Genomic DNA, 115,343 nt, shown 5'->3' on the forward strand with positions numbered 1-115,343 from the left:
CAAAATGTCGTCAGGCGTTCCGACTTGAACAATCTCGCCGGCACGAAGAATCACAATTCTGTCGGCAAGCTTGATCGCTTCATCCATATCGTGGGTCACAAAGACAATCGTTTTGTCCAGCGATTTCTGCAGCTTTTTGAACTCTTCCTGAAGCGAATCACGGGTGATCGGGTCCAGCGCTCCGAACGGTTCATCCATTAAAATGAGGGGCGGCTCTGCCGCAAGCGCCCGCAGCACGCCGATTCTCTGCTGCTGTCCGCCGCTTAGTTCATGAGGATAGCGGTTCAAATATTCCGGCCCCATATCAACGAGCTGAAGCAGTTCCTCCGCCCGCTTCTTCCGTTTTTCTTCCGGCCATTTCAAAAGCCTTGGAACAAGCGTGATATTCTGCTGAATCGTCATATGGGGAAAGAGTCCGATTTGCTGAATGACATAGCCGATTTTCCGGCGCAGCTCCACCGGGTCCTGATTCATTATGTTTTCTCCGTCGATGTAAATGCTTCCTGAAGTCGGTTCAATTAAACGGTTGATCATTTTCATCGTCGTTGTCTTCCCGCAGCCGCTCGGTCCGATAAAGACGATAAATTCACCTTTTGCTATATCAAGATCAATGTTCTTGACCGCTTTTTTTCCGCCTTTATAAACCTTCGATACATTTTCTAGCTTCAGCAAAACGCACACCTCCATCTGTTTTTTAAAAATTTCAACATCTCATTTATTATAAAATACACTTTGTAAAATAAAAAGTTTACAAAGTGTTTAAATTATATATATAAGACATAAAAATATATGTTAACGGCATCAATCTGCTGGTTATTCTTAAAATTACGGCCGATTTCTTTATTTTCCTGCCGTTTTAGTGTTTTCAACCGCTAGCAAAATTATGATATATTGACAATAAAATTGGCTGCCCGAAGGGATGATGTGCTTTGGAGGAAAACGCTTTAAAGGCGATTAAACAAGCGGAAGAACATTTCATAGAAAAAATCGCGGAAAACATGAATACGTACGGTATATCATCAACTGTCGGCCGCGTGCTCGGGATTATCTATATGAACAGAAAGCCGATGACTTTAAATGAACTGTCAGAAGAAACGGGCATGAGCAAAACGAGAATGAGCCAGGTCGTCCGCGAAATGCTCGATTTAAATATAGCCGAAAAAGTTTTTGAAAAAGGCGTCCGCAAAGATTTGTACGATGTCGAACAAGATTATTACCAAACGTTTATTTCATTGTTTACGGCCAACTGGAGCAAAGTCGTCAAAAAGAACAGGATGATCGGGAAGAAAATCAGAAAAGAGCTGTTGGAAGCCCTTGAGGAAGAAGGCCTTTCACCCGAAACCGAAGCTAAAATCAATGAGCTGCTGGCAGAAACAAAACAATGGATCGATTACTGCGAGTGGCTTGACAATTTGATCGCGTTTTTGGAAAGCGAAGAAATCTTCAAGCATGTGCCGAAACCTTCATAAATCGAAAAAAAGCTGCAAAGAATAAAGCAGCTTTTTTTGCTTTTTCTCCAATCATCCCGACAAAACCGGAAACATCCCTTTTAAGCCCGTGCCGATCATGCCGACCGCCACGACCGCCAAAATCAAGCCCATCAGCCGGGTGATCACATTCATTTCCGTCTGCCCCAATTTGTTGCTGATCAGCGTCGAATAATGAAAAGCCGCAAACGTCAGCAGGAGGACGGCGGCGATGCCGATGATCATACCGCCAAAATGAACCAGGCTGCGACTGCCGGCCGAAAGGCTCATCACCGTTGCAATCGTTCCGGGCCCCGAAATGATCGGAATGCTGAGCGGCGTCACCGAGATATCCTCTTTTTCCTTGCTCTCGCGGTGTTCATCATGATGGAGCGACTGAACATGAGACTGCTTCGCATTCAACAGATTGTAGGCAATTCCGAAAATAAAAATACCCCCGGCAACTCGCAACGCATGGATGTTGATGTCAAAAAGCCTGAAGATGAACTCTCCGAATATGAGAAACGCGATCAGAATCAGAAACGATAAAATTGCAGCCTTTCTCGCCAATGCGGTGCGTTCTTTTGCTTCATAGCCTTCTGTGAGCGCCAAAAAGATCGGCACATTGCCTATCGGATTTGTGACGGCGAACAATGATACAAAAACATGGATGATAAAAGCAAACACGGTTTACCACTCCTTTCTTCGTAAAAAAATACGGGTAATCGATTTTTACCTCCGACGTTGGCCGCTTAAACTTTCAAAAAACAATGTCATCTTGCGGCACTTTCCTTTATAATAATTTTTTATAGGATAAAATAACTATTCCAAAGGAGATTTTATTTTTATGACATGTTCAAAGTGCGGCCATCAAACAGATGGCGGAAAATTTTGTGAACAGTGCGGGGCAAGCTTGGCAGGCGGCAGTGCTGACAGCAAGGCTCCCGCTGAAACGCCGCAGGCAGCGAGGTACACGGAGGCGGCGAAACAAGCGTCTTCCATGTATTTTTCCTTTTGTTTAAAGGTATTGAAACGACCGTATACCGAAATGAAAAACGCGGGGGAACAGCACGTCCTCAACAGCATCATCACAATGGTGATCTTTGCGCTTACAGTGCCGCTGATGTTTTACTTCGGCCTCAAAGGCTTTTTTGACTCTCTGGGGGACTATTCCGGATTATTCGGCCGATCCTACGCAATGCCGACATTTTTTGATATCGTCGTCAAGCCCGCTTTTACCTTTGCTATTTATATTTTCTTATTATTTGTTTTTACATACGCAGGTGTGCGCATTCGAGGTGTGCAAGCGACATTTAAGGAAGTGCTCGGACGGTTTGGAACGGTGCTTGTTCCTTTCGTCGCACTTCTGCTCGCCGCATTGCTCTTATCATTCATGCAAACGGGTTTGTTTGTATACATTCTTTTCTTTGCCCTTTGCGGTATCGCCTTTTTAATTCCGCCGGCTGTCATCTTGAGCTACCACGAAAAAGCGGCAGGCGCTGTTGATACGATTTACGCGACGCTGATCGTCTATTTGCTGACATTTATGTCTGTGCGGATCATGGGAGATTTGTTTCTTGAATATTTCGGAAGGATCGGAGGCTCTATATTAGGGCGGCTGTTTTAGTGAAGTAAAAAGCCTTTTTCCTCAAAGGAAAAAGGCTTTTTTTTATTCTATTGACGTCAAGAGCAATTGTCCGTTCTCGATGGAGGCATGATATGTCCAATGGTACGTTTTTAACTGTTTTTTTCCGCCTTTAATGATATTGATTTTCTCCGTTGTCTTAATCGTTGCCTCCCGCCCGTTTTGCTTCCAGCTGTTTACGCTGAAATCTGCAACTTCTTCCTGCGTCCCGCTGTTGTACAGTTTAGTGACAAGTTTCTTTTGATCGTTGTACAGCGGACTTCCTTCTTTCAAGCTGTCGCGGACAAGGCCGAAATTGTTTGTGTTGATGGCGCCTTGAAGACTGTATAAATACGTTTCAATGGCGGAAGCAACCTTTTGATCAGTGAGCTCTTCATCTGCTGATGCATTGTTCACAGCTCCTTTTGCCGAAGCCCATGCCGATGTGTATTCCTTCGGATTGTCATTTTTGATTTCTTTTTGATGTTCGATATTGATAACGGCTTCAGGATCGCTTTTTTCGACGAACCACTTTTTCTTGCTTTCTGAATAGACCAGTGTATACGTATAGCCGCTATCGTTTTCTTCCAGTTCAGGGGAACTGTAGTCGTCATAATAAGCCGATTTATGCTTTTCAATCCCTTTAACCTCTGTTTTCCATTGCCCGTCTTCTTTGTACAGCCGAAACGAATCAAGATCAAATACGGTAGATAAGTAGGTGCCTTTATAGTAGGTGCTGCTGCTTTTCAGCCCGTCCGTGACCTCTTTCAGGCTAGTTTGATAAGACGTCGCGGCCAGTGTCATGCCGCTGACATCGCCGCTTGCAAAGGCCTTTGCTGCTTCTTTTGTATGACTGACGACCGTGGTCATCATCTCATCCATAAATTCCTTGTCTGAAGCAAGATTGACTTCGATTTCCCCGCTTTCAATCGGCGTTTTTTCGCTTTTCAGCTTCCCCCACGGAAATTGCGCCTCAACCGCAGCAGTCATTGAACCGTCAGTCAGCACGGGTCCGAATTCAGTTCCTTTGAACGGGTTGATCTTCATCTCCTGATCATTGATCCAGAGCGTTCCTTTCAAGTTTTCATAGCCTTCTCCAAAGACGAGCTTTGCCATGTGCCCGTCAAGGTCCGCATTAACCTTCACATCACCTTGGAGGGCAGTGACCTTTTCCGCTTTTTCAAGGTCGGCGATTCCGCTTTTCAGCTTTGCCTTCACCTCGTAAATACCGGGAACAAACGGGCCGATTTTTTTCTCGAAGTTTTCTTTTTCTGTTGTGATGACCTTCTCACCGTTAACAAACAGGCCGGTATCTTTATAGTTTGTCTTAACCGTTAAATAGACAGGCACCGTGTTCAAGACATAGTGGTCATAGATCCAAAAACGTCTGCCCTTTTTTTCGATCGTCATCAATGGATGGCCGGCACCGCTCTTTAAGGATGAGATCAGCTCTTTTTCTTCATCCGGATGTTCTTTCAAATAATCGAGGAGCGGCTTGACGTTTTTCTCCGTGACAGCCAGATCCACGTCTGATGATTGAAGCAGTTTTGCTGCTTTCTTGGCATCTTTCTGATCGAGGGCAGCTTCAAAATCGGAAATCAGTTTTTCCTTTGAAGTGAGTGCTTCACCGGTTTTATAGCCGGCAAACAATAAAATCAAGCAGGCCGCGATTGCTGCCATGATGATGATTCTTTTTCGTGTCATCGCACGCTGATACCCTGCCGCCGGATCGGAAGCTCGTTCCTCGTCCACCCGCGCGCCGCAATGCTTGCAATACAGCGCATTTTTTGTTCGTTCCCTTCCACATTCCTTGCAAAAATTCATGACTTTCCTCCTATCAAACTTAAACATCTTTAGTCATTTTATACTATATTTATCGTAAGAAGGGAGTTAATCTTAAGGCAGCATCAAAAAAAGCCAAACGAATGCGCTGATCCGTTTGACTTTTTTTTCATTATTTTAAAAAGTATTTTTCGATATCATCAAGCATCAGATTCGCTGCAAGGACGCCCCCGGCTGTATTCCAGACGGCATCGCTCACTTTATGGACGTTTCCTTTTTTGGAGACGCTTAAATTTTTAAAGAGCGGATCGTTGACATAGTCTTTCTCAATGGCGCTTGCTTTGTCATTGCCTGTCTCATACGTGTAATAAAAAAGCACGTCTCCATCCATATCAGGAATTTGCTCCTTTGTCACTTCCATTTGTCCGAGATCGTTGGCTTCCTGGCCTTTAGGCCTTGCAAAACCGAGCTGATCCAAAATCGTTCCGGCAAACGATCCCTTGTGATAGATGCGGGTATCGGCATCTGTAAAGCGGACGAGAGAGACTTTTTGCTTCACTTTATCGCCGAGCTTTTCATGAATGTCTTCAACACGCTTGTCAAAGTCAGCGATGACTTTTTCGCCTTCTGCTTTTTTATTGAGCGCCTCGGCTGTCAGCTTAAAGTTGTCTTTCCATTCCCCTGACAATGTCTCGGCAAATACGGTCGGCGCGATGGCTTTCAGCTTGTCGTATACTTCTTCTTGGCGGATTTTGTTGCCGATGATGAGGTCAGGGTTCAGGCTCGCGATTTTTTCAATATTCGGCGCAGCTTCCGTTCCGACGTTCTCTACGCCTTTCATTTTATCTTTAATATGATCATACCATGGATCTCCCAGCCAGGATTGAACGGCGCCGATAGGTTTAACACCCAGGGCGAGCACTGCTTCTGTCGCTTCATTCGTCAGCACAACGACTTTTTTCGGAGTGCCGTCAATTGTCGCTGTTCCCATTGCGTGCTTTACAGTATAGGAATCTTTGCTGTCGTTCTTCTCCGCAGCTTGTTCTTTCTCTTGATTTCCACAGGCGGCTAATACAAGGAAAAGCGCAGCGAACAGCGCAAACCATTTAAAACGTTTCATGATATGCTGTATCCCCTTTTCTCAAATGATTTTCATTATCAATTAGATTATATAATGAAACAACCCAAAGTCAATATGAAATTCCTATAGTTTTTTAGTTCAAACACTAAGATAATTATTCCGCTTTTACTTCTGAATACTTATAGTGTATATTTTCAAGTGGAGGGATTTAAATGAAAAATTTGGCTTTATCCATTCTCTATCTTTTAGGATTTGTGATGTTAAGCAGCTGGTCGGTTTCATTTGGAGAAATGTTCGGAGTCAATGTTTCAGCTATACCTCAGTTTATTTTAGCGATGCTGTTCACACTTATCATAGGAGGCTATACGGGTCTTCCTTTAATTTATATCAAATTCAAAAGATCTGAAACGTTGTTTTTCACGAATCAAAAGGTCTTCCTCATCACCTTAGGATTGGGTGTGCTGCTTTCCTGCGCGGCTACAGCCTTCAGCAAATGCTCTCTTCCATTGCGATTGCACTGCTGTCGATCATTGGTTTTTTGATCATTGGCATTAGCGGTTTTCTTCCCGCCTGGCTTCTGAAACCTGTGAAAAGTCTGTGATAACGGGTGGGCTTTTTCTTAGGCTGAAGGGTTGTTGGAGCCCAAGGTTGTAAACAGTGCTAGACAAAATGGGGCAGAAAATACCTTTCCGATTCATAAAAACAACAATTTGCTATCACCATTTACAAATTAATGAAAATTCCTTATGATATAGATGTAATCTCAGAAAGCATGTTGTATATACTAAGAAGCGAAGTGCTCCAACACTTCGGCTTGTACAAAAAGCCGGCCCTTCGAAGGGGCTTGCTCAGATTGATCTAAAATAGACCACTCCCTATCACTTTCCAGGCTCAAGGGGCGGTCTATTTTTCTGTGTTCTTTGACAACATGGCAATCAGCATGCCAAAAGCAATCATTAAAGAGATTGTTTCATAAGCTGTCACTTTTATCACCCCCTTTCAGAAGGGGATGAGCAAGACTTCCCTTGAGTGAGCAAAGCTTTTTATACGAGGTAGATTATACCATACCAAACAGAGTGTTAAATAAAATAAAAAACCCTTTTCCCTCATGAAATTTGCTTTTCCACCGAAAAAAATGCTCCTCCAGCGTCTAAAGCATCGTTCTCCTCATGGTCTTTGAGCTACTTATTGATCGAGTTCATTAACGTGAAGAAATATTCAGGTTGGCCGGTCTTATTGAGCTGATACCATGAATCCAATGTATCCGGTGCAAACACGTCTAATTTTTTCAGCACTTCCCTCGCGAATTCAAGAGGAGCCGTTCCTGATGCAGTAACCAGATTCTCATCAGATACCGCTGGCTCCATCTCATAAAATGGTTCTCCTTTATAATGGGGACAGACCATTTTCATATATGCCAGGTCATTGCTTGTATGCTTTCTTGAATTCAAGTATCCGTTATTCGCCAGTCCCGCAGTTGCGCCGCAAATTGCGGCAACCATCGCGCCAAGCTCTAAAGCTTCGCCGGCCTTTTTTAAGATCGGCTGATGAATCTCTTCTCCCCAAGTATTCCCTCCGGGTAAAATTAAAAGATCCGTACTCGCAAGCGTCCACTCATCAAGTGAGATATCCGGTTTGATGCGCAGCCCTCCCATCGTCGTCACCATTTCTTTAGTCACTCCTATTGTCATGACTTTTAAAGGTGCTGCATCTTTTTTGAAATATCTTCCCGAGTTCAGTTCGGCCATTAAATATCCATATTCCCAATCCGACATTGTAGGAAATGCATAAAGATAAACTGTTTTCGACTGCATCCATAACACTCCAATCTCAATTGATACAGCCTATTATAGTCAAAAACCCTGACAGCTCTTGTCAGGGTAAAGAAAAAATTAAGCTTTCACACAAAAAAGAGCTTGGCCGCATCAGCAGCCAAGCTTTTTTTTATGCTTACTTATTCAAGTTGTAGAAAGATTGAATACCATGGTATTGAGCAGTTTCAGCCAACTGATCTTCGATGCGAAGAAGCTGGTTGTATTTCGCAACACGGTCCGTACGGGACGGAGCACCTGTTTTGATTTGTCCTGCGTTTGTTGCCACAGCGATGTCAGCGATTGTGCTGTCTTCAGTTTCACCAGAACGGTGAGAGATAACAGCAGTGTAGCCTGCGCGTTTCGCCATTTCGATCGCATCGAATGTTTCAGTCAATGTACCGATTTGGTTTACTTTGATCAGGATAGAGTTGCCGACGCCGTTTTTGATGCCTTCAGCAAGTTTTTTCGTGTTTGTAACGAAAAGGTCATCACCGACAAGCTGAACTTTTGAGCCAAGACGCTCAGTCAGAAGTTTGTGGCCTTCCCAGTCGTTTTCGTCAAGTCCGTCTTCGATAGAGATGATTGGGTATTTAGAAACCATTTCTTCGTACCAGTCAACCATTTCAGCAGATGTTTTCACAACGCCTTCGCCGGACAGATGGTATTTGCCGTCTTCTTTGTTGTAGAACTCAGAAGATGCAGCATCCATAGCCAATTTCACTTCTTCGCCAGGTTTGAAGCCGGCTTTTTCAATCGCTTCAACGATTGTTTGAAGCGCTTCTTCGTTAGAACCAAGGTTTGGAGCGAATCCGCCTTCATCACCTACAGCAGTGTTCATTCCTTTAGCAGAAAGAACTGATTTCAAGCTGTGGAAAATTTGTGCTCCCATGCGAAGTGCTTCGCGGAAGTTTTCCGCACCGACAGGCATGATCATGAATTCTTGAATGTCAACGTTGTTGTCCGCATGCTCTCCGCCGTTTACGATGTTCATCATCGGTACTGGGAGCGTTTTAGAGTTGAATCCTCCAAGGTATTGGTATAGAGGAATCTGTAAGAAATCCGCAGCTGCGCGGGCAACGGCCATTGATACGCCAAGGATGGCGTTGGCGCCGAGCTTGCCTTTATTTTCAGTTCCGTCAAGTTCGATCAGCAATTTGTCGATTGATACTTGCTCTGTCACATCAAAGCCGATAAGCTCAGGTGCGATGATTTCGTTTACGTTGTTAACGGCTGTTAAAACGCCTTTTCCAAGGTAGCGGTCTTTGTCGCCGTCGCGAAGCTCAACAGCTTCGTATTCACCAGTGGAAGCTCCGCTTGGAACAAGCGCGCGTCCAAAAGCTCCTGATTCAGTGTATACTTCAACTTCAACCGTCGGGTTACCGCGGGAGTCTAATACTTCACGTGCATAAACATCAACAATGTATGGCATGTTTGTTTCTCTCCTTTAAAGCTTATTTTTGAATTAATGACGATCCTGTCATTTCTTTCGGTTTTTCAACACCCAGCAAGTCTAAAAGAGTTGGCGCCAGATCCCCGAGGATTCCGCCTTCTCTTAATGTCACGCCTTCTTTTGTGACGATGACAGGAACCGGATTTGTCGTATGTGCGGTGTGCGGCTTGCCTTCTTCAGTAATCAGCACGTCTGCGTTACCGTGGTCGGCCGTAATAATCGCGTGGCCGCCTTTTGCAAGAATCGCATCAACGACTTCGCCGAGGCACTCGTCAACCGCTTCGATTGCTTTGACCGTCGGCTCGACTTTTCCTGAATGTCCGACCATGTCAGGGTTGGCAAAGTTGAGGATGATCGCGTTATGGTTTTCAGCCTCAATTTCTTTGACAAGCGCATCTTTTACTTCATATGCGCTCATTTCAGGTTTCAAGTCGTATGTTGCAACTTTAGGCGAGTCGATTAAGATTCGCTCTTCGCCAGGGAATTTCTCTTCGCGTCCGCCGCTCATAAAGAACGTAACGTGCGGATATTTTTCAGTTTCAGCGATGCGAAGCTGCTTCAACCCGTTTTGGGATAAAACTTCGCCGACTGTGTTGTCGAGATTGACCGGTTTGAATGCCACGTATCCGTCAACCGTTTCACTGAAATGTGTCAAGCAGACGAAATGAAGGTTTTTCGGATGCTTGTCTCCGCGGTCGAAATCGCGGAAGTCATCATTGGTGAACGTGTTGGAAATCTGGATCGCCCGGTCAGGTCTGAAGTTGTAGAAAATGACCGCATCGTTGTCCTTGATTGTCGCAACAGGCTCGCCGTTTTCTTTCGTGATGACGGAAGGAATGACGAATTCATCGTAAATTCCGTTTTCATAAGAATCTTTCACGACATCGAGCGGATTTTCATATTTCGGTCCTTCTCCGTATGCCATGGCGCGGTACGCTTTTTCGACGCGGTCCCAGCGCTTGTCTCGGTCCATTGAATAATAGCGGCCTGACAATGTTGCGATCTCGCCGACGCCGATTTCTTCGATTTGCTCCTGAAGCTCTTTGATGTACTTCTCAGCTGTTTGCGGGCCTACATCGCGGCCGTCAAGGAAGCCGTGAATATAGACGTTTTCAACGCCTTCTTTTTTCGCAAGCTTCAAGAGTGCGTACAAATGTTGAATGTGGCTGTGTACTCCGCCGTCAGACAGCAGTCCGAACAAGTGGAGGTTTGTGCCTTTTTCTTTGACGTGTTTCATCGCGTCTAAAAACGTTTCGTTCCGCTCAAATTCGCCTTCACGGATTGCGACGTTGACGCGCGTCAGGCTTTGATAGACGATCCGTCCGGCGCCAATGTTCAAGTGGCCGACTTCAGAGTTTCCCATTTGTCCTTCGGGAAGTCCGACCGCTTCGCCTGAAGCTGTCAGCGTCTGATGCGGATACTTGTTCCAATAGCGGTCAAAGTTCGGTTTCTTCGCTTGGGCTACGGCGTTTCCGACTGTTTCGTCCCTTAGTCCAAACCCATCCAAAATGATGAGTGCGGCCAATTTATTACTCATATTGACCTGCCTCCAGTAATTGCACGAAAGACTGCGGCTCAAGGCTTGCTCCGCCGACAAGAGCGCCGTCGATATCGGATTCGGCCATATATTCTTTAATGTTCGCAGGTTTTACGCTTCCACCGTACTGAATGCGGACGCTGTCTGCTGCAGCTTGTCCGAATTCTGATGCAACGGTTTTGCGGATGTGCGCGCATACTTCGTTTGCATCTTGTGCAGTTGAAGATTTGCCGGTTCCAATCGCCCAGATCGGCTCATAAGCGATCACGGAAGCAGCTACCTGTTCAGTTGTTAAACCTGCAAGTGCTTTTTTCACTTGGTCTGCAACAAGCTCGTTTGTTTTGTTTGCTTCGCGCTCTTCAAGCGTTTCACCTACGCAGATGATCGGCACGATGCCATATTTGAATGCAGCATGCGCTTTTTTGTTGACCGTTTCATCCGTTTCAGCAAACATTTCGCGGCGCTCGGAGTGGCCGATGACGCAGTATTCAACTCCGAGGTCTTTCAAAGCCGCAGGGCTGATTTCACCCGTGAAAGCACCGCTTTCTTCAAAGTGCATGTTTTGCGCGCCGACTTTCAGATCTGTACCTTTAACAGCTGATGCAAGCTTTTCAAGGAACAGTGCAGGCGCACAGACAACAGCTTCTGCTTTATCTGCTGCGGGAATGGAAGATTTCACTTCTTCAACGAAGCTGACAGCTTCTGAAAGCACTTTATTCATCTTCCAGTTACCGGCTATAATTGGTTTTCTCATATGCTCCACTCCTTATGCTGTATATTTTGCTTACTTGTCGTTCAATGCTTTGACGCCAGGAAGTTCTTTTCCTTCCATAAACTCAAGGGAAGCTCCGCCGCCTGTTGAAATGTGGCTCATTTTGTCAGCAAGGCCGAACTTTTCTACAGCAGCTGCAGAGTCTCCGCCGCCGATGACAGAGTATGTATCTTTTGCCTCTGCTAAAGCTTCAGCGACAGCTTTTGTTCCTTTAGCGAACGCATCGAGTTCGAATACACCCATCGGTCCGTTCCAAACAACAAGCTTGCTGTTTTTAATGACGTCAGCATATGTTTTTCTTGTTTCCTCCCCGATGTCAAGGGCTTCCCAGTCGCTAGGGATTTCGCTGACCGGCACGACTTTCGTGTTGGCGTCGTTTGAGAAATCGTCAGCAACAAGCACGTCTGTAGGCATGTAGAAGTTCACGCCTTTTTCTTTGGCGCGGTCCATGAAAGATTTAGCCAATTCAATTTTATCTTCTTCAAGCAGGGATTTTCCTACTTCATGGCCCAGCGCTTTAACGAACGTGTAAGCAAGACCGCCGCCGATGATCAGGTTGTCTACTTTCTCAAGAAGACTTTCGATCACGCCGATTTTGTCTTTTACTTTTGCGCCGCCGATGATCGCTGTAAACGGACGTTCAGGGTTAGACAGTGCTTTGCCCAGCACTTCAAGCTCTTTTTCCATGAGGAAGCCTGCAACAGCAGGAAGGTGTTCAGCGATACCTGCTGTTGAAGCATGGGCACGGTGAGCCGCTCCGAATGCGTCATTGACATAAACGTCAGCCAGGTCGGCAAACGCTTTAGACAGCTCAGGATCATTCTTTTCTTCTCCCGGATAGAAGCGGACATTTTCCAATACGAGAATATCTCCGTCTTTCATTTCGGAAATTTGCGCTTTTACGGCGTCGCCGTAAGCTTCATCCGCTTTTTTCACTTCTTTACCGATCAGTTCGCCGAGGCGTGCGGCTACCGGCGTTAAGCGAAGCTCTTCTGAAACCTGGCCTTTCGGACGGCCCAAGTGGCTTGCAAGAAGAACTTTCGCTCCCTGCTCTGTTAAGTATTGAATCGTCGGAAGTGCGGCGCGGATTCTCGTATCATCCGTCACTTTTCCGTCCTTCATCGGAACGTTAAAGTCAACACGGCAGAAAACAACACGGCCTTTTACATCAATGTCTTTTACTGATTTTTTGTTCATGGCTTTTAGGAGATCCTCCTTTTAATGTTTTACAAGCCTGAAAACGGAAATCCCCGGGCGGCTTAATTGGCGCCGATATGGAAAAAGGGAAAGGGAGTGTGTGTCCCCTTCCCTTGTCCGCTTTCATTATAGCGCTTCTCTCATCAAGAACCAAGTCTGATTCTGGTTTCCGGATTAAAGACCTTGTTTTGCGATGTAAGCGGCAAGGTCAACTACACGGTGAGAATATCCGCTTTCGTTGTCATACCAAGAAATAACTTTAACCATGCTGCCTTCCATAACCATTGTAGAAAGAGCATCGATTGTAGAAGAGTTTGCATTGCCGTTGTAGTCTTTAGAAACAAGCGGCTCTTCGCTGTAGCCAAGAACGCCTTGAAGTTCGCCTTCTGCTGCTTCTTTAAACGCTGCGTTTACTTCTTCTGCTGTTACTTCTTTGTCAAGTTCAGCAACCAGGTCAACAAGTGATACGTTTGGTGTTGGAACACGCATTGCTCCGCCGTTCAGTTTTCCTTTCAATTCAGGAAGTACAAGAGAAACGGCTTTCGCTGCACCAGTTGTTGTAGGAATGATGCTTTCAGCTGCCGCACGCGCACGACGGTAGTCTTTGTGCGGAAGATCCAGGATTTGCTGATCGTTTGTGTAAGAGTGAACAGTTGTCATCATACCGCGTTTGATGCCGAATTTGTCGTTCAGAACTTTTGCAAACGGCGCAAGGCAGTTTGTTGTGCAAGATGCGTTAGAGATCACATCGTGGTTAGCCGCATCGTATTTATCTTCGTTAACACCCATAACGATTGTAATATCTTCTTCACTCGCAGGAGCTGAGATGATAACTTTTTTCGCGCCGGCTTCCAAATGTTTCGCCGCATCTGCGCGTTTTGTGAAGAAACCAGTAGATTCAACTACGATTTCAACGCCTTGTTTGCCCCAGCTAAGTTTAGAAGGATCGCGCTCTGCTGTAACTTGGATTGTTTGACCGTTAACAACTAGGTTGTTTCCGTCAACAGAAACCTCTGCGTCCAATTTTCCGTGTACTGAATCATATTGTAATAGGTGAGCAAGCATGTTAGCGTCTGTCAAATCGTTAACTGCTACAACCTCAACTTCAGGATTATTTAATGCTGCGCGGAATACATTGCGTCCAATACGACCAAAACCATTAATACCGACTTTTACTGCCATGATGATTTCCTCCTTTAAGTAAATAAGAGATATTTAATTTATATTGAGGGAAGAAGCTTCCCTTAATAACTGTTTCGCGGCTCCTTCATCAGTGATCAAAACCGTGTTGCGCGGCTTTTTGAAGTACGCCTCTATCGCGTCCGCTTTTGACGAGCCTCCCGCCACCGCAATGATGTTCGGGATTGAATCAAGATCTTCGAGCTGGATGCCAACGCTGTGCACTTTGTGAATGACTTCTCCGTGGCGGTCGAAATAGTAGCCGAACGCTTCTGCAACCGCCTCATTTTCTTCTATTTTCTTCAAATCTTCCTTCGGTGTATTTCTTCGTTCTGCCATTGTTTTAGCATCCCCGATTCCATGGATCACCATACTGGACGATTGAATTGTCTGAAGCACTTCTTTAATAGAAGGCTCTTCAATGATAGAAGAATATGCTTCTTTGCTCAGCTCACCCGGCACAAATAACAGTCTGTATGTACCGGAAGCTTTTTCAGCCATATGGGCGCAAATCGTATTGGCCTGATTCCTGACGTTTTCGCCGAGCCCGCCTCTTGCCGGAACAAAAAGCAGCTTGCGGTTTTTCGAGTCAGGCGTCATCATTTCTGCCACGGCCTCAAGCGTCGTACCTCCGGTTACGGCGACGATATTTTCCCCCGTAAACCTGTTTTTCATGCATGCGACGGCCGCTCTCCCCATCTCTTTTTTGACCCATGGGGACTGGTCGCTGTCTCCCGATACAATGATGACTTCGTCGAGGTTCAACCTCTCTTTTAATGTATTTTCCAAATGGGTTAAACCTAAAACATCCTTCATCGTATCTTCGAGAACTTTCAGCAGGTTGGATCCTTCAAGTGTCAATATCATGCCGGTTGTTTTAATCTCTAGTAGATTTTGTTCTTTTAAAAACTGAACCTCCGCCCTTAAAATCCGCTCGCTGATGCCGAGACTGGCGGCAAGGCTTCTTCTGCCGATCGGTTCAGTCAGCCTTATGTACTGCAAAATTTTGTACCTTTTCTGCATGACATCGAGAAGATCCGGCAATAATTTTTTTTGAGCCTGTATTAGTTGATTCATGCCAAAACGTTCCTTTCATCTCGTCCTGGACAAATAATGTCCCGTAGTGACTGAAAACGTCCCACCTCAGCCAAAAAAAATTGCTCCTGCTTACATTCCTTATTGTAACAGGGTTAAAATGTTTATTCAACTGTTAAGAATCAATTCATCGACAACATTCGCGCGAATGTTCACACATCTGTATTAATTATTGTCCCTGTTGATTTCTATACTATACATATTTCATGAAAATTGTGCCTCAATGAAAAAAAACTATGAATGCCATTGCGTATTACGGACCGGAAATATTCAAAATGAATCTGGCTGTCCAACGTTCTGGGACGTTTGAATGGGGTGTAATACCGGATGGTGGTCGATGCTCGCGTACGGTATGGTACCGTCCCTCATCTTCGTCTATTTTCAAAAATAAATATATTGCTAAAGTACGTACTCAAAAAAAAAGCAACGGGCGGTTTTTCCGTTCCGTTGCTTTGTTGCCGTTTATCCATTTTTCCAGACATCAGCAATGATTTCAAACGAGCGGAGTCTATCAGCATGGTCAAACGTTTCTGAATTGATCATGATCTCGTCCGCCTGAGTCGTACGGATGAATTCTTCAAGCTTTTCTTTCACAGTGTCCGGCCCGCCGATGATCGTTGAGCTGAGCTGCTCATTCACCATCGCTTTTTCACGCGGCGTCCAAATCTGATCCATATCATCTACAGGCGGCTTAAGCTGAGTCGGGGCGCCGCGGACAAGATCCAAAAACTTCTGATAGTGCGATGTTGCAAGGCGCTGCGCTTGCGCGTCCGTATCGGCTGCGATCACGGTCACCCCGACCATCGCATAAGGCTCCTCCAAGACGCCCGGCTTAAACGAACTGCGGTACAGTTCCAAAGCAGGCAGCGTATTGGCCGGCGAAAAATGAGCCGCAAATGCAAACGGCAAACCGAGTTCCCCGGCAAGCCGGGCGCTGAATCCGCTTGAACCGAGAAGCCAAATCGGCACATCAAGCCCTTCGCCCGGTATGGCGCGCACGTGGTTTCTTACATTGCCGGACGGCTTAAAATACTGGCGGAGTTCTTCAAGCTGCTCGGGAAAATCCTCCCCGCTGCTTATATTTCTTCTTAATGCGCGGGCGGTTAATTGATCCGTACCCGGAGCGCGCCCCAGTCCTAAATCGATTCTGCCTGGATAAAGGGATTCAAGCGTTCCGAACTGTTCGGCGATAACGAGCGGGGAATGGTTCGGCAGCATAATCCCTCCCGAACCGATGCGCATCTTCTTGGTGCCCCCGGCGATATAACCGATCAAAACAGAGGTAGCCGAGCTCGCAACGCCTTCGATATTATGGTGTTCAGCCAGCCAGAACCTGTGGTATCCCCATCTTTCGGCATGCTGCGCCAAATCCATAGATTGTTTAAAAGATTGTCCCGCATCTCCGCCTTGTACGATAGGAGACAGATTTAATACGGAATACTTCGTATTTTTGAAATGCTGTTTTGACATTGTCTTTCCTTCTTCCTGAAGTGTAGTGGTCATGTAATTAGACGATAACATAATCGTTCAGGTGAATAAAAGAAATTAGTTCGAAAAAAATCGAACTAATGTGTTTAAAGCTTGCCTCCCTGCGGAGGCAAGCCTTTTTTTAAGAAGCGGACGTTTGGCCGGCTGTCTGGTTCCTTCCTTTAAAGAAATAAGCAGCGCTAATGAGCAGATAGATTCCCGCCGTCACCAATGTAATGACAATCGATGTGGTCAGGATGACACCGATCAGTATCGCTGTCAGTGAAATGATTGCCAGCCAAGTCGTATAAGGGAACCATTTGACATAGTAGCCGTTCCCCGCTGTTTGATTCCGTTTCCTCGATTTTAAATGGGCAGCGGCAATCAGCATCCAGATCACAAGGACGGTATAGCCGAGAGACCCCATCAAATATTCAAACGTTTGGCTGCCGGCAAACAGTGAAAACAATACGCCCAAGTATAAGAAAGAAGTACACAATAGAATCGAATAAACCGGCACTTTTCTCATGGAAAGTCTCGAAAAGATTTTCGGCATTCTTCCGTCTGATGCCTGTGTATACATTATTCGGGAGGCGCCGTAAAGCCCTGAGTTCATCGAAGAAATGACCGCCAGTAAAATGACCGCATTCATCAAATGATCCGCTCCGGGAATGCCGATCATCTTAAAGACCATAACAAAAGGACTCTCCGACACACCGTTGACTTGATTCCATGGAATCAAGCTGACGATCACGAAAAACGGCAGAAGATAAAAAGCAATAATGCGCGTCAACGTTCCACGCACGGCTTTAGGCACGACCTTCTCAGGGTTTTTGGTTTCCGCCAGTGTCACCCCGATAATTTCGGTTCCGCCGTAGGAATAGATCACAACTAGCATGGCTGTAATCAGCCCTCCGGCGCCATTCGGGAAGAAGCCGCCATGGTCTGTCAAATGAGTAAAACCAACAGCTGAGTGTTGTCCAAAAGAGAAAAATAACAAGATAAATCCGGATATAATAAAGACGACAATCACTGTGATTTTAATAAGGGCAAGCCAGTATTCCGTCTCGGCAAAGCTTTTGACAGAAAGCAAATTCACGCTCGTAATGACGAGTGAAACGAACAGCGCCAGCACCCAGATCGGCAGCCCCGGCAGCCAGTACTGCAAAAATATCGCGGCGACAACAGCCTCTGCCGCAATATTGAGAACCCACATTTTCCAGTATATCCAGTCTAAAAAATAAGCGGCATACGGCCCTAATATTGATTGAACAAGATCCCTGAATGTTCTGGCTTCACTGTTTCGGACAGCCATCTCGGCAAGCCCCTGCATGATAAACAGCAAAATCACGCCGCCGATCAAGTAGGCGATCATGACCGAAGGCCCCGCCAAATCGATCGCTTTGCTGCTTCCTTTAAATAATCCTGCTCCAATGGCTCCGCCCAATGCCATCATCATAATATGCCGCGATGTCATTGTGCGCTCGAGCTTCTGCATGTCTTTCTCCATCTATGTTCACTTCCTCTAGTAAAATGAAAAAAGCTCACCGTCTCCCTCTTCGATTTGAAGATAAAGAGACGATGAGCTTTGAAGCTTACCGCGGTACCACTCTTTTTGATTCTATGCCAAGAATCCAGCTTTGCGATGCACAGCCATGCTGTGCAAACCTGTTAACGAAGGTTAATCGTAATGTCCTCAGGAATTGATGTCCGTCCTTTAGCCAGTCCACTCCCGGGCGAGTTCAAAGGTTCATTGGTCTGCGTCGCACCTACCCGCAGCTCTCTTTGCCAATGCCGATCTTTTACTGCTCCCGTTCATTGTGTTTTCTTCTGCCTGAAATATATTCATATAATATACGTGCCGATCTTGACTTTGTCAACATCAAATCCACTGCCAAAAAATAAAAATTAAAATTTTTATCTTTTTTCAAGGAAAATCGCCTTTTCCATTGGAAAATACAAGGGAAGATATGCACAACTTTCATGATGATGGAGCATTCCCCAAAAGAGGGAAATATAAAAATCGGCGGATATCCCCCGAAAAAAATAGTTAAATTGAAATATTATTCAAACTTTACAAAATATTATAACGATGATAGAGTGTGAACCGAATCATCACATCAGCTAAAGGAGGAAGAGAACGTGAAAAAACTTTCGTTTATGGTGATCTTGACCGTATTGACGCTCGTCTTTGGTTCATCGTCCGTAAGCTTTGCGAAAAACATTCCTGAAGACAGATATACAACACCTACAGATGCTGAATTTAGCCAGATGAAAGAGATTTTAAACGACGCTGATATCGAAACCGGCAATTTGCAGAAAGATTACGGAGTGATTGTCAATGATCCTGCTGAAAAAATCGGCGTCATATCAGACACCCCTGCCGAAAAAGATGACTGGAGCCATGTCAGCTTCCATTCCTACTATGTCGACCTCAACAGCAACACTCTTATCGCTGATGTTCAATTTGAATTCACACAAAACGATGACGGCACTTCGGAAACCGAGTACAAAAACGTAACAAACGGAGGCAGGTATTTCGTCAAGATGGACCAAGACGGAAATGTCATTGATGAAGAAACGACCGGCGACATGTCGATTTTGGGGAAATACTAGAAACCGAGCACCCCTTATGGAAAACGCCTTTATTCAAAGGCGTTTTTTTGTTCGGGCATTTAATAGATCTATCCATTGACGCCATTCGCATCTGCAAGACTAAAGGCATGATGCCCGAACAGATCCGGGTTCATTCCTATCAAATTCTTTCTGTCAAGAAACAACGCGTTCCTCAGAGCTGTCCAAAAAGATGTCTTCAAGCGACGGTTCATCGACGTGAATTCTGTAGATTCCCACTTTGCAGTTTGTTAATACTCTGACAATGGCGGGAATTTTTTCTTCTGAATTGACAGTGATCGAAATCTCATGGTGATTGAATTGAACGTTTTCACCAGCTGACTCAAGAAAACGGTCGATCAGGCCGAAATGCTGATCGGGAATAGTCGAATGGCGAATGTGAACGCTTATGTTCGACATGAAATGCCTCCTTAATTCATCGAGCGTGCCTTCTATTAAAATGCGGCCGTTTTTCATGATGGCGATTCGCGTACAGATTTTCTCTATCTCATGCAGGTTGTGTGATGTCATAAATACCGTCTTACCTTCTTTTTGCAAATCCATAATCAGCTTTTGAATGTGCAGGGCCGATTCGGCATCGACACCTGATGTCGGTTCATCCAAAAAGATGAGCTCGGGGTCGTGGATGATCGCCTGGGCGATGCCGAGCTTTTTTTTCATACCGAATGAATAGGCGCCCGATTTTTTTTCAGCATGCTCAGTGAACCCAACTCTCTCTAAGACTTCTTCGCACCGCTCAGTCGATACGGCTTGTCCGTTCAGCTTTGCAAAATACTTCAAATGCCCGACTGCTGTCATTGAATCATAGAGGGTCAAATAATCGGGTAAAACGCCGATGCGATGCTTGACGTTTTCAATCGAAGCATCATTTAACAGCAGAAAACTGCCGGCTGTCGGCTCGATAATGCCTGTGATCATATTCATGAACGTAGATTTCCCCGCACCGTTACGGCCGAGGAAACCGTAAATCTCTCCTTTTTCGACTTGGAGGTCGACATGATTGACGACGGTTTTAGCCCCGTAGCTTTTCATCAGCCCTTTTGCCTCGATCACCACATCCATTATAAATCTCTCCTTTTAAACAAAACGATCGCACCGCAAAGAACGATGGCCGCGTAGACAAAGTTGATGAAAACAAAAGAACCGCCCAGTACGGAGTAATAGTACGGTGTTAAATATTTAAACCAGGTGATCATGCCGTTCTCTGAATAAACAGTCCATAAGCTGACCGCGGGAAAGACGAGCGCAAACACGATTCCGAAAAACATGGACATGGCGGGCCTTGAAATCACGATGGAAAATAAAAGGTTCAAAGAGATTGCAGCTGTAAGAAACGCCATGCTGTCTGCATAACTCATCCATAAAAACTCTTTTGAGGCGATCATCACCAAGGTGTACGAAACGAGCATGCAGAAAAACCAAAACAGCCAGACGCCAAAAAACTTTCCCAGAATGATCTTGATCCGCGAGGTTTTCGTCACAAGAAATCTGACCGTCCGGGCATGGACTTCGCGGTTGATCATGTCATGGGAAAGTCCAGCGATAAACAGGAAACCGAGAGCAAAAACAATAACCGCCGTTCCGATTGCGTTTGCATCGCTTCCTAAATCCAATTCGCGCACGAAGTCCGCAGGCGCCTGTTCGATCAATCCTGCAGTCTTATAGCTCACCCAAAACATAATAATAATGACAATAATCGACTTGATGCTTTTAAAAAGACTGATAAATTCATTCAGACATACCGCCCGCATACGAGTCACTCCTTCACTATTCTCCATTATAGTGAGTGAACATTATCGGGAAATAATCTTATCCTTAACATTACCTTAAATTTTAATAGGCTATTTCTTACAGGGGTGTTTCCGAGAATCATAAATGAGATGCAAGTGGCTTGAACCAGCGGCAGAAATGGGGATACAGAGCCGGAAAACTGATAAAAATACCATTTTAATATAACAAGTTCCGCTATTTTATAATCGGCCAAAAAAGTGGAATGATGCGAAAAATCGGGATATGCCGGAATTGTCATATCGCTAAATAAAAAAAGATTAGCTCTGCATGAGGCTAATCTTTTTGTTATCGTCTAATTACCGGTCAGTCACGACAATATATGCCGCTTTTACCGGGCCGTGGACACCGACTACAAGGTCCATTTCGATGTCGGCTGAATTGCTCGGTCCAGTGACATAGTTGATGCAGGACGGGATGACGTCGCCGTCTGCAACCTTTTGTTTGATCATTGCGCTTGCCTGTGTCATCCGCGGGACGATGGTGCTTTTCGGGACGATCGCAATATATGTCGTCGGCAGCAAGCTGACAGATCGTCCTTTGTCTTTTGAACTGAAGAGGACGACCGTTCCGGATTCAGCAAGCGTGATCTCGCTAAATGTCACGCCGATGTTAGCCTGTTCGGCCCGCTGGATATTTTCATCTCCGGCCGCTGCATTCCATTCCCACACTTTTGTCCCCTCATTCGGCCACTTGTCTGTTAACAGGCCTGACAGTCCGTACTCTTTAAAACGGTCATCTTTCGGAATGATGACAGGCCCGCCTCCAAATCGTGATGCTTGTTCATACAAGGCATCATGCAAGCCGATGACATCCGTTTCAATCAGCTCCGTATGAATCTTCCGGCAGTGGTCCTTTAAGACGCCGACAAGCTCATCCTGTGTATAGCCTTGATATACCCGGTGCTGCGGCTGATACGTATAATCGGGAACGGTGACGCCTGCCGAACGCCTGTTGCGGCCGAGCCTTTCCGCAATCCGGTTTAAAAAGCCGTCTTTATTTTGGATTGTTCCGTTTGTCATCTGTCTTCCCCTTTCTCTTTCCGTCTGTCCTCAAACCAGTCGCGGAACCTTGACTTGTTCGGCGCGGGGAAGTCGCGAATCTGGGTCCACTGTTTTAACGGACCCGGTCCCTTCGTTATTTTGCCGTCTTCGTTAAACGGCTTCATGGCTGCCGGCGCCAATTTGGAGCCCATTTTATATAGAGATGGCGCAGAAGTTCCCAAGCCGAACGCTTTCATCGCGAGCTTCTCGGATATCGGTGCGCGCCCTTCTTTTTCAACGATGCGCTGCCGGTGCTTCAGAAGCAGTTCGTGAAGCGGGATTTTTACCGGACATGCTTCAGAGCATGCCGCACATAACGAAGAGGCGTACGGCAGTTCTTTATAATCGTCATATCCGCCGAGCAGCGGCGACAATACGGCTCCGATCGGGCCTGAATAGATCGAACCGTAAGAATGCCCGCCGACATGGCGGTATACGGGACAAACATTGATGCAGGCCGCACAGCGGATGCATTGGAGGACGGATTGAAACTCCGTTCCGAGAATGTTCGAACGCCCGTTGTCAATGATGACGAGGTGAAACTCTTCGGGTCCGTCCGCTTCACCGGGCAGCCGCGGCCCTGTCAGCGCCGTGATATAGCTTGTCAGCCGCTGTCCAACCGCGCTTCTTGTGAGCATGCCGACGAGAACCTCAAACTCGTCGAATGAAGGGACGATCCGCTCCATCCCCATCACGGTAATCTGCGTCTTCGGAACGGTCGTGACGAGACGTCCGTTTCCCTCGTTTGTGACAAGGCTGACAGACCCCGTATCGGCAATCGCAAAATTGCAGCCCGTAATGCCGATGTCAGCCTCGAGAAATTTCTTTCTGAGCACGGCGCGCGCATGCATGACAAGCTCTTCCGGCTTTTCGGTGTTGCGGTAGCCGATCCGCTCTTTGAAGACGTCGCGGATTTGCTCTTTGTTTTTATGCAAAGCAGGTGCGACGATATGTGACGGCGGATCATGATCATCGATTTGGAGGATGTATTCGCCCAAATCGGTTTCGACCACTTCGCAGCCGTCGCGTTCAAGCGCCTCGTTCATGTTGATTTCTTCGGTCACCATTGATTTTGATTTCACGATTTTTTTGCCGTTTTTCTTTTTCACGACATCGCGGATATAGCCTGTCGCTTCTTCAGCCGTCTGTGCAAAGAATACGTGCCCGCCTTTTTTGGCGACATTTTCGGCGAGCTGTTCTAGGTAGTAGTCCAGGTTTTCGAGCACGTGCTGCCTGATTTCCTCGGCCTGAGACCGCCATTCTTCCCAGTTCCCGAGCTCTTCCGCCGCCTCAAGACGGCGCGCTCTCAAGCGCTCCTGCGCACTTGAAACAGCCCCCCTCATAAACTTGTTTTCGAGCCCGTCTGATACGCGCTCTTTAAATTTCTGCGTTCCGATCTTCATTGCCATAACGAATGTCCCCCTCTATCTGTGAAATGACCGGATGTCTGTTTATCTGCTGTTCAGCACTTCTGCGATGTGCATGACTTCAATCGGCTTGTTCTTTCTCCCGATCCGTCCGCCGATATTCATCAAGCAGCCGCAGTCCGCCCCGATTAACACATCTGCGGCGGTTTCTTCGACACACGCCACTTTCTCATCGACCATCTGTTCGGATATTTGCGACATCTTCACCGAAAAAGTCCCCCCGAATCCGCAGCAGTCGTGTTTGCGCGGCAGCGGCGTGAACTCCAGTCCCTTCACATGCCGAAGGAGCTTCATCGGCGCGTCTGTGACGCCCAAAAGCCTTGTCATATGGCATGACGTATGATAAGTCGCCTTTTTCTCAAGTGTCGCCCCAACGTCTTCAACCTTCAAAACGTTGACGATAAAATCGGTCAGCTCATACGTTTTGTCAGCCAGCCGCTGCGCTTTTTCCGCCCAGGCCGGCTCATCCCGGAAAAGGTGCGGATACTCTTTGAACATAAAAGCGCACGATCCTGAAGGGCTGACGACGTATTCGGCTGATTCAAATGTCTCAATCATCCGTCTCATCGCTTTTTTGGAATCTTTGACATAGCCGCTGTTGTACGCAGGCTGGCCGCAGCAGATCTGTCCTTCGGGAAAATCCACTTCACATCCGAGCCGCTCAAGCAGTTCAACCGTCGCTTTTCCGACATTTGACTGAAACATGTCAACCAAACACGTGATAAACAGTGATACTTTCATCTTGATCCCCTCTCCAACCCGATAAATCAGGTCATCTGATGACTTGGTTAGAAAACCCTCTTTCTCCATCTTACACCTTGGTAAAATTTTTTGAAAGGGGTTTCTTTTTCGTTTTCACTCGGGCCGCTGCTTATATGGCCGGCTCGTCGGCCTGTTTCGTTTCTTCAAAATATGAGGCCAGCACATTTTCCACATTCGTCAGATGATTGTGCATCGCCTGCTCTGCTTGTTGGCCGTCTTTTTCCATCACAGCCTGATAGATGGCATCGTGTTCCTCATAAAGGCGCTTAACGGTTGTGTTCTTCGAGAACAGCCAAATTTTGCGCGTCTCCCTCATCGTCTCAATTAAGAGTGATGACACATGATTCATCAAGCCTTTCAGCAGATCGTTTTGCGAGGCGCCGGCAAGCGCAAGATGAAACGCGAGGTCGGCTTTTTCGCCAAGTTCGCCGTTCCCATCCGCCTGCTTCATATCCTCAAGTGCGGCCTGCATGCGCCCGAGATCTTCTTCTGTGCGTTTTTGAGCCGCACTTGAAACAGCTCCGATTTCAAGAATCTTACGGACTTCGAGCAGTTCAGCGACGTCTTTCTTTTTCATCAAAAGCGCAGCCGAAAGGGGGATGGAAATTTGCTCAGGCTCAAACCTTTTCACATACGTTCCTTCCCCCTGCTTCATTTCGACCATCCCCATCGCTTTTAACGCAGACAGCGCTTCCCTGACGGCCGAACGGCTGACCTGAAAGCTTTCGGCGAGCGCCTGAACGGAGTCAAGCTTATCACCTGGCTCAAGCTCTCCGCTTTTAATCGATTCAAGAAGCGCTTCTGCGACTTCTTCGTATATTTTTTTCGTCTTGATTTGTTTGTATTTCAACTTTTTTCACCTCGTAACCAGACTGGGCATGATGCGCTATTTTATTATACCGTTCTTTCCGTCCGGAACATATAGACTTCGGCTCCATGCAAAAAAAGATTGTAATTTATGACATTGAGAAATATAATGCTAAATGATCAGTCTTATCATCATGTCATCAGATGACTGAGTGAGACTTTGAACAAAGGGGGAATTGGAGATGGGATGGACGCAAGATTATACTCCGCTGGGGAACAGTTTGCTGCTCTCTTCGCTTGCAGCGCTTATACCGATTTTGTATTTTTTCTGGGCTCTGGCAATCAAAAGAATGAAAGGGCATACAGCGGGTGTGTCGACTTTGCTGATTGCGCTCGCGCTGGCCGTTTTCGTATACGGCATGCCCGCTCATCAGGCTGTGATGTCGGCTTCACAAGGGGCGGTTTACGGGCTGCTTCCGATCGGCTGGATCATTGTGACTTCCGTTTTTTTGTACAAGCTTACAGTCAAAACCGGCCAATTTGAAATCATCAGGAGCTCGGTATTATCGATCACAGATGACCGCCGTTTGCAAGCACTTTTGATAGCGTTTTCATTCGGGGCGTTTTTAGAAGGAGCGGCAGGCTTCGGCGCCCCTGTCGCAATCTCGGCCGCATTGCTTGTCGGCCTCGGCTTCAATCCGTTGTACGCGGCGGGCATATGCCTGATCGCTAACACGGCGCCTGTCGCTTTCGGAGCGATCGGCATTCCGATTATCGCGGTTGAAGGGCCGACGGGGATTCCTGCGATGGACATTTCAAAAATGGTCGGACGCCAGCTCCCGTTTTTATCTGTATTTATTCCGTTTTATTTGATTATCATCATGAGCGGCTTGAAAAGGGCTTGGGAAGTGCTGCCGGCGATTCTCGTGTCGGGTGTCTCTTTTGCCGTTACACAGTATGTAAGCTCAAACTTTCTGGGGCCTGAGCTCCCGGATATTTTGTCAGCCATCGTATCGCTTATCGCGCTCGCTGTATTCTTAAAATTTTGGAAACCGAAAACGATATTCAGATTTTCACATGAAAAGGAAATGGCCGCTGCCGCGGAGGCGCAGCAGCTTGAACATCAAAAGGCCTCATACTCGGCTGGGCAGATTTTCAAGGCGTGGACACCGTTTTTGCTGCTCACGGCAATGGTCTCCATCTGGGGAATTCCAGCTGTCAAACAGGCGCTGACAGGCCATTACGAAGGGTCAAATCCATTGCTGCTGTTCATTAGTGATATCGGCGGCAGGCTGACGTTCGCGCCCGGTGTGCCTTTTTTGCACAATCAAATTCTCGATGGCTCCGGAAAACCGCTTGAAGCTCTTTATAAACTTGATCTCGCCGGATCGGCGGGAACGGCGATCCTGATTGCCGCCGTACTGACAAAGTTTGTCACAGGCATGCCTTGGAAAGAATGGGGCGCCGTGTTTACAGAATCGCTGAAAGAACTCGGCAAGCCGATATTAACGATCGCTTCCGTTGTCGGTTTTGCCTATGTCACCAACTCTTCGGGCATGAGCACAACACTTGGCATGTCCCTTGCGATGACGGGTTCAATGTTCGCATTCTTTTCTCCCGTTCTCGGCTGGCTCGGCGTCTTTATAACCGGTTCAGATACGTCGGCCAATTTGCTGTTCGGCAGTCTGCAAAAAGTGACGGCACAGTCAGTCGGAATGGAGCCGGTGCTGTCTGTGGCGGCCAACTCTTCGGGCGGCGTCACCGGAAAGATGATCTCTCCGCAGTCGATTGCTGTCGCCTGCGCAGCCGTCGGACTGGCAGGAAAGGAATCCGATTTGCTGCGCTTTACACTGAAACACAGCCTGTTTCTTTTGTTCCTGGTTTGCATGATCACGTTCCTGCAGCATCACCTGTTTGCGTGGATGATCCCGTAAAAAAGCCGCCGGCGTTCGTGCCGGACGGCTTCTTTATTGATATCTCTTTCTTACGGACGAAGGCAGTATATTAAGCTGATCGCGGTATTTGGCGACGGTCCGCCTCGATATGACGATGCCGTGCTTTTCGTTTAAAAGGTCGGCCAGCTTCTGGTCTGAAAGCGGTTTCATTTTGTTTTCTTCATCGATCAGCCGACGAAGATGCGCTTTGACTGTGTGACTTGACGTATGTCCGTCAGCGGCATCCTTTACCTTCGCCGAAAAAAACCGTTTAAGCTCGCACAGCTCAAAAGGCGTCTGCACGATTTTCCCTTTGACTGCACGGCTTACTGTTGATTCGTGAACCCCGAGGGCATCGGCGACTTCTTTTAATGTGAGCGGCTTCAGTTCGTCTTTCCCTTTTAAAAAATAATCTTTTTGACGCACCATAATTTCCGCCATCACCCTCCGCATCGTTTCCCGTCTTTGCCTGAGGGCATTGTCGAGCCATTTCCACTGCTTGAACTTATCAGAGATATAAACGGTCGCCTCGTCTTTTGACTGGCGCTGCAAAAACGGCTCGTAAAACGCGTTAAGCTGGATATCGGGAAAAGAACGGCTGCTGAGCTCAAGCACCAATTTTCCATCCTCGGCTGAAATGATGACATCAGGCTCGATATAGACTCCGCCTTCATCCGTGCCATACATCAATCCGGGACGCGGCGACAGCTCTGCAACAAGATCTTGTATGTCCTGAAGCTCTGAGAGCGAAAGGGCCGCTCTCTCAGACAGCTCTTTCCATCCTTTTTTGGCAAACAGGTCAAAGTATAGGGAAATGACTTTTTCCGCTTTTGCCGTCTCCTTTGGCAGACGCTTTAATTGGATCAGGATGCATTCCTGAAGCGACCGCGCTCCGATGCCCGCCGGATCAAGAGTCTGCAGCTTGCCCAAGACTTCTTCCACTTCTTCTCTGGCGACAGCCAGCTCGGAAGCGATAAAGGCGATGTCTTCTGTCACATATCCGTTTCGATCAAGGGATTCGACCAGGTAGCTGAAAATCCGCTTTTCCCGGTTTGACAGCCGGAGATCGAGCGCCTGCTGTTTCAAGACGCTTTTGATATCTTCACGGGAATGCGCCATCTCAGAGCGGCTCATTCCTTCATTTTGCAAATGACGATTCGTTTTATGGTAAAATGATCGGGGAATATCGGGGTCTTTTCGTTCGATCAGGGGGTTTTCCAATGAGAGTTCGTCAATCCGGCTGTTCAGCTCGGCCGACGAATACTGAAGCATATGAATGGCTTGGGCAAGCCCTTGCGTCAAGTGAAGTTTTGCCGTTTGCTGCTGCTGTACATGCAAGTTCATCATATCTCCCCTCCCACTATTAGTTTACACGATCGGTTCCGTACCGTATAGACTTAAAAAAGGAGTGTTACCATTGACAGAACTTTTCTCTGTGCCCTATTTCATAGAAAATTTTAAAACCCATATTGAAATGCATCCAAATGAGGATAAAATTCACGCAATGAACAGCTACTACCGTTCAGTCGTGTCAACGCTTGTCCAAGACCAGCTGACAAAAAACGCGGTCGTCTTAAAACGGATTCAGCATTTGGATGAAGCCTACAACAAAGTAAAGCGCGAAGAAGCATAGCAAAAAAACCGCCTGTCATACGTGAACAGGCGGTTTTTCTGCTTCTTCCGGATTGTTTTGAATCAGTTTTGTACTCGGGATATCCTTCATCCATGTGTTGTAGTAATTTGCGTTTTTTCCGTAGGAGTTGTCAATCACGACATTTTCTTTTCCAAGCAGACACGATAAGATGTGGCCGTGCAGCCTTGAAGTAACGACGGATTCATAGCGGTTGAAAAAACGGATTGATTTGTCGACGAGGCTGTCCGAATAGCGTTTCCAATAAGAAGCGATCGGCAGCGGATTGCCGGCTTTTTTGTTGAGGACATTGATCGTCTGCAAGCGTTTGATTCCGCGTTTGTCGCCTTCTGACAAGATAACGTTCCAATCGTACGTATCCGGCTCCTCTGCTTTTTGCAGGCTGCTGTTTGCTTCTTTGTCGGTTCTGATCAACCGCAGAACGGACTCAGAAGGCTTTTCGGCAGGTGCCGCGATCGGCCAGAGCTGGTGAGCCATATCGGGCATCATTCTGATGTTTTTCACCCCTTCGAAATGCTTGAGAGCAAATTCGAAGGATGCCTTTTCCCGCGTGAATAAGTGCAGATCCGGGTGAGCCGCCAAAATGCCGCGCGTTTTTTTTGCATTTTCTTCATGTTCATAATAAATCGACTGCGGCAGAATGACGATCCGGTGGTCCGGGTAATGTTCGACAACCCGTTCCCTGAACTGCTGAAAGTGAGGGTACAAATCGCCGAAATTGCCGCCCCCCTGACAAACGATGATGGCGTCCTTTGGAATGCGGCGGCCCGGAATAAAATTCTCTGCATTCCATCTTTCGCGCACCTTGATGCCGTATGCTTCAAAAAAAGCTTCCGTTCCTTTCATGATCAATAGGTCCCCGACGTTTCCGTAGAGCGGGTAGTCCAAGTAAACGACTGATGAAAGTCTTGGGATGACATCCAAAATTTCTGCCAGCTTATGCTTTAAGCTGTCCATGGAATATGTAATCGCCATGTTTAGCACCTCATTTATATTTAATCCGGTCGGCCACGATTTGAATCACCCGGTCCTGCTCTTTTCGCGTCATACTTGATCCTGACGGCAGGCAGAGCCCGCGCTGAAATAAGTCGCAGCAGACAGAGCCTTGGTCATCGTGCGGATAAAAGGCCGCTCCTTTAAAAAGGGGCTGTCTGTGCAACGGCTTCCATAACGGCCGGGCTTCAATGTTTTCATTTGCGAGCTGTTCAATGATGTCCGCCGGTGTTGTTTGAATCTTTGCTGTATCAAACGTTAATGTCGTGAGCCAGCGGTTTGACATGCCGGCTTCAGGCATGAATTCTATACCTTCGATACCGGCGAGCGCCTCCTGATAGCGCTCGAAGATCGCCCGTCTGGCGTGTACCCTGTCATCCAGGACGGCGAGCTGAGCGATGCCGATTCCGGCCAGGACATTGCTCATCCGGTAATTGTAGCCCGCTTTTTCGTGCTGATAATGAATGGCGGGCTCGCGCGCCTGAGTGGCTAAAAAGCGCGCCTTCTTCAAAGCGTCTTCATCATCGCTGACAAGCATTCCTCCGCCTGATGTGGTGATGATTTTGTTGCCGTTGAACGAATAAATGCCGAAGCGTCCGAAGGTTCCGCTTTTTCTGCCCTTATAAACAGAACCGAGCGATTCGGCCGCATCTTCAATAACAGGGACGGCAAATCGATCGCAAAGCGCGATAATCTCGTCCATTTTCGCGCTTTGGCCATACAAGTTGACGACGATGACGGCTTTCGGAAGATTTCTGGCCCGCTCCGCTTCGTCGAGCGCCCGTTCAAGCGCCTCGGGCGACATGTTCCATGTATCCCGTTCAGAATCGATGAAAACCGGCTCAGCCTGCTCATATATAATCGGATTGGCGCTCGCTACAAACGTAAAGGAAGAACAGAAGACCTTATCGCCTTTGCCGACGCCGAGCAATTTCAACGCCAGGTGGATTGCGGCTGTTCCTGAGCTGACTGCCGCGGCACCGGACGTCCCCGCATAGGCGGCAAGCTTTTCTTCGAATGTATCGACAAGGGGACCGAGCGGCGCGATCCAGTTTGTCCGAAACGCTTCAGCTACATAGCGCTCTTCGTCTCCGCTCATGTGCGGCGGGGATAAATAAATTCGCTTATTCTGACTCATGTTTTTCACCCTTTTTACTGCTGTGATATTTAATTTTTCTTGCAGGGACTCCGACAGCGGTACAATCATCAGGAATGTCGTGAATGACGGATGATCCCGCTCCCGTTACGCTCCAGCGGCCGATTGTCTTTCCGGGAATGACCGCCGTTCCCGCTCCGAGATGAGCGCCTTCCATAACTGTCACACCGCCGGTTAACACCGTTCCCGGCGAAAGATGAACGTAATCGCCGATCCGGTTGTCATGTTCGACGATCACACCTGTGTTGACAATCGTGTGGATGCCGATGTCGGCATCCGCTTGGATGACGCTCGACGCCATGACAACGGCGCCGTTTTGAATCCGGGCCGAACCGCTGATCACGGCGGACGGATGAATCAAAACCGCATACCGGTCAAGCGGAAGGCCGAGACGTTCATACAGCTGCTGTCTGATGCCGTTTTGACCGACAGCTAAGACGAACTTCACGTCCGGATGCAATCGCGCAAGTTCTTCTGCTGCGCTTGAAGGCCCGCGATACAGACCGTTCTCGACATGAAGCTCCGCATACCGGTCATCGAGAATGCCGGCAAGCGCCGTATCAGGCCGTGCTTTTACAAGATCCAGAACGACTTTCCCATGGCCGCCGGCTCCGATGATCACCACATTTTGCATCAGGCATTCCTTCTCCCCGTAAATTTTTCTGCTGTCACATGGCGGTCCTGGCTGACGCCTTCCGACTTCAAGACTTTTACGACAGTCAACAAAAGGATTTTGAGATCAAGCAAAAAAGAACGATGATCCACATACCAGACATCAAGTTCAAACTTTTCCTCCCATGTCACTTTATTTCTCCCGTTGATCTGCGCCCAGCCCGTGATGCCCGGCTTGACTTCATGCCGTCTCCATTGCCGCTTCGTATAGAGGGGAATATACTCCATCAAAAGCGGCCGCGGCCCGACGAGGCTGAGATCTCCTTTGATGACGTTGATCAGCTGCGGCAATTCGTCAAGGCTCGTTTTTCTGATCAGCCGCCCCGTCTTTGTCAGCCGTTTTTCATCGCTTAGCAGATTGCCTGCTTCATCTCTTTCATCAGTCATTGTTCTGAATTTATATAATGTAAAAGGCTCGCCATTCAGCCCCGGACGGGTTTGGCGAAATAAAACAGGCGAGCCGATTTTCCATCTGATGAGGCAAGCTGTCAGGATCATGGCCGGACTGAGCGCGATCAGCAAAATAACCGACAATGCAAGATCGAAAAACCGTTTCGCAAGCACGAAAAACGCACCCCTTTCTTTTATTTAAAAAATCCCTTTTGAAACGGGAAGGATAAAGAGCATCGAAATGCTTGGAGCCTTGTTGTGACAATATGCCGTTCCGCTTTCGTCAACATGACGAAATAGGCAAACAGGCCGTATGTCCCCGTCGCAGCAAGCGCCGTGACAAACAGGGACAGCAGGCTGTCGATTGCAAATAAGTATTGAAGAGCGTAACAGACAGCCAAGGTAAATGAAGCACCGGCAACCGGCCTGTATATACCTTTATAAAAAACCCTTTTTCTTTCACCCGTAATCTTTGACGCATAAATCGGAGTGAAGACGACATTTTTCAGCATTAAAGCTGCCGCACCGGCCAGCGCAATTCCGTAAAGGCCGAGTCCCGCCGGTCCGCTCAGCACGATGGCAAGCAGCAAATTGACAACGCCGAAGGCAACCGTGGTCAGCGCCGGTGTTCTCAGCTTGTTATAGGCGGTAAAAATATAAAAAAGCGGCGCCGGGCTTAATGAAACAACCAAATAACCCGCATGTATCAGTAAAAGCCATTTCAAATGTTCGAATGAAGGGCCAAGCCACAGCGACAGAAACGGGCCGGCAAGCCCGCCCAGAAGCGCAGCCGGCAAAGCGAGCAGAATGCCGTTAATTCTGACGGCCTGGTTGGCATAGCGGACGAGCCCTTCTTTGTCGCCTTTTGAATAATAGAGTGTAATCGTAGGTGAAAATACGGCCGCAAGCGTTCCCGAAAGCGTCCGCAATAACAGCGGAAACTGAATGATCGCGGCGTACATGCCGGATTCGGAAACCCCCAGCATCACATTCGCCACCATTAAATCGATTTGCAGAAACAGCAGGACGCCGACTTGGCTGACGGAGCTCCATCCTCCCGCCTGAAGCAGTTTTTTGCACTTTGCAAACGACATATCCCTCACACGAAACGTAAACCATGGGATCAATTTCTTAAAGAAAAAGATCGACAGGATGCACGCCGAAGCGGTTGCGATAAGAGCGGCGAGCTGAATGTGCCAGATCTTCGGTGCAAACCACGCGAAAATCAACAATACGCTCAAGACGCGAATCAGCATTTGGACGGCCTGGATCGTGCTTGTAATATAGATTTTATTGGCAAAAAACGGACCGGCGGCAAATCCCGACATCACAAAGGTCAATAAAAACAGCAGGCTCCCGATCAAAAGCGCGATCTGCACATCCCCCAAAAGACCGGCGGGAACGCGAATGATCTGATCGATAAAAAACACCGTGCCGCCAAGCGGAAAAAACAAGATGACCGAAAGCACCAGTGATGAAACGATGTAGGTATTCATATAGCCCCTCGCTTCATCAAGCGCCCCCCTGTGGGCGGAAACAGAAAAAAACCGGACAACGACCGCGCTCAAGGCAACCGTAATAATCGAAAAGTAATTGATCATATTCTGCGTGAGATGGACAAACCCAAACGCCTCAACACCGAGGTTCTTGATAACATAAGGCGTCAGCCACATCGAAAACAGCACCGATAATAAAAAAGACGCCACATTGGCGCCGAGATTCAAAATAAATGTCTTATTCAAAAGGCTCATCCCTTACTGGGCAGATTTCGTTTAAAAAACAATTCGAGCAGGATCGGAATATTCAGCTTGCATAGCAATAAAACGAGCCGTTGGCCGATTAAAAGATTGCGGTTGCGGAGAGACGTTGATTTGACGCACGACTGCACCATCCGGTAAGACAAAATGTCTTTAATGTGCCGCCTCACCTGCTTTGAAGGCTTCGGTTCCGCACAGGCATTGGCTAAAAGCATCGGAATTTGATGTTTGCATGTGTACGTTTCCAGATCGTCCGCACATTCATCCAAAAGCTGAAACGTCTCATAGAATCTCCTTTTCGCCCGGTACTGCCTTTTCAGGCTTTCGTCCATGTACGGTTTAAACGGCACCTCCGTCAGGCTATCCGGATTGCACCTGTACATGTAGTAGCCGTCATCGATCGCTCTTACCCGTTTCGCTGCATAAAAGGCGTACAAATTGAACGGCGAATCCTCTGCAAAACGAATGTCTTCAAAAAAGTACAACTGGTTTTTCTTCAGCAGATCGCGCCTGTACAAATTCCGCCACACATACCAGATGAAGCGGGTTTCGTGCGCCTTTTTGAGCTCGCGTTTAATATCCCAGCTCAACAAGAGACGATCGGTCGGCAGCGGCGGCGGGAAATAGGTGTCTTCCGCATCGGAATGTTTATGATACCCGCACATGACGATATCAAGGTCGTCTTTTTTGGCAGCGGCGTACATGTTTTCAAACATGGCAGACAATACAAAATCATCACCGTCGACAAATCCCACATAATCTCCTGTCGCGGCTTGAAGACCGGCATTTCTCGCCGAGCTCAGCCCGCCGTTTTTTTTATGAATCACTTTCACTCTGGCATCCAGGCTGCAGTACTTTCTCGCTATCTCCCCGGATCTGTCAGGAGAGCCGTCATCGACAAGGATGATTTCAATATTTTTCAGCGTCTGCCTGCGCAGGGAATCGACGCATTCTTCTATATAATTTTCGACATTGTACATCGGAACAATGATACTGACAAATGGCTTCATTGGACATCACCCATAATTTTCTGTCTTAAATCTGTGAAATAATGCTCCCTTGACGGAGTCTCACGATACGAATCACCGGTCTTAATCAGCTCTTCAATTGCGCCGAGAACCTCTGCCGCATCGGGATTTTCCACAAGCTTCATCGAAGGAACGCTTTTCAGCCAGCGAAAGCCTTCAAGCACCTTATGATCAAAAGAGCGGATCACAACGCACGGCGTCCCTGTAATCGCACAAAAAATCATGCCGTGCAGCCTGTCTGTCACAACGACCTCCGCACCTCTCAGCTGATCCCAAAGCCGATTCAGCTCCTTCTCGCGGGACATGCGGCTGACCCTCCTGCCGATCGTCGTTGTAAAAGTTTGCACGCCGCCGTATTCGTCGCCGACAGCCTTCATCAGCTTTTCACGCTCTTCCGGTCTGAGAAAGCTTTCTTTATCCTCTCTTAAACAAACCAGCACACCGTCTCTTTCAGACTGCTGTTCTTTCTTTAAATAAAGCACCATATCAGGCTGCTTCACAATCGTTTGCTTCGAAAAATGCTGTTTCATAAATTGATAGGTTGTATCATCGCGCGCCATCATAAACAGCCGACGATGGGAGTTGTAGACTTTTTTCGCTCTTTTCAGCTCCTTTTTGCCGCGGGGCGTCTCGGAAAAGTGCGCGGTGGCTGGGAGCTGGACAATTTTATAATGCTTGAATGTTTTGATAATAAAGCGCCTCGTCCATTCCTCATTGCGGTACAAATCCCCCATGTTTCCTCCGCCGATGATGAACACCATATCCTCGGGGTGGCGGAGGCGGATGAGGGCTTTTGCATGTTTGTAAATATCGTTGATGCCGATTTCAATTAATTCAAAATCGGGAAACTCGTTTTCTATGAATGTCCGGCTTGCCAGGGCAATCGCGTGATCTCCCAAATTATCATGGGACGGAATTAAAGTCAGAATGATTTTTTTCTTGCCTTTGTATTGATCAAAACGCTTCAAACCCGGCGTTCCCATCACATATTCAGAAGGATATTTCACCTTGAGCAAAAGCCATTCTGCAAGATTGATCTTCAGTTCCTGAAAGGTCATTTCCTCACCGCCTATTTCTTCATTCTGTGCTCGATCATTTTCTGGTAAATGGCCGCAAATCCATACACTGCCGGCATAAACCGCAAGCGAATCAGCATAAGGAGAAGCTTCTTCTTCGAATCGAATGCCGACATGTCCACCGCGGGAATTTTCCCCCTGAATTCCGGACAGGCGCATATGCTGCGGATATTTTTATATTTTTCTATTGAAGGATTTTGGTTTCGGCTCTTGCATTCATTTAAAATACTGATGCAGCCGTGGTTGACGATAAAGACGTGCAGCGCCTCCTTTAAAGCCGGAAGCTCTCCGTGCTTTGTCAGGCAGTCAAGGTTCGCTTCATAAAGAGCGAGCCCGTCTTCAAACAGCCCCGCCTGATACTTTTGGACGATGGACGACAGGTGGACCCTGTAATGATAAAGCGGCTTAGTCACGAACGCCGCCGTATTCGCATATAGAAGGCATCTGAAGCTGAAGTATTGATCTTCGATGTTTTCCAGCTCGTCGCGCAGCGGGAAAACGAGCTTATGCTGCTCAATCAGGCTCCGCCTGTAGAGCTTGTTCCAGGAAAAGCCGCTTACTTGACCCTTTAATAAAGCTTTTATGAATGCCTCTTTCGGCTTTCCTTCATAGTTTTTCCCGATGTCCGGGCAGACCGTTTTTCCGGTATCCTGAATTTCGACGGCATAATCACAGATGACAAGGTCGGCATCCTCATCCTTTGCTTTTTCATACATAGATTGGCAATAGTCCGGCTCAATCCAGTCGTCGGAGTCGATGAATGCCAAGAACTCGCCTGACGCCGCTTCGATCCCTTTATTGCGGACAGCGCCGAGGCCCTGATTCTCCTGCCGAATCGTTTTGATGCGTCCGTCCTTTCGGGCGTAATGATCAATGATCTTCTGGCTTCCGTCTGTTGAACCGTCATTAACGATAATGATTTCGATATTTTTTAAGGTCTGGCTGATCAGCGATTGCAAACAATTCGGCAAAAAAGCTTCTGTATTATAAACAGCGACCAGTAGACTAACTGCTGGATTTTCCAATGTGATGACTCCTTTGTCGAAATTTTCACAAGATATTCCGCTATTCAACGTTCAAAAATCGTTCTGTAAGGCAATACCGACGAGTCGAACGGCATGAGCATAAAGCTGTATAAGAAGTAACAGATCAAAATCAAAACATACAGAAGCGCGTTCGATTTCGGTTCGAAAATCCGTACAAAATAAGGAACGAGAATCAGCTGATAGAGCCCGAAATAAATGTTGAACCTCGCAAAAATGACATCCTTTGTCGCCAAAATTCCGAACAGGAAACCGATCAGACAAAGGTTGACGATATAATCGACTTCGGGCCAGCGTTTTCTGAGCTGCTCCCTGAAGCAGAATGCAAGTACGAGCGGGAGAAGAAGAACGATGATTTTAATGGCGTTCATGCCGTTCGTATTTTTCATCAGCCATTCTTCGTAATGTCCGTATTGACTGTTTTCAAGCACGACAAGGAATACGGACAAAAATTTTTGATACAGAAAAGTTCCCGCCAAAAATAAGAGCATGAGGCACCAGAGGACAGGCGACCACGCTTTTCTTCTGACGATGAAATAGACAGGAATCATGATCAAAGCCGAAGAATGAAAAAGCGAACAGATCAGCACGACGATCATATAGCGCACCAGCTTCCCATCGATCAGATACCGGACCGCCCAAAACAGAATGGCCGCCGCCATGTATTGGCGAATACCGTTAAACGAAGCGTAATAGTGAAACATGCCGATAAAGAGAAACATGCTCAACTCAAACGGCCTTCCATACACATATAGCGTCTTGACGATATAGATATAGGTAATCGCGGCAACGACGGCAAACATGAGCGCCGGATCGGCTGAAATCTGGTTTAATATCCATAAGAGTGCGGTAAATCCGGGATCTGTCGACGACTTATCTGTTCCGAAACCGAAGATCTCCCAAATGTTGTTGTATTTTCCGGCTAATTCGTAAAGCAGCATATAGGTGTGGTAATCCGTTCCGACCTTGTATCTTAAGCCGGCAACGATAATCAAAGACGCGAGCGGAACGACGGTGAGGATCGCATTCGGACGGTAGCCCGTCGGCAGCCTGTGATCTTCCCTGCCGTACATTTTCGCAAACCATGACCAGATGAAAACAATCCCCATATTCAACATGTAAACAGACATACACTCACTGTCCTTCTGCCGCGGAGATTGAATAGATGTCCATCAGTCTCGCCAAATTTGCTTTTGCATCATAGCCTCTCTCTGCCAGGCTTCTCTCAATCTCCGGCCATGCAGGCTTTTTCGCCTGAGCGGCACGGCTGATATCCTCAGCCCACCGTTCAAAGCCGGCATTTAAGCTGAGACTGGTCAGCAGGCCGAGTCCCAAATCGGTTTCCTCTGTAATATGGTCTGATACAATACAAGGAAGCCCTGATGCCTGCGCTTCGACGAGTACGAGAGGGAGCCCTTCAAACAAAGACGGCATGGCAAATACATCAAACGTCTGCATGAGAGCCGGGATATCTTCGACGACGCCGAGAAACAGAATGTCGTCTTTTACACCGAGAGCGGCGGCTTTTTCTTCCATCTGTCTGCGCAGCGGACCATCACCTGCGAACACCGCTTGAAAAGGCGTGCCCGATTTCTTGAAATGAGCGGCAAGCCCGAGCAGAAACGCGTGGTTTTTCTGTTCAAAAAAACGGCCGACATGTCCGATAACCAATGCGTCTTCCTTGATGCCGAAGCTCTTTTTTGCATCCGTCTTTGAAACGCCGTTCGCTTCTTTGAAGCGGTCAAGTTCAATCCCGTTTTGCAAAAGATGGACCGCGTTTTCGCCCATCTTTTTTCCGCCGAATAAAAAACGCCCGGCATCTTTGCCGCAAGCACACAGAGCCGTAGCACTGGAGAAAATCAAACGGCGGAATGCGAGGAGCTGCCATGTATCCCAAAACCGGGGGTTAGGCTTCCAGGCCGTGTTGTGGGAATGACAGACCCTCACCGGAACGCCGGCGAGCTTGGCCGCCAATGCGGCAAACCCCGTCTGAAAATCCGTATGGGCGTGCACGGCGGCATACGGCCCTTTCTCAACCAAAATCCTTCTGATGTTTTTGATGTAGGCGAGAGGCCCCGACCGCCCGATGCTTGGTACATAAAACACCCGGCCGCCGCGCGTGATGATCTCCGGATCATAATCGCACGTTTCTTCCCGGTGGGAAATAAAATCAAATTGAATATGCCGCCTGTCTGTATGGCGGTATATATTCATAATCATCGTCTCCGCTCCGCCGCGGTTCATTCCGCTTACGATGTGAAGCACCCGTTCTGGTCTCACGCTTCCGTCATTCATGTTTTACGACCCCTCCGCCTTCATTCATCAATCTTCTTTTATGGTATTTGTTCATGATAAAAGGAGGCATGAGCCCCCTGATGATGGGTTTCATCATATAAATGTAGTCTGAGAGCGGCAGCTTCAGCCGTCTGCAGGCGGCAAAGACGATAAACGCATTGTCAATCGAGTAGCTGAACTTTCTCCTTTTAAACGCCGATTCGTCTTCCCTTACTTTGTATAAAGCTTCCTGAAGGTTATAGCCCGTGTAGCCCGCTTCAAAAAAACGGAGCCACAAATCGATATCTTCCATCCTTCTTGTTCTCCGGCCGACCCGATAGCCGTCCAGCGCCTCGTACACTTCCGCTCTCATCATGATCGTCGCATGGCAAAACGGCGTTCCTTTCGCCATGATTCTCGGCCCGGGAGAGGGAGGAAGCATTCTGACGCCTCTGATCCCGTTTTCGTCGAAGGCCATCATTCCGCTGCCGACGACATGATAATGAGATTGTGATTCAAGAAATGCGACCTGTTTTTCAAAACGCCTTGGCAAAGAGATGTCATCTCCGTCCTGGCGCGCGATATATTTCCCGCCGGCGTACCGGAGACAGTGGTTTAGCGAAGCAGCCAGCCGCTGATTCTTCTCGTTTTTAATCAGCTTGATCTTATCTGCGTAATGATCGGCATACCGCCTGGCAACAGCATATGTCCCATCTGTTGATGCATCGTCGCATATAATCAGTTCCCAATTTTTATAGGTTTGATTTAAAATCGACTCGATGCTCTCTGCGATCGTGTCCTCACAATTGTAGACTCCCATAATAACAGAAACTTTCGGCTTTTGACCCCCTGTCATCCTTTCAGCCTCCTTTCAACTGTTTCATGATCCATAAAGGAAGAGTAAATGCCCGCCATTTCTTTGACGGTGCGCTGCTGGGAAAAAGCGGCGGCCGTTCGTCTCCCCGCGTCCCCCATCTTTTTTCGCAAAGAAGGCAGACGGTACAGCTGCAAAATTCGGTCGCTGAACGTTCCGGCGTCTCCCTGCGGAATCAAAAATCCGTTCACGCCCTCTTGAATAACTTCCCGGTGTCCGCGGTTGTCCGCTGCAACGGCGGGCTTTCCTGCCGCCATTCCTTCCAGGAGGTTCATGCCGAGCCCTTCCCTGATGCTTGAAGCGACAGACACATCGGCAAGCTGAATCCATTCGTGGATGTTTTTTTGAAAACCTGCAAACGTGACGGTCGAAGAAACGCCTTTTTGTTCAGCGAGACTTCGGTATTTTTCTTCCATCTGCCCTTTTCCTGCAAACACGAGCTTTAAGTTTGGGGCTCTATCTTTTAAAGCAGCCGCCGTTTCGATGAGCAGCGCCTGGTTTTTATTCGCGTTCAGTTCCGCGGGATATATGAGAATAAAGTCGTCTTCTTTGAAACCGTATGTTTTCCTGAGCAGCATTTTCTCTGTTTCGCTGACAGGATGAAAGCGCTCGGTATCGACGCCGATGCCATGAATTTTTTCTGTTCGCAGCGCCTTGCGCAAGCCTTTTGCAAGGACGAAATCTTCTTCATTGATCGTGATTAGGCAATCGGTCAAAGCGGACAGCCCTTTTTCAATCGGATAGTATAGCAGCCAATTCTTTAAAGGTGCACCTTGGCAAAAGTGAAAACCGTGAGCGGTATAGATCACTTTCGTTCCCTCTTTTCTCTGTTTCCGGGCCGCAAGCCTTGCCAGCACGCCTCCCATCGGCGTATGGCAATGAATGATGCTGTACCGGTTTTCGTCAATGATGCGCGCCAGCTCCCGATAGGCTGCGATATTGCTTGCATTCAGAGGAGAACGCCTGATGTCGATATCAAATTTTTTGTCTGTATAAGGCAGTGCCATATCTCCTTTTGCGGCGATATGAACGTTCCACCCCTGCTCTTTAAACCATTTTAAATATGGGAGGTGGAAGGCCTTGAAATGGTAATCCACAGTAGCGCAAAACAAAACCGTTCTTGTCATGTTCTTCCCCCTAGTGCGCTGTCACCAGCTTTTTCTCATGCTGGCCGATCGCTTGGAACAAGCGTTCTCTCAGCTCGCGGTCTGACAAATACATAAATTCCTCCATGAATGTCTTCAGCACCGTTAGCTCGACGTCGACCGCCTTGCCGATATGAATCTTCGGAAAAACCTGCTCTGCCAGCACTTCATTTTGATTCAGCAGCTCTTCGTACATTTTTTCTCCCGGGCGGATGCCTGTAAATTCAATTTTGATCTGGTCTGTCGTATAGCCGGAGAGCTGGATGAGATTTTTGGCGAGATCGACGATTTTGACCGGTTCGCCCATATCGAGCACGAAAATCTGTCTTCCTTTGGCAAGCGCCCCCGCCTGAATAACCAGCCTTGAAGCTTCCGGAATCGTCATAAAGTACCTCGTCATGTCCTGGTGTGTGACAGTGACCGGACCGCCTCTAGCGATTTGTTTTTTGAAAATCGGAATGACGCTTCCCCTGCTGCCGAGAACATTTCCGAAGCGGACGGCGACAAATTTGGTTTTGCTCGTTTTGCCGAGATTCATGATCAGCATTTCTGCGAACCGCTTCGTCGCCCCCATGATATTGGCAGGGTTGACCGCTTTGTCTGACGAGATCAGGACAAAAGTTTCCACTCCGGTTTCGTCGGCGGCTTCAGCGACGTTTTTCGTACCGAGAATATTGTTTTTGACAGCTTCTTTCGGGCATTTTTCCATCAGCGGCACATGCTTGTGTGCAGCTGCATGATAAATGACATTCGGTTTGTAGCGTTCCATCAGCAAAAACATTTTCTCTCTGTCCTGTATGTCGGCGATTTCCGGATAATAGGCGACATGCTTTCCGAACTTCTCCTGCAGTTCCAGCAGAATCGAATGAATGCTGTTTTCTCCGTGCCCGACTAAAACAATCGATTTCGGTTTAAATTTGCTGATTTGCCGGCAGATTTCCGAGCCGATTGAACCTCCGGCTCCCGTCACAAGAACGACGCGGTCCTTGACCGTATTGGAGATTTCGCTTGTATCAAGCTGGACAGGCTCCCTTCCGAGCAAATCTTCCGCTTTGACATCGCGAAGCTGGCCGACAGGATGTCTGCCGAGCAAAATTTCGTCTATTTTCGGCATGATTTGCGTTTTGATCCCCGTTTGCGCACACGCCTTGTACATGTCCTGCATCTGAGTGACGCTTAAAGATGGAATGGCGATGATGATCCGGTCAATATTCCACTGCCGGACCGCCTGCATGATCTGCTCTTTTCCGCCTAAAACGGGCAAACCCATGATTTCAAGCCGGTATTTCGTTTTGTCATCATCGATAAATGCGACAGGCTTAATGTTCAATTCCGGCTTTTGCACAAGCTGTTTTGCGATCAAACTGCCGGCAGAGCCGGCTCCGATAATCAGCGCTTTTAAAGATCCTTTGCTTTCTTTGTTCACCTGTTCCCTGATGATGCGCCACATCATCCGCGACCCGCCGATCAAGATCAGCTGGAACAGCCAGCTTAAACATAAAAGGCGAACTGGAACGTTTTGAAAGAAAAACAGTTCGAGGACCGCCGTCACAAGATGGGACAAGGTAATCGATTTAAGCAGCACATATAATTCACCGATGCTTGCGTACTCCCACACTTTTTTGTAAAGGTGGAAGCAATGGGCGAATAAATGCTGAGCGCCAAGCAGTATCAGTGAAGTCATCAGCAGCATTTCCGAAGGGTATAAATCATATGATGGCGAAATCAGCTGATATCCGATAAAGATGGACAGCAAAACCAAGTACGAATCGAGTGCGGTAATAATGGAAAGCCTTCTCCGATATGTCAATTTCCTACCTCCTAATGTATCTTTCTAGCTGATAGGATCTTTTAGGGCAAAATCCCATGAGCTAAAAAGATACGGGCGATTTTCAAATTTAAACCGAGCACGTCAATTAAATAAAAATGGGCATTTAACCCGTCCTCACGCTCCGCCATCGACGACTTGCGTCTAAGGCAGACGGGTAGTCTGCCCACGGTAGAGCCGAGTGCCTCCATCGGTAAAGGCAAGGAGACATCACCTAAAGCGGCGCAGCCGCTTCAAAAGATTACATGGTTGCGTAATTATACTGACGCGCCTTCTTCACTTTCCGCCCGTTCAACACGGCGCCGAGCAGTTCGCTTTTTGAAGAATTCAGCGCGTCCCGCGACTTGATCGCGTTATCAAGCTTTGTTTTTCCGCTGAGGATGACAAGGATGCTTCCATCCACTTGGTTCGCCAATATTTGCGCGTCTGCGACCGGCAATAGCGGCGGTGAATCAAGGATGACTAAATCGTACTGGTTGTACGCTTCAGCAAGCAGATCCTCCATCGCCTGCGACGACAACAACTCGGACGGATTCGGAGGAATCGGACCGCTTGTCAGCACATGGAGATTTTCCGCCGGGCTTTGCTGCACGACATTTTCCAGCGTCGTTTTTTTCATCAATACATTTGTGACGCCAGAATGATTATCGAGCTCAAAAATTTTGTGAATCGTCGGCTTTCTTAAATCCGCGTCGATCAGAAGGACCTTTTTTTCCTGTTGCGAAAATACGACCGCCAAGTTTGAAGCCGAGAATGATTTGCCCTCTCCCGGGAGGCCCGATGTGATGAGCAATGATTTAAACGGCTTCTCAAAGGATGAGAACTCAATGTTGGTCCTGATCGTCCGGTATTGTTCGACGATCGGCGCATTCGGCTGATGCAATGCGACAAGCGCCGATTGATATTTGCGAGAGCGTTTTTTTCTAATAGCCAAGCGGCTCACTCCTTCCTGCTTTCACACGGATATTCATATCGGGGTCTCCGCGAAACAGACTTTTTGTATGCTTCATTTGCTCAATACTTCCCAAATAAATAAATCCCGCTTCCTTTTCGACTTGAGACGGCCTTGCAACCGTATCATCGATAAAATCCAAAAAGAACGCCAAAGCGATTCCGGTCATTATTGCGGCGCCGAATGCCAGCAAAATATTCATTTTGTAATTCGGTCTGACAGGAGTCGGCGAATCGACGATGTCGGCTTTTGAAAGGACGGTTATCCGATCGGTGTTCATGATTTGCTTAATCTCTTTTTTGAGCACCGCTGTTAGCGTGTTCGCTATATCGGCTGCCCGTTTCTGATTTTCGTCTTGAACTGTAATGTTAATAATCTCTGATTCGCTTTCACTGCTCGTTGCGATTTTTTCACCCAACCGGCCGGCAGAGTAAGGTAAATCAAGCTCTCTCTTGACTTGCTCCAAAATCACCGGGTTCTTCAGAAGCGCTTGGAATGTCCGCGTGTATTGCAGGTTGATTTGAATATCGCTGTACGTGGCGCTCCCTTTTTTCTCTCCTACTTGATGCACCAAAATCTGCGTCGATGCCTGATAGACAGGTGTCAGCACATAGAACTGAATGATTCCGGTCGTCAATGTTACACCTATTGTCAAAACGAGAATAAGAACCGTTCTTTTTCGCAAGATTGCAATCAGTTCTCTAAAATCAATATTTTCTTTCATGCTTGACTGCCTCCTCAGGAATGCCGTTTGTTAATGATTGGATTATAAAAGAAAAAATTTGAATTGAAAAATGCTGAATTTAGCTATATAGTTCTTTTTAGAGAACAAATCCGTTCGTTTTCTTTTATTTTCTGTCGATATCTTAAATTTTTGAATTTTATAAAGAACAAATTATTTCTTATAATGAACAGGAAAGCGTTTTTATATGAATGGCAAGGGGAAGAGGAGGAATCAGTATGATCGGAAGAGTCATCCGAATGTACAGAAAAAGAAAAGGCTACTCCATTAACCAGCTTGCTGATATAGCAGGCGTATCAAAATCATATTTAAGCAAAATCGAACGCGGCGTTCACAGAAATCCGTCAGTCGAATTCCTAAAAAAAATCTCCCGTGCGCTGAAAGTGGAATTAAAGGAATTGTTTGATACCGAAGTGATCCTTTATCGCCGGACCGAGCATGAAGACGAGTGGAGAACCCACCTTGTACAGGCCGTGCAGGCGGGGATGAACCAGGAAGAACTGTTTCAATTCACACACCGTCTCAAACAGAAAAAGAAAGAACGGACGCTTTATCGAAACAGGGAGCTGACCCAAGCCAATATCGACGAATGGAGAGCCCTTATGTTGGAGGCCAAAGAAATGGGATTAACCGTCAAAGAAGTAGAAGCGTTTTTGATGAGAACAAAAAACCATTAATTCATCCTGCATTCATATTTAATTTTTTAGAAGATAACGGGAGCTTTTGACTTGAACCATTCATCCGGATATAAATCCACATTTCCATTTCAACTTGCCTAAAATTCGGAATAATCGCATTAATAGATATCGCCCGATCATGAAGATCCATGTCTATAGCTCCGTTTTCACCTGTTTGCCTTATTTTTTCATGGCAGTCTTTAAGAGACTTTTTACTTATGTTTATATATAAATGAAGAAACTCGGATTTTGACCTTTCGCATCTTCCTCCAAGGCATGCAAATTCTGTGTCTTGCGGCTTATATCAAGACCTTTGTCACGGCCCGATTCCTTGAATAGGGATGAAGCGTTTTTGTTGAATCCAAGCTGGCTGTTCGTTAAGATGAATAAAATGGAAGAAGGAGATGGAATCATGAAAGTATTGGTACTCGCATTTCATCCGAATATGGAGCAGTCAGTTGTGAACAGAGCATTTGCAGACACATTGAAAGATGCACCCGGCATTACATTCCGCGACCTTTATCAGGAATATCCTGACGAGGCCATTGATGTGGAAAAAGAACAAAAACTTTGTGAAGAACACGATCGGATCGTCTTCCAGTTTCCGCTTTATTGGTACAGCTCGCCGCCACTTTTAAAAAAATGGCTGGACCACGTTTTTCTCTACGGCTGGGCATACGGAACAAACGGCACAGCGCTTCACGGCAAAGAATTCATGGTCGCTGTATCGGCGGGCGCTCCCGAAGAAGCCTATCAGGCCGGCGGGTCAAATCACTATACGATCAGCGAACTGTTACGCCCTTTTCAGGCGACAAGCAACTTCATCGGTACTACATACCTTCCGCCGTACGTCTTCTATCAAGCGGGCACGGCCGGAAAAAGCGAGCTTGCTGAAGGTGCGACACAATACAGGGAGCATGTGCTGAAGTCATTTTAAATGAGAAAAGCCCGGCTTATGAGCCGGGCTTGTTCCTTATACTTGAATCTGTTTCACTTTTCCCAATAGGAATAAATAATTTAAAATGGCAATGACGATCAAGGCAGCTGAAAAAAGGAGCGCCGGCACGAAAGAACCCGTTGCGCCAACGATGAAGCCGGTAATGATGGGCCCGACCACTCCGCCCATATTAGAGACTGTATTTTGAATACCGGCAACCATCGACGTCATATTTTTCGGAGCCACATCCCCCGGAAGCGCCCAGACTTGGGACGCGGCGACAGTCGTTCCCGATTTCGCTACACAAAGAAGGATGACAGCCAGGATAGCAGAATCTGCAAAAGCGGCAAAACCGATGCACGAAGCCATGGCAAGCCCGATAATTAAAAACAGTTTCCGGACGGCTGTCAGCGACAGTTTTCCCTTTGCATATATCCGGTCGGACATCCACCCGGCTCCGACTTCAACGACCATTGCAGTCAAAAGCGGCAGAGACGCCATAATCCCCATCTCGATTAAATCCATGCCCCTTTCTTTGACAAGGTATGTCGGCAGCCATGTGATAAAGAAGTAAGAATTATAATTGATCATGAAAAATCCGATGCACATCGCCCATATGTTTCGATATTTGAATAGCTGATACCACTTCAGCGGCTGGCCGCCGCCCGTTTCTTCCATGTGAGCCTGCCCTTCCCGAATATGAGCCAGTTCCGCCTCATTGACGCGCTTATGATCTGCGGGATTCTCCTTAAAGAAAATCATCCAGACAATTCCCCACACGACACCGACAAGTCCGATCAAAAGAAACGTCAGTTTCCAGTCAAAGACCGCTATCATCCAGGCAATCAAAGGCATGGCAACAGCTCCGCCAAACTTTGACCCGCTGTCAAAAATTCCGGCTACTGTCGCACTTTCTTTTTTCGGAAACCATTTGGCGGCGATCCCCGCATTGCTCGGATATGCAGCAGCCTCTCCGACTCCCAGTGCGACCCGCAGCCCGAGCAGGGATTTGAAGCCTGTCGCAAGACCCGTCAGCGCCGTAGCAACAGACCACCAGACGACCGCAAAACCGAGCGTTTTTTTCTGGCCATACTTGTCGGCCGCCCAGCCTGAAGGCAGCTGCAGCAAAGCGTACGACCAGAAGAAACCGGACATGATGATTCCCATTTGGCCGGCTGTCAAGTTGAATTCCTCGGTAATATAAGGAGCGGCAGCCGAGAGCACTGTCCGGTCAATATAATTGATGGCAATCGCAGCCCACATCATAAACGCGACAACCCAGCGTACATTTGACTTTTTTTGAATCGGGTGATTCAACATGTTATCCACCTCATCCCATTTGTAGAAAACGCTTTCAAATCATGATGCAGGGCATGAATGAAAACACATTCACAACCCGTTGACGACAAACTCCGGTTTTTGTTTGTCGATCAGTACACTAGCGATGTTTTTGACGCATATCATCCCAAGGTTCTGTACGGCATCTCGGGTGTACCCCGCGATATGCGGCATGGCGATAAAACGGTCCAGCTCAAAGAGAGGATGCTGCTTCAGCGGTTCGGTTTGATACACGTCAAGCGCAGCCCCTGCGATGCTCCCGTTCGCCAAGGCATCATATAACGCACACTCAGACACGATGCCTCCCCTTGAAGCATTGATCAGATAAGCCGTTTCTTTCATAGCGGCTAATTCTTTTTCACCGATCATGTTTTCCGTTTCGGCTGTGAGCGGCATATGAAGGGTGATAAAGTCGCTTTCTTTCAAGAGGTGATCAAGCTCCGTAAATTGGATGTGATGATCGGCTGCGAATGCACGATCGGGAAACACATCATAGGCTAAAACAGTCATATTGAAGCCTTGCGCCCGTTTGGCGACTTCTTTTCCGATCATGCCAAGTCCGACGATGCCGAGTGTTTTGCCGTAAACGTCAGATCCAAAAATCCTCGGCCATTTTCCCAGCTTTGTCTCCCTGTCGGCTGCAGGAATCTGTCTTGCAGCCGATAGCATGAGGCCGAATACAAAATCGGCGACTGCATGCTTGTTGGCGTTGGGAGCATTCGTCACCCAGACATTGCGCTCTTTCGCAGCGTGCAGATCAATATTGTCGATACCGACGCCATGTTTGCAGACAATTTTTAAAGAAGGGAGACGATCCAGGACATACGGCGTAATCTGGTTAAACGCCACGATCGCGGCATCCGCTCCGCCTGCTGCTTCTATGAACTGCTCCTCGGTTATATCTGCAGGAAGGCGTTCCAGCGATATGCCTTTTTTCTTCAAAAACAAGACGGGATTGTCTGAGTATTTCGCAAATGACGGTGATGTACATACGACTTTCATAAGATGCACCAACCTTCTTTCATTTTTCTACGATTTGGGTGCCAGCTCAGCGGCTGACCGCAAAGCAGCGAGCATGCTTCTTTCATCGGCTTTGTTCTGCCCCGCAATGTCAAATGCGGTTCCGTGGTCGACAGAGGTGCGTATGATCCCGCCGTTTAATCCGACCGTAATGTTGACGCCCTCTTCCAACCCGAGGACTTTGACCGGTATATGCCCCTGGTCGTGGTAGCAGGCTACGACCAGGTCAACATCTCCTCTGACAGCTTTGTAAAACAGCGTGTCTGCGGGGTATGGGCCGCCGGCATCAATTCCCTCAGCTGCCGCCTGCTCAATCCCCGGAAGCAATTGCCGTTCTTCCTCGCCGCTTCCAAACAGGCCGTTTTCCCCTGCATGGGGGTTGATTCCGCAAACAGCAATTTTCGGCTGTTCGAATCCGGCTCTTGTCAATGTATCATGTGCGAGACGGATGACTTTATAGGTCCGCTCCGGCGTAATCGACTGAATCGCCTCGATCAGCCCTTGATGCGTTGTCAGGTGAATCACCTTCAGCTTTGGCGAAGCCAGCATCATGCTGTAGTCTGTCGTATTCGTTAAATGAGCGAGAATTTCCGTATGCCCCGGGTATCGGTGTCCGCCTTTATGCAGCGCCTCCTTATTTAAAGGCGCTGTGCAAATCGCTTGAATGCAGCCTTTTTTAGCGAGCTCAACCGCTTTTTTCACGAAATGGAAAGCGGCGTTTCCAGCTTCAGCCGATACCTTTCCGACAGGCAGGTTTTCAGGGAGCAGATCGATATCGAGGCAATCGATCTTTCCATGTACAAAACCGCCCTCGTCCGGATGCCCGACCTTGTTAATGACAACCTTTGATCCGATTTGGAAAGCGGCTTTTTTCAGCATTTTCATATCGCCGATGACGAGCGGCCTGCACATGTCATACACTTCACGGGACTTGAGGGCTTTTACGATAATTTCCGGACCGACGCCTGCCGCGTCGCCCATTGTAATGCCGATAACCGGTTTCTTCATTGTTTATCCTCCTTGTAGCTTGTTTGCCGCACTTGCCATCACCGAACGCGAGCCAAAATTTCCGGCCTTTGTCACAATGTACAATTCTTCACCGGCTGCTCCCAGCGGAATGCCGGGCTCAACTTCGTCCAGCAATCGTATCTCATGAATCCGAAGCTGATGCAGCACTTGGTATGCCGTGTCACCTCCGGTTAAAAACAGACGTCTCACATGAAAGGCTTGAATCAGCTCGCCCGCCAATTCGCCTAGTGCACCGGACACCGCATTGCTCGTTTGAACCGGGGTGAGTCCGCGGCTTTCACCAATCTTCTGTGTCTCTGCCGCATTGTCCGAGGTGCAGAGGACGATGTGTTTCGAACGGCGGCGGACGTCCGCCGCCCTCTCCTTCAGCCGTTCGAACTCGTTTCTTTTCTCAGCTCCGCCGCACAGCACGCGCTCTGATCTCATTTCAATTTTTTCAGCCGCACGTCCGGCGAATAGTTCGTGAAGCTGTTCCCTCCCCTTCCGACTCATGCTTCCGACGACAAACATGATCGGCTGGTCGGAAAACGGAACGGTTTGACCGAGCTCCCTTTCTTTCAGATTGAACGCTTTGGGCAGGCAGCTCATCAAGCCTGCCGAACCGGCTAAAATGATAGAATACGGCAAACTCTCCAAAATAAGCGCCAGATCCTGCAGATCGGATTCGTGAACCGAATCGGCCGTCACATATGAAATCCCTTCCGCCCGAAAGCGTTCCAGCTTGTTGCGAACATGCCCGTGTCCGCGGCGGATGTCTTCATATGATAAATGCCCGCTCTTATTTCGAGTCTGCTTTTCTATTAATCTTTGAATATTCGACTCGGCTACAGGCGTTTTCGGATCGTTTGCCGCTTCGGTTTCTTCAAGCTTTACGCCGTTCACATAATGGACGCCGCCGATAACCTGACGTCCGTTTTGAGGGTAGCCGGGAGCGATCAGTACAAAATCCGGCTGAAACACTTCGTGCATCGCTTGAAGCTCGGCTCCGATATTTCCCCTCATTGTGCTGTCGATTTTTTTGTAGACGATATCAAACGATTGCCGGGAGATGTGTTCACTGATGTTTTTCACAGTCGCCTTCGCCTCTGCGGCTGACAGCGATCTGCTGTCCGTATTGAAAATAACGACGCCTTCCGTTTCCCGTATGGTGAATTCGGCGTCGAGTTTGACGGAAACATCCATCCCGTAATGAACAAGCTGACCGCCGCAGTCGTTCGCTCCCGTCAAATCATCCGCGATGATTGCAATTTTCAAATGTCTTCATCCTTTAGTTGATTAGTTTTCGATAGATGTCTTTTATATTTTCCAGACTGAGCGGTTTCGGATTGTTATGAAGCAGGCGCGTCACTTTTGAAGCTGAGTCGGCTAAATCGTCCACGTCGCTTGCGGTTACGCCGAACGCTTTTAAATCCTGAGGAATATTCAGCCGCTTCGTCCACTCTCTTATTTTCTGCACAACAGCCTCAGCCGCTTGTTCGGCGGTCAAATCAGATGCAGCGATTCCCATCGTTTCTGCCGCAAGAGACAGCCGTTTTGTAATAGCATCCATATTAAACTCCATCACATGCGGAAGGAGCATCGAATTGGCGACACCGTGGGGAATTCGGTACTTCCCCCCAAGCGGATAGGCGAGGGCATGAACGGCAGCAGTACCGGCAGCCGTCAGCGCCATTCCGCCATACGTCGAGCCGAGCAGCATGTTTTCTCTCGCTTGTATCGATGAACCGTTTTCATACGCTTCCACAATACTTGCCGAAATCAATCTGATGGATTCTAAAGCGAACATATCGCTGATCGGGTTTGCTTTCGTCGAAATGAACGATTCAAGCGAATGGGTGAATGCATCCATTCCGGTAGCCGCCGTAATTGATTTTGGCAATCCAAGGGTGATGATCGGGTCAAGAATGACAAGTTTCGGCAAAAGAAGCGGACTGACGATGCCGACTTTCAATTCCTCTTCGGGAAGCGTAACGATCGCGTTCGGCGTCACCTCTGCGCCTGTCCCCGAGGTACTCGGAATCAGCACGGTCGGGATTCCCGGCTTTTCGACCAAATCTGTCCCGAGCAGCTCCTCGACCTTTTTTGAATTCGTTTGCAGCACGGACAATATTTTCGTTCCGTCCAGCACGCTGCCTCCGCCGATTCCGATGAGAATGTCGTATCGTTTATCACGGATTCCTCTAAATACGTCTTCAATATTTTGTGCGGTCGGTTCCGGCAATATGGCTGTGCAAACATCTGACTGAATGCCAATCTCTGTAAGCTGAGCCTGTACTTCTCCGATCGCGCCAAGTTTGACAATCGACGGCTGGGTAATAATCAGCGCCCTGTCCGAATTCGGTACAATCGTTCGTACATGATCTTTGAGCCTGCGGATGGAATGTTCGCCCGCAACGATATGATCGGCTGTCCGAAATTGATAATTCGCTGGCATTCTTGAAACCTCCCTATTTTGATTGATAGTAAGCGACCATTTTTTCGACCTCCAAGAGCGCCGAACCGGCCAGCTCTTGGATGGGCGCTTTCGGCGGGCCTACAGGGATTGAATAAAGCCCAACCGCTTTTTTCAGTGCCGCCGGGATCGTACCTAAACGAAATGTATCGCGAAGCGGCTGAAGCTCCATCTGGGCAGCCTCCGCCTTTTCAGTCTCACCCTCTGACCAATGGTGGTAAATCGACGTTACGATATCAGGGAGCATATTTGCTGTTGCTGCGACTGCTCCCGCTCCTCCCGCTTGAAGCGTTTTCAATATGAGCGAATCGGTGCCTGCAAAAACGGAAAAGTCCTCATTTTTCGTCAGCTCGATATACTGCTGTATGTTTTCAAAGTTTCCGCTGCTGTCCTTAATTCCAACGATATTATCCACTTTCGCAAGCTCTGCCACTGTTTCTGGTTCTAAATGGAAACCTGTTTTTGAAGGGATATTGTACAAAAGGATCGGAAGTGAAACGGATGCCGCAATTGTTTTATAATGCACCGCCGCTTCTTCCTGTGTCGGTGGAATAAAGAATGGCGTGATGACCGACAGCGCATCTGCGCCAAGCCTCTCCATTTTCTTAGAAAGCCAGATCGCTTCTTCTGTGCTGTTTCCTCCGCTCCCTACCATGACGGGAACGCGTCCTGCCGTCTCTTGAATGATGATTTCTGCAACTTTCAGCTTGTCTCCGGTGTTGAACATATGAAATTCCCCGTTGGTACCCAACGCAAAAAGCCCGTGTACATGAGCATCGATCAAATGGTTTGTCAGCTGTTTCAACGCCGATTCATCAATGCTTTGATCTTCTGTGAGCGGTGTCAGCATAGCGGGATAAATCCCCTTTGGTACGAATCCCATGATTGCCTCCCCTTCCTGTAAAGCGTTTTCAAAAATGATTATATACATAAATGTTTCAATAATCAACGTTATTTATCTAATTATTTTTTATTTATTGTTGCATATTAAAACAAAAAAATAAAACACCGGTTTAGCCGGTGTCTTATCAATGTGACGATTTCAATTTTCTCCAAAGCGTCGTTCTGTTGATGCCGAGCCTTTCCGCTGTTCTTGTTTGATTGTTCCCTTCTTCGGCATAGATTTTTTGAATGATTCTTTTTTCGATCTCTTCGAGCGTTCCGGATAAATCGATGTCTTCTCTTTCTTCCTCGTTCAAGCGGCTCAGGACCCGTTCGGCGTCAGCCTTCTCGATATAAACGCCCTGCGCTTCAAGGACACAGTTTTGGACTGTTTTTCTCAATTGGCTGAGGTTGCCCGGCCATTTCGCTTCTTCAAGCAGAACACCAGCTTCGCTTCGAAAGCCGACGATTTGTTTGCCGAATGCCTCATTGCTTTCCGCAATAAACAGATAAGCCAGATGCAAAATATCCTCTTTTCTTTCGTAAAGAGGGGGAACGTCCAGCTCCAAATGACAAAGCGCATCATATAAATCGCTTAAAAATTCCCCGGCGCGCCTGCGGGAAGAAGAAACGATCAGCCTCGGCCCGTCATACGGTTCGCTGATCCGCCTGAGTAAAAGCCGTTGCGAGGATGGCGGCATGCGATCGACTTGTTTGATGTATAGCGTTCCTCTCCCTGAAAAGAATTCTTCGCTTTCACACGCCTGTTCCCATTCCGCTTCAGACAGCAAACCGGCATCGATTTTTCGAAACGGCTCATGCTTGTCCTCCCCCTTCATATGGATCAGCCCGGCCAAGCTCTCTTTCCCTGAGCCGGGCGCTCCGTTGATCCATATGGGTTCCCGCCTTGCCGCGAACAACTCCGCTTTTTTCAGCACCTGCTGCATCGTTTCGTTCCTCGATGTTTCCATATAACTCATCCGTAAAGGAGAAAGAATCGCTGCTCCAGGCAAAGAAGAAACGTGAACATCTTTTGCATTTTCCGCGGTAAATTCGGTCAATGCCTCGTCTGATGCGAAAAACCTGCGTCCCGTGATATTCCATGTCCGCCCATGCTTTCGGAATCTAAAATGGATGACTCCCTTCTTTTCCGCTTCCCCGATCAGCTCTTCCAGATGATCCATTAAGCCGATTTGTTCGGCAAATACGCCGTTTTGAAAAACCGGCCGCAATGTCTTGTTGTATACTGCATAACCGGTCTCGGCCTTTTGTAAAATGTGATACGGCACAGCGTACTTCTGCTTGATGCTCTCTAAAAAGGAATACAGTTTTTTAGCGTATGCAAAAGCTTTGGCAATGCTTTCTTTTCCGGATGTCAAAAGCAGTCCGTTTAAACCGAGCTGCTCTGCTTTCTCAATTGTGATCACATCGCCGATAATGATCTGATAGCCCTGTTCTTTGAGCTGAAGAAGCACCGGTTCAACATCGCGTTCGTCTGATACGGTGCAGGCGTCGATCCGGATATCCAAAATTTCGCACACTGCTGACGCGCCGTCGGCAATCATCGGAAATCCGACAATTGCCGCTTTGCCGGGATAGCCCTTGGCAAGCGTAAGCACACGCAGCATATCGTATCCCGACACTTCGATATCCACCACCGGAATGGAAACTTCTTGCTGGATCAGCTCAGCGGTTCCACCTCTACTGATAATCAAATCAGTCCCGTTTGCTTCCGCTTGTTTCGCCAGCTCCACGCCCTTCTCTAAATCTCCGGAAGCCGCCTCGAATTCAAAATCCTCGCCGCCTGCCACTTGAATCATCAGCTCTTTTAATCCTTCATATGGAGCAATTGCCATCACTTTCATATTCGATCACCTTTTGTTGCAAATTTAAACACATTATCACTATACCAAAAGGCAGAAATATTTGGAACCACAAAACGAAGGCAAAATAAAAAGGCTCCATTACGGAAGCCATTTTTCCCCCCACGCGGCCATCTCTTTAAAAATGCCGTGGAACTCTTTACCTTTTTCTGTTAATTCATATTCTACAGTAACAGGAACCGTCGGGAACACCTTCCGGGAAATCATACCGCTTTCTTCAAGATGTCTTAATGTGTCAGTTAATCCTTTAGTGTTGACGTTTCCCAAGTTCCTTCTGAGCTCGTTGAATCGCCGCTTGCCCTGAATGAGCTCGGCGAGAACCAAAAATGACCATTTACCGGAGAAAATTTTCAATACACCCTGTATTAAAGAAGAGCATTCTTTATGATCGACAGCTGAATTCATAGCAATTCCTCCATTGCCTCATTCGCCAATTTTGACTTGATCCTACCATATGGACACCAGAGCATTCAAGAGAACGATCTTACGGTTTATTTTTATAAAGCATATATAAAAAAATTGCGTTCTTGTGGAGCCTCACGGTGGTTGCTATGGTTATATCAAAAGGAGGAAAAACATGAAAAAACAATACGATTCTTTATTCACACCCTTTACTTTTAAAAACGGCATCCAATTGAAAAATAGAATCATCATGCCGCCAATGGGGCATTCATCCTCTATGCCGGGAGGATTCATTTCTGACGACGAACTCGTCTATTATGCCGCGCGGGCGACAGATGTCGGGATGGTCATCACATCTGCGACAACCGTACAGCCCGGAACCGGATTTCCCGGCATTCCCGGAGCTGAGAACGATGATCAAATCCCGGGACTAACCCGGCTTGCAGCCACTTTAAAGAAACATGGAGCAAAAGCAATCCTGCAGCTCTTCCATCCTGGAGCCAAAGGTATAGAGCAGACGGTCAGTGCCAGCGCCGTCGCTCCGAATCAACCGAATGCACCGGTGCCAAGGGCACTGTCTGAGCAAGACATTCAAGACCTTATCCATTCTTTCGGCCAGGCGGCGCGAAGAGCGATAGAGGCCGGGTTTGACGGAGTCGAAATTCACGGCGCAAACGGGTTTCTCATCCATCAGTTCTTTTCTCCTTATTACAACCGGCGCAATGACAGCTGGGGCGGCACTTTAGAGAAACGGATGAGATTTCCGCTTCAGATTATAGAAGAAATCAGACGCGTAGCGGATAGCTACCATAAACCATCTTTTATCATCGGCTACAAATTTTCGCCCGAAGAGCCGGAAACGCCCGGAATCACAATGGCTGAAACGTTGCCTTTCGTCAATGTACTGCGGGAACAAGCATTGGATTACCTGCACGTTTCTCTCATTGATTTCCGGTCCTTGCCGCGCCGTGGTGCAGACAAATCCCGCACGCGGATGGAACTGATCAAAGAAGCGGTCGGGGACCGTCTTCCTCTGATCGGAGCCGGGAAAGTACACACACCGGAAGATGCCGTTCAAGCGCTGAAAACAGGTGCCGATCTCGTCGGAATCGGTCGGGGACTTCTGATGGATCCGGAATGGCTTCAAAAAGTTCAAGCCGGAAAAGAGGACGATATTCAAACAACCCTGTCAAGACATGATCAACGAAAGCTCGCAATTCCAGATGCCTTTTGGGAAAGTATACCGATGTATATTGATTTCAACGATTGACGATTCCTCCTTATACGGACTATAGATTCATTAAAAAAGGTGCCTTTTAGCTTAAAATTGATGTCATTTGCAAAAAAATGTATGAGAAAAGAGGAACTTAGACCAGTTGAGTCCCGGAGATGAGTATATTAGAATGATGGTAATTCAATATTGTCGGGATTGTTACTGTCTAAGCAGGCAAGACCTAAAATGTGTGAAGGGCGAAGTCTATCTTTTGCCTATATGACCTTGCACATTTTAGGTCTTTTTTCTGTTCTTCAGGACAATGCCGCAGTTAGGAGGGATGATTGGAAACGTTCATGTTGTCAGGAGCAATCTGTTACATATTGAAAAAGGGAGGAAATATTGATGAACATCAAAAACATCGCTAAAAAAGCGTCAGCCTTAACCGTCGCAGCAGCTCTGCTTGCGGGAGGCGCGCCGCAAACCTTTGCAAAAGAAACGCAAGATTACAAGAAGAGTTACGGATTTTCTCATATCACAAGACATGACATGCTGAAAATTCCCGAACAGCAAAAGAGCGAACAATTTAAAGTTCCTCAATTCGATCCGAAAACCATCAAAAACATCCCTTCAGCAAAAGGTTATAACAAAAATGGAGAACTGATCGATTTAGACGTATGGGACAGCTGGCCGCTGCAAAATGCCGACGGAACAGTCGCTACATACCACGGCTACAATCTTGTTTTCGCGTTGGCGGGCGACCCGAAAGACGTCGATGACACATCCATCTACTTGTTCTATCAAAAGAAAGGCGAAACTTCCATCGACAGCTGGAAAAACGCCGGGAGAGTGTTTAAAGACAGCGACAAATTCACTCCTGACGATCCGTACCTTAAGTATCAAACACAAGAGTGGTCAGGTTCCGCCACGCTGACAAAAGACGGAAAAGTCCGACTGTTTTACACAGCTTTCTCCGGCACGCAATACGGCAAACAGACGCTGACAACGGCTCAGGTCAACTTCACGCAGCCGGATTCGGACACACTGAAAATTGATGGTGTAGAAGATCATAAATCGGTCTTTGACGGCGCCGACGGCTCAGTGTACCAAAACGTTCAGCAATTCATTGACGAAGGAAACTACAGCTCCGGCGACAACCATACGCTGAGAGATCCGCATTATGTGGAAGATCACGGCCGCAAATATCTCGTATTTGAAGCCAATACGGGAACAAAAACCGGCTATCAGGGAGAAGACTCTCTATTCAACAGAGCTTACTACGGAGGCAGCAAGCAGTTCTTTAGAGGAGAAAGCAGCAAGCTGCTTCAAGGAGCGAACAAAAAGAACGCTTCATTGGCTAACGGCGCACTCGGAATCATCGAATTAAATAAAGATTATACGCTGAAAAAAGTCATGAAGCCTTTGATCGCCTCCAATACGGTGACTGATGAAATCGAACGGGCCAACCTCTTCAAAATGAACGGAAAATGGTATCTGTTCACAGATTCAAGAGGATCAAAAATGACAATTGACGGCATTGGTGCAAAAGACATTTATATGCTCGGCTATGTATCAGATTCACTAACCGGGCCATTCAAGCCTTTAAACAAATCCGGACTTGTTTTGCACATGGACCTTGATTACAATGACATCACATTTACTTATTCACACTTTGCCGTACCGCAGAAAAAAGGCGACAAAGTCGTCATCACGAGCTACATCACAAACAGAGGAATTTCAAACGAGCATCACGCCACATTTGCACCAAGCTTTTTGCTGAAAGTCAAAGGATCAAAAACATCCGTTGTCAAAAACAGCATTCTTGAACAGGGACAATTAACGGTAAACTAATAAAACGAACGAAAGAAAATGCCGGTGAACATCGGCATTTTCTTTCGTGTGTCATCTTAGAATAAAGCGGGGAATTTTCTTGAAGAAGACAGTATATAAGCGGATTAGCATTTTAACTGTTTGTCTTGGAATCTTCATCATGATATTGGCTTCAGACCGGGAAACAGAAAAAAAGGGAGAATCCCCGGAAACACCGGAATATCGCGCGGCTTTCCATTTGACAACCCCTGACAAGTGGAAAAACGACCCTCAAAAGCCCGTCTATTTCAATGGAAAATATCATTACTACTATCTCTATAACCGGGACTATCCGGACGGCAATGGGACAGAGTGGCGCCACGCGGTGTCAGATGATCTCGTCCACTGGCAGGATCAAGGGGTTGCCATTCCGAAATATACGAATAAAAACGGCGATCCTTGGTCCGGTTCTGTCGTTGTCGACTCACAAAACACAGCCGGCTTCGGCAAAGGGGCGATCGTGGCGATTATGACGCAGCCTTCGGCCAATGACGGGAAGGAAGAACAATTTTTATGGTACAGCCAAAATGGTGGAAAAACATTTAAACCTTACGGTGAAGAGCCGGTATTGCCTAATCCGGACACCGTCGATTTCAGAGATCCGAAAGTGATCTGGGATGAAGAGGATGATAAATGGGTGATGGCGCTGGCTGAAGGAACGAAAATCGGCTTTTACGAATCACAAAATCTGAAGGAATGGCGTTATACAAGTAGTTTTCAAACAGAAAATATCGGCATCATCGAATGTCCGGATCTATTCAAGATACGGGCGGATGACGGAACATATAAATGGGTTCTCGGAGCAAGCGCAAATGGAAAAGGTGCCGGCAAGCCGAATACTTATGCATACTGGACAGGCAGCTTCAACGGCAACGAATTTACCGCGGACGAAGCGGAACCTCAGTGGCTTGATTACGGCTTTGACTGGTATGCGGGCGTGACATTTGAGGACGGCGAAACAGACGATCCGTACGAGAAACGCTATGCTTTGGCGTGGATGAATAACTGGGATTATGCAAACCGGACGCCGACATGGAAAGACGGCTTTAACGGAACCGATTCGATCGTCCGGCAAATTCAGCTTAAACATAAAGGCGGAAATCAATACAGCCTTGCCTCTCATCCAATCGATCAATTGGATGAATTAACCGAATCGACAGATGAATTTGAGCGCATTGAAGTAAACGGATCAAAAACGCTTCAGATTAAGGCAAATACCTATCAGCTTGAGGCGGATATCTCGTGGGCCGATCTTAAAAACGCGGGATTCAGGCTAAGAGAATCCGCGGATCGAAAACGCCATATCGATGTAGGAATTTCGGCTGAAGGCGGTTATTCTTTTGTGAACAGAGGATTTACAGGACAGCCTGACAGCACCCGCACCTATTTGGAAAGCAAAGCACCGTTTGATCCGGAAAAAAAGCGGGTGCATTTCACAATCATCGTAGATCAAAACACTGTCGAAGCGTTTATTGATGACGGCGAAACGACGCACTCAAACCTTGCATTTCCAGACCTGAATGATACAGGTATCACGCTCTTTACCGAAAATGGAGCGGCTGTCTTTGAAAATCTAAAGATCAAACATATGCGTTCAATCCACGATTAAACAACAACGGGCGGCCAAGCGGCCGCCCTTTTTTTGTAAAAGCGCAAAAAAGCGAGCCTTCCAGCTCACTTTCCGTTTCGTTTCGGCACAACAGCAGACAACAAAATCCCCGCCCCGAGGCCGATCAAAAGCCCCGGTGCCGGATGGTCGAAAATATCCCGATGCCTAATCCAATCAACAGTCCTGACGGTATAAAATAATTGTGTTTTTTGTCCATTTAATCCCGCCCCTTCGTCTAGTCATCACGAGTGACCCCAATTGATATATGCTTCCGGGGAGTCAAATACAACTAAAAGTGCACAAAAAAAACAACGGCGGCTAATGCCAAACCCTTGTCTTGAAAACGCGCTCGGAGGGATTCGAACCCCCGGCAGACGTGGTACCGGAAACCACCGCTCTATCCAGCTGAGCTACGAGCGCAAAATATAATTTTTTAACGTCAGCAATTTATATTATAAGGGCTGTTCTTTAAAAAGTCAATCACAATCTCTTGCTCGAAACAATGCAGGTTTAGATTATACTCGATTTCTTTATTTAATTCGTCCGTTGTTTTCACAAGGCAGATCATACCTTCAATAAAAGACCAAATCTAATCCAGTTGAGAAGCAGCATGGCTGCAGCGTAGCCTGTTCTCTCGTCGAGATAAAATCTATGAGCGGCAACAACGCCGAGAAACCCGATCAGCTTTGGTTTCTTCTTATTTGAAGCTCTGAGCGCTATTGTCTGCGTTCACATATATAACCGGCTTCCTTTTTTCCTATAAATTAAATTGAAGATCAATGGACTTAGACCCCATTTTTCTATACTTTCCTCTGTAAAGTTGATCTTTTGTTTGAATGTCCTTTAAAATGGGAAAAATAAACCCCAGTATGTCTTTTTAATGAAGGCGGCTTTTTGTTTGACCTTTATTGACCAAAAATGTATGATTAAACTACATACTTACCTTTTAAGGTGAAGGAGGAGCATTATGAATTTAATACCTACAGTCATTGAACAGACGAACCGCGGGGAAAGAGCGTATGACATTTACTCACGCTTGTTGAAAGACCGTATCATTATGCTGGGATCAGCAATCGATGACAATGTTGCGAACTCCATCGTATCTCAGCTTCTATTCCTTGAAGCCGAAGATCCAGAAAAAGATATCAGCATCTATATTAACAGCCCTGGCGGCTCTATCACAGCCGGCATGGCGATTTATGACACCATGCAGTTCATTAAACCTCAAGTCTCTACGATTTGTACGGGAATGGCGGCATCTATGGGTGCGTTCCTTCTCGCAGCCGGCGAGAAAGGGAAGCGCTACGCTCTTCCAAACAGTGAAGTCATGATCCACCAGCCGCTTGGCGGAGCGCAAGGTCAGGCAACAGAAATCGAAATTGCCGCGAAGCGCATTCTTTCATTGCGTGACAAACTGAACAAAATTCTTGCAGAGCGCACTGGACAACCGCTTGAAGTGATCGAGCGCGATACAGACCGTGACAACTTCAAAACGGCTGAAGAAGCAAAAGAATACGGCCTGATTGATAAAGTGCTCACACGCAATATCGACGCACAGAAGTAAACAGCAAAAAAAGCTGCCGAAGTCATCGGCAGCTTTTTTATGTTACCGTACCTCCGCTCATTATGTAAGAGTTTCTATAAATCCTTCCACTTTTTCTCGAGGACAGGGTAGCGATAATCATTCATGTTCCCGATCAATTCCGCGGGGCTCGCCGAAGCATGAATCAGCTGAAGGTGCGATTCATTCGAAAAGCCCTCTTGAACGCTGTATTCGAGCATTTTAAGAAGTGGGTCAAAATAGCCGTTCACATTGTAAAGTCCGATCGGCTTTTGATGAATGCCGATCTGGGCCCAGCAAAGCACTTCAAACAGCTCTTCAAACGTACCGAAGCCTCCGGGCATCGCGATAAAGCCGTCAGCTAATTCACTCATTTTCGCTTTGCGCTCATGCATGCCGCTCACTTCGATCAGCTCTGTCAGCTGCTGATGAACGATTTCCCCTGTAAAAAGTCCTTTCGGCATAACGCCGACAACTTCCCCGCCGTTTTTCAATACGGTATCCGCAATCACGCCCATCAATCCCATTCTCGATCCTCCATAAACAAGGCGAAGCCCCTTCTCGGCAATATAAACACCAAGCTCTGCAGCTTTCTTCTTGTACGCCGGGTCCGTCCCCATATTTGATCCTGAATATACGCATACCGTTTTCACTTTCGCTCACTCCAACTCCATATATTGATAAAAGCAATTAACATTGTACTATATATTGTTTGTTCCGTGTGCGATAATATAATTGAATTTCTAAATGGGAGTGTAGACTTATGACAATCACAGACGCGGAGCAATGGACAAAGACATTTTATCGGAAAAGGGGATGGAGCGAATACGGACCTTTCATCCGGATGGGATTTTTAATGGAAGAGGCCGGTGAACTGGCGAGAGCGGTCAGGGCATACGAAATCGGAAGAGACCGTCCTGATGAAGCCAAACGGCCGGCTGCTGAACTGAAAAAGGAACTGCTCGAAGAAATGGGCGATGTGATGGGGAATTTGATTATGCTTGCTGGCATATACGATGTTTCATTGGAAGACATGATGGATGCCCACCGCCGCAAACTGACGAAAAGATTTGCAGGAGAGCATCATGAAGATCAATGACCGCCTTTACGGCGAGGCAGATTTTGGAGCCTGTGCTGACAGACCTCATTCATTCAAAAGCCGTTCAGCGTCTAAATGGGATTCACCAAGGCGGAGCATGCTTTCTCGTCAATCCCGCATGGAACATCAGCCGCTGCGAACACAGCATCGGGGTTATGCTTTTGATCCGCAGGCTTGGCGGAAGCCTTGAAGAACAAATTGCAGGTTTGCTTCACGATGTTTCCCATACGGCATTTTCCCATGTGGCTGATGATGTATTTAACATGGAAAACGAAGATTACCATGAACAGATGTTTCGGCAATGGGTCAAGCAATCTGATATCCCCTGGATTCTGGATACATACGGATTCAAAGATGAAGATATCTTATACGATGAAAAAAAATGGACGCTGCTGGAGCAGCCGGCTCCTTCATTATGTGCGGATCGCATCGATTACACGCTTCGCGACTCTTTAGCCTACGGGTTTGGCGACCAAGAAGAGATTGGACGATTTTTAGAAACCGGACTGACCGTTGTCGAAGGCGAAATCTGCTGCACTTCGACAGAGCACGCCGAATGGTTCACCCGCCTTTACTATCAAGAGGTGATTGACTTCTTTATGAATCCCCTCAATGTATATGCGCTCTGTACACTCAGCCAAATGCTGAAAAAGGCGCTTGACATGCGTATCATCACGGGACGCGATTTTTTCAAAACCGACACGGAACTGCTTGCGATGCTAAAGCAAAAAGCGTGCTTCCGGGAAACGCTTGAAAGGCTCAGTACAGCGAGCCAGAGCGTTAAGCAAGGAGACGAAGACGATTTTACTTTTCATCAAACTTTAAAGGTAAGATGGATCGATCCAAAAGTCGCCGTTAACGGAAGAAAAGTCCCCGCCTCCACACTTTCAAAAGACGTCCTTTTGATGAAAGAAACGGCAATAGCCGCAATGAAAAAAGGCACATATGTAAAAGCCGCCGAATAAAAGCAACCGCCTGCTTCGGTCATCCCGGAACAGGCGGTTTTCTTCAGTTATGTCACGTCAAATATTTGTTCAGGCCTGTCGACAAAATGCTTTTTGCCGATTTTATGAAACAGCCCTGTTTTATGAAGAAGCTCACGCGGCTGCTGCTGCAGCCCGACAATCATCACTTTGCCGTTTTGCTGGTGGACACGGTTGACGATCGTCATCAAGCTGCCTTCTGCGGAAGAATCCATATAGTCTACTTTGTTCATAAGCAGGATGAGGAGTTTTGGCGGGTGGCCTTTGTCCAAAATTGAATCCTCCAATGAATTCGATGAGCCGAAAAACAGCGGGCCTTCAACAGAATAGATGCTGACAGAGCGGTGGAATTTTTTTTCTTCCGCTGCAGCAGCTAACTGGACGATCGATTCAGACACATCCTTTTTAATGCGGAACGATTTGCTCATTCTGACGATAAAGGTGATGATCGCCAGCAGGATCCCGGCCGCCACCCCAAATACAAGGTCCTGCCAAACCGTTAAAAGAAATGTGACGACAAGCACGGCTGAGTCGGAATTCTTAATTTTCAAAATGTTTACAAACTCTTTCCGCTCACTCATATTCCAAGCGACCACCATTAAAATCGGCGACATGCTTGCAAGCGGGATAAGGGAAGCGTATGGCGCAAACAAAAGCAGGACCAATAAAACAAACACGCCGTGCACGATCCCTGAAATCGGAGAAGTAGCACCCGTTTTAATATTGGTTGCCGTACGGGCAATCGCGCCTGTCGCCGGAATTCCGCCGAACAGCGGTGCGGCAATGTTCGCAATCCCCTGGCCGACAAGCTCTTTATTGCTGTCATGCCTTGTTCCCTTCATATTGTCTGCCACCATCGCGGAAAGCAGCGATTCGATTCCGCCGAGCATCGCAATCGCAAGAGCGGGAGGCAGCAGGTAAATAATTTTTTCCAATGACAATTCAGGGAATTGAAAGCTCGGCAAGCTGCGCGGAATTTCGCCGTAAGCTGAGCCGATCGTTACCACCTGTTCAGGAAACAGCATCGTGGCCATGACCGTCGATACAAGCAAGCCTGCAAGCGCTCCCGGCACTTTCGGCAGAATCTTTGGCGTAAACAGCACAAAGAAGAGCGATACGACAGCCGTCAAAATGCTGTAGAAGCTGAGCGTGTTCAGGTTGATGACAACCTCTCGCATATTCATATAAAAACTCTCATGCTTCTCAACATTCCTCAAACCTAAAAACTTGGCGATTTCTCCGGTGAAAATAATCACTGCGATGCCGGCCGTAAATCCGATGATCACCGGCCGCGGAATAAACTTGATAATCTTGCCGAGTTTTAGCAGCCCTAATATGACGAGAATCACTCCGGCCATAAAACCGGCAATCAGCAGATTCTCAAAACCGTATTGGAGCACAATAGCGAACAGGATCGGAACAAAGGCGCCTGTCGGTCCGCCAATCTGGTATTTCGACCCGCCGAGAAGCGAAATCAAAATACCGGCGACAATCACTGTGTAAAGACCGTGTTCCGGTTTCACCCCCGAGGCTATGGCAAAAGCCATGCCAAGCGGAATTGCGACGACTCCAACGACCATTCCTGCTACAATATCTTTTTGAAACCGTTTAAGGCTGTATCCTTCAAATCTGCCTGAAAAACGTAACATTCAATCTGTCCTCCCCATTTCCGAAAGCAAAACGTCTTCACGTGAATAACCATCTTCCACAACATCCAAACGGCCGGTCTTTGGATCAATCACCAATCCGTGCACCGGAACGTCTGAAGGCATCAGCGGATGATTCCGAACCATGTTCACGCTGTGGCTGACGCTGTCTTCAACGCTGTCAAAGCCCGTCATCCATGTGTCCAAGTCGATGCCTGAATGCTGCAGGAGTTCGAGACAGCCATCATCAATCCCCCGCTGTTTGGCCTTTTGAAGGATAGATGAAGCGTTCAGGCTTGCCATACCGCACTCATGGTGGCCGATCACGCAGACTTCTTCAGCCTGCAGCTCATAGACAGCCACAAGGATGCTGCGCATGACGCTTCCAAAAGGGTGAGAAACAACGGCCCCCGCATTCTTAATGATTTTTGCGTCTCCATTTCTTAACCCCATTGCATGATGGAGCAGTTCTAATAAACGCGTGTCCATACATGTCAAAATCACAAGTTTCTTCTCCGGAAATTTTGTCGTTTCATAAAACTCGTACCCCTTTTCCTCTACAAAAGACTGATTTCGCTTCAAAATGGAAGTTAAAATCGCCATTTCTCTCTCACTCCTTTTCATAGTCATATGACCTTGATATTGTTACAGCCGAATTATAGCACATGGTTTTTCGATTTGGATTCGAATCAAAAAATTCACTATAAATGTACTGAATATTTTAAAAAGTCTAATTTTATATCTTTCTAAAATAATAAAATCTACACTGTTCTTCACCTATAAAAATAGAACTGGAAGCAAAATAGAACATCTAATATTTGGATTTATAGTTATAAAAATGCATTAAAATAAATTAAAAAACTGAAATAAGTATCTATGATTTTCTAAACAACAATAATTGAGCTGATAGTCCTGCGTTTATTCGGAACAGACTTTGATTTTTATAGAAGCCGTTTTTCCTCTATAATAGAAGCAGATGATACGCGGAAGGAGAATGCAGATGAAACCGTTTGTATATGTCACAAAACCGGTCCCAAAAGAAATCGAAGAGATGCTCGCCGAACACTGCACATATGAAATTTGGACTTCGCGCGAGCGCATTCCCAGATCGACCCTGCTCGAAAAAATCAAGGAAGCAGACGGTCTTTTAACCTCAGGGACAAAAATCGACCGTGAATTATTATGCAATGCGCCGAAGTTAAAAATCGTCAGCAACAACTCCGTCGGCTATGACAACTTTGACATTGAAGCAATGAAAGAAAAATCGGTTATCGGCACTCACACACCATACATTCTTGACGGCACAGTCGCAGACCTCGCTTTCGGTCTGATCCTTTCCTCAGCGCGGCGAATCGCCGAGCTCGACCGCTATGTCCGCGATGGAAAATGGACCAAATCAGAGGATGATGAAAGCTTGTTCGGATGCGATGTCCATCACCGGACGCTCGGCATCATCGGAATGGGACGAATCGGAGAACAAGTCGCCAAACGGGCGGCCTTGGGTTTTGATATGGAAGTGCTCTATTACAGCCGCAGCCGCAAACCCGACACAGAGAAAAAAACCGGCGCGGTTTATACGGGTTTTCATGAATTGTTGGAACGCTCGGATTTCATTATTCTGATCACACCGCTCACAGATGAGACATTCCGCCTTATCGGCGAAGCTGAATTCAAAAAAATGAAACCATCATCCATTTTCATCAACATCTCCCGCGGCAAAACCGTTGACGAACAAGCGTTGATTCAAGCGCTGAAAGAAGGATGGATTAAAGGAGCCGGACTTGATGTATTTGAAAAGGAGCCGATTGAAAAAGACAATCCGCTCCTAAGCCTTTCCAATGTGACCCTCGTTCCCCACATTGGATCATCCACTCTTGTCACACACGTCAACATGCTGAAAAGCGCCGTCCAAAACCTGATTGACGGTCTTCAGGGCAGACAGCCAAAAGATATAGTCAAAGAACTGAGATGACGCACATTCTTACATTCAGGCCCGGAATGTTTTGCCGAGCTCGCGTCCTAAACCAAAATAGTGTCTAAAAAGATAAATTAAAGGCCCCCATTTTTGAGGATCGATGTGGTGTTCCCCTTTTATAATCGCTTCATGTGCATGCACATGAAGCACTTTTGTTTCAATGACGGCAAAATACGGTGAATGTTCCGGAATGCGGATATTGACGGCTTCCGCTTCAATTTGAAGCGGACAATCGGCGACTCTGTCAGGTTTCACCGCAAGGGAATCTGCTGCCGTAAATCCGCCGGCTGCAAATTTTTCTTTAAGGTATGTAAAGCCGAGCCGCTTTTTTTCTTCCGGAACGCATCGTTTGCCGGTATAGGAAGCGAGCCGTTCTACATTGCTCCATAAAGATGAATCCGGCACATTGATGACACATCCGGCTTGTCTCTCTAAATTCTCCAATGCTTTGCCGCCGGTGCCGACGCCGAGTACGATCGAATCCCCAAGCGCCCAAGAAGAGGACAGCGGGCTGAGATTCGTGGAACCGTCTTCGTTCAGCGTGCTGAGCAAAATGACGGGTGTTCCGTAGTATAAAATGCTTGGCTGAATAATTTTGCTGTTTTGATGCATATAGGTCTCCTCCTTTTATGCTTTTATTGTAATTCTCCAATATTTCAATTAACATCGAAGTATCGATTACATTTTAGGAGGAAGTGTCATGACCGTGAATCCGAATATCGCCGAGGTCGCCAAGCTTGTCACCGATCCGTCGCGGGCCGCGATTTTAACCGCATTGCTTGATGACCGGTTTTATACAGCTACCGAGCTGGCCGGGTATGCGGGAATCAAACAGCAGACAGCAAGCTTTCACCTTTCCAAACTGCTTGACGCCGAAATGCTGACATGCCGGAAGCAAGGACGGCACCGCTATTACCGGCTCAAAGATGGCAAGGTTGCACAATCACTGGAAACTCTGCTCAACATAGCCCCCCCTGCTGAAATTCGCTCTTTCCGGCAGTCAGCCGAAGATCGGGCGGTCAGAAAAGCGCGGACATGCTATGATCACTTGGCTGGATCGCTCGGCGTCACACTTGCGGAGCGGCTCGTGGAGATGGGCGTGTTGAAAGAAGAAGAGACGGCTTTTACCGTGACTGAAGCAGGAGAATTATTTTTGAAGGAACTTGGCATCGATGTTGGGGAAGTCAAAAAGAAACGGCGCTCTTTTTGCCATAAATGCCTGGATTGGAGTGAAAGGCGGCATCACATTGCCGGTGCCCTGGGCTCCGCACTGCTCGACGCTTTTATCCGCATGGGCTGGATCGAGCGGCCCCCGCGCACACGGGCCGTTGCAGTCACGCCCGCGGGCGCAAAGGAACTTTACCGCCTATTTCATATTTCCATTGAAAAGAACTGATGAAAAGCAGTTGGTTTTTTCTTCAAATCTTGACTAACATTCCGGGAGTCAAATAGGAAACCGCGGCGATCCGTTCCCGTCCTCGGGTTTCATGGAAAATTTACAATACTATAATGATTTCTGAGCATGTTTTGAGGTACAATTCAATATGATTACAGACGGAATAGAAATGAGGAAATGCGGCTGTTCAATCCCATGAAGGCACATTCTTCATGTTTATGCTATAAAGTCTAAAGATGGGGAGGACTTTATCCGTGAAAAAAATATTATCCACACTTGCGCTTGGGATTGTTCTCGCGCTCGGCTTTCTGGCGGGGAACCTTTTTACAAGCTCAGCTGAAGGGCCGCATGCAGAAAAAGGCAGCACCGTTCAGTCAAATGAGGTCATTAATACGTTTGAAGGTGTTGCCGACTATATCGTGAAATACGGCAGGCTGCCTGACAACTTCATCACAAAAGCCGAAGCGGCAAAATTAGGGTGGGACCCGCAAAAAGGCAATCTCGCAGAAGTAGCGCCTGGAAAAAGCATCGGCGGCGATATCTTTCAAAACAGAGAAAAGCTGCTTCCAGATGCGGCCGGACGCGTATGGAGAGAAGCCGACATCAACTATACATCGGGATTCAGGGGGTCAGACCGGATCGTCTATTCCAACGACAGACTGGTTTATAAAACAACTGACCACTATAAAACGTTTACGAGAATGAGATGATCATATGAAACAAGTCACTTTAAACGGAGACAAGATCACGAGTGTATCAGACCTTCACCAAACATTAAAAGAACAGCTGGAGCTTCCGGACTACTATGGCGAGAACCTTGACGCGCTGTGGGATTGTCTGACCGGCTGGGTCGGCATGCCTTTGCTGATCGAGTGGAAGAATATCGAAAAAAGCCGGATTTACTTGGGCGATCAAGCCGAAGCATATTTGCAGCTTTTTCGCGAAGCCGAAGAAACTCTGGACGGCTTTCAGCTGAAAACAGAAGGATAAAACAGAAAACGAGCGGGCGCTGCAGACAGGCGTCCGCTTATTTAATTGATGCGCGCAGCGGTGCTTCAGTCAAAAAAGGCTTGAACGAAAATGGTCTGGAAATCTCCGGCGTTCACATCTTCTTTCGTCAAACCGCTTCCGGTTTGCTTTGTGAAGTGATCCTTCGACAAAATTAACTTTCCGTCCATTGTCAGCTTGGAAGCGAGCGGGTTTTTATTAAAGGGAGACGCTTCCTCATCGAAAATCGCATCCCGCACGCACGCAAGCGCCGCTTCATCGATTGGCGTCAGCGAAAATGCGTAGCCGGTCTGCCACCCCTCTCCCTTATCCATTTCAAGAAGGTAATCTCCTTTATCTGTCTTTGTTTTCCTGATACGGTAAGCTCCTGTTTTTGAGGTGATGGGTTCACCTGAGAACGGAACGGGGGCAAGCGGCAGGTTGATGCCGAATCCAGTATCAAGCAAATAGGTTTCATCGCTTTCCCGCAGAATAACGGCGACATGCGTTCCCGTCAGCGCCCACGCCTGTTCTTTTGGATTAAAAACCGTCCCGCGAACCATGTGTACGGAAAAGCCGAGCTCTGTCAGCACATGGTAAAGAAAAGCGTTCAAATCATAGCATAAACCGCCTCTTTTATTGTTCAGCAAGGCTTCCGTCAGCCCTGTTTTTGTCATCGAAATCCGTTCGTTTCTTAAAACCGCGCCATTTTCAAAAGGAAACTGTAAAGCCAGCAGCGATAAAAATTCGGGCAAGTCAGCAAATGTCACCTGCTGACCGGGCTTGTATCCAATCCTTTTAAACAGCGAATCAAGCATCGTCGTCATCGGTTATTCTCCTTCCGCTTTGAATCGATGAGAAAAAGCCAAACCTCATAAAGGTTTAGCTTTTTTCTCTTGAACATATGCAGTCAATGCAGCAAGAGCATCTTGTTCATCGGAACCGTCGGCGATCAGCGTGACTTCCGATCCGGAGCTGACAGCTAGGCTCATCAGCCCCATGATGCTTTTGGCATTCACTTTTTTATCTCCCTTTTCCAGAAAAATATCTGATTGAAAACGGTTTGCTTCTTGAACAAACAATGCCGCCGGGCGCGCTTGAAGCCCCGTTTTCAAAAGAATTTCCACTTTTTGTTGAACCATACGATCTCCCCCATTCCCTATTTTAAAGAGACAGATTGTCCTGAACGCAGCTGCTCAGCTATTTCATCCAGTTTCCTAAGCCTGTGATTGATGCCCGATTTGCTGATTTTTCCGCTCGACACCATTTCCCCGAGCTCCTTTAAGGTTACTTCCTGATAATCGATGCGGAGCTGGGCGATTTCCCTCAGCTTTTCCGGTAGCGCATCAAGCCCGATTCTTTCGTCGATCAGCTTAATGTTTTCCACCTGCCTCAGAGAAGCGCCGATCGTTTTGTTTAGATTGGCTGTCTCGCAATTGACGAGCCGGTTGACCGAGTTTCTCATATCGCGCACGATCCGGACGTCTTCAAAGCGGAGCAGCGAATTATGAGCGCCGATCACATTCAAAAACTCGGTAATTTTTTCAGCTTCCTTCAGATACGTGATGTATCCTTTTTTCCGCTCAAGCGTTTTGCTGTTTAAATGAAACTGATTCATGAGCCTGCACAATGAATCATTATGCTCTTTATACAGCGAAAAAATTTCGAGGTGGTAAGAAGATGTCTCGGGATTATTGACAGAACCCCCGGCTAAAAAAGCCCCTCTCATATAAGAACGTTTGCAGCAACGTTTTTTGACCAAGTCTTCCGAGATGTTTCTGGCAATGACAAAGTTGTCTCCGAGTATTTTCAGGTCCTCGAGAATCAGCTTGGCACTTTCGATCAGGCGTACGATGTAGACATTGTTTTTTTTCAGTCTCATTTTCTTTCGAACGAGCAGTTCAACGGAAACATCGTATTGTTTCTTCAGCAATGTGTAAATTCTTCTGGCGATGGCCGCGTTCTCGGTCTGGACGTCGAGAACCACTTTTCGGTTTGAGAAAGACAATGAACCGTTCATCCGAATGAGGGCAGAGAGCTCTGCTTTCGCGCAGCAATCTTTTACTTCAAGGTTTGTAAGTTCTTTTTTCGTTTCCGATGCAAATGACATATTATGGACACCCCCATTCCAAGGCCTGCTATTCTTTTAACAAATCAACAAGTAGCGAAGCGACTTTATGTGTATCATGACGGATCACACCATTCTCGTATGTCACAATCTGATCTTTGATGACCTCAAGCCCCATCGCAGACAGATCATCAATGTTAAACTGGACGGGCTGTGCCTGCTCCTTCGCATAGCGCTCCCGGATATCGTCCGGGATTTCCTCATTGTTGACGAGGATCGTATCGATAAACGGACCGCCCATATGCTGGTTAAGCGCTTTTACATGATCAGCTGCACTGTAGTACAGCGTTTCTCCCGGCTGGGTCATCACATTGCAAATATAAACTTTTTTTGCCGGGGCGTTTAATATTTCTTCCCTTATCTTCGGAACGAGAAGATTCGGCAAGATGCTCGTATACAGGCTTCCCGGGCCGAGAAGAATCAGGTCGGCGCCGCGGATTACATCAATCGTTTCCGGAACGGGTTCGATTTTTTCAGGTGTTAAAAACACCCGTTTAATCCGCTTACCGTAAGACGGTATCGTCGATTCCCCTGATATGATCTGTCCGTCATCCATTTCCGCATGAAGGACAACACTGGTATTAGCCGCGGGCAGAACCCTTCCCCTCACATTTAAAACTTTGCTCATTTCAGTGACGGCGTGAAAGAAATCACCGGTTATATTCGTCATCGCCGCCAAAATCAAATTTCCCAATGAATGGCCGATTAAATCGCCGCCTTTAGAGAAGCGGTGCTGGAACAGATCTTCAACAAGCGGTTCAACATCAGACAGTGCAGCGAGCACATTTCTGATGTCCCCCGGAGGGGGAATTTTAAGCTCATCGCGCAGCCTCCCCGAGCTTCCGCCGTCATCTGCGACCGTCACAATCGCCGTAATGTCAACCGGATGTTGCTTCAATCCTCTGAGCAATACCGAAAGGCCTGTTCCTCCGCCAAAGATTGCGATTTTTTTCTGATCTGCCATGCTATTTTCTGCTTTTCTTCTCGATGTCCCGGTGAGTAACATGAGTATAGTAGTCCTTTTTATAATAATCGGCAAGGTATTCAGCAAGCGTCACCGAGCGATGCTGTCCGCCTGTGCAGCCAATCGCGATGACTAGCTGGCTTTTACCTTCGCGCTTATATGACGGAAGCATAAAGCTCAGCAGCTCGGTCAGTTTTTCAAGAAACTTTTGTGTTTCGTTCCATTTCATCACATACGAAGATACTTCCTGATCTTTTCCCGTCAACGGCCTCATGCTATCGATATAGTACGGATTCGGAAGAAACCTTACGTCGAACACTAGATCCGCATCGATCGGTAATCCGTATTTAAACCCGAATGACATTACATTCACTGTAAAGGTATGTCCATGATCTGCCGCAAAATGCTGGACAATTTTTTCGCGCAAGTCCCTCGGTTTCATATCGGATGTATCATAAATGATTTGAGAGCGGCCTTTCAACTCTTCGAGAAGCTCCCGTTCCGTTCGGATACCCTCAAGCGGCAGGCCAGTTGTCGCAAGGGGGTGGGACCTTCTTGTCTCTTTATATCTTGAAACGAGAACCAAATCCTTGGCATCTAAAAATAAAATTCGCGGGGTAATCCAAGATGTTTCCCCAATCTCGTCAAGCGCTTCAATCAGGCTGTCAAAAAACTCGCGGCCGCGCAAATCCATAACAAGGGCAACTTTGCTCATTTTTGAACTTGATTCCTTCATCAGCTCCAAAAATTTCGGCAGCAAAGATGGCGGCAGATTATCGACACAGAAAAAACCGAGATCCTCAAAGCTTTGAATCGCCACTGTTTTTCCTGCCCCTGACATTCCGGTTATGATCACAAGCTGTATATCATGGCCTCCATTCGCATTCATGCTTCTCTCCCCCTCTTATGTTTATTCGCCTTGCGGGTCGAGGCGATAGGACAGCAATTCAAAGTCAGGCGTATACGTAAAGGTGCCGTGAAGCAGTCCTTTGCCTTTCAGCATAAAATCCAGAATATGGACGTCTCCCGGCGCCATCGGCAGGCTCCCGACGTCTGCCGCCTGATGCCACTCGATGATGCCTTCTTCCGATTCTTCTACATGTTTGCCTGTATAATGATCGGCGACGAATGTGAACATCATCCATTCAGATACGACCTGATCATTTTCTTTTATGATAAAGGTGAATATCCCTTTCAGCTGCGGGTTCAGCACATACAAGCCCGTCTCTTCGCGGTATTCCCTGATGACGGCGTCCCTGACGGTTTCCCCGCTTTCCATTTTGCCGCCGGGGGCTACCCACCAGCCTCGTCTGGGCTTTTGCAGCAACAGGACTTTATCACCTGAAGTCAGCACACAATTCGTCACTCTTTGCAAAGTCTGTCACCCATCCTTTTATTCCTTCAATTCTTTTTTCTATTATACCGCTTCCTGTCCCCGCTCACAATGAACATGCAGTTCCGCCGCGAAAATCGCTTTTTTCCGGACTGCTTTAAGGCTTTTCCCGGGTAAAACTTAAAGAAACGGCTTTTTCAGCGAATGGAAGCGCTTGCGAAAACCGTTCTTTCATTCTATTTTACAGCAAAAATAGACGTTTCAATATTGAAATTTGAACAACTTGTGAAATTTGTAAAAATTTCTCTTTGTGGAAAAATAAAACAAAAAAAGGACACGGATAGGATCATCCGTGTCAATAAAATTCATTATAAAAGGGGGTCAATTACTATACCCATCATAACGAATAATTGTTTCACTGGTGTTACAGGGCGGTTAAATCATGATGACGATAAAAATACATTATTTTACAGCCTTTTCTTTCTCTTTCAGCTCTTCGATATAGTGCTGAACGCTTTGTGCAGCAATGCTTCCGTCGCCTGTTGCTGTTACGATTTGGCGAAGGGTTTTCTCGCGGATATCGCCCGCTGCAAAAATACCTTCGACTTTTGTTTCCATCTGTTCATTTGTCACGATGTAGCCCTCTTCATTTGTAATGCCGAGGTTTTTGAACGGCTCTGAAAGCGGCAGCATGCCGATGTAGATAAAGACGCCGTCAGTCCGGAACTCTTCTTCTTCGCCTGTGACCGTATCGACCAGCGTTACTTTACCGACCTTTCCGTCTTTTTCATGAATTTCCTTGACCGTCTTGTTCCAGAGAAAGTCGACTTTTTCGTTGTCAAACGCGCGCGCCTGTAGGATGCTTTGCGCTCTCAGCTTATCGCGGCGGTGGACGATCGTGACTTTCGAAGCGAAACGGGTTAAGTACACGCCTTCTTCAACAGCGGAGTCCCCTCCTCCGACAACGACGAGCTCTTTGTTTTTAAAGAATGCGCCGTCACAAACCGCACAATAAGATACACCGCGGCCGCCAAGCTCTTTTTCGCCAGGTACGCCGAGCTTCTTATATTCGGCGCCTGCTGTGATGATGACCGCACGCGCTTTAAATTCTTTTGATCCCGCTTTGACGATCTTGTAGTCTCCTTCATCGACGACTTCTTTTATATCGCCATACGCATACTCAGCGCCGAACTTTTTCGCATGTTCAAACATTTTATTTGAAAGCTCTGGTCCCAGAATGCTTTCAAATCCCGGATAGTTTTCGACATCCTCCGTATTGGCCATCTGTCCGCCCGGAACGCCTCTTTCAACCATTAAAGTCGACAGGTTCGCCCTTGACGTATAAACGGCTGCCGTCATTCCCGCAGGACCTGCTCCGATAATAATGACGTCATACATCTTTTCTTCTGACACAATGTTCACTCCTTCATGAATCTTATGCTGTCAAGCAGTCCATTTCTGTTAAATAAGATTCCCTTCTTATATCTTCCTTACCCATATCCTATAAAATATCATGAATAATCGCTATTTTTTTGCTCACATAATAAAACAGGCTGAACAGTGAAGTTCACACCTGTTTCTATAGATGTTCTTTTAATGTACGTTCATACTTTGAAAGCGTTCCGGGCGAGATATGGAAGATTTTTGCGGTTTCAGCTTTTGTCAGCCGCTCCTGATGCTCGGTCTTCCAAATGTAATAGATCGCCGCGGCAAGCCCGCCGGCATTTTTCAGCTGAAGGCCGTAAGCCCTGATCTGCTGAATGACATGAAAAATCCAAAAGCACATGGCCTCCTGTTCCATCGCTGACTGATCTGCTTGTTCAATCGCTTTCGCAGTTCTGTAAGCAAGAAGCGCGTCTTTTGAATCAACGGCTGCACTGCTTTCCCCGTAAAGCACAAGCCTGACAAACTGATCTTCAAACGGCGTTTTTGCCATCTGTGAATCAAGCACCGCTTTCAGCTGGGCCTTTTCCCCTTTTCTTCCGCTGATATAGTACGCGGCAAGGCGCTCCTCAAGCGGCCGCTGGACAGGTTTCTTTTCCTTCCGTTCTTTCCACGGCTCCATGCGGGCGTCATCCGGATACTCTTCCTGCATCTTTTTCCATACAGACCGGGCAAATTGAGTGCGGCCGGTGTAGTAAGCCGAGCAGGCGAGCCAGTAATAAAAGGTCTCATCCCCTTCAAATCCCATGCGGTAGAGTGATTTCAGCCATTTATAGCCGAGATCGTATCTGCCGACGAGGGACAGCGTGGCGCCGAGCTTATACCTTTGCTCAAACAGCATCGGATAAACATTGGAAAGCTGTTCGGAAAGCGCCTCGACCTTATCGTCCCGTCGTTCATAGTGATAAAAAATAAGAAGATTGCAAAGCGCATGCAGGTTTCCATGGCTTTTTTCCAAGACCGAAAAAATCGTCGTTTTGGCTTTCTGAATGTCTCCGGCATAAAAATATGCCAGTGCAAGGTTGTTGTAAGCTGACCAAAACTCGGGGTAATCGGAAGTGATTTCTTCAAGCATCACGATCGATTCCTGAAGCTGGCCATTTTCCAGCAGTGATTTCGCCCGATCCTGTTTCAGAATCAAGTCGTCCTGATCAAACTGCGAATAGCCCTCATCTTCCTCTCCCATATCCAATAAATCAAGGAGCTCTGCATTTTCCTCGCTGAACTCGCCGTCCGGGTCTTCTTTTAAATAAGTCTCCGCTGCTTTATAGGCTTCGTGAAAAAGGCCGAGGTGCGCATAGTTGTTCGCTTTAAAATAATAACATTCAGTCATTTTTTCGTTGATGTTCGTCAGGATAAAGTCCAAAAGTTCATTTGATTGCTGGTAAAATCCCATTTCAGTGTAAATAACAGCAAGTTGGGACAGCATTCCCGTGTTTTCCGGTTCAAGAAAAATCGCTCTCTGAATGAGCTTGCTTGCGCGGGATAAATTGCGTTCTCTATATGCTTTGAGCCCTTTATGATAAAAATATTGCCCATCTTGGAACAGTTGGACAATTCTCGAATCTTTATGGTGTTCAGAAGTGTACTTTCCCACAGATACCCTCCATTTCAAACTATATACCGTGAGTAGTATAACATAGTTTCCAGCAGGCTTAATAGGCCAAAAACAAGTTTCGAGAAAATTCTCTTCATTTTCCACATATGGTTTTTTCACCATTTTATTCCTGACGTTTGCCGCACCGGAGCGCATAGGGCTTTCAGAAGGTTCAAGGTAGGTTTTATATCGGAAGTACGCTTTTTATTTTAACCAGGGCAAAATCTTTTTTTAGCACTAGATAGTGACGAATATACGTTCCCATTGTATGATCATAGAAAGGGGGTTCATCATGTGAAAAAAAGCGGATCAATACAATTGAAGCATTTCTTGGAAGAACATTCAGCTGCGCTTCTCGAATTCGAGCTTCCTGAAGAACAGCATCGATTTACCGCGTTGCCGAAAGAGGTTTTAAAACAGACGGACGGTCAGTTTCCAATCGTAATTTTAAGCGAAGGCGAACCCGTCGGATTTTTTATCCTGCATGCGACCGATAGGGTAAAAGACTATGCGGACAACCCGGACGCCATGCTGTTAACGGCGCTATCCATCGACAGAAAGCACCAGGGAAAAGGTTTTGCAAAAGAAGGAATGCTCAAGCTTCCTGAGTTTGTCGCCAAGGAGTTCACCCATTGTCATGAAATCGTGCTGGTTGTGAACGTGAAAAACACCGCGGCCCAGCACCTGTATGTGAAAGCCGGATTTGCAGACACAGGGGAAAGAAAAATGGGGCCGATCGGAGAGCAAATCGTAATGAAATTAAACACGGGAAAACACCCAAAAGGCAGTTAGCTTTTTGGGTGTAAGCAATGCGCTTATGATTCAGAGCCTTCATGGCGCTCTTTCAGGACGCCAAGCACATCATCAAGCGGCAGGGACTGCTCCCTCAACAAAACGAGCAGATGGTAAAGAAGGTCAGCCGCTTCCCATCTCAGCTCTTCAGAATCCCGGTTTTTTGCAGCGATAATGACTTCCGCCGCTTCTTCGCCAACCTTCTTCAAAATCTTGTCAACGCCTTCACGGAACAAATATGTCGTATATGCGCCTTCAGGCATTTCAGCCTGCCGTTTAGCAATCACCGTTTCAAGTTCATTGATGATGTCAAAGCGGCCGCCATCAGTCTGTCTGATATGTTCGCCGGGCGAAAAACAGCTGTAGCTTCCTGTATGACAGGCCGGTCCCGCCGGTTCGACCAGCACGATGAGCGCATCCTGATCACAGTCAAGCCTGATGTCTATCACACGCTGAATGTTTCCTGACGTCGCTCCCTTATGCCAGAGCTCTCCTCGCGATCTGCTGAAAAACCATGTCTCCTTCGTTTCCAGCGTTTTTTCAAACGATTCTTTGTTCATATAAGCAAGTGTCAGCACTTCCTTGCTCGCTGCATCCTGGACAATCGCCGGGATCAAGCCGGCTTCATTAAATGTCAACTCGTCTGCCTTGATCATCTTACATTCACCCCGCGCTCTTTTAAATAAGCTTTTACTTCTTTTACAGATGTTTCTTTGTAATGAAAGATAGATGCGGCAAGAGCCGCGTCCGCCCGCCCTTCTGCAAATGTATCATACATGTGGCCCGCATGACCTGCGCCTCCGGATGCAATGACGGGGACTGAAACAGCTTCTGACACAAGCTTTGTGAGCCTGCAGTCAAATCCGTTCTTTTCTCCATCTGCATCCATGCTTGTCAGCAGGATTTCACCGGCTCCCCGCTGAACGGCTTCCTTCGCCCATGAGACGGCCTCAAGGTCCGTCTTTTTACGTCCGCCGTGTGTATAAACATAATACTGATCAGCTTCCGGATCGAATTTTGCATCAATCGCGACGACAATGCATTGAGAACCGAAAAAGTCAGCGCCTTCCGTTATCAGCTCCGGACGGAGAACGGCAGCCGTATTAACGGAAACTTTGTCGGCGCCGGCCCGCAGGATCGTTTTCATATCATCCAAACGATTGATGCCGCCGCCGACGGTAAATGGGATCGCCAGCTTGGCCGCCACTCTTTCAACGACGTCAACCATCGTTTTTCTCCCCTCGTGGGATGCCGAGATATCGAGAAAAACAAGCTCATCGGCGCCTTCACGATCATATACTTCAGCCAGCTCAACGGGATCGCCGGCATCTTTCAATTCAACAAACTGCACACCTTTGACAACGCGGCCGTCTTTTACGTCCAAACACGGGATAATTCGTTTTGTGATCACTTTGCCGCCACCCTTTCAAGCGCTTCAGCCACGGTAAATTGATTGGTATACAGCGCTTTTCCGACAATGGCGCCAGAGACGCCTTCCACAGTCCGGGAAGCGAGCGCCTCAAGATCGGCGAGAGAGCTGACACCGCCGGAGGCAATGACTTGTTTGCCGGTTGCCCTTGCAAGCTCCACTGTACTGCTGATATTCGGTCCTGACAGCATTCCGTCAGTCGCAATGTCGGTAAAGATAAAAACTTCCGCACCTTCATTCGCAAGCTCGCGGCCAAGCTCTTCCGCTCTAACGGAGGAGGTCTCAAGCCATCCTTCAGTCGAAACAAATCCGTCTCTTGCGTCAAGACCGATTGCGATATGCCGGCCGTAAGCTTTCAGCATGTTTTTGACAAACTCGGGATTTGATACGGCCGAGCTGCCTAAGATCACCCTTTCAACACCTTGCGACAAGTAGTCATATACGTCTTTTTCGGTTCTGATGCCGCCGCCGACTTGCACTTTAACGTTGAGTTCATCAGCAATGCTTATGACGTGTCTGTCGTTCACTTTTTTGCCTTCTCTTGCCCCGTCCAAATCGACAAGATGAATCCAGTCTGCCCCCGCCTCAGCAAACCGGGAAGCCATATTGAGAGGGGAATGACCGTAAATCGTTTCTTTTTCGTAATCTCCCTGGATAAGCCTGACGCATTTGCCGTTTCTCATGTCAATGGTAGGGTATACAGTAAACTCGCTCATTTTTTCACCTTCTGTTCTTGTGTAAGCTGCTTGAAACGCTTTAAGATCGACATGCCGACCGCACTGCTTTTTTCCGGATGAAACTGGGCGCCGTATACATTGCCAAAACCGACGACAGCAGGCACACGCACACCGTATTCGGCGCTGGCAAGCAAAGCTTCCTCTTCGATTCCGCAGACATAATACGAATGAACGAAATACGCATACCCTTCTTTCGTCTTTGGTAAAAGCGGAGAGTCGCGGTGGACCGTGAGAAGATTCCAGCCCATGTGAGGCACTTTTAAGCGATCTCCCGCTTGGTCACAGTCTTTCAGTTTAACGATTTTTCCTTTCAAAAGGCCGAGTCCTTTTGACGCCCCGCGTTCTTCGCTTTCTTCAAATAACAGCTGCATACCGAGGCATATGCCGAGAAGAGGTTTTCCTTCACTTACGGCATCTTGAATAAATGTTTTCAGGCCGGTCTGGCTTAAAGTCTCCATCGCATCCCGAAAAGCGCCGACTCCCGGAAGGATATAGCTGTCCGCTTTCTTAAGTTCATCCGGATGCTCGGATACGAAATAAGGGGCATCGATCCGTTCAAGCGCTTTAGAGACGCTGTACAGGTTTCCCATTCCGTAATCTATGACACCGATCATTTACAGCATTCCTTTCGTTGACGGAATTCCTTTTACCCGCGGATCGATCAATGTCGCTTCATCAAGCGCACGTCCCAGCGCTTTAAAAATCGCTTCGATCATGTGGTGAGTATTCGTACCGTAATGAACGATGACATGAAGATTCATTCGCGCTTCCAGCGCAAACTTCCACAAAAATTCATGGACAAGCTCTGTATCAAAGGTTCCGACTTTCCGGCTCGGGAATTCGGCTCTGAACTCGAGGTGCGGCCTGTTGCTCAGATCAATCGCAACCTGGGCGAGAGCTTCATCCATCGGCACTATGCTCGAACCGTAGCGTTTGATTCCTTGTTTATCTCCGAGCGCTTCCAAAAGCGCCTGTCCGAGACAAATTCCGATATCTTCCGTCGTATGGTGGTCGTCGATTTCAACATCGCCTTTCGCTTCAACTGAAAGGTCAAACTGCCCGTGTTTTGTAAATAAATCGAGCATATGCGTCATAAACGGGACATCCGTTTGAATATCCGCTTTCCCTTCTCCGTCAATATGAAAGGATAATTTAATATCAGTTTCATTGGTTTTTCTTGCCCGTTCGGCTTTTCTCATCAGTCTTCCTCCCGGTTTCTGGATTCAATTGCTCTTGCATGGGCTTCAAGTCCTTCCAATCTAGCAAAGGCCGCAATGCTCTCGGCATTCTCGCGGAATGCATCCCTGCTGTAGGAAATGATGCTGGAGCGCTTTTGGAAGTCGTTCACATTTAGCGGGCTTGAAAATCTGGCTGTGCCGTTAGTCGGCAGAACATGATTAGGGCCCGCAAAATAATCTCCCACCGGCTCTGAACTGTAGCGGCCCAGGAAAATGGCGCCCGCGTGTTTGATTTGTCCGAGCAGGGCGTCAGGCTGAGCTGTTAAAATTTCCAAATGTTCAGGAGCGAGCTCATTGATGACGGAAACAGCTTCATGCATCGTCTTTGTAACATAGATCAAACCGTGGTTGTCAATCGACTGCCGTGTAATCTCTTTTCTTGGAAGATGTTCGAGCTGTTCGTAAACCTCTTTTAAAACAGATTCGGCAAGCGGCTTTGAGTCGGTGACAAGAATGCTCGCTGCCATCGCATCATGCTCAGCCTGCGAAAGTAGATCAGCAGCGATTTCCCGGTAGTTTGCCGTACTATCAGCGAGAATGGCGATTTCACTTGGGCCCGCGATCATATCAATATCAACCTGGCCGAATACTTCCCGTTTAGCCAAGGCGACATAAATATTTCCAGGTCCTGTGATTTTATCGACAGGGGAAATGGTTTCTGTTCCGTAAGCCAATGCGGCAATCGCCTGAGCGCCGCCCATTTTGTAAATCTCTGTGACGCCAAGCTCAGCCGCAGCCGCCAGTACTCCCGCCGACAATTTGCCGTCTTTTCCCGGAGGTGAGGCAAGGGCGATGCGATCGACACCGGCAACAAGCGCCGGAATAACATTCATCAGAACGGATGATGGGTAAGCAGCCGTTCCGCCGGGCACGTACACTCCCGCTGAATCCAGGGGCGTAATTTTCTGGCCGAGCATCGTTCCGTCCTTGCGGTGGTAAAACCATGATGATGCGAGCTGCCGCTCATGATATTCTTTAATGTTAAAAATCGCCGCCCGAATAATCTCGAGATCACGTTCATTGAGCGTGATGTATGCTTCCTTGATTTCCTCTTCAGAAACGCGAAAGTCGGCCACATCCGCTCCGTCAAATTGTCTTGTGAATGCGGAAACTGCTGAATTCCCGTACTTTTTCACTTCATCGATAATGCCGCGGACCGCTTTTCTTTGCTCTTCCGTTCCGGCGTCAATGGTGCGCTTTAGGGAAACCGACGTATTTCCGCTGATGGTTTTGATCTTCATTTTACTTTTTCCCCTTCCACAATAAGAGAAAGTTTTGAAGCCATTTCATCGATGACTGCGTCTTTCATTCGGTAGCTGACAGGATTTACGATGAAACGTGACGTGATGTCGCAAATTTTTTCGGTTTCAACCAGCCCGTTTTCCCTTAAAGTCTGTCCTGTTGATACGATATCAACGATTCGGCCGGCAAGTCCGATTAAGGGAGCGAGTTCAATCGAACCGTTGAGCTTGATGATTTCCACTTGTTCTCCCTGCTCCCTGAAGTAGCTTGACGCGACATTTGGATACTTGGTCGCAACCCGGGGCGCAACGTTGTCGGCCGCCGTCTCTGGCAGGCCGGCTACGGCAAGACGGCATTTGCTGATGTTTAAATCAAGAACCTCGTAGACATCGCGTTCTTCTTCCAGCAGCACATCTTTGCCGGCGATTCCGACATCGGCCACCCCGTGCTCGACATATGTTGTGACATCCATCGGCTTGGCGAGGATAAAGCGAAGGTTCTCTTCAGGCACCTGAATGATCAGTTTTCTCGAATCATCGAATTCTTCAGGGAGCTGATAGCCTGCTTTTCGAAGCATATCGGCAGCTTCTTCAAATATCCGCCCTTTCGGCATCGCAATAGTCAATTCCTTACCCATGCTTCTCTTCCTTTCTGGCCCCGATAAAATAGGTCACGTTTTGAAAAGACTTTGTCATTTGGTCAATATCTCCGATTCCCGCTAAGTCCTGTATAACGACTTTTTTGCCCTTTCTTCGCTCTTCTTCGGCAAATTTGATCGCCTCTTTTCTTTGTTCCGTGCTGAAGATGACGACATCGATTTTTTCTTGCTCTTCCGCCGGCTTCAATGCTTCTAGCAGCCTGTCAGTCCTGATGCCGAAACCGGTTGCCGGAGCGGGTGAGTCGAAGCGGCCGAGAAGCTGGTCGTATCTGCCACCGTTTCCGATCGGAAAGCCGACGTTTTCAGCATAGATTTCAAACAAAACACCCGTATAGTAGCTCATATGGCTGACCATGCCTAAATCAAGCTTAATGTCGTCCGTGCAACCATAGTCGCCGAGTGTCTCCCAAAGCGTCTTCAGTTCTGAAACCGCGCGTTTTCCTTTTTCAGAATCGATGATCGATGCCGCCTTGCCGCACGTTTCAATACCGCCTCTCAGCTCCAAAAGCTCGAGCAGCCTGCTTTTATCAATTGAGGATAAATTGAGGGATTTTACATGCTCCCGGTAGCCGACATAGTTCTTTTCGTATAAATAGCGCCGCAGGACATGAGCCCTTTCTTCATTTCCTAAAACCTCCACAAACAAAGCATCTGAAATTCCGACATGGCCGATCGAGATTTTAAATGAAGTCAGGCCGGCATTTTTAAGCGAAAAAATGACGAGTGCAATCACTTCTGCGTCAGCGCTTGTAGATCCATCGCCGATCAGTTCGACGCCGACTTGCTCAAATTCGGCGGCACGTCCGCCTTCACGTTCCTGTGCCCTGAACACATTTGCAGCATAGCCCACTCTAAGCGGGTGATCATCTTTATGAAGCTTTGAGGCCGCCACCCTTGCGATCGGGGCCGTCATATCAGGTCTTAACACGAGCGTCTGCCCCTCCTGATCAAGGAGTTTAAATAACTGCTGATCCAATATGGCCGACTGCACACCGACCGTATCATAAAATTCAAGGGCCGGTGTCTCCATGAACTGATACCCCCACAAAGCCATCACCTCTGTTAATGAAGAGCGCACCTTTTTCTTTGTTTCGTAAAGCACAGGCAGCGTATCCCGCATGCCATGCGGTTTTTCAAACATAAACATCTACACTTGCACCCCCATAACTGTTTGAAGGAAAATTCCGAATCCTTTAGTTCGCTAATATGATAATATGCTAACAGATAAAAGAATCAAAATCAACAGCCGCTCTTAAAATAGACTACGGACCGTATGGGAAATGATAACTTTTATGTAATGAACATCTTGATGTTATAATATAAACAATTGCAAATCTTTGCCTTAACCAAACCAGCAAAGGGAAGACAGGAGACTCAGAATGAAATTTTTCAAAACTCTTTTTTTAATTTTTTTCGTAGCAGCTCTTATAACCACCGTTCTTATACTGTTTTCTAAAGATGCGTTAAGCCCGTTAGCCGAAATGCTTCACAGCAGCCATAAGAATGCAGCTGACAATAAAGAAGTACATCAGCCGCTTGACGTCCCGCTGATCAACCAAATGGACTCGCCGAAGCTTTATAACGGCTGCGAAGTCGCCAGCCTGGCGATGATCTTAAACTACAGCGGATATCATGTCACAAAAAATGAGCTTGCTAATGAGGTGAAAAGAGTGCCTCTGCACTATGAAAGCGGCTTAAAGGGAAATCCTAACGACGGCTTTGTGGGAGATATGGAAAACGGACCCGGACTGAGTGTCTACCATGGCCCGATTTACGATTTGGCCTATTCATACGCAGGTACTAAAGCTGTCGATTTGACGGGAAGTGAGCCGGAGAAAATATATGAACAGCTGAATCAGGGAAGACCGGTTTGGGTTATCACCACTGTTCATTTCAGTCCAGTCAACGATATGGAAACATGGAATACGCCGTCAGGTAAAATCGATGTGACGTACAGCGTTCACAGTGTTGCCGTGACAGGCTATGATGAGGATTACGTTTATTTGAATGATCCGTACGGATATAAAAACAGAAAAACAGACAGAGAAAATTTTGAGAAATCATGGACACAAATGGGCAGTCAGGCGATCGTGATCGCCGCTTAAAAAGGCAGATTAACCCCTGCCTTTTTTAGTTCTTTCAACCCCTATTAAAATAAGCCTCTTTACCCTTTCATCACATCCAAAATACAGAAAACAACCTCATTGCACGTGTTCAATTTACTGTTTTTTCATAATATTCAAATTATTCGTTTACTTTTCAGCAAGCCCGCATATATGATAGTACCGAAATAGGTGTCTCATCTTATTGCAAAAAGTCTAGAAATTGCTTTCATCTAAGGGAGACAAATCTGTTTTGAACAATATTTCATGAGGAGGATGAAAATGATGAAGAGATTAGCAGGTACGGTTATTTTGTCAGGTTTGCTCGTCTGCGGGTTTGGACAGGCTCTGCCCGAAAAAGCCTCGGCCGCCGAGGTCGTTCACAAAACGATCGTGGTCGAAAAAGGACAAACGTATGACGGGAAAGGCAAGCGGTTGATTGCAGGTCCGGAGCTGGGGGACGGAAGCCAGCGCGAAGATCAAAAACCGATTTTCAAAGTGGAGAATGGTGCAACGCTCAAAAATGTCGTGCTTGGCGCTCCTGCTGCTGACGGTGTTCACACTTATGGTAACGTTTCTATAAGCAATGTTGTTTGGGAAGATGTCGGCGAAGATGCCCTGACTGTCAAAAGCGAAGGAAATGTCACGATTAACGGAGGATCAGCCCGGCTTGCCGCGGACAAAATCTTTCAGATTAATAAAGCGAGTACATTTACCGTGAAAAATTTCACTGCGGATCAAGGAGGCAAATTCATTCGCCAGCTCGGAGGCTCGACATTTAAGGCAGTGGTCAATATTGATAACTGCACGATTACAAACATGAAAGAGGCCATCTTCAGAACCGACAGCAGTACAAGTTCCGTTACGATGACAAATACAAGGTACTCAAAAGTCGGAAAGAAGTGGATCGGTGTGAAGCATATTACGGAAAGGAACAATCATGAATTTTAACTTTGATTGCAAATAAAGGCCCCCGTTCTTTATTCAGCGGGGGTCTCCAACCTTTTTTCCATTTCTTCTTTTGTATAGATCAGCCGCATCGGATTTCCGCCGACAAAAGCGCCCGGAGGCACATCTTTATGAACGAGCGTACCGGCGGAAATGACGGCGCCGTCTCCGATTTCGACGCCTGGAAGGATCGTCGTATTGGCTCCGATCATGACTTCATCGCCGATGACAACCTCGCCGAGCCGATATTCTTTTATTAAATACTCGTGCGCCAAAATGGTCGTATTGTAGCCGATCACGGTGTTACGCCCGACGGAGATCTTTTCAGGAAACATGATATCCGGCATGACCATTAAAGCAAATGAGCATTTCTCTCCGATTTTCATCCGCAAAAACGTCCGGTACATCCAATTTTTCATCCCAAGAAACGGCGTATAGCGCGCTGCCTGAATGACGATAAAGTTTTTGACCACTTTAAAAAATGGAACCGTCTGATAGATGTGCCATAAGGAATTGGAGCCGGACACCGGATAGCGCTTCGTTTTTCTCAAGCTTTCTCCACCTCAAGAATGCGAAGGAGATCGCTCATTTGCTGGAGCATAAAATCAGGCTCGTGTTTAGCCAGGCTTTCTTCTCCTTTAATCGTCCACGCAACGCCTGCTGTTTTCGTTCCGGCGTTCTTCCCTGCTAATATATCGTGGTAATTATCACCGATCATGATGGCTTCTTCCGGACGGCTGCCAAGCTGGGAAAGGGCGAGCAAAACAGGCTCGGGATCTGGCTTCGGCCGCTTGACGTCATCCAGCGTCACAACCGTCTCGAAAAAGGCATCAAGCCCCGTCAGTTTAAGCCCCATGATAACGGTGTCCCGCAGCTTTGTCGTGACAATCCCGAGCTTATACCCTTCTTCCGCGAGGCGTTCCAGCGTCTCGTAAACCGTCTCATACTCTGTTACCAGTTCATCATGCATCTGATGATTAAATGTCCGGTACATGGTGATCATTTCTTCAGCCTTATCCTTTTGAATGCTTGAGAACGTTTCATAAAGGGAAGGTCCGATGAAAGCAAGGACATCCTCCCGTTTATAGCGTCCCGGTGCATAATGGTCGAGCGTGTGCAAAAATGAGGCGATGATCAGCTCATTTGTATTGATGAGCGTTCCATCCAAATCAAATAAAACCGTATTAACTTTCATACAAAGCTTCCTTTCTGCGAACGGAATAACCCGGCTTTCTCCAGATGCGCGAAATCGCGATCGTCAGCAGAATCGCGGTTACAAGCCTGATCAACAAAAGAGGCCAGACCGGAATGCCGAGCGGGATAAATACCAATGTGTCTTCCACAACCGCGTGACAGGCAACGAGAAAAATAAACGCGATCGTTACATCTCTTTTACTGACGCCGTCTTCTTCGACCGCTTTGATCATAACGCCGGCCCCATATGCAAGGCCGATCGTCAGCCCGGCAACCATCGTCATTGAGGTGTTCTCTTTCATGCCGAGCATTCTCGTCAGCGGTGCAAACCACTTTGAAAAAGTATGCAGCCAGCCAAGGTCTCTCATATATTGAATGATGATCATCAGCGGTATCACGATGGCTGCAAGCTGAAGGACACCAAGACCCGCCTTGGTGACGGCTTCAAGCGCAATTTCAAGCCAGCCGGAAGGAGCGGCGCTTTTCGCAGAGATCAAGCCGTATTTAGCCGCATCCTGACCGCCGTGCCAGACAAGGTTAATGATAAAGGCCGAAAAAACGGCGAGGCCGATGCGCACAAGCAAAATAAGCCATATTTTAATTCCGACCCTTGATGCAACGGTCGATTCGATAATCAAATTGTGGCAAAACGACAGCATCACCGCTAAAATAAACACTTCTTTAACTGTCAAATCAAGCGTTAAAATCCCCGCAATTCCGGCATACAAGTTCAGCATGTTACCGAGCACAAGCGGTATCGCCGCTTCCCCTGACAACCCGAAAATTCCCATCGCCGGCGTGATCAGCTTGATCAACCAGTCCATCACCGGTGTATGCTGAAGCAGGCTGACAATCAGCGTGACAGGAAAAATCACTTTTCCGAGTGTCCACGTCGTTTTCAGTCCCGCCACAGCGCCGGCTTTTAAAGTTCCCTTCATTGCTGTCTCCCCTTTGTAAAATCGCTACATCTCCTGATACCGTTTAATCTCTCGCCCTTTGAAACGTCTGTAGGCTATCAGCGCAGCCGCACTGAGGATCAGGACGATTGAAATCACCTGGGCGATGCGAAGGTTCGCCGTCAGCATCAGACTGTCCGTTCTCAGGCCTTCGATATAGTAGCGTCCCATCGAATACCAAATGACATAGATTAAGAACAGCTCGCCTCGCTTTAAATTCGCTTTTCTTAAAAGAAGCAGAACGACGACTCCCGTGAAGCTCCACAGCGATTCATACAAAAAGGTAGGCTGGTAGTACTGCCCGTCGATGTACATTTGATTGATGATAAAATCAGGCAGGTGGAGGTTTTCTAAAAACGCTCTTGACACCGCCTCACCGTGCGCTTCCTGGTTCATAAAGTTTCCCCAGCGGCCGATCGCCTGACCGAGCAGGATGCTTGGAGCAGCAATATCAGCCAGCTTCCAAAACGAAAGCCCTTTGACCTTCGCATAAATGATTCCCGTCAGTACGGCGCCGATCAGTCCGCCGTGGATCGCAAGGCCGCCGTTCCATATTTGAATAATCTGGTCCGGGTGTTCACTGTAATAGCCCCATTGAAAAATGACATAGTATGCCCTTGCACATAAAATTGCAATCGGGATCGCAAAAAGCACCAAATCGACAAAGGTGTCCTTATGCAGCCCCCTCCGCTCGCCTTCCCTGACCGCCAGCCACAAGCCCAGCAAAGCGCCAAGGCCGATGATAATGCCGTACCAATGGACAGCAATCGGCCCCAGGTGAAAAGCAATCGGATTTAAAGGTTCAATCGTTTCATTCATATTGTCAGCTCCTATTCTTCAAGCTCACCATCTTCAATCACATCCGCAAGCTTATGGGTAAATTGCTCAGCGGCATTCAGACCCATTCTCTTTAGTCTGAAGTTCATTGCGGCCACTTCGATGATGACGGCAAGATTTCTTCCCGGACGAACCGGAATTGTCAGCTTCGGAACGTCTGTATCAATAATTTTCATTGTATCTTCTTCAAGCCCTAAGCGGTCATACTGCTTTCCTTGCTCCCAAAGCTCCAGACTCATGACAAGAGTAATCCGCTTAAAGCTTCTGACCGCCCCCGCGCCAAATAACGTCATGACATTGATAATGCCAAGGCCTCTGATTTCCAGGAGATGCTCAATTAATTCAGGCGCGCTTCCGATCAATGTATCCTGGTCTTCCTGTCTGATCTCAACGCAGTCATCCGCCACAAGGCGATGGCCTCTTTTGACAAGCTCCAAAGCCGTTTCGCTTTTTCCAACGCCGCTCTTTCCGATAATGAGCACCCCGACGCCGTAAACATCGACGAGGACGCCGTGAATCGCAGTTGTCGGAGCGAGCTGGCTTTCAAGAAAATTCGTCAGACGGCTTGTCAGGCGCGTCGTCTTTAACGGGGATCGAAGCACAGGCACGCCGTTTTCTTCGGAAGCCTCGATGAGTTCAGGCGGAATCGGCAAATCACGGGAAAGGATGATCGCCGGTGTAATTTCCGTGCATAACGACAGCATCCGCTGCTTTTTTTCTTCCTCTGGAAGCTTTTCAAAAAAGGTAATCTCGGTCTTCCCAAGCAGCTGAACCCTCTCTTTTGGATAGTATGTAAAATAACCAGCCATTTCAAGGCCCGGTCTTGATAAATCGCTCATCGTAATCGGGCGGTTGATCCCTTCTTCTCCGCTGATGAGCTCAAGCTTAAATTTATCCATCACATCTTTTGTTCGAACTTTCGGCACGATTGATGCACCCTCCTCTTCTCAGATGAAGAACTAGACATTCAGCTTTATTCTATCACTTTCAAAATGAACCTAAAACATTTTTTGAAAATGGCCCCCCTTGACACTTCGGTGAAGTCTTCTTTTCCCGGGCTTTCTTTCAAAGCGAAAAATCAGTAGTATGTAAAGAGGAACGCGAAAAGGAAGTGAAGAACCGTTGAAATACAATATCCATGATACCACCGTGCTGAACGAAGACATTTTGACCCCGGAAGAAAAAGAGACATGGGTTCTTTATATGAAAGTACTGACCGCTGCCGGCCTGGGGGATGTCTCCGAATGGATGAAGCTCGATCTCAGCATGCCGCAAATGAAGGTTTTAATGCTTCTGAACAACCACGGCACACTGAAAGTCTCTGAAATCGCTGAAAAAATGGGCGCTTCCCTTTCAAATATGACCGGACTGCTGAGCCGCCTTGAACAAGCGAACTTCATCAAAAGAACACATTCCGAGCAAGACCGGAGAACGATTGTTGTTGAACTAACCGAAGATGCAAAGGGGATTTTTCGAAGCCTTTACAAAAAGGGCCACGAAAAGCTCAAAAAGGCGCTCCAGAAACTGAACGAACAGGAAAAAACCAAAGTGAATGAAGGCCTTACCATTCTTGAAAAAGCGTTAAAAGCTGACGATGAATAGACAAGCTGCCCGGAAAACGGCGCAGCTTTTTTTGTTGAAAAATTTCTTTTGACAAAACGTGTTTTTTTAAGGATGATTAAAATAGTTCACTCAAAGTGAATTATTCATTTTAAATTAATAAAAAAGGAGGATATATGGTGTGAACCAAAAGTGGGCCGTATTATTATTTACGATCGGCGTGTTTATGGCTGCTTTAGACAATGGCATCATTTCAGCCGCACTGACGACAATCAACGATTCTTTTCAAGTATCCCCCTCATGGGGAGCTTGGGGCATCACACTTTATACGCTCGGTTTGGCAGTCAGCGTCCCGATCGTCGGAAAGCTGTCTGACCGGTATGGACGTAAAAAGCTGTTTATCATCGAAGTCTTGCTGTTTGGCGCCGGTTCGCTGCTGGTTGCATTGAGCCAAAACTTCCCGATGTTTTTATTGGCAAGGCTGATTCAGTCGCTTGGCGGCGGCGGAATCTTTATTATCGGAAGCTCGCATATTCTCACTGCGCTGCCTAAAGAAAAACAGGGAACCGCACTGGGGCTTTTAGGTGCGATGAACGGCATCGCGGCAGTGCTCGGTCCGAATATCGGCAGCTTTATTTTGGATATGACCGGAAGCTGGCACTGGCTGTTTTTGATCAACCTTCCGATTGCCGCAGTGCTGATCATTCTCAGCGTTCCATTGATGAAAGAAACAAAAGGCGGAACACAGAAGCCGCTCGATCTGGCCGGAACTGTGCTGTTGTCTCTTGGGATTTTAGCTGTGATGTACGGAATAACGAATATAAACGGACAGCACATGTCTGCCGTCCTGTCCGACCCAAAGGTTTACTGTTTTCTTCTGATCGGCTGCGCGCTGTTTGCAGGACTCATCTTTTATGAAAAACGCATAGAACTGAAAGGCGGCGACCCGATACTTGCCTACAGCTTATTAAAAAACAAGGTGTTTCAATGGACGCTTTTTATCGGATTTTTATCCGGCGGACTCTTGGCAGCCGTTATTTTCATTCCTGCATATGCGGAACAATATTTGCATGTCGCTCCTGAAAAAGCGGGGTATTGGATGACGCCTCTGGCGCTGGCTTCGGGAATAGGAGCAGGGCTCGGCGGAATGCTCGCCGATCGGAAAGGACCGGTAAAAGCGGCATGGCTCTCGGGAATCATTTCGTTCGCCGGGTTTTTACTCTTATCCGTCTGGGTGACAGAGAAGTGGGAATTTGTTTTGGCAAGCATTATCGCAGGGGTCGGTTTTGGTTTTCTGTTAGGCGCGCCGTTAAATATGCTTGTATCAGAGGCAGCAAAACAGGATTACGGGACAGCGCTCGGCACATTATCACTCGTCAGGCAGATGGGAATGACCTTGGCGCCCGCTTTGTATGCAGGATATATAACGGCCGGCTACGAAAATATCGGCACACATATCAAACAAAAACTGAATGATGCAGGAATGCCGATAAAAGAATTTACAGGCGGTGAGTCGGACGTAGCGCGTCTGAACGAATCACTCAGCCAGATTCCCGATCCAAAAGTCAAGGACATTATAAGCGAAGCGATCCATGAAAGTGTGGGAACGGGGTTTTTTAACCTCTACTTCACAGCCGCCGTCCTTTCCCTTGCCGTCATCGCTTCTGTCAGCATTTTATCGCTTTACAGAAAAAAACAAACCGACACGGCAACCCGTCTGAAAAAAGATGTGACAAACTAAAAAGCATTTGCTCCCCTTAGGAAAACAAATGCTTTTTACGTTCACAAATGAATACCGCAGCCAGCCAAAAGCCGATTACAGCAATTGGGGGATTTTTCATACCTGACGGCTCAAGTTTCGCTTGCTTTAACTTCATGCCGGCCGGCGGGGGGCTCCCCGACAATTGCCACAGAGCTGAGCCCACCCCGGCGGTTTGATCTATCAAAAAGGATTTCATGCCGTCATCTTTTGTCGTCAATTTCCACATCTGAGATCTGCTTTTGCCGCCGTAATGGTCAGAAGCTGCGGCGTACCAGAAATAGGTTGTGTTCGGCTGTAAATCCTTCCATGTCACTGAAGCCGTCTTTCCGCTTTTCACCGTTTTTGCTTTCCCAATTTCCTTGTTCGAAAAGACATTCAGCTCAAAATAATCGGTTTTAACCTTTTTCTTCCATGGTTTCAGATCCGTTTTGATGTTGAACTCGTCTTTCGGGCCGAATTGGTGCGGATCATAAAAATTATAGTCGTCAAGATATGGCGAATACGTTTTGACATGGATCGTGTCATGCTTCGGATCTACATGAAGAATTCTTAAATAACCTTGGCCTCCTTCAGGACCGCCCTGATAGTCGGCAAGCATTTGATACACCTTGCGATCCGTCTTGCCGTCCCCGTTATCATCAAGCCTGTCGACTTTTAAGTTGGAGCTGTGATAGTGGCCGCTCAACACGGCGATCACATTCGGATTCCGCTTGATGATCTGTTCAAATATTTTCTCCCCGATTGGACTTCTGCTTCCGCTGACAAGCAAAAACTCGTGAAATGACAAAATCGCTTTTCGATCGGGATGGCGTTTCAGAACATCATCTATCCACTGCAGTTCTTTTTTTCCGATACCCCACCCCATCGATACCATGATATAGTCGTTTCCCCCGCTGGAGATGAGATCGTAATGCCCTTTGTTATTCTGATAAGACCCGCCGTAATGCGGTTTTTGTTTAAAACGTCTTTCCCCGAAATACCTGCCGAATTTCAAATAAGACCGGTCTTTATGGCTGACATCGTGATTGCCCGCCAGCACGCCGTATGGAACTTGATGGTCGTCGAGAACTTTCATGAACTGGTCGGCGCGCTTCCATTGCAGCGGCTGATCCGCTTCATCCACAAGATCCCCCGTATGAAAGACGTACTGAATGTTCAGCTTATCCTTTTGTTCGGCGATCCACTTGACCTGACGTTCAAAAATGTGCGGATAGCTTTCCGAATAATATTGCGTATCAGACATCCACACAAATGTATAGTCATTTTGCGAAAGCTGAATTTGATCCTGAATGATGATGCTCGCCTTGGATTGACGGATATAATCGGCAGCTTTTATGCTTCCTTTGAGGGTGAAAGGTTTTTCATCCTTTGCAACATGGAATGTCAGCGTCTCCCACCTCTTGCTCGTCCAATTCCAAGCGAACATGGAGACTTTTCTGCCGGGAAGCGAACTGCCTCGCCACCGCACTTCCACCTTGTCGTTCGGCCCCGTATTTTCATCCACTTTGACATCAAAGCGATGGTACGGAAACTTTGTTGTTGATGACGTTTCAAAACCTTTTCCGTCAGGTGCGGACATGCCGCTGCGCTCTTCTTTTGTAAGCGCCTTTTCCCCTTTGACCGCAAAGCTTTGCGGAGGTTCCGTCCCGCTTTCGTTCGCTGACACGTCAACGTGCTCTTCGTCTTTTACAGTGTACTGAAACCCTTGATGGAATGACACTTTCATCTTATCTTTGGTCGGGTCCTTGACGCGGACGGCCAGCTTAGCTTGTGTGCTGCCGGGGGCATTTTTGACCTGGGAGGGCTTCTCCGGCTTTTCCTCTTTAATATAAAATGCCTTTTTCACGATTGACAGGTTGCCGGCGCTGTCCTCCGCTTTTATTTTCAGTTCGTGCTTTCCCGCATCCAGGCCGGCAGAAGATATAAAATAGGGAAGCGCTATTTTTTTGCCGTCAAGAACGGCTTTTATGCTTTTCACACCGCTCCATTTATCGTGTGCGACCGCATTGATCTCAAACGATCCTTTATACGTCCTGCCGTCTTTTAATGACGTTTTGATCTCAGGGCCTGTATTATCAACCGTCACCCTGCGGATGAGCCTTTCTTCGCCATTCTCCGCTTCAACGATGTGCGGCCCTTCATCCCAGGCCTGTGTATGCCATTGACTGGCAAGCGCTGTAAACTTGGCTTCCGGAATCGAAAAACGGAATTCATACCATTCGCGCGCCCCTGGACCGTCGCCGGCCGGAAGCTCAGCTTTCGGATCGTCGTACTGCTCATCGCGAATGATGGTCCCATCCGCTAAGATAAGACGGGGATTCTTGAGGACAAAATCATCCCTGTTTTCTTCTGCAGATTGTTCAAATGGGGTTGACTTCGTGCCTGAACGAACTTTAATCGCAAACGGCTTTCCTTTTTTAAATTCCTCCGGAGAAACCGGAACCGTAATGGTCGTATACCGGCGGCGCGAATCGTCAAAAACTTTTTGAACCCTTCTGCCGATCGTTACAGCATTTTTAAAATACAGATTTGTTTGATTGACATCGAAGGCAAAGTAGGCTTTTTTTTCAAGCGCTGATTCACCTTTTTTTTGTTCAATTCCGTCAATCCGAATTGTCGTTTCAAAAGGCGGCTTTTCTGCTGTGGCTTTCAACAGCATTTTTCCGGAAACGGTTCCGCCTTCGCTTACATTCAGCCTGAGCCCCTTTAAAATCCGCTGTTCAAGCGGTATCGTTTTCTTTTCAGTCGCCGTAACATTTGATCCATCGCCGGCTCGCATATAGTATTCCACTTTTTCTTTGCCAATGAGCTCGGCAAAATAGATATTGTGGCGGTACAAACCGTCATTGCGGCTTTTTTCAACACGGACTTCAGTAAACGGCTCATCATCATTCATACGGTAGAAAAACTGCGCCTGTTTCACTTGCCGATTGTCTTTCATGTCAGCTAAGAGCTGAATCGTTTCACCCGGTTTGACCGCTTGATGATCCGTCAAATCATGGATCGCCGGCTTTTCTCTGTCAGGCATGACCGTCACCGTCTGTGAAGGAACCTGCGCCTTCAGGAGCGAACCAGGAGACGGTGTTTCTTCCCCGGCCGATATCATTTTCATATGCTTCGTTCCATCCAGCGGATATCGATAAAGAAGCGCTTTATTTTTAGTGACATCAGTTTTATCCGGCTTGCTTTGATAACGGGCAGATGCGACCTCTTCCCCGCTGTTTGTGCAGATAATCACCTCTCTCGGCGCCGTATTCGCCAGGCCGCTCCCTTTGAGAACAGAAAGCGTTTTGCCTTCACGAAGGTGAACACCGTAATGCTGATTGAAGTCATCTTCCGTCAAATGTCCGTTTGAGCGATTTTTCACCCAAAACACGTGTGTTTGACCGGAAGGAATCGCCACATCATCGCGTTCAAAAGGCCAGACGTTGTCTGATTCCTTGCCCTTTTCAGGATGCCTGTATTTCATTTTGTAATTGTTCAGATGAACAGCTTTATTGGTATTGTTATAAACTTCAATAAATTCATAGCCGTCCTTTGCACCGGTGTTTGACGTGTCGACAGCCATTTCCGTGATCAACAGCTCCGGAAGCTTTTGTGTATCCGTACGTACGCCTTTCAGAACGACAGTATACACATCCGTCTTCACAGAGGAACGACCGGCCTGAGCCTCAATGTAATACTGGACTTTGTCGGATGCTATGGATTCGCTTTCCAACTTGGCAATATAGCCATTCTGTTTGCCCGGCTCTACTTCCATCGGAATCCCCCGATACGGCAATTCGGCATGCTGCTTGTAATACAGAATGACCGTGTCGGCGGCCGCCTCCGCGGAAAAATACAAGTCGTCTCCTTTTTTTACTTGTTCAACAGAAGTATGCCTGATGGCCGGTGAACTAAGCTGAATGTGCTCTTTTTCCGCCGCGGACGATATCGGAATCTGTAAGGCAAAAAGTAAAACTGCGGCCAGAAACAAAAGGGTTTGGCGATTTCTGTACTTTTTCATCGTCTACCTCCCTTTCGTATTTTGCCTTTACAGATCATTTTTATGAAAGAGACATCCGTACAAAAAAAAGAAGCCTGATGATTCATCAGACTTCAACTTATTTTTTGGACATCGGTTCGATAATTGCTTTTTGAATGAGCAAGTGGAAAACCGACAGGACGATCGACGCAAAAATGGCTGTCCCAAAGCCGTCCAGGTCAAAACTGTCCCCCATAATGGATGCGGTCATATAAAGAGTAATCGCATTGATGATAAACAAAAATAATCCTAACGTAATCACCGTGACAGGCAGCGTCAAAATCACCAGCACCGGCTTCACAAACATATTTAAGATCGATAAAATCAAGCTTGCCGTGATGGCTGCCCCGATGCTTCTGACGTGAACCGAATCAAAGTAACCGGCAATAACGATTAATAATAAGGCATTGACAAGAACGTTTATGATCCATTTCATCATCTGTCGACGTCCCCTTCATTCGGCACTAGGAATACCCAGACAATATAAATCAGCAGAACGGGAACTCCGGTCGAAAATATAAATAATAGAACCGTAATGATTCTCAGCAATGACGCATCCATATTTAAATACTCAGCAAGACCCCCGACGACCCCGGCAATCTTTCTGTCTGTTTCGGATCGAAATAGCCTTTTCATTGTATCACTCCTGTGTATGGTTTAAATGGATCGATCCTGTCTTCGATTCCAAAAAAACAGTCATGCTATGATCATGATTTTGATTTGCTTTTAGATACATTTCTTTCTGGATTGTCTCGTTTTTTTCTTTTAAAATTTCCGCATCTGACAGATCATGAGACAGAGAACCGAGATTGCTTTTCAGCTCCGCTGTCACAGCGCAGTCCCGGGGAACATTCAGCTCTACGCTTCCAGTCGTTGTTTTCACGTATGCCGTCCGGCAGTGCGGATTTTTGACTGTTGCAGCAATATTACCGTTAAAGCTCTGCAGGTCAAGTGCATCGCATGAACCTTTAAGATCGATCAATCCATTGATGGTTTCCGCTTCAATCTCTCCGCAAGTATGGTCGGCGAGTTTGATTTGCCCATTTGCAGTTTCCAATGAAGCTTTTCCTGCCGTGAGAGCAGAGAACGACAGCACGCCGTTCGTCGTTTTGGCGGACAGCTCTTTTACGTTTAAATGTTCCCCTCTGACCGGGCCGTTAAACAGCTTAAAGCGGATTTTGCCGTACTCTTTGTCCGGTATATAGACGGTAAGGTTGGTCTTCATTGTTTTTTTCTCCGTGCGGATCGTGAACTTATCGCCTTCCACACCGCAGTCGATATGCTGGAGAAAAGCCTGCCTTGCTTCATCCTGATTTTCGGCGCGGTACACTTTTGCCTGACATTCGACTCTGATGTCGGAATCGTTCCATGGTACAAGGTTGACGCTGCCGTTGGCAAGCTGAATATCCAGAGTCGAAAAATCGGAGTCTTTGAACTGGAATATATGCTGAACCTCGAACGAGTGCCCGAAATTCAAATCCAGGTCTGCTTCTTTCACTTTTTTTACAGCGGTATCAATCCATTCGAACAGTTTGGAACCGATTGAAGGCTTCGGTTCTTTTTTCTTTTCGCTGTAGAAGTCTTCCGCATCAATGACATTTTCAGACAGAGCTGTCACTTTGCTTTCCGTTTCCCTATAGTCTTCTTCAAGTTTTTCGATCAGGATCAGCGCCTCTTTCGCAGACAGTTTTCCTTCCTCGACCAATTTTAAAATTCGCTCTTTCTCATGCTTCATGAAAAGCTCCCCCGTTCTCCTTCTTTTAGGCCTGAGTCAGCATTTTAATCCCTTGAACAACGTTCCAGACCACAATAATCAAGCTGATGATCCCGAAAAAAACAAAACCTCCGACCATGAAAATGACCGCCAAATAACCGCCGTCATTAAAGATAAGCGAACCGCTGATCGCGCCTGCTGCCAATATGACTACGCTTATAAACGGAATAATATGCGAAATAAGCGAACGCATCGCATGCTTTTTCGTTTCTTGATCATCTGTTATAAAATACGCAGCGATTGGCAAAATAAGCGGGGCAAAAAAAACGCTAAAATAACAAATTGCAGAAATCAGTGCGTTGTTTCTCGTCATGCAAAACACTCCTTATCGAGGTAAAGCGTTCTTGTGAGTCTAATGTACAGTGACCTTATACTCAGTTTACGTGTATCTTGGCCTTTAGGTTTCATTTTCATTCGATCGGCGTGCGTCAAACTTCGCGAATTGATTTTTTTAGATTTTATGAATAGATTCTTTTTTTATAACCCTTTAAAATATGTGGCAAAGCCAAAGAAAAGGAGCGAGCGTTATGAAACAGAAATCGGAAGTACACGCCTCATCCGCCTCCCAGCTTCTTAGTCTGATTCAGGAACAAAAAAGGATGAATCAGGAGATCGTGAACCGATTGGAAGCGATCAACTCCGCTCCTCCGCTTTCCAGCGAAATCCGCTATTTAAAGGTTCTGCTGAACAGCAGCAGCACCCACATTTTAAACAGTATGATTGAAGCGGCCAAACACATCAGCCGAACTGAGCGTTAAACGTTCTCACGAAGTTCGTTTGATATTTCAACCAGATTTCCGTCGGGATCTCTGATATACACCGAAACGATCGGTCCTTCAGCGCCCGTCCGCTCTGCGGGGCCTTCTTCAATCTGAATGGACAGCCCTTCCAGATGACGGATCACATCATCAATGCCTGTATTTGTGATGAAACACAGGTCCAGGGAGCCGGGCACCGGGTGCTGTGCCTTCGGCTCAAATTCTTTTCCGGCCTCGTGGAGATTTATTTTTTGCCTGCCGAATGTCAGCGCTTTTCTTCCTTCTCTAAAAGTGACCGCATCCATCCCCAACACACGGCTGTAAAATTCGCATGTCGCCTTCAATGTCTTTGACCGTCAGGACCAGATGATCAATCCGATCGATCTTCATCACCCCATCCCCCTTTATGGTTTGTTTTTTACGTTATAACAGCTATTGAATAAAAGAGCAATGAAAATCTTTTGAACAAAGCTTGCCGCTGATCATTCGGCCATTGAAAAAGCTGCCGACGTGAGATCGGCAGCATGTTATTTACGGTCTGACAGCTTCTTTTTCCTGAAGCCGCTTTTTCATTCTGTTTTTGTCGCGTTCAATGATCGGTTTTAAATAATGGCCGGTATATGACCCTTCAAGTTTCATGACTTCTTCGGGCGGTCCGGAGGCCACGATCGTCCCCCCGCCGTCTCCTCCTTCAGGGCCCAAATCGATCAAATAATCAGCTGCTTTTATAATATCGAGATTGTGTTCGATTACAAGCACGGTATCTCCGTTATCGACCAGGCGCTGCAGAACAGCCAAAAGCCTTGCGATATCATCGACATGCAGTCCTGTCGTCGGCTCGTCCAAGATATAGAGGGATCTTCCCGTTGAACGGCGATGAAGTTCAGATGCCAATTTGACCCGCTGCGCTTCTCCCCCAGAAAGCGTTGTAGCCGGCTGTCCGAGCGTAATATAGCCAAGCCCGACATCATAGAGGGTCTGCAGCTTGCGCTTGATTTTCGGGATGTTCTCAAAAAATTGAACGGCATTTTCGACCGTCATCTCAAGCACGTCAGAAATGTTTTTACCTTTGTATGTGACCTGAAGCGTTTCACGGTTGTATCTCTTTCCGTGGCAAACCTCACAAGGAACGTATACATCGGGCAGGAAGTGCATCTCGATTTTGATAATTCCGTCGCCTTTGCAGGCTTCACAGCGCCCGCCTTTGACGTTAAAGCTGAAGCGCCCTTTTTTGTATCCTCTGACTTTCGCTTCATTCGTCTGGGCAAACACGTCACGGATGTCATCGAACACGCCGGTATATGTGGCCGGGTTTGACCTCGGCGTCCGGCCGATCGGAGACTGGTCGATGTCGATCACTTTATCGAGGTGTTCGATTCCTTTTATTTCTTTGTACTCTCCCGGTTTTGCCTTCGCCCGATGCAGCTTCTGAGCCAGCGTTTTGTGAAGAATTTCATTGACGAGTGTGCTTTTCCCTGATCCCGATACCCCGGTGACAGCTGTGAACACGCCGAGCGGAAACTTCACGGAAACATTTTTCAAGTTGTTTTCCTTTGCGCCTTTGACCTCGATAAAACGGTTGTCAGGCTTCCTTCTCTCGGCAGGAAGAGGAATGAATTTTTTCCCTGAGAGGTACTGCCCTGTCAGCGATTGATCATCGTTCATCACTTCTTCCGGTGTTCCGGCAGAGATCACTTCTCCCCCGTGTACGCCCGCGCCGGGTCCGATATCAATTAAATAGTCGGCGGCAAGCATCGTGTCCTCGTCATGCTCGACGACGATCAAGGTGTTTCCGATATCCCTCATGTTTTTGAGCGTATCAATCAGGCGGTCATTATCGCGCTGATGAAGACCGATTGACGGCTCATCAAGAATGTAGAGGACACCGGTCAGCCTTGAGCCGATTTGCGTTGCAAGCCTGATCCGCTGCGCTTCTCCTCCCGACAGAGTGCCGGCTGCGCGGCTGAGCGTCAAATAGTCAAGCCCGACATTGTTCAAAAACCCAAGGCGCTCTTCAATCTCCCGCAAAATGAGGTTGGCGATCTTCATGTCTTTTTCCGAAAGTTCAAGTTCACGGAAAAATTGAAGGGCGTTAGAAACCGACATTTCGGTTATCTTACCGATGTGAAGGCCGTTTATCAGCACGGCGAGGGATTCCTTTTTCAGACGATAGCCTTTGCATGAAGGGCACGGCTGATTGGCCATGTATTTTTCCATCAGTTCCCGAACGTAATCAGAGCTCGTTTCTTTATAGCGCCTTTCGATATTGCGGATGACGCCTTCGAACTCAATGTAGTTTTCCCGGACCTGTCCGAAGTCGTTTTCATATCTGAAATAAATCTGCTCGTCTCCGCTGCCGTAAAGGATTTTTTCAAGCTGGTGCTTCGGCAGCTCCCCGACCGGAACATCCATATCGATTCCATAATGGCTGCATACCGCTTCAAGCAGCTTCGGATAATACTGGGAGCTTTGCGGTTCCCAAGGTGCAATCGCATTCTCCTTTAGCGACAGCTCATCGTTTGGAATGACGAGCTCTACATCGACTTCCAGCTTGGACCCGAGGCCGTCGCAGCTTGGACACGCGCCGAACGGGCTGTTGAAAGAGAACATTCTCGGCTCCAGTTCACCGATTGAAAAACCGCAGTGCGGGCAGGCATGATGTTCGCTGAAAAGCAGCTCTTCCTGTCCGATCACATCGATGATCACGCGGCCTTCACCGAGGCGGAGCGCCGTTTCGAGCGAGTCTGTGAGACGAGCTGTTACCCCTTCTTTTATAACGATACGGTCGACGACGACTTCAATCGAATGCTTTTTATTCTTTTCGAGCTCGATGTCTTCTGAGAGATCGTTCATTTCGCCGTCGATCCGGACTCTCACATAGCCTTGTTTTCTGATTTGGTCGAGCACTTTCACGTGCGAACCTTTTCTTCCCGAGACGATCGGCGCGAGCACCTGGATCTTCGTGCGCTCGGGATATTCCAAAATTCTGTCCGTCATCTGTTCGATCGTTTGCGAGGTAATTTCAATCCCGTGAACCGGGCAGACCGGCTTTCCGATTCTGGCAAACAGCAGCCGGAGATAATCATAGATTTCCGTCACCGTTCCGACTGTCGACCGGGGGTTCCGGCTCGTCGTTTTCTGATCGATGCTGATCGCCGGCGACAGGCCTTCGATCGCATCGACGTCGGGTTTGTCCATCTGTCCTAAAAACTGGCGGGCATATGCGGAGAGAGACTCGACATAGCGCCGTTGCCCCTCTGCATATATCGTATCGAACGCAAGGGATGATTTCCCTGATCCCGAAAGACCTGTCAGCACGACAAGCTGGTCCCTCGGAATAGAGACATCGATATTTTTCAGGTTGTGGGCCCTTGCACCTTTCACCTCAATTCGTTTCGTTGCCATTCTCCATTCATCCTTCCGATTTTAACTCTAGGAGCAAGTCGCGAAGCTCAGCGGCACGTTCAAAGTCAAGCGCTTTTGCGGCTTCCTTCATGTCGTTTTCCATTTGAGCGATCACTTTTTCCCGCTCTTTCTTCGTCATCTTCGAAAGCTTCGGCTCCTCTTTTGCTTGATATTCTTCCTGTTCTTCAGCAGCATGAGTTGCCCGGATGACGTCCCTGATCTTTTTGTTGATCGTTTTCGGCGTAATGCCGTGTTTATCATTATAGGCCTCCTGCTGTTCGCGGCGGCGCTTCGTTTCATTGATTGCGATTTCCATTGAGTTGGTGATTTTGTCGGCATACATGATCACGCGGCCTTCGGCATTTCTGGCGGCGCGGCCGATTGTTTGAATGAGCGAACGCTCAGACCGCAAAAAGCCTTCTTTGTCTGCGTCAAGGATGGCGACAAGTGAAACCTCCGGAATATCGAGTCCTTCCCTCAGCAGGTTGATGCCGATGAGAACGTCATGCTTGCCGAGGCGAAGGTCGCGGATGATCTCGATCCGCTCCAGCGTTTTAATCTCGGAATGCAGGTACGTGACCTTGATTCCGATTTCTTTCAGATAATCCGTCAAATCCTCGGACATTTTTTTCGTCAGCGTAGTGACGAGGACGCGTTCATTCCGCTCGATTCTCTGCTGGATTTCGCCGATCAGATCATCGATCTGCCCTTCAATCGGCCTTACCTCAATGATCGGATCGAGCAGCCCCGTCGGCCGGATGATCTGCTCTACCATTTCAGGCGTATGCTCAAGTTCATAAGGGCCCGGCGTAGCCGACACATACACGATGTTGTGAATGTGCTTTTCAAACTCTTCAAACCTGAGCGGACGGTTATCCAAAGCGGAAGGGAGCCTGAATCCGTGATCGACGAGAACCTGTTTCCTCGCCTGGTCTCCGTTGTACATTCCTCTGATCTGCGGCATGGTGACATGCGACTCGTCTATGACCATCAGGAAATCGTCCGGAAAGTAATCGAGCAGCGTATATGGAGTCGAACCTGCCGGACGAAGCGTCAAATGCCTTGAATAGTTTTCGATGCCCGAGCAAAAACCCATTTCGCGCATCATTTCCAAATCGTATCTCGTCCGCTGTTCCAGACGCTGGGCTTCAAGGAGCTTGCCTTCTTCACGAAGCGCATTAAGGCGCTCTTCCAGCTCCTCTTCAATGTTTATGATCGCTTTCTTCATCTTTTCTTCCCGCGTGACGAAGTGGGAAGCCGGGAAGATCGCGACGTGTTCCCTCTCCCCTAAAATTTCGCCTGTCAGGGCATCTACTTCCCTGATTCGTTCGATTTCGTCCCCGAAAAATTCAACCCGGATGCAGTGCTCATCCCTTGAAGCCGGGAAAATCTCGACGACATCGCCGCGCACCCTGAATGTTCCGCGCTGAAAGTCGATATCATTCCGCGCATATTGGATGTCAACGAGCTTTCTGAGCAGCTCATTTCGCTCGATTTCCATTTCCGCTCTGAGCGAGAGCACCAGTTCCCTGTATTCCTCCGGGGAACCCAAGCCGTAAATACAAGAAACACTCGCCACAATGATGACATCTTTGCGTTCAAAAAGAGCAGACGTGGCAGAGTGCCTTAATTTATCAATCTCATCGTTAATGCTGGCATCTTTTTCGATAAATGTATCAGTCTGAGGCACGTAAGCTTCAGGCTGGTAATAGTCATAATAGCTGACAAAATATTCAACTGCGTTGTTTGGGAAAAATTCCTTAAACTCGCTGTACAGCTGTCCGGCGAGCGTTTTGTTGTGGGCGATGACGAGAGTCGGTTTGTTGACTTCTTTAATCACGTTTGACATCGTAAACGTCTTTCCTGTACCGGTCGCCCCCAAAAGCGTCTGATGCTTTCTGCCTTCATTGATTCCTTTGACAAGCTGATCAATCGCTCTCGGCTGATCCCCCTGGGGCTGATAATTCGAGACTAATTCAAAGCGGTCTTTCACAAAAAAGCCTCCGTTTCTTTACGAAATCTTCCTGCTTATTATTTTAACACACCCGAAGTAAAAATACGAACTAAAGTTCGGTTTCTGTGTTTTCCCACAAAAGCCGGCCCTTCCTGATCTATCAAAAAACCCCTCCTTTTTGTCATCAAAAGCAGGGCTTTACGGCAATCATTCTTACGATTTCTATGAGTCTTCCTTCTTTTCGCCCGCCTTTTTCGCCGCATAGAGCGAACCGGCCACGAGCGAGACAATATCAAGTCCTACAATAAAAAAGGTTTCCGTATAACCTTTTAAATATGAAGCGAACAACAGCGCTGCGGTCAGCGCAATCCCGACGTAATGGTTATAGGTCACCCTTGTAAAAAACAAGACAAGCAAGAAAGGAAATATCAGTGCAAAAACGGCTTTTGTAAACACAAAAACCCTCCTCACGTTTCTTGATCTTATTCGATTATATTAAAGAACAAAGAAACGGACAAACATGGACACTCATTCATTTTGTCCATTATCATGCCGCGTTATTCGGAATCAGACGTTAAAAGGCGAAAAAGAACGAGATTCCGGCTGCCAGGAGGTTCGGCATGGCGAAAACGGCGAGTGCGTTTGCCAGTTTGCCGTTCCACTCCCTGTGCTCCTTCGTTTCCGAATCGTGATTTCCCTTGAACCGGTCACCGCTGACAAATACGCCGGAACATAAAGCAGACAGCAGAATTGCGCCTAGTCCGGCGGATCCCGAAACTTTGAAAATCAACGTCCAATCCCCGGCCGCAGCCGAAATCAATACAGCTATCAAACAAACAAAAACACCGGCGAGAAAAGCCTTTTTCATCAATCATTCCCCTTCAATCAGTTCTATCCATCATCCTAGCGGAACGTTTTGTAAAAGACAACCAAAAAGATTCCCCAAAAGGAAAAGCAAAAGCGCCCGAAAAAGCGGCGCTTTATTAACATCAATTATTCTGTTTCTTGTGAGGCGGCTGCCTCAGCGTGCTTCATCGCCGCATCCTCTTCTTTTACAAAGATGATGCCAAGCTCATGATGCTCTCCTTCATATGAAGCTCTTTGTTCAAAACGAATTTCATTGTTTAAACCGACGACTTCAAGTTTGAAGAAAGCACGGTTCTTTTGAAGCGCTTCGTAGAAGTCCGCCGCATTTTTCACTGAAATCCCGTTAACCTTCGTGATGATTTCGCCGATCTTGAGACCGAGATCGGCTGCCGGCGTGTTCGGAATAATGCCGAGCACCACGAGCCCCTGGTCTCTCTTTGAAAAATGGAAAGGGGCGGAATTATCGTTCATCCGCTGTTTCCATGATAAAAAGGCCCTTCCTGCGATCGCCGCTCCGGCGGCAAGAGCGGCAAGCGGCGTCCACCATACGCTTCCGGCCGCGAGCAGCAGAATGATAATACCAAGCACGCTGATGCGCTTCGCTGTAATTTTAATGCTTTCAATCGGAAGCGATCCTTGAACTCTTTGGCCGAAGCCGATGAAATAAGGAATCCAGAGGAGCTCAAAGCCTCCGTTAAATGACAGAACGGGCCACCACGGAACCGATGATTCGATCGCATGTCCCGGAATGAGAATGAACAACGGCAAAAGCCAGGTTCTGCCCGCAATCTGCTGGCCGATCGGGAGCCCCCTTTTGCTCATAACGATTGCAGGGGAAGCTTTGATATGTGCCGTTTTGTAGACAAGCACTCCTTCCGCTACCAACAGAAGTCCGAGCAAGACGGCAGCAGCCGGCCAATTCGTGAGGGACAGCTGCGGAAGTAATGCGTCAAGCGCTCCGAAACCGGTGTATTCGATACATAAACCGGCGACGATGCTCACACCAAGCGTATATGCCGCTGACAGCAGACTCTGTCTGAAAGTTAAAGCTGCGGCAACGCTGACCGCCGCTATTAAAACCAGCATACCCATCGGCAGATACAGCCCTAAGCCGAACGAAACAATGGACAGCACGAGTCCCGCCAAGAGTCCTTTGGAATATGTAAACTTAAACTCGTCATAAATATCTTCAATACGCGTATGAAACGTCTTTCTTTCACGTTTGATCCGGGCATAGCCGTAAGCAAGACTCATGATCATCATAAAATAGAAGAGCGGGTGCAGAAAAAACAATCCTGCTCCTTTTAAAAGTTCAATTAAGCTTTCTTCAACTGACAAGGGAACGTTCACCGCCTCAGCCAAGCATTTCAGGCCGCCTTAAATACGGCAGCTTTTTAACGTTGGATATTTTAGGGAAACCCAGCTTGTTTAAAGCGTCGGCACGAGGAAATGACGTGCGGCCGTTCAGGCGGGATGCCTGAGCCGTCAGCCGCAGAAACTTTCGTCATGATGCTCTAACGCCGGTGCTTTTTAAGCGCATTCGTGACGACAAATGCTGGCACCTTTAGGCAAGCTGGTGCATTTTATTATTATTCTAACAAATAATAAAATGCTTGGGTATGGTAAACGTGAGGTTTATTTCTCCTGGCTCATCCAAAGCGTCACATTCGACAAAGAAAAGTCTTTCAGGTAATGATTGACTTCGACATCTAGAATATCTCCTATCAGCTGCATTGACCGCTTGATATCGGTCAGATTGATGCCGAGCCGCTTGTGGTTGTCCATCAAGTAGTTGAAATAAAGTTCCGCGCAATCCTCATTGATATCCTCCACACTTTCGACCGAAGTGTAGTTTACGAGGTATCTGCTGAACAGCATAAGCAACCCTACTGCCTTTGTAGCGGAAAACGTAACGTCTTGTGATCGAACTTTTAACTGCTCCACTAATTCATAGTATTTTTTCTCTCTCACAATACTTGCCCTTTTCAATCGTGTACCCCCATTTATTATTTATATATAAGAAAAGCGCAAGCGTCAGACGACTCCACCAACAGAGACGAAGAACGCAAACCGCGCTAACATTCTCCGCAAAAAAAATGCACACATTATAATTCTTGAAAAAGCTTTGGTTCTATTTTAAAAAGTTTTCCTTAGTTATACAACTTGCAAAAGTTACATTTTTACTGCATCTTTACATCCTTATAAAGTCTCCCATACACTTATGTTATCGGGTCAATTCTATTCATTATGAATGTTTTTTTTATGAAAAAACAAAAATTTTAGGTAAAAAGATTGAGAATTTATTTTCTGAGAATAAAAAAAGTGAGGACATCCTGTGTCCTCACTTCAGCTTGTCGACAAAGCCACAAAAAGTGGCTTGATCGACAAGCTTTTTTTGTTAAAATGTGAGTGAAATCTAGTTTTTGGAGGTTTTTCCATGTTGTCTAAGCACTCTAAAGATCAGCGCGAACAGCTTGAAGTCTTTGCCTTAAGTGAACTTGTCCCGGAAGACCATCTGGTCAGGAAAATAGAAGAAGCCATGGACTTTTCTTTTATTTATGAAAAAGTTGCTCCCCTTTATTCTTCAAAAGGGCGCCCAAGCATTGATCCCGTTGTATTGATCAAAATGGTTCTGATTCAGTACGTGTTTGGCCACCGCTCGATGCGCGAAACCATTAAACGGATCGAAACCGATGTCGCTTATCGCTGGTTTATTGGATATGGATTTTCTGAAAAAATCCCTCATTTTTCAACCTTCAGTAAAAACTATGAGCGCCGTTTTCATGATACGGACCTATTTGAAACAATCTTCTATAAAATCTTGCGTCAGGCCATGGATCTCGGTCTTGTCGACCCGGCGGTCGCCTTTATCGATGGAACCCATGTCAAAGCCAATGCGAATAAGAAAAAGTTTGTGAAGAAGATTGTGAGAAAAGAAACAAGAGCTTATCAGGAACAATTAGATCGAGAAATTAATGCCGATCGCGAAGCCAACGGCAAAAAGCCCTTAAAGCCCAGGCAATGCTTAGAAGAACGAGAAATAAAAGAAAGTACGACAGATCCTGAGAGCGGTTATTTTGTAAAAGGTGAACGGGAACGTCTTTTTGCTTATGGTTTTCATACAGCTTGTGACCGGAATGGATTTGTGCTGGGGACGGTTGTTGAGCCTGCCAATATTCATGACAGCCAAGTGTTCACGACCCTGTTTCAACAGGTGAAAGAGCACGTCGCCAAGCCTCATACGGTCGCAGTTGATGCCGGATATAAAACGCCGTTTATCGCAAAATTTCTAAGTGATCAAAATGTCCATCCCGTCATGCCCTACACCCGACCACAAACTAAAAAAGGGTTCATGAGAAAACATGAATATGTATACGATGAATATTACGATGCTTATATTTGCCCTGACGATCATGTTCTGACATATCGCACAACCAACCGTGAAGGCTATCGGATTTATGCATCAGATCCAAACCGATGTGAACACTGTTCTTTTTTGAAGCAATGTACGGAAAGTCGAAATCATCGAAAGATGATTCACAGGCATCTCTGGCAGGATCATTTGGATGAAGCCGACCATCTTCGCCACACGGATGAGAATAGGCGAATCTACGCCAAACGCAAAGAAACGATCGAACGGGTTTTTGCGGATTTAAAACACAAGCATGGCCTGCGCTGGACAACCCTACGGGGTAAGAAAAAATTGTCCATGCAGGCGATGCTTGTTTTCGCTGCCATGAATCTCAAAAAGCTGGCGAATTGGACTTGGAAAAGTCCAATTCGCCAGCATTCTCATCGAAAAAACAGAATAAATTGGACAAAAATAGGTCGGATTATAAAAATCCGACCTATTTTGTCAACAGTCTGAAGTGAGGACATCCTGTGTCCTCACTTTTTGTTAAACAGCACTTTTAATGCGGTTTGCAGCTGAAGATCGTTCTTTTCTTTCATCTTTTTCTCTTCAATCCGCAGGTTCATTGTATTTGCCGTTTTTTGGTCAATGATGCCCGTTTGTTTCAGCTTGTTTTCAGCCTGAAACGCCATGACGGCTTTTTTTGTGCCTTTACTGTAATAGCCGTCTTCCCGGCCGGGGACAAACCCGAGTCCTTTCAGCAGGTGCTGTGCCCGCTTAATTTCATTGTTGTTCATATCCGGCTTGAGAGGCTCCTTCAGCTGTACAGGCCCCACCGAGAAATATGCAGGCTGGGCGACTGGAACGGTCGGCTGAATTCCCTGCTTATGGATCCAATTCCCTTTAGGCGTCAGCCATTTATACAGCGTCAGCTTAATATTGCTTCCGTCTCCCATCGGAACCGCTTGCTGGACGGTTCCCTTTCCAAAGGAAGGATCGCCCACCACATCGTAACCCTCGGCTTCTTTTAATGCACCTGCAAGAATTTCCGACGCTGAAGCGCTGCCCTTGTCCGTAATCACGCTCACAGGATATGGTTTTTTCTCTTTTAATTTTGAAAAGTATTGTTTTTTATTTCCGTTTCTTTCGGCGATTTGTATATATGGATGATCTTTTGTCACAAAATGTTTTAAAATGTCTTCAACGCTTTGCAAGTATCCGCCCGGATTGCCTCTTACATCCAAAACGAGCCCTTTTATTCCCTTTTTCTCAAGCTTTTTCAGTTCAGCAGTAAAATCTTTTGCCGTATGTTCGGAAAAGGAAGATATTGCGATATAGCCGACAGGTTTGTCCTGTATTTTTTTAATGGAAGCAAATACCGTTTCCAGCGGAATTTCATCGCGCTTAATTGTAAATGTCAGCTGATCTTTCATGCCGGGCCGATGAACTTTCAGCGTAACCGTCGACCCCTTTTTGCCCCTGATCTTTAATACGGCGTCATTCAAATCCATTCCGGCCATGGAATCGCCGTCGATACTGATGATTTCATCGTTCGGCTTTAATCCGGCTTTCTCTGCCGGAGACTGTTTAAAAGGAGAAACGATAATGATTTTCCTGTCTTCCATTCCGATTTCTGCGCCGATTCCTTCAAAAGAGGAATCAAGGGAATCTGAAAACCGCTTTGCCGTCTGTTTATCCATATAAACCGAGTATGGGTCATTCAATGTTGAAAGCATGCCCTGTATGGCTCCTTCCAACAGCTTTTCCCTGTCGACCTGCTCTACATATTCATTTGAAATCAGGTCATACGCTTTCTCAATTTTCTCCAATTCGTTTCTGACGGCAGCCGCTGATGCTTTTGGAACGGCATCATGAAACGGAATCGGACCGGCGCCTGTTACCAAGCCGCATAACAGGCTGAGCGCAATGATGAGCCGTGCAATCTTCTGATTCATCCTATACCTCCTCTTCTGCCTGCACTATGTTTTGTTGCTTGAAGTATTATGCGCAAAAACCGCCCGTATCATGTAATCGATTTTCCATTCACAGCAAAAAAACTGCCGGATTGCCGGCAGCTTTTGCTTATATAGTCTTCACACGCTTGATGATTTCTTCTGTCACTTCATCCGTCGTACTTGAACCGCCGATATCAGGCGTCAAGTAACCGCTTTTTAGAACGTCTTCGATCACGTCAAGCAATCTGGCACCGAGTTCTTCTTCTCCAAAATGATCAAGCATCATTTTAGCCGTCCAAATTTGGCCGATCGGGTTTGCAATTCCTTTGCCGATAATATCCGGGGCAGAGCCGTGCACAGGCTCAAACATGGACGGATATTTGCCGTTTACATTGATATTGGCGGCCGGCGCCACGCCTATACTCCCCATAATCGCCGCCCCGATATCGGTCAAAATATCACCGAATAAGTTGCTGGCAACAATGACGTCAAGCTTCTCCGGCTTCGTTACAAAAAAGGCCGACAGCGCGTCAATGTGCTGCGAATCAGCGGTAATGCCAGGGTAGTCTTTAGCCGTGTTCGCAAAGACTTCATCCCAAAAAGGCATTGAATATACGATTCCGTTCGATTTTGTTGCGCTTGTGACATGCTTTTTCCGTTTAGCCGCCAACTCAAATGCAAAGCGCATCGCCCTCTCCGCCCCTTTTCTTGAAAAAACGGCATTTTGGATGGCGATTTCATCTTCATCTCTGAAGATTCTGCCTCCGATCGAGCTGTATTCCCCTTCACTGTTTTCCCTGACGACAAGAAGATCGAAATCTTTTGGATTGGCCAGCGGAGACTTGATTCCTTGCAAATATTTCGCAGGTCTAACATTGATGACCTGTTCAAATTCGCGGCGGATTTTAATGAGCAGCCCCCATAGGGAAATATGGTCGGGGACAAGCTTGCTGTTTCCTACCGCTCCAAGGAAGATGCTGTCGAACTCTTTCAGCTGCTCCATACCGTCATCGGGCATCATTTCCCCGTGTTCCAAATAATACTCGCAGCTGTATGGAAACTCCGTAAACCGAAATGAGAGTCCTCCGTGAACATCAGAAACCGCTTTCAAAACTCGCTGTGCAGCAGGTACGACTTCTTTTCCTACTCCGTCACCGGGTATGCTGGCAATGTTGAATACTTTCATTAGATCATCCCCTATTCAAATAGTCGACTGTCGACAGATGTCACTTTCATTCTATACCTTGTGTTATTTTCTGACAAGAACAAATTTTGAAGCATCTCGATTTGAATAACAAAAAGCCGATTCGGTCCATTTCCGGACGAATCGGCTTTCATTTTTAAAGCGGTATATAATTGGCCGGGTCAACAGCATTGGATTTCGCGTTGTTCCAAAGGCCTTTATGAATTTCAAAGTGAAGATGCTGCCCGTAGGATTGGCCTGTATTTCCCATCGTTCCGATCACTTGTCCCTGTTCAACACGCTGGCCTGTCTGCACTTTAATCGAAGACATGTGAGCGTAGACCGTCTGATATGTTTGCCCGTTGATATTATGGGTAATAAACACAACATTGCCGTAGCTGGACGAGTAATGGGCGTTATAGACCGTTCCGGCGGCTGCCGCATGAATCGGAACACCTGAACCGCGCTTGGCGATATCTACGCCGAAGTGATTCCCGAGCGAACGATTTCCGAACCCGGAAGTAAATGTGCCGGAAGCAGGACGGATAAAGCCTGAGCTGCTTGGTGCCGACGGTTTAGAAGAAGAGGCTTCCGATTGGCCGCTTGAAGCCCGGCGGCTCGCTTCAGCTTCCTGCTTTTTCCGATGCGCCTCTTCAGCTTTGATCGCTTCATCCTGACGCTTTAAAATTTCTGCTTCATTTTCGAGTGAACCAAGTTCTTCATGCGCATGATCTTTATCTTGCTTCACTTTTTTCATGACGTTTGCTTTCTCTTTTTGCTGCTTGTCGAGCGTCTTTTTTAAATCTTCCAGGTCTTTGAGCGCTTTTTCAAGGCTTTCAAGATCCTTGCCCAGCTTTGTCTCCTTTTCCTCAACAAGCTGAAGATCGCGCTTTTGCTCTTCCATCAGGTCTTTATCAGCTTCGACAATTGTCGAAACCGCACCCGCACGGCTGATGAAATCCCCAAAGCTTTTCGAGCCGAGAAGCACATCTATGTATTGAACGGAACCGCCGTTTTCCTGCATGGAGCGAACCCGGTCTTTCAATATTTTATTGCGTTTCTCAATCTTTTCTTTAAGCTTTTTGATTTGCTTTTTCAGCTCTTCAATGCTTTTCTTTGTTTGGTCGATTTCTTCGTTTTTCTTTTCCAACTTTTCATTCGTGTTCGTCATCTGACGGTCGATTTTCTCGATCTCGCTTTTCAGGCCTGCTTCTTTTGATTCAAGCTTTGAAAGCTCCTGTTTCTTTTTTTCGAGTTTTGACTCGTTTTCAGATTTTTTGCTTTGAACGTCGCTCTTTTTTTTCTCCAAGTCTTCATAAGCTAAAGCATGGTTGCTTTTTAGGGGGATCAGCACTGCCGACGATCCGAGCACAGCGGTCAGCCCCAGCGTCATAAGCTTTCTTTTCAACCTTGGTTCCTCCTTGCCTTCAGAATCAAGGGAGCCCGGCGCTTTGCAGGCATCCCAGCTTTAAACATGATACAACCGGCGAGAGCGCCGGTTTAAACTTTTAAGAATTTGCGAATCGACATCAAGCTTCCCCATACACCGATAACGGCTCCGATCAGCACAAGGATCGCTGAAATTTGGAAGACGAACGGATTGTACGGCAAGAGCTGTATGAATGTGCCCTGAACTTTCGGAGCGATCCACTTAACGGCATGATGATACGTTCCGAGCAAAATAGCGATCGGAATGATAGAACCGCATACGCCTAAGAGCAGACCTTCAATGAAGAACGGCCAGCGAATGAACCAGTTTGTCGCGCCTACAAGTTTCATAATCTCGATTTCTTTGCGTCTTGCAAAAATCGTGATTTTGATCGTATTAGAGATTAAAAACATCGCCGTAAACAGCAGGCCGACAACCAATGCAATCCCGATTACTTTGGTGACACCGCTGATTTTAAACAGGCGGTCTACCTGCTCCTGCCCGTATGTCACCTTATAGACGTTGGTCAGCTTCTCAAGCTTCTTGGCAGCTTTCGGCGTGTCTTTTGGATCTGTGGTCTTTACGACAAACGCATCGTTCAGCGGATTTTCCTGCTCGAACATCGCAAAGAATTTCCCGTCTTCGCCAAAGCTGTCTTTCAGGTTTTTCAGCTCTTCATCTTTAGATGAATATTTGATACTGCTGATTTCCGGTATTTGTTTAATTTCTTTTTCCAATGTATTTTTTTGATCCTGGTTGGCCGTCAAGTCAACAAGCACTTTGACTTCGACTTCCTGTTCGGCTTTTAATGTCATATTGTATACGTTCAGCATGATGACCATGAACACGCCGACCAATATAAGTGTTACAGTTACAGCACTAATGGATGCGAAAGTCATCCACGCGTTTCTCCCGAGAGATTTTAAGCTCTCGCGCAAATGCCGTCCGAGAGTTCTAATCATAAGAACCATACTCCCCTCTAGCTTCATCACGCACAATGACCCCGTCTTCGATTGCGATGACTCGTTTCTTCATGGTGTTTACGATTTCTTTGTTATGAGTCGCCATAACGACTGTTGTTCCGCGGTTGTTGATCTCCTCGAGCGTCTTCATGATTTCCCAAGACGTCTCAGGGTCAAGGTTTCCCGTCGGCTCGTCAGCGATCACGACATCAGGGTCGTTGACGATTGACCGTGCAATTGAAACCCGTTGCTGTTCTCCCCCGGACAGCTGATCAGGGAATTGCCTTGCTTTGTGCTTCAGCTGGACAAGATCAAGCACTTCAAGCACTTTTTTTCTGATCACCTCTGGACGCTCCCCGATGACCTCTAAAGCAAATGCAACATTTTCAAACACCGTCAGCTTTGGCAGCAGTTTAAAGTCCTGGAATACAACGCCGATTTTCCTTCTGATAAAAGGAATCTCTTTTTCTTTGAGCTGCGCCAAATTTTTATTGTTTATGACAATCTTCCCTTTGGAAGGCTTTTCTTCGCGGTAAATCATTTTAATGAAGGTTGATTTTCCTGCTCCGCTCGGTCCTACAACATAAACAAATTCCCCGGGATATATAGAGATGCTTATTCCGTTCAGCGCCGAGACCCCGTTGGAATAAGTCTTATATACATCTTTTATTTCGATCATGTAATCACCTAATCTTCTATGTTTATACGGTCATACTCTTCGAAAGGACATGTCGTTTTGTGTCCTGCTAAATTCACGGTAAATGGTATTGATCCAAGCCCTTTTTCAACAACACCCATTATACGTCAAGATTAGACAAAATGATATTACAGTTTTGTTTCAATGCCGACATAAGTTATAGGAAAAACGCAAAATCAGACAAAAAATTTGTACTTTGAGCCTTTTCTGAGATAAAAGAACTTGTTTTTCTTCGTTCTTTAATAGGCATAAAGGCCTTTTCAACAAAAAAAGAACCTTTTTCACCCGAATGTGAAGAAGGTTCTCTTCGCCTCCTGACCGTCAAGGCATTCTTATTTTTTCTCTGAAAGCCACTTCGCGACCGCTTCAGCTTCTTTTTCGTCTACAAGATTGCCAGGCATTCCGCCGCGGCCGTTGACTACAATGTCTTTAATTTCGCTCTCCTTATACTTGCCGCCAACTTCTTTCAAGCTCGGGGCGGAACCGCCGGACAAATCCTTACCATGGCAGCCTGTGCAGTTTTGCTGGTAAATCTCTTCCCCGTCCGTTGCAGTTGCTTGCCCGCCTGTGTTTTTCTCTTTGCTTTCATTGTTATTGCCCCCGCAGGCAGCCAGCACAAAAGAAACAGCCATAAACAGAGTAAACAGCTTCATTTTCATTTTTTT

Annotated in this window: 112 protein-coding genes, 1 tRNA gene, 2 pseudogenes and 1 other annotated feature (1 of these 116 running past the window's edge); of the genes and pseudogenes, 26 read left to right on the forward strand and 89 right to left on the reverse strand. The window is 47.1% G+C overall.

What is annotated here, in order from left to right:
- Positions 1–672, reverse strand: partial view of a betaine/proline/choline family ABC transporter ATP-binding protein gene (locus MKZ04_RS13450; protein WP_145654555.1) — the 5' portion only. It extends 468 nt beyond the left edge of the window; the window shows 672 of its 1,140 coding nt (coding positions 1–672); the start codon lies at positions 670–672; its stop codon lies off the left edge, out of view.
- Between the two features lie 257 nt (positions 673–929).
- Here MKZ04_RS13450 and MKZ04_RS13455 point away from each other — a divergent pair, with 257 nt between their 5' ends.
- Complete coding sequence (locus MKZ04_RS13455; RefSeq protein ID WP_020452993.1) at positions 930–1,469, forward strand: GbsR/MarR family transcriptional regulator; 540 nt, start codon at positions 930–932, stop codon at positions 1,467–1,469.
- A 51-nt stretch (positions 1,470–1,520) separates the two neighbouring features.
- Here MKZ04_RS13455 and MKZ04_RS13460 read toward each other — a convergent pair whose 3' ends face one another.
- On the reverse strand, positions 1,521–2,153 hold the full coding sequence (locus MKZ04_RS13460; RefSeq protein WP_020452994.1) for an NAAT family transporter: 633 nt from the start codon (positions 2,151–2,153) through the stop codon (positions 1,521–1,523).
- 160 nt (positions 2,154–2,313) lie between these two features.
- On the opposite strand from MKZ04_RS13460, the gene MKZ04_RS13465 reads away from it, so the two are divergent.
- Positions 2,314–3,093, forward strand: coding sequence for a zinc ribbon domain-containing protein (locus MKZ04_RS13465; protein ID WP_026580124.1), 780 nt, complete (start codon positions 2,314–2,316; stop codon positions 3,091–3,093).
- 42 nt (positions 3,094–3,135) lie between these two features.
- Here MKZ04_RS13465 and MKZ04_RS13470 read toward each other — a convergent pair whose 3' ends face one another.
- Positions 3,136–4,914 (reverse strand): zinc ribbon domain-containing protein, encoded by a 1,779-nt coding sequence (locus tag MKZ04_RS13470; protein WP_025810748.1) that lies wholly within the window; start codon positions 4,912–4,914, stop codon positions 3,136–3,138.
- Between the two features lie 130 nt (positions 4,915–5,044).
- Positions 5,045–5,992 (reverse strand): ABC transporter substrate-binding protein, encoded by a 948-nt coding sequence (locus MKZ04_RS13475; protein ID WP_101561452.1) that lies wholly within the window; start codon positions 5,990–5,992, stop codon positions 5,045–5,047.
- 173 nt (positions 5,993–6,165) lie between these two features.
- Here MKZ04_RS13475 and MKZ04_RS13480 point away from each other — a divergent pair, with 173 nt between their 5' ends.
- On the forward strand, positions 6,166–6,495 hold the full coding sequence (locus MKZ04_RS13480) for a hypothetical protein (RefSeq protein WP_341046132.1): 330 nt from the start codon (positions 6,166–6,168) through the stop codon (positions 6,493–6,495).
- Between the two features lie 361 nt (positions 6,496–6,856).
- Here MKZ04_RS13480 and MKZ04_RS21825 read toward each other — a convergent pair whose 3' ends face one another.
- The 8 genes from MKZ04_RS21825 to MKZ04_RS13515 all read right to left on the reverse strand — a co-directional run bounded on the left by MKZ04_RS21825 (position 6,857) and on the right by MKZ04_RS13515 (position 14,979).
- The gene (locus tag MKZ04_RS21825; RefSeq protein ID WP_219191931.1) at positions 6,857–6,946 is read right to left on the reverse strand and encodes a putative holin-like toxin; all 90 of its coding nucleotides are present in this window, start codon (positions 6,944–6,946) and stop codon (positions 6,857–6,859) included.
- Between the two features lie 188 nt (positions 6,947–7,134).
- The gene (locus tag MKZ04_RS13485) at positions 7,135–7,767 is read right to left on the reverse strand and encodes a type 1 glutamine amidotransferase family protein (protein ID WP_075212691.1); all 633 of its coding nucleotides are present in this window, start codon (positions 7,765–7,767) and stop codon (positions 7,135–7,137) included.
- A gap of 136 nt (positions 7,768–7,903) precedes the next feature.
- The gene (gene eno, locus MKZ04_RS13490; RefSeq protein WP_020453001.1) at positions 7,904–9,196 is read right to left on the reverse strand and encodes a phosphopyruvate hydratase; all 1,293 of its coding nucleotides are present in this window, start codon (positions 9,194–9,196) and stop codon (positions 7,904–7,906) included.
- A 22-nt stretch (positions 9,197–9,218) separates the two neighbouring features.
- Positions 9,219–10,754: a 2,3-bisphosphoglycerate-independent phosphoglycerate mutase gene (gene gpmI, locus MKZ04_RS13495; protein ID WP_020453002.1), complete on the reverse strand. Its 1,536-nt coding sequence runs from the start codon at positions 10,752–10,754 to the stop codon at positions 9,219–9,221.
- The gene (gene tpiA / locus MKZ04_RS13500) at positions 10,747–11,508 is read right to left on the reverse strand and encodes a triose-phosphate isomerase (RefSeq protein WP_020453003.1); all 762 of its coding nucleotides are present in this window, start codon (positions 11,506–11,508) and stop codon (positions 10,747–10,749) included. Before tpiA ends, gpmI begins: the two co-directional genes overlap by 8 nt.
- A 30-nt stretch (positions 11,509–11,538) precedes the next feature.
- Positions 11,539–12,723 (reverse strand): phosphoglycerate kinase, encoded by a 1,185-nt coding sequence (locus MKZ04_RS13505; RefSeq protein WP_020453004.1) that lies wholly within the window; start codon positions 12,721–12,723, stop codon positions 11,539–11,541.
- 174 nt (positions 12,724–12,897) lie between these two features.
- Complete coding sequence (gene gap / locus MKZ04_RS13510) at positions 12,898–13,905, reverse strand: type I glyceraldehyde-3-phosphate dehydrogenase (RefSeq protein WP_020453005.1); 1,008 nt, start codon at positions 13,903–13,905, stop codon at positions 12,898–12,900.
- A gap of 33 nt (positions 13,906–13,938) precedes the next feature.
- Complete coding sequence (locus MKZ04_RS13515) at positions 13,939–14,979, reverse strand: sugar-binding transcriptional regulator (RefSeq protein ID WP_020453006.1); 1,041 nt, start codon at positions 14,977–14,979, stop codon at positions 13,939–13,941.
- Positions 14,980–15,272: 293 nt separating this feature from the next.
- On the opposite strand from MKZ04_RS13515, the pseudogene MKZ04_RS13520 reads away from it, so the two are divergent.
- Positions 15,273–15,370, forward strand: a pseudogene (locus MKZ04_RS13520) (hypothetical protein); the annotation flags it as partial.
- Between the two features lie 89 nt (positions 15,371–15,459).
- Here MKZ04_RS13520 and MKZ04_RS13525 read toward each other — a convergent pair.
- Positions 15,460–16,467 (reverse strand): LLM class flavin-dependent oxidoreductase, encoded by a 1,008-nt coding sequence (locus tag MKZ04_RS13525; protein ID WP_023856322.1) that lies wholly within the window; start codon positions 16,465–16,467, stop codon positions 15,460–15,462.
- A gap of 139 nt (positions 16,468–16,606) precedes the next feature.
- The gene (locus MKZ04_RS13530; protein ID WP_023856323.1) at positions 16,607–17,974 is read right to left on the reverse strand and encodes an amino acid permease; all 1,368 of its coding nucleotides are present in this window, start codon (positions 17,972–17,974) and stop codon (positions 16,607–16,609) included.
- Positions 17,975–18,035: 61 nt separating this feature from the next.
- Positions 18,036–18,292: a binding site (T-box leader), on the reverse strand.
- A 314-nt stretch (positions 18,293–18,606) separates the two neighbouring features.
- On the opposite strand from MKZ04_RS13530, the gene MKZ04_RS13535 reads away from it, so the two are divergent.
- Positions 18,607–19,080 (forward strand): hypothetical protein, encoded by a 474-nt coding sequence (locus tag MKZ04_RS13535; protein ID WP_331837628.1) that lies wholly within the window; start codon positions 18,607–18,609, stop codon positions 19,078–19,080.
- 153 nt (positions 19,081–19,233) lie between these two features.
- On the opposite strand, the gene MKZ04_RS13540 is transcribed toward MKZ04_RS13535, so the two are convergent.
- The 6 genes from MKZ04_RS13540 to MKZ04_RS13565 form a co-directional block, all read right to left on the reverse strand.
- A complete protein-coding gene (locus MKZ04_RS13540) occupies positions 19,234–20,160 on the reverse strand; it encodes an ABC transporter ATP-binding protein (RefSeq protein ID WP_023856326.1) in 927 nt (308 codons plus the stop codon).
- Entirely contained in the window at positions 20,160–20,849 is a 690-nt protein-coding gene (locus MKZ04_RS13545; RefSeq protein ID WP_020453011.1) for an ABC transporter permease subunit, read from the reverse strand. The genes MKZ04_RS13540 and MKZ04_RS13545 overlap by 1 nt, the downstream gene beginning before the upstream one ends.
- A gap of 336 nt (positions 20,850–21,185) precedes the next feature.
- Entirely contained in the window at positions 21,186–21,908 is a 723-nt protein-coding gene (locus MKZ04_RS13550) for a LutC/YkgG family protein (protein WP_020453012.1), read from the reverse strand.
- Positions 21,905–23,338: a LutB/LldF family L-lactate oxidation iron-sulfur protein gene (locus MKZ04_RS13555; protein ID WP_023856327.1), complete on the reverse strand. Its 1,434-nt coding sequence runs from the start codon at positions 23,336–23,338 to the stop codon at positions 21,905–21,907. Before MKZ04_RS13555 ends, MKZ04_RS13550 begins: the two co-directional genes overlap by 4 nt.
- A gap of 42 nt (positions 23,339–23,380) precedes the next feature.
- Positions 23,381–24,097 (reverse strand): (Fe-S)-binding protein, encoded by a 717-nt coding sequence (locus MKZ04_RS13560; RefSeq protein ID WP_020453014.1) that lies wholly within the window; start codon positions 24,095–24,097, stop codon positions 23,381–23,383.
- Positions 24,098–24,227: 130 nt separating this feature from the next.
- Positions 24,228–24,968, reverse strand: coding sequence for a FadR/GntR family transcriptional regulator (locus MKZ04_RS13565; RefSeq protein WP_023856328.1), 741 nt, complete (start codon positions 24,966–24,968; stop codon positions 24,228–24,230).
- A gap of 199 nt (positions 24,969–25,167) precedes the next feature.
- On the opposite strand from MKZ04_RS13565, the gene lutP reads away from it, so the two are divergent.
- On the forward strand, positions 25,168–26,859 hold the full coding sequence (lutP, locus tag MKZ04_RS13570; protein WP_020453016.1) for an L-lactate permease LutP: 1,692 nt from the start codon (positions 25,168–25,170) through the stop codon (positions 26,857–26,859).
- Positions 26,860–26,892: 33 nt separating this feature from the next.
- On the opposite strand, the gene rpoN is transcribed toward lutP, so the two are convergent.
- A complete protein-coding gene (rpoN, locus tag MKZ04_RS13575; protein ID WP_033155069.1) occupies positions 26,893–28,206 on the reverse strand; it encodes an RNA polymerase factor sigma-54 in 1,314 nt (437 codons plus the stop codon).
- A 70-nt stretch (positions 28,207–28,276) separates the two neighbouring features.
- Between rpoN and yvfG the strand changes: the two genes are divergently transcribed.
- Positions 28,277–28,492 carry a protein YvfG gene (gene yvfG / locus MKZ04_RS13580; RefSeq protein WP_003185491.1) on the forward strand — a complete coding sequence of 72 codons (216 nt, stop codon included), beginning with the start codon at positions 28,277–28,279 and terminating at the stop codon, positions 28,490–28,492.
- A 15-nt stretch (positions 28,493–28,507) separates the two neighbouring features.
- On the opposite strand, the gene MKZ04_RS13585 is transcribed toward yvfG, so the two are convergent.
- The 15 genes from MKZ04_RS13585 to MKZ04_RS13655 all read right to left on the reverse strand — a co-directional run bounded on the left by MKZ04_RS13585 (position 28,508) and on the right by MKZ04_RS13655 (position 44,422).
- Positions 28,508–29,485: a polysaccharide pyruvyl transferase family protein gene (locus tag MKZ04_RS13585; RefSeq protein ID WP_043054481.1), complete on the reverse strand. Its 978-nt coding sequence runs from the start codon at positions 29,483–29,485 to the stop codon at positions 28,508–28,510.
- A 10-nt stretch (positions 29,486–29,495) separates the two neighbouring features.
- Entirely contained in the window at positions 29,496–30,641 is a 1,146-nt protein-coding gene (locus MKZ04_RS13590) for a DegT/DnrJ/EryC1/StrS family aminotransferase (RefSeq protein ID WP_341046137.1), read from the reverse strand.
- Positions 30,628–31,293: an acetyltransferase gene (locus MKZ04_RS13595; RefSeq protein WP_025810737.1), complete on the reverse strand. Its 666-nt coding sequence runs from the start codon at positions 31,291–31,293 to the stop codon at positions 30,628–30,630. The genes MKZ04_RS13590 and MKZ04_RS13595 overlap by 14 nt, the downstream gene beginning before the upstream one ends.
- Complete coding sequence (locus MKZ04_RS13600) at positions 31,293–31,895, reverse strand: sugar transferase (protein WP_025810736.1); 603 nt, start codon at positions 31,893–31,895, stop codon at positions 31,293–31,295. Before MKZ04_RS13600 ends, MKZ04_RS13595 begins: the two co-directional genes overlap by 1 nt.
- A 20-nt stretch (positions 31,896–31,915) precedes the next feature.
- Complete coding sequence (locus MKZ04_RS13605) at positions 31,916–33,472, reverse strand: MATE family efflux transporter (protein ID WP_031305047.1); 1,557 nt, start codon at positions 33,470–33,472, stop codon at positions 31,916–31,918.
- A complete protein-coding gene (locus MKZ04_RS13610; protein ID WP_025810735.1) occupies positions 33,469–34,488 on the reverse strand; it encodes a glycosyltransferase in 1,020 nt (339 codons plus the stop codon). Before MKZ04_RS13610 ends, MKZ04_RS13605 begins: the two co-directional genes overlap by 4 nt.
- Positions 34,485–35,564, reverse strand: coding sequence for a polysaccharide pyruvyl transferase family protein (locus MKZ04_RS13615; protein ID WP_341046139.1), 1,080 nt, complete (start codon positions 35,562–35,564; stop codon positions 34,485–34,487). The genes MKZ04_RS13610 and MKZ04_RS13615 overlap by 4 nt, the downstream gene beginning before the upstream one ends.
- 11 nt (positions 35,565–35,575) lie before the next feature.
- A complete protein-coding gene (locus tag MKZ04_RS13620; RefSeq protein ID WP_020453025.1) occupies positions 35,576–36,607 on the reverse strand; it encodes a glycosyltransferase family 2 protein in 1,032 nt (343 codons plus the stop codon).
- A gap of 44 nt (positions 36,608–36,651) precedes the next feature.
- Entirely contained in the window at positions 36,652–37,755 is a 1,104-nt protein-coding gene (locus MKZ04_RS13625) for an EpsG family protein (protein ID WP_020453026.1), read from the reverse strand.
- Between the two features lie 4 nt (positions 37,756–37,759).
- Complete coding sequence (locus tag MKZ04_RS13630) at positions 37,760–38,920, reverse strand: glycosyltransferase family 1 protein (protein ID WP_043054482.1); 1,161 nt, start codon at positions 38,918–38,920, stop codon at positions 37,760–37,762.
- On the reverse strand, positions 38,913–39,755 hold the full coding sequence (locus MKZ04_RS13635) for a glycosyltransferase family 2 protein (RefSeq protein WP_020453028.1): 843 nt from the start codon (positions 39,753–39,755) through the stop codon (positions 38,913–38,915). Before MKZ04_RS13635 ends, MKZ04_RS13630 begins: the two co-directional genes overlap by 8 nt.
- Positions 39,752–40,900: a glycosyltransferase family 4 protein gene (locus MKZ04_RS13640; RefSeq protein WP_025810732.1), complete on the reverse strand. Its 1,149-nt coding sequence runs from the start codon at positions 40,898–40,900 to the stop codon at positions 39,752–39,754. Before MKZ04_RS13640 ends, MKZ04_RS13635 begins: the two co-directional genes overlap by 4 nt.
- Before the next feature lie 10 nt (positions 40,901–40,910).
- Positions 40,911–42,728, reverse strand: coding sequence for a polysaccharide biosynthesis protein (locus tag MKZ04_RS13645; protein WP_025810731.1), 1,818 nt, complete (start codon positions 42,726–42,728; stop codon positions 40,911–40,913).
- 259 nt (positions 42,729–42,987) lie between these two features.
- Positions 42,988–43,680 (reverse strand): CpsD/CapB family tyrosine-protein kinase, encoded by a 693-nt coding sequence (locus MKZ04_RS13650; protein ID WP_020453031.1) that lies wholly within the window; start codon positions 43,678–43,680, stop codon positions 42,988–42,990.
- The gene (locus tag MKZ04_RS13655; RefSeq protein ID WP_025810730.1) at positions 43,670–44,422 is read right to left on the reverse strand and encodes a YveK family protein; all 753 of its coding nucleotides are present in this window, start codon (positions 44,420–44,422) and stop codon (positions 43,670–43,672) included. The genes MKZ04_RS13650 and MKZ04_RS13655 overlap by 11 nt, the downstream gene beginning before the upstream one ends.
- 236 nt (positions 44,423–44,658) lie before the next feature.
- Here MKZ04_RS13655 and slrR point away from each other — a divergent pair, with 236 nt between their 5' ends.
- Both slrR and MKZ04_RS13665 read left to right on the forward strand, forming a co-directional pair.
- On the forward strand, positions 44,659–45,117 hold the full coding sequence (gene slrR / locus MKZ04_RS13660) for an HTH-type transcriptional regulator SlrR (RefSeq protein ID WP_023856335.1): 459 nt from the start codon (positions 44,659–44,661) through the stop codon (positions 45,115–45,117).
- Between the two features lie 412 nt (positions 45,118–45,529).
- Entirely contained in the window at positions 45,530–46,054 is a 525-nt protein-coding gene (locus MKZ04_RS13665) for an NAD(P)H-dependent oxidoreductase (protein ID WP_023856337.1), read from the forward strand.
- 36 nt (positions 46,055–46,090) lie between these two features.
- Here the strand turns inward: MKZ04_RS13665 and MKZ04_RS13670 are convergent, their stop codons facing one another.
- From MKZ04_RS13670 to MKZ04_RS13705, 8 genes are all read right to left on the reverse strand, one after another.
- The gene (locus MKZ04_RS13670) at positions 46,091–47,374 is read right to left on the reverse strand and encodes an MFS transporter (protein ID WP_341046140.1); all 1,284 of its coding nucleotides are present in this window, start codon (positions 47,372–47,374) and stop codon (positions 46,091–46,093) included.
- Positions 47,375–47,443: 69 nt separating this feature from the next.
- A complete protein-coding gene (locus MKZ04_RS13675; protein WP_025810729.1) occupies positions 47,444–48,394 on the reverse strand; it encodes a phosphoglycerate dehydrogenase in 951 nt (316 codons plus the stop codon).
- 27 nt (positions 48,395–48,421) lie between these two features.
- Positions 48,422–49,420, reverse strand: coding sequence for a 4-hydroxythreonine-4-phosphate dehydrogenase PdxA (gene pdxA / locus MKZ04_RS13680; RefSeq protein ID WP_020453037.1), 999 nt, complete (start codon positions 49,418–49,420; stop codon positions 48,422–48,424).
- Positions 49,421–49,423: 3 nt separating this feature from the next.
- Entirely contained in the window at positions 49,424–50,695 is a 1,272-nt protein-coding gene (locus MKZ04_RS13685; protein WP_065644292.1) for a four-carbon acid sugar kinase family protein, read from the reverse strand.
- 13 nt (positions 50,696–50,708) lie between these two features.
- Positions 50,709–51,875: an iron-containing alcohol dehydrogenase gene (locus MKZ04_RS13690; protein ID WP_025810727.1), complete on the reverse strand. Its 1,167-nt coding sequence runs from the start codon at positions 51,873–51,875 to the stop codon at positions 50,709–50,711.
- Between the two features lie 13 nt (positions 51,876–51,888).
- The gene (dapA, locus tag MKZ04_RS13695; RefSeq protein WP_020453040.1) at positions 51,889–52,776 is read right to left on the reverse strand and encodes a 4-hydroxy-tetrahydrodipicolinate synthase; all 888 of its coding nucleotides are present in this window, start codon (positions 52,774–52,776) and stop codon (positions 51,889–51,891) included.
- Positions 52,777–52,921: 145 nt separating this feature from the next.
- A complete protein-coding gene (locus MKZ04_RS13700; RefSeq protein WP_341046143.1) occupies positions 52,922–54,640 on the reverse strand; it encodes a PrpR N-terminal domain-containing protein in 1,719 nt (572 codons plus the stop codon).
- A gap of 99 nt (positions 54,641–54,739) precedes the next feature.
- Positions 54,740–55,063, reverse strand: coding sequence for a winged helix-turn-helix transcriptional regulator (locus MKZ04_RS13705; RefSeq protein ID WP_020453042.1), 324 nt, complete (start codon positions 55,061–55,063; stop codon positions 54,740–54,742).
- A gap of 172 nt (positions 55,064–55,235) precedes the next feature.
- On the opposite strand from MKZ04_RS13705, the gene MKZ04_RS13710 reads away from it, so the two are divergent.
- The 3 genes from MKZ04_RS13710 to MKZ04_RS13720 all read left to right on the forward strand — a co-directional run bounded on the left by MKZ04_RS13710 (position 55,236) and on the right by MKZ04_RS13720 (position 59,751).
- Positions 55,236–56,330, forward strand: a complete 1,095-nt coding sequence (locus MKZ04_RS13710; RefSeq protein WP_026580145.1) for an NADH-dependent flavin oxidoreductase — start codon at positions 55,236–55,238, stop codon at positions 56,328–56,330.
- Between the two features lie 348 nt (positions 56,331–56,678).
- Positions 56,679–58,124, forward strand: a complete 1,446-nt coding sequence (locus tag MKZ04_RS13715) for a glycoside hydrolase family 68 protein (RefSeq protein WP_023856345.1) — start codon at positions 56,679–56,681, stop codon at positions 58,122–58,124.
- A 79-nt stretch (positions 58,125–58,203) separates the two neighbouring features.
- A complete protein-coding gene (locus MKZ04_RS13720) occupies positions 58,204–59,751 on the forward strand; it encodes a glycoside hydrolase family 32 protein (RefSeq protein ID WP_035337754.1) in 1,548 nt (515 codons plus the stop codon).
- Between the two features lie 344 nt (positions 59,752–60,095).
- Here MKZ04_RS13720 and MKZ04_RS13725 read toward each other — a convergent pair.
- Positions 60,096–60,171, reverse strand: a tRNA-Arg gene (locus MKZ04_RS13725).
- Between the two features lie 144 nt (positions 60,172–60,315).
- Positions 60,316–60,471 carry an NINE protein gene (locus tag MKZ04_RS13730; protein WP_326848557.1) on the reverse strand — a complete coding sequence of 52 codons (156 nt, stop codon included), beginning with the start codon at positions 60,469–60,471 and terminating at the stop codon, positions 60,316–60,318.
- 247 nt (positions 60,472–60,718) lie between these two features.
- On the opposite strand from MKZ04_RS13730, the gene clpP reads away from it, so the two are divergent.
- Complete coding sequence (gene clpP, locus MKZ04_RS13735) at positions 60,719–61,315, forward strand: ATP-dependent Clp endopeptidase proteolytic subunit ClpP (RefSeq protein WP_003185550.1); 597 nt, start codon at positions 60,719–60,721, stop codon at positions 61,313–61,315.
- Between the two features lie 74 nt (positions 61,316–61,389).
- On the opposite strand, the gene MKZ04_RS13740 is transcribed toward clpP, so the two are convergent.
- Positions 61,390–61,965 (reverse strand): LOG family protein, encoded by a 576-nt coding sequence (locus MKZ04_RS13740; RefSeq protein WP_023856348.1) that lies wholly within the window; start codon positions 61,963–61,965, stop codon positions 61,390–61,392.
- A 110-nt stretch (positions 61,966–62,075) separates the two neighbouring features.
- Between MKZ04_RS13740 and MKZ04_RS13745 the strand changes: the two genes are divergently transcribed.
- Entirely contained in the window at positions 62,076–62,411 is a 336-nt protein-coding gene (locus MKZ04_RS13745; RefSeq protein ID WP_026580148.1) for a MazG nucleotide pyrophosphohydrolase domain-containing protein, read from the forward strand.
- Complete coding sequence (locus MKZ04_RS13750) at positions 62,408–63,376, forward strand: HD domain-containing protein (RefSeq protein ID WP_341046147.1); 969 nt, start codon at positions 62,408–62,410, stop codon at positions 63,374–63,376. Before MKZ04_RS13745 ends, MKZ04_RS13750 begins: the two co-directional genes overlap by 4 nt.
- Before the next feature lie 47 nt (positions 63,377–63,423).
- Here MKZ04_RS13750 and MKZ04_RS13755 read toward each other — a convergent pair whose 3' ends face one another.
- Both MKZ04_RS13755 and MKZ04_RS13760 read right to left on the reverse strand, forming a co-directional pair.
- On the reverse strand, positions 63,424–65,043 hold the full coding sequence (locus tag MKZ04_RS13755; protein WP_341046148.1) for a SulP family inorganic anion transporter: 1,620 nt from the start codon (positions 65,041–65,043) through the stop codon (positions 63,424–63,426).
- The gene (locus tag MKZ04_RS13760) at positions 65,044–65,643 is read right to left on the reverse strand and encodes a beta-class carbonic anhydrase (RefSeq protein ID WP_341046150.1); all 600 of its coding nucleotides are present in this window, start codon (positions 65,641–65,643) and stop codon (positions 65,044–65,046) included. It abuts the gene before it with no gap.
- Between the two features lie 397 nt (positions 65,644–66,040).
- On the opposite strand from MKZ04_RS13760, the gene MKZ04_RS13765 reads away from it, so the two are divergent.
- Entirely contained in the window at positions 66,041–67,012 is a 972-nt protein-coding gene (locus MKZ04_RS13765) for a 2-hydroxyacid dehydrogenase (protein WP_341046151.1), read from the forward strand.
- Between the two features lie 15 nt (positions 67,013–67,027).
- Here MKZ04_RS13765 and MKZ04_RS13770 read toward each other — a convergent pair whose 3' ends face one another.
- Positions 67,028–67,627 carry a flavin reductase family protein gene (locus MKZ04_RS13770; RefSeq protein ID WP_020453052.1) on the reverse strand — a complete coding sequence of 200 codons (600 nt, stop codon included), beginning with the start codon at positions 67,625–67,627 and terminating at the stop codon, positions 67,028–67,030.
- An 88-nt stretch (positions 67,628–67,715) separates the two neighbouring features.
- Here MKZ04_RS13770 and MKZ04_RS13775 point away from each other — a divergent pair, with 88 nt between their 5' ends.
- The 3 genes from MKZ04_RS13775 to MKZ04_RS13785 all read left to right on the forward strand — a co-directional run bounded on the left by MKZ04_RS13775 (position 67,716) and on the right by MKZ04_RS13785 (position 69,401).
- The gene (locus MKZ04_RS13775; protein ID WP_025810722.1) at positions 67,716–68,411 is read left to right on the forward strand and encodes an ArsR/SmtB family transcription factor; all 696 of its coding nucleotides are present in this window, start codon (positions 67,716–67,718) and stop codon (positions 68,409–68,411) included.
- A 254-nt stretch (positions 68,412–68,665) separates the two neighbouring features.
- Complete coding sequence (locus MKZ04_RS13780) at positions 68,666–69,121, forward strand: ribonuclease (protein ID WP_026580150.1); 456 nt, start codon at positions 68,666–68,668, stop codon at positions 69,119–69,121.
- A gap of 4 nt (positions 69,122–69,125) precedes the next feature.
- Positions 69,126–69,401 carry a barstar family protein gene (locus tag MKZ04_RS13785; RefSeq protein WP_020453055.1) on the forward strand — a complete coding sequence of 92 codons (276 nt, stop codon included), beginning with the start codon at positions 69,126–69,128 and terminating at the stop codon, positions 69,399–69,401.
- Positions 69,402–69,466: 65 nt separating this feature from the next.
- On the opposite strand, the gene MKZ04_RS13790 is transcribed toward MKZ04_RS13785, so the two are convergent.
- The 8 genes from MKZ04_RS13790 to MKZ04_RS13825 form a co-directional block, all read right to left on the reverse strand.
- Positions 69,467–70,225: an arylamine N-acetyltransferase gene (locus MKZ04_RS13790; RefSeq protein WP_020453056.1), complete on the reverse strand. Its 759-nt coding sequence runs from the start codon at positions 70,223–70,225 to the stop codon at positions 69,467–69,469.
- 45 nt (positions 70,226–70,270) lie between these two features.
- Complete coding sequence (locus MKZ04_RS13795) at positions 70,271–70,540, reverse strand: HPr family phosphocarrier protein (RefSeq protein ID WP_020453057.1); 270 nt, start codon at positions 70,538–70,540, stop codon at positions 70,271–70,273.
- A 17-nt stretch (positions 70,541–70,557) separates the two neighbouring features.
- Positions 70,558–71,508: a DNA-binding protein WhiA gene (gene whiA, locus MKZ04_RS13800; RefSeq protein ID WP_026580153.1), complete on the reverse strand. Its 951-nt coding sequence runs from the start codon at positions 71,506–71,508 to the stop codon at positions 70,558–70,560.
- 28 nt (positions 71,509–71,536) lie between these two features.
- Positions 71,537–72,490: a gluconeogenesis factor YvcK family protein gene (locus tag MKZ04_RS13805; RefSeq protein WP_023856351.1), complete on the reverse strand. Its 954-nt coding sequence runs from the start codon at positions 72,488–72,490 to the stop codon at positions 71,537–71,539.
- A gap of 1 nt (position 72,491) precedes the next feature.
- Positions 72,492–73,379 carry an RNase adapter RapZ gene (rapZ, locus tag MKZ04_RS13810; protein ID WP_020453060.1) on the reverse strand — a complete coding sequence of 296 codons (888 nt, stop codon included), beginning with the start codon at positions 73,377–73,379 and terminating at the stop codon, positions 72,492–72,494.
- Between the two features lie 21 nt (positions 73,380–73,400).
- On the reverse strand, positions 73,401–73,865 hold the full coding sequence (locus tag MKZ04_RS13815; RefSeq protein WP_026580154.1) for an 8-oxo-dGTP diphosphatase: 465 nt from the start codon (positions 73,863–73,865) through the stop codon (positions 73,401–73,403).
- Positions 73,866–74,285: 420 nt separating this feature from the next.
- On the reverse strand, positions 74,286–75,236 hold the full coding sequence (gene trxB, locus MKZ04_RS13820) for a thioredoxin-disulfide reductase (protein ID WP_020453061.1): 951 nt from the start codon (positions 75,234–75,236) through the stop codon (positions 74,286–74,288).
- Between the two features lie 166 nt (positions 75,237–75,402).
- The gene (locus MKZ04_RS13825; protein ID WP_105979695.1) at positions 75,403–76,863 is read right to left on the reverse strand and encodes a tetratricopeptide repeat protein; all 1,461 of its coding nucleotides are present in this window, start codon (positions 76,861–76,863) and stop codon (positions 75,403–75,405) included.
- Positions 76,864–77,157: 294 nt separating this feature from the next.
- On the opposite strand from MKZ04_RS13825, the gene MKZ04_RS13830 reads away from it, so the two are divergent.
- Positions 77,158–77,655, forward strand: coding sequence for a GNAT family N-acetyltransferase (locus tag MKZ04_RS13830; protein WP_341046157.1), 498 nt, complete (start codon positions 77,158–77,160; stop codon positions 77,653–77,655).
- Between the two features lie 23 nt (positions 77,656–77,678).
- Here the strand turns inward: MKZ04_RS13830 and hisIE are convergent, their stop codons facing one another.
- From hisIE to MKZ04_RS13870, 8 genes are read right to left on the reverse strand one after another with little or no spacing between them, the layout of a single operon-like run.
- The gene (gene hisIE, locus MKZ04_RS13835; RefSeq protein ID WP_096748337.1) at positions 77,679–78,311 is read right to left on the reverse strand and encodes a bifunctional phosphoribosyl-AMP cyclohydrolase/phosphoribosyl-ATP diphosphatase HisIE; all 633 of its coding nucleotides are present in this window, start codon (positions 78,309–78,311) and stop codon (positions 77,679–77,681) included.
- Positions 78,308–79,066 carry an imidazole glycerol phosphate synthase subunit HisF gene (gene hisF, locus MKZ04_RS13840; RefSeq protein ID WP_096748338.1) on the reverse strand — a complete coding sequence of 253 codons (759 nt, stop codon included), beginning with the start codon at positions 79,064–79,066 and terminating at the stop codon, positions 78,308–78,310. Before hisF ends, hisIE begins: the two co-directional genes overlap by 4 nt.
- Positions 79,063–79,800: a 1-(5-phosphoribosyl)-5-[(5-phosphoribosylamino)methylideneamino]imidazole-4-carboxamide isomerase gene (hisA, locus tag MKZ04_RS13845; RefSeq protein WP_341046158.1), complete on the reverse strand. Its 738-nt coding sequence runs from the start codon at positions 79,798–79,800 to the stop codon at positions 79,063–79,065. Before hisA ends, hisF begins: the two co-directional genes overlap by 4 nt.
- Positions 79,797–80,435, reverse strand: a complete 639-nt coding sequence (hisH, locus tag MKZ04_RS13850; RefSeq protein ID WP_341046160.1) for an imidazole glycerol phosphate synthase subunit HisH — start codon at positions 80,433–80,435, stop codon at positions 79,797–79,799. The genes hisA and hisH overlap by 4 nt, the downstream gene beginning before the upstream one ends.
- Complete coding sequence (gene hisB / locus MKZ04_RS13855) at positions 80,436–81,020, reverse strand: imidazoleglycerol-phosphate dehydratase HisB (protein WP_023856359.1); 585 nt, start codon at positions 81,018–81,020, stop codon at positions 80,436–80,438. It abuts the gene before it with no gap.
- Positions 81,020–82,300 carry a histidinol dehydrogenase gene (gene hisD, locus MKZ04_RS13860; RefSeq protein WP_096748340.1) on the reverse strand — a complete coding sequence of 427 codons (1,281 nt, stop codon included), beginning with the start codon at positions 82,298–82,300 and terminating at the stop codon, positions 81,020–81,022. Before hisD ends, hisB begins: the two co-directional genes overlap by 1 nt.
- A complete protein-coding gene (gene hisG / locus MKZ04_RS13865) occupies positions 82,297–82,938 on the reverse strand; it encodes an ATP phosphoribosyltransferase (RefSeq protein ID WP_023856361.1) in 642 nt (213 codons plus the stop codon). Before hisG ends, hisD begins: the two co-directional genes overlap by 4 nt.
- Positions 82,931–84,106, reverse strand: coding sequence for an ATP phosphoribosyltransferase regulatory subunit (locus tag MKZ04_RS13870; RefSeq protein ID WP_023856362.1), 1,176 nt, complete (start codon positions 84,104–84,106; stop codon positions 82,931–82,933). The genes hisG and MKZ04_RS13870 overlap by 8 nt, the downstream gene beginning before the upstream one ends.
- Before the next feature lie 232 nt (positions 84,107–84,338).
- Here MKZ04_RS13870 and MKZ04_RS13875 point away from each other — a divergent pair, with 232 nt between their 5' ends.
- Positions 84,339–85,064: a C39 family peptidase gene (locus tag MKZ04_RS13875; RefSeq protein ID WP_096748342.1), complete on the forward strand. Its 726-nt coding sequence runs from the start codon at positions 84,339–84,341 to the stop codon at positions 85,062–85,064.
- Between the two features lie 279 nt (positions 85,065–85,343).
- A complete protein-coding gene (locus MKZ04_RS13880; protein WP_445662244.1) occupies positions 85,344–86,012 on the forward strand; it encodes a pectate lyase in 669 nt (222 codons plus the stop codon).
- A gap of 29 nt (positions 86,013–86,041) precedes the next feature.
- Here the strand turns inward: MKZ04_RS13880 and MKZ04_RS13885 are convergent, their stop codons facing one another.
- From MKZ04_RS13885 to hprK, 5 genes are read right to left on the reverse strand one after another with little or no spacing between them, the layout of a single operon-like run.
- The gene (locus MKZ04_RS13885; RefSeq protein ID WP_023856365.1) at positions 86,042–86,560 is read right to left on the reverse strand and encodes an acyltransferase; all 519 of its coding nucleotides are present in this window, start codon (positions 86,558–86,560) and stop codon (positions 86,042–86,044) included.
- A complete protein-coding gene (gene ppaX, locus MKZ04_RS13890) occupies positions 86,557–87,204 on the reverse strand; it encodes a pyrophosphatase PpaX (RefSeq protein WP_341046167.1) in 648 nt (215 codons plus the stop codon). The genes MKZ04_RS13885 and ppaX overlap by 4 nt, the downstream gene beginning before the upstream one ends.
- The gene (locus tag MKZ04_RS13895) at positions 87,194–88,141 is read right to left on the reverse strand and encodes a nucleoside recognition domain-containing protein (RefSeq protein ID WP_145654569.1); all 948 of its coding nucleotides are present in this window, start codon (positions 88,139–88,141) and stop codon (positions 87,194–87,196) included. Before MKZ04_RS13895 ends, ppaX begins: the two co-directional genes overlap by 11 nt.
- A 24-nt stretch (positions 88,142–88,165) precedes the next feature.
- A complete protein-coding gene (lgt, locus tag MKZ04_RS13900) occupies positions 88,166–88,978 on the reverse strand; it encodes a prolipoprotein diacylglyceryl transferase (RefSeq protein WP_020453077.1) in 813 nt (270 codons plus the stop codon).
- Between the two features lie 11 nt (positions 88,979–88,989).
- Positions 88,990–89,922: an HPr(Ser) kinase/phosphatase gene (gene hprK / locus MKZ04_RS13905; RefSeq protein ID WP_020453078.1), complete on the reverse strand. Its 933-nt coding sequence runs from the start codon at positions 89,920–89,922 to the stop codon at positions 88,990–88,992.
- 196 nt (positions 89,923–90,118) lie between these two features.
- Here hprK and MKZ04_RS13910 point away from each other — a divergent pair, with 196 nt between their 5' ends.
- Positions 90,119–90,598 carry a MarR family transcriptional regulator gene (locus MKZ04_RS13910; RefSeq protein ID WP_020453079.1) on the forward strand — a complete coding sequence of 160 codons (480 nt, stop codon included), beginning with the start codon at positions 90,119–90,121 and terminating at the stop codon, positions 90,596–90,598.
- A gap of 139 nt (positions 90,599–90,737) precedes the next feature.
- On the forward strand, positions 90,738–92,297 hold the full coding sequence (locus MKZ04_RS13915) for an MFS transporter (RefSeq protein WP_035337765.1): 1,560 nt from the start codon (positions 90,738–90,740) through the stop codon (positions 92,295–92,297).
- A gap of 16 nt (positions 92,298–92,313) precedes the next feature.
- Here MKZ04_RS13915 and MKZ04_RS13920 read toward each other — a convergent pair whose 3' ends face one another.
- The 5 genes from MKZ04_RS13920 to MKZ04_RS13940 form a co-directional block, all read right to left on the reverse strand.
- The gene (locus MKZ04_RS13920) at positions 92,314–96,324 is read right to left on the reverse strand and encodes a metallophosphoesterase (protein ID WP_341046171.1); all 4,011 of its coding nucleotides are present in this window, start codon (positions 96,322–96,324) and stop codon (positions 92,314–92,316) included.
- A gap of 97 nt (positions 96,325–96,421) precedes the next feature.
- Positions 96,422–96,781, reverse strand: coding sequence for a phage holin family protein (locus MKZ04_RS13925; RefSeq protein WP_023856370.1), 360 nt, complete (start codon positions 96,779–96,781; stop codon positions 96,422–96,424).
- On the reverse strand, positions 96,778–96,978 hold the full coding sequence (locus tag MKZ04_RS13930; RefSeq protein ID WP_020453083.1) for a PspC domain-containing protein: 201 nt from the start codon (positions 96,976–96,978) through the stop codon (positions 96,778–96,780). The genes MKZ04_RS13925 and MKZ04_RS13930 overlap by 4 nt, the downstream gene beginning before the upstream one ends.
- A 4-nt stretch (positions 96,979–96,982) precedes the next feature.
- Positions 96,983–98,077: a DUF4097 family beta strand repeat-containing protein gene (locus tag MKZ04_RS13935; RefSeq protein ID WP_020453084.1), complete on the reverse strand. Its 1,095-nt coding sequence runs from the start codon at positions 98,075–98,077 to the stop codon at positions 96,983–96,985.
- Between the two features lie 25 nt (positions 98,078–98,102).
- Positions 98,103–98,429 (reverse strand): DUF4870 domain-containing protein, encoded by a 327-nt coding sequence (locus tag MKZ04_RS13940; protein ID WP_020453085.1) that lies wholly within the window; start codon positions 98,427–98,429, stop codon positions 98,103–98,105.
- A gap of 214 nt (positions 98,430–98,643) precedes the next feature.
- Between MKZ04_RS13940 and MKZ04_RS13945 the strand changes: the two genes are divergently transcribed.
- Entirely contained in the window at positions 98,644–98,874 is a 231-nt protein-coding gene (locus MKZ04_RS13945; RefSeq protein WP_026580162.1) for a hypothetical protein, read from the forward strand.
- Here MKZ04_RS13945 and MKZ04_RS13950 read toward each other — a convergent pair.
- The 7 genes and pseudogenes from MKZ04_RS13950 to swrA form a co-directional block, all read right to left on the reverse strand.
- Positions 98,871–99,264 (reverse strand): annotated as a pseudogene (locus tag MKZ04_RS13950) (VOC family protein). The gene MKZ04_RS13945 and the pseudogene MKZ04_RS13950 overlap by 4 nt on opposite strands.
- A gap of 141 nt (positions 99,265–99,405) precedes the next feature.
- Positions 99,406–102,279: an excinuclease ABC subunit UvrA gene (gene uvrA / locus MKZ04_RS13955; RefSeq protein ID WP_341046175.1), complete on the reverse strand. Its 2,874-nt coding sequence runs from the start codon at positions 102,277–102,279 to the stop codon at positions 99,406–99,408.
- Positions 102,280–102,286: 7 nt separating this feature from the next.
- Positions 102,287–104,272 carry an excinuclease ABC subunit UvrB gene (gene uvrB, locus MKZ04_RS13960; RefSeq protein WP_341046177.1) on the reverse strand — a complete coding sequence of 662 codons (1,986 nt, stop codon included), beginning with the start codon at positions 104,270–104,272 and terminating at the stop codon, positions 102,287–102,289.
- A gap of 183 nt (positions 104,273–104,455) precedes the next feature.
- On the reverse strand, positions 104,456–104,689 hold the full coding sequence (locus MKZ04_RS13965) for a CsbA family protein (protein WP_020453089.1): 234 nt from the start codon (positions 104,687–104,689) through the stop codon (positions 104,456–104,458).
- A 118-nt stretch (positions 104,690–104,807) separates the two neighbouring features.
- On the reverse strand, positions 104,808–105,101 hold the full coding sequence (locus tag MKZ04_RS13970) for a DUF5316 domain-containing protein (protein ID WP_020453090.1): 294 nt from the start codon (positions 105,099–105,101) through the stop codon (positions 104,808–104,810).
- A 125-nt stretch (positions 105,102–105,226) separates the two neighbouring features.
- Entirely contained in the window at positions 105,227–106,462 is a 1,236-nt protein-coding gene (locus tag MKZ04_RS13975; protein ID WP_445662245.1) for a PDZ domain-containing protein, read from the reverse strand.
- A gap of 273 nt (positions 106,463–106,735) precedes the next feature.
- The gene (gene swrA, locus MKZ04_RS13980) at positions 106,736–107,089 is read right to left on the reverse strand and encodes a swarming motility protein SwrAA (RefSeq protein WP_003185659.1); all 354 of its coding nucleotides are present in this window, start codon (positions 107,087–107,089) and stop codon (positions 106,736–106,738) included.
- Between the two features lie 448 nt (positions 107,090–107,537).
- Between swrA and MKZ04_RS13985 the strand changes: the two genes are divergently transcribed.
- Entirely contained in the window at positions 107,538–108,968 is a 1,431-nt protein-coding gene (locus MKZ04_RS13985; protein WP_341045044.1) for an IS1182 family transposase, read from the forward strand.
- 20 nt (positions 108,969–108,988) lie between these two features.
- Here MKZ04_RS13985 and ctpB read toward each other — a convergent pair whose 3' ends face one another.
- The 6 genes from ctpB to cccB form a co-directional block, all read right to left on the reverse strand.
- Complete coding sequence (gene ctpB, locus MKZ04_RS13990) at positions 108,989–110,407, reverse strand: carboxy-terminal processing protease CtpB (protein ID WP_020453092.1); 1,419 nt, start codon at positions 110,405–110,407, stop codon at positions 108,989–108,991.
- A gap of 127 nt (positions 110,408–110,534) precedes the next feature.
- A complete protein-coding gene (locus tag MKZ04_RS13995) occupies positions 110,535–111,593 on the reverse strand; it encodes a tartrate dehydrogenase (RefSeq protein WP_020453093.1) in 1,059 nt (352 codons plus the stop codon).
- A 154-nt stretch (positions 111,594–111,747) separates the two neighbouring features.
- Positions 111,748–112,998: a murein hydrolase activator EnvC family protein gene (locus MKZ04_RS14000; protein WP_151253363.1), complete on the reverse strand. Its 1,251-nt coding sequence runs from the start codon at positions 112,996–112,998 to the stop codon at positions 111,748–111,750.
- Between the two features lie 92 nt (positions 112,999–113,090).
- Positions 113,091–113,981 (reverse strand): permease-like cell division protein FtsX, encoded by an 891-nt coding sequence (gene ftsX, locus MKZ04_RS14005; protein ID WP_229129244.1) that lies wholly within the window; start codon positions 113,979–113,981, stop codon positions 113,091–113,093.
- Positions 113,974–114,660 (reverse strand): cell division ATP-binding protein FtsE, encoded by a 687-nt coding sequence (gene ftsE, locus MKZ04_RS14010; RefSeq protein WP_003185670.1) that lies wholly within the window; start codon positions 114,658–114,660, stop codon positions 113,974–113,976. The genes ftsX and ftsE overlap by 8 nt, the downstream gene beginning before the upstream one ends.
- Positions 114,661–115,010: 350 nt before the next feature.
- The gene (gene cccB / locus MKZ04_RS14015) at positions 115,011–115,337 is read right to left on the reverse strand and encodes a cytochrome c551 (protein ID WP_020453096.1); all 327 of its coding nucleotides are present in this window, start codon (positions 115,335–115,337) and stop codon (positions 115,011–115,013) included.
- Positions 115,338–115,343 lie beyond the last annotated feature (6 nt).

Source organism: Bacillus sp. FSL W7-1354 (assembly GCF_038002405.1).
Taxonomy (GTDB): domain Bacteria; phylum Bacillota; class Bacilli; order Bacillales; family Bacillaceae; genus Bacillus; species Bacillus paralicheniformis.

Excerpts from the sequence above, each read along its gene's own strand:
- hisD (WP_096748340.1), bottom strand. The coding sequence starts at position 82,300 with ATGAAGATCAAAACCATCAGCGGAAATACGTCGGTTTCCCTAAAGCGC.
- MKZ04_RS13585 (WP_043054481.1), bottom strand. The coding sequence starts at position 29,485 with ATGGCGATTACATATTCCATGGACAGCTTAAAGCATAAGCTGGCAGAA.
- MKZ04_RS13940 (WP_020453085.1), bottom strand. The coding sequence starts at position 98,429 with ATGACGAGAAACAACGCACTGATTTCTGCAATTTGTTATTTTAGCGTT.
- eno (WP_020453001.1), bottom strand. The coding sequence starts at position 9,196 with ATGCCATACATTGTTGATGTTTATGCACGTGAAGTATTAGACTCCCGC.
- gpmI (WP_020453002.1), bottom strand. The coding sequence starts at position 10,754 with ATGAGTAATAAATTGGCCGCACTCATCATTTTGGATGGGTTTGGACTA.
- MKZ04_RS13770 (WP_020453052.1), bottom strand. The coding sequence starts at position 67,627 with ATGCATCAAAACAGCAAAATTATTCAGCCAAGCATTTTATACTACGGA.
- MKZ04_RS13805 (WP_023856351.1), bottom strand. The coding sequence starts at position 72,490 with ATGGCAGATCAGAAAAAAATCGCAATCTTTGGCGGAGGAACAGGCCTT.
- MKZ04_RS13545 (WP_020453011.1), bottom strand. The coding sequence starts at position 20,849 with ATGCGGGCGGTATGTCTGAATGAATTTATCAGTCTTTTTAAAAGCATC.
- MKZ04_RS13655 (WP_025810730.1), bottom strand. The coding sequence starts at position 44,422 with ATGAAAGAAAATATTGATTTTAGAGAACTGATTGCAATCTTGCGAAAA.
- MKZ04_RS13610 (WP_025810735.1), bottom strand. The coding sequence starts at position 34,488 with ATGAAGCCATTTGTCAGTATCATTGTTCCGATGTACAATGTCGAAAAT.
- MKZ04_RS13775 (WP_025810722.1), top strand. The coding sequence starts at position 67,716 with ATGACCGTGAATCCGAATATCGCCGAGGTCGCCAAGCTTGTCACCGAT.
- hisIE (WP_096748337.1), bottom strand. The coding sequence starts at position 78,311 with ATGATCAAGGCAGACGAGTTGACATTTAATGAAGCCGGCTTGATCCCG.
- slrR (WP_023856335.1), top strand. The coding sequence starts at position 44,659 with ATGATCGGAAGAGTCATCCGAATGTACAGAAAAAGAAAAGGCTACTCC.
- hisB (WP_023856359.1), bottom strand. The coding sequence starts at position 81,020 with ATGAGAAAAGCCGAACGGGCAAGAAAAACCAATGAAACTGATATTAAA.
- MKZ04_RS13505 (WP_020453004.1), bottom strand. The coding sequence starts at position 12,723 with ATGAACAAAAAATCAGTAAAAGACATTGATGTAAAAGGCCGTGTTGTT.
- MKZ04_RS13795 (WP_020453057.1), bottom strand. The coding sequence starts at position 70,540 with ATGGTTCAACAAAAAGTGGAAATTCTTTTGAAAACGGGGCTTCAAGCG.
- rpoN (WP_033155069.1), bottom strand. The coding sequence starts at position 28,206 with ATGATGAACTTGCATGTACAGCAGCAGCAAACGGCAAAACTTCACTTG.
- MKZ04_RS13515 (WP_020453006.1), bottom strand. The coding sequence starts at position 14,979 with ATGAATCAACTAATACAGGCTCAAAAAAAATTATTGCCGGATCTTCTC.
- MKZ04_RS13605 (WP_031305047.1), bottom strand. The coding sequence starts at position 33,472 with ATGAGCCTTTTGAATAAGACATTTATTTTGAATCTCGGCGCCAATGTG.
- tpiA (WP_020453003.1), bottom strand. The coding sequence starts at position 11,508 with ATGAGAAAACCAATTATAGCCGGTAACTGGAAGATGAATAAAGTGCTT.
- gap (WP_020453005.1), bottom strand. The coding sequence starts at position 13,905 with ATGGCAGTAAAAGTCGGTATTAATGGTTTTGGTCGTATTGGACGCAAT.
- uvrA (WP_341046175.1), bottom strand. The coding sequence starts at position 102,279 with ATGGCAACGAAACGAATTGAGGTGAAAGGTGCAAGGGCCCACAACCTG.
- dapA (WP_020453040.1), bottom strand. The coding sequence starts at position 52,776 with ATGGGATTCGTACCAAAGGGGATTTATCCCGCTATGCTGACACCGCTC.
- MKZ04_RS13485 (WP_075212691.1), bottom strand. The coding sequence starts at position 7,767 with ATGCAGTCGAAAACAGTTTATCTTTATGCATTTCCTACAATGTCGGAT.
- MKZ04_RS13640 (WP_025810732.1), bottom strand. The coding sequence starts at position 40,900 with ATGACAAGAACGGTTTTGTTTTGCGCTACTGTGGATTACCATTTCAAG.
- MKZ04_RS13700 (WP_341046143.1), bottom strand. The coding sequence starts at position 54,640 with ATGAAAGTGATGGCAATTGCTCCATATGAAGGATTAAAAGAGCTGATG.
- lgt (WP_020453077.1), bottom strand. The coding sequence starts at position 88,978 with ATGAATGAAACGATTGAACCTTTAAATCCGATTGCTTTTCACCTGGGG.
- MKZ04_RS13755 (WP_341046148.1), bottom strand. The coding sequence starts at position 65,043 with ATGTTACGTTTTTCAGGCAGATTTGAAGGATACAGCCTTAAACGGTTT.
- MKZ04_RS13470 (WP_025810748.1), bottom strand. The coding sequence starts at position 4,914 with ATGAATTTTTGCAAGGAATGTGGAAGGGAACGAACAAAAAATGCGCTG.
- MKZ04_RS13935 (WP_020453084.1), bottom strand. The coding sequence starts at position 98,077 with ATGAAGCATGAGAAAGAGCGAATTTTAAAATTGGTCGAGGAAGGAAAA.
- MKZ04_RS13930 (WP_020453083.1), bottom strand. The coding sequence starts at position 96,978 with ATGAAAAGGCTATTTCGATCCGAAACAGACAGAAAGATTGCCGGGGTC.
- hisG (WP_023856361.1), bottom strand. The coding sequence starts at position 82,938 with ATGGGTAAGGAATTGACTATTGCGATGCCGAAAGGGCGGATATTTGAA.
- cccB (WP_020453096.1), bottom strand. The coding sequence starts at position 115,337 with ATGAAAATGAAGCTGTTTACTCTGTTTATGGCTGTTTCTTTTGTGCTG.
- MKZ04_RS13995 (WP_020453093.1), bottom strand. The coding sequence starts at position 111,593 with ATGAAAGTATTCAACATTGCCAGCATACCCGGTGACGGAGTAGGAAAA.
- MKZ04_RS13555 (WP_023856327.1), bottom strand. The coding sequence starts at position 23,338 with ATGGCAATGAAGATCGGAACGCAGAAATTTAAAGAGCGCGTATCAGAC.
- MKZ04_RS13615 (WP_341046139.1), bottom strand. The coding sequence starts at position 35,564 with ATGACCTTTCAGGAACTGAAGATCAATCTTGCAGAATGGCTTTTGCTC.
- pdxA (WP_020453037.1), bottom strand. The coding sequence starts at position 49,420 with ATGAAGAAACCGGTTATCGGCATTACAATGGGCGACGCGGCAGGCGTC.
- MKZ04_RS13765 (WP_341046151.1), top strand. The coding sequence starts at position 66,041 with ATGAAACCGTTTGTATATGTCACAAAACCGGTCCCAAAAGAAATCGAA.
- MKZ04_RS13675 (WP_025810729.1), bottom strand. The coding sequence starts at position 48,394 with ATGAAAGTCGTATGTACATCACCGTCATTTGCGAAATACTCAGACAAT.
- MKZ04_RS13670 (WP_341046140.1), bottom strand. The coding sequence starts at position 47,374 with ATGTTGAATCACCCGATTCAAAAAAAGTCAAATGTACGCTGGGTTGTC.
- hisH (WP_341046160.1), bottom strand. The coding sequence starts at position 80,435 with ATGATCGGTGTCATAGATTACGGAATGGGAAACCTGTACAGCGTCTCT.
- MKZ04_RS13625 (WP_020453026.1), bottom strand. The coding sequence starts at position 37,755 with ATGTCTGTTTACATGTTGAATATGGGGATTGTTTTCATCTGGTCATGG.
- MKZ04_RS13665 (WP_023856337.1), top strand. The coding sequence starts at position 45,530 with ATGAAAGTATTGGTACTCGCATTTCATCCGAATATGGAGCAGTCAGTT.
- MKZ04_RS13530 (WP_023856323.1), bottom strand. The coding sequence starts at position 17,974 with ATGGAGAAAGACATGCAGAAGCTCGAGCGCACAATGACATCGCGGCAT.
- MKZ04_RS13540 (WP_023856326.1), bottom strand. The coding sequence starts at position 20,160 with ATGGATGTGGTGATCGAGGCAAAAGGGCTGATGAAAAGCTACGGGGCT.
- MKZ04_RS13985 (WP_341045044.1), top strand. The coding sequence starts at position 107,538 with ATGTTGTCTAAGCACTCTAAAGATCAGCGCGAACAGCTTGAAGTCTTT.
- ctpB (WP_020453092.1), bottom strand. The coding sequence starts at position 110,407 with ATGAATCAGAAGATTGCACGGCTCATCATTGCGCTCAGCCTGTTATGC.
- MKZ04_RS13635 (WP_020453028.1), bottom strand. The coding sequence starts at position 39,755 with ATGACAGGGGGTCAAAAGCCGAAAGTTTCTGTTATTATGGGAGTCTAC.
- MKZ04_RS13630 (WP_043054482.1), bottom strand. The coding sequence starts at position 38,920 with ATGAATGACGGAAGCGTGAGACCAGAACGGGTGCTTCACATCGTAAGC.
- MKZ04_RS13750 (WP_341046147.1), top strand. The coding sequence starts at position 62,408 with ATGACCGCCTTTACGGCGAGGCAGATTTTGGAGCCTGTGCTGACAGAC.
- MKZ04_RS13760 (WP_341046150.1), bottom strand. The coding sequence starts at position 65,643 with ATGGCGATTTTAACTTCCATTTTGAAGCGAAATCAGTCTTTTGTAGAG.
- MKZ04_RS13920 (WP_341046171.1), bottom strand. The coding sequence starts at position 96,324 with ATGAAAAAGTACAGAAATCGCCAAACCCTTTTGTTTCTGGCCGCAGTT.
- ppaX (WP_341046167.1), bottom strand. The coding sequence starts at position 87,204 with ATGAAAGTTAATACGGTTTTATTTGATTTGGATGGAACGCTCATCAAT.
- MKZ04_RS13480 (WP_341046132.1), top strand. The coding sequence starts at position 6,166 with ATGAAAAATTTGGCTTTATCCATTCTCTATCTTTTAGGATTTGTGATG.
- MKZ04_RS13560 (WP_020453014.1), bottom strand. The coding sequence starts at position 24,097 with ATGAAAGTATCACTGTTTATCACGTGTTTGGTTGACATGTTTCAGTCA.
- MKZ04_RS13925 (WP_023856370.1), bottom strand. The coding sequence starts at position 96,781 with ATGATGAAATGGATCATAAACGTTCTTGTCAATGCCTTATTATTAATC.
- MKZ04_RS13465 (WP_026580124.1), top strand. The coding sequence starts at position 2,314 with ATGACATGTTCAAAGTGCGGCCATCAAACAGATGGCGGAAAATTTTGT.
- MKZ04_RS13945 (WP_026580162.1), top strand. The coding sequence starts at position 98,644 with ATGAAACAGAAATCGGAAGTACACGCCTCATCCGCCTCCCAGCTTCTT.
- hisA (WP_341046158.1), bottom strand. The coding sequence starts at position 79,800 with ATGAGCGAGTTTACTGTATACCCTACCATTGACATGAGAAACGGCAAA.
- MKZ04_RS13880 (WP_445662244.1), top strand. The coding sequence starts at position 85,344 with ATGATGAAGAGATTAGCAGGTACGGTTATTTTGTCAGGTTTGCTCGTC.
- MKZ04_RS13590 (WP_341046137.1), bottom strand. The coding sequence starts at position 30,641 with ATGAGTCAGAATAAGCGAATTTATTTATCCCCGCCGCACATGAGCGGA.
- lutP (WP_020453016.1), top strand. The coding sequence starts at position 25,168 with ATGGGATGGACGCAAGATTATACTCCGCTGGGGAACAGTTTGCTGCTC.
- ftsX (WP_229129244.1), bottom strand. The coding sequence starts at position 113,981 with ATGATTAGAACTCTCGGACGGCATTTGCGCGAGAGCTTAAAATCTCTC.
- clpP (WP_003185550.1), top strand. The coding sequence starts at position 60,719 with ATGAATTTAATACCTACAGTCATTGAACAGACGAACCGCGGGGAAAGA.
- MKZ04_RS13525 (WP_023856322.1), bottom strand. The coding sequence starts at position 16,467 with ATGTCAAAACAGCATTTCAAAAATACGAAGTATTCCGTATTAAATCTG.
- MKZ04_RS13790 (WP_020453056.1), bottom strand. The coding sequence starts at position 70,225 with ATGACGACGATGCTTGATTCGCTGTTTAAAAGGATTGGATACAAGCCC.
- MKZ04_RS13710 (WP_026580145.1), top strand. The coding sequence starts at position 55,236 with ATGAAAAAACAATACGATTCTTTATTCACACCCTTTACTTTTAAAAAC.
- MKZ04_RS13870 (WP_023856362.1), bottom strand. The coding sequence starts at position 84,106 with ATGTTTATGTTTGAAAAACCGCATGGCATGCGGGATACGCTGCCTGTG.
- MKZ04_RS13970 (WP_020453090.1), bottom strand. The coding sequence starts at position 105,101 with ATGAAAAAGGCTTTTCTCGCCGGTGTTTTTGTTTGTTTGATAGCTGTA.
- MKZ04_RS13550 (WP_020453012.1), bottom strand. The coding sequence starts at position 21,908 with ATGACAAACGGAACAATCCAAAATAAAGACGGCTTTTTAAACCGGATT.
- MKZ04_RS13875 (WP_096748342.1), top strand. The coding sequence starts at position 84,339 with ATGAAATTTTTCAAAACTCTTTTTTTAATTTTTTTCGTAGCAGCTCTT.
- MKZ04_RS13895 (WP_145654569.1), bottom strand. The coding sequence starts at position 88,141 with ATGAAGGGAACTTTAAAAGCCGGCGCTGTGGCGGGACTGAAAACGACG.
- MKZ04_RS13705 (WP_020453042.1), bottom strand. The coding sequence starts at position 55,063 with ATGAATTCAGCTGTCGATCATAAAGAATGCTCTTCTTTAATACAGGGT.
- MKZ04_RS13595 (WP_025810737.1), bottom strand. The coding sequence starts at position 31,293 with ATGCAAAATGTGGTGATCATCGGAGCCGGCGGCCATGGGAAAGTCGTT.
- whiA (WP_026580153.1), bottom strand. The coding sequence starts at position 71,508 with ATGTCATTTGCATCGGAAACGAAAAAAGAACTTACAAACCTTGAAGTA.
- ftsE (WP_003185670.1), bottom strand. The coding sequence starts at position 114,660 with ATGATCGAAATAAAAGATGTATATAAGACTTATTCCAACGGGGTCTCG.
- MKZ04_RS13715 (WP_023856345.1), top strand. The coding sequence starts at position 56,679 with ATGAACATCAAAAACATCGCTAAAAAAGCGTCAGCCTTAACCGTCGCA.
- MKZ04_RS13785 (WP_020453055.1), top strand. The coding sequence starts at position 69,126 with ATGAAACAAGTCACTTTAAACGGAGACAAGATCACGAGTGTATCAGAC.
- MKZ04_RS13745 (WP_026580148.1), top strand. The coding sequence starts at position 62,076 with ATGACAATCACAGACGCGGAGCAATGGACAAAGACATTTTATCGGAAA.
- rapZ (WP_020453060.1), bottom strand. The coding sequence starts at position 73,379 with ATGAATGCGAATGGAGGCCATGATATACAGCTTGTGATCATAACCGGA.
- MKZ04_RS13475 (WP_101561452.1), bottom strand. The coding sequence starts at position 5,992 with ATGAAACGTTTTAAATGGTTTGCGCTGTTCGCTGCGCTTTTCCTTGTA.
- MKZ04_RS13690 (WP_025810727.1), bottom strand. The coding sequence starts at position 51,875 with ATGCCAGCGAATTATCAATTTCGGACAGCCGATCATATCGTTGCGGGC.